The sequence below is a fragment of the Phaeobacter sp. CECT 5382 genome (genome assembly GCF_001457775.1).
Taxonomy (GTDB): Bacteria; Pseudomonadota; Alphaproteobacteria; order Rhodobacterales; family Rhodobacteraceae; genus Pseudophaeobacter.
In genome coordinates this window covers 1-115,343 of sequence record NZ_CYSG01000005.1, presented here as the reverse complement: position 1 = coordinate 115,343, position 115,343 = coordinate 1, and the positions used below count along the sequence as shown (strand labels likewise).

Sequence of the window (115,343 nt, the reverse complement as noted above, 5' to 3'; positions counted from 1 at the left end):
AGCGCCGGACCACCCACATCCGTCACCAGACCAACATTGGCAAAGCCACCCGCATTGAGCGCGCCCATGACCTGCATCACCTCGCGGTAGGAGATCGCCCCGTCAGCGCGCAGATAGACGCGGTCTGATGTGCGTTCCGCCGCAATGGCACGCAGTTTGCCGACCAGTTCGTCGCGCGCGACCGGGCTGGTCTGAATCTGGATCTCACCGCCCGCAATCATGGTCACGGTCAGCGGCTCTTCCTGCTCACCAGGCAAAGCCCCGGCGGCGGTTTTTGGCAGATCCACCGGCACGCCGACCGTCATCAGGGGCGCGGCCACCATAAAGATGATCAAAAGCACCAGCATGACATCGACAAAGGGTGTTACATTGATTTCGGCCATCGGCTTGGCGCGACCGCGACGACGCCCGCGCCGGCGCCCCTCGGCTGAGGATTGCTGAACTGCAGCTCCCATGGCTCAGGAATCCAGCTGGCGGCTGAGGATGGTAGCAAATTCATCGGCAAAGGCCTCATAGCCGCCAAGAATACGGTCACTATCCGCGCTCAACTTATTGTAGAAAATCACCGCAGGGATCGCCGCTAGCAGCCCCAGACCGGTGGCCAGCAAGGCCTCGGCGATACCGGGTGCCACCACGGCAAGATTGGTATTTTGCTGTTCCGCGATCTCGATAAAGGCGGTCATGATGCCCCAGACGGTGCCAAACAGGCCAACGAATGGCGCTGTGGATCCCACGGTCGCCAGCACCGAAAGGCCGCTTTGCAGATCTTCGCTCTCCTTGGCGATCGCCACATCCATGGACCGGTCGATACGTGCCTGCGCACCGGGGATCAGCCCACCATCGCTACGATGGCTGCGCCGCCATTCCGACATGCCAGCCGCAAAGATCCGTTCCGACTGGCCTGCGGGATCCGGCCCCAGCTGATCAAACAGCCCGTCCAACGGCTCGCCCGACCAGAAGGCCTGATCAAACAGCGCCGCCTGTTGGCGCGCTTGCCGGTAGTTGATGAGTTTCTGAACAATAATGCCCCAAGACCAGACCGACGCCGCGATCAGCATCAGCATCACCAGCTTTACGGTGATCGTGGCCCGCGCGAAAAGACCCCACATGGAGAAATCAATCTCCTGCGCCAGCGCCAGAGTTTCTGCTTCCATTTGCCTGCTCTATCTGTGCCGGATCACTCCGGCCTTCCTCAATTCGGATCGGGCCCGGATCGGGAAAATGTGCCACCGCTCCGAACTCAGCTCGTGACCGTCTGATGCGGCCTTATTCGGGCTGACGCTATCCGAGTTCAACGGTAAAAGCCAATGAAACAAAGGCCCATGGCGCGCAATGTTACATCAATGCGCGAATCTCTGCCGGCAGTCGGGTGGGTCGGCCAGTCTCAGCTTGTACGCAGACGGCTGTGACCTTGGCGCGAAACAGCGCGGTGTCGCCGCGTTTGACCAGCTGTCCCATGGTCAGTCGCGCCGGGGAAAGTTTCAAAACTTCGGTTTCGATCAGCAGCTCGTCGTCATATTTGGCCGAGGCCAGATAATCCGCCTCAACCCGCTGCACGACCCAGATGAGCCCGGCATCGCGCATCGCGTTCTGGTCATTGCCCAGATTGCGCACCCAGTCGCTGCGGGCGCGTTCGATATAGCGCAGATAATTGGCGTGATAGACAATGCCACCCATATCGGTGTCTTCGTAGTAAACCCGGACCGGGAAGGTATGGACCATCTGCCTGCTCTCCTGCACTTGGCCATAGTTTAAAGAGCCCCCCACATGGCGACAAGGTGATTGCGGGGCCAGCACTGCAACCTCGGAGGGATTGACCCAAGGTCACAGTCGCGTAGACTAACCGTTGCAATCTTTCACCGGGAATTTCCCCCGGCCCAAGTCTGTCAAAGGCCCGGCTAATGACCCGGCGCTGGCCCAGCTCAGGTTTCAAGGTTGTTCAATTTTGTTTTGTTTACAGGTTTTCAAATGGGTACCAAATTTATCGACTCCAGCGCATGGAGTAAGCTTCTCAAGACACACAAACTACGTGACAACAGTCTGGCCTCCCCCATGTCTTCTTATTGGGATTGCAAGCCGCCGGCTTATGAGGGGCGCCTGATCGCGCTCGACAAGCTCAAGAAAGGTGCCGTCAAGCTCAGCCGGGATGCGAAATTCAAAGCCGTCGCAGAGGTGGCGGAATACCTGGGCTATTTGCTGAAAGATATTGACGCTGCGCTGAAACTCACCAAACGCGACAAGATCAAACATGAGGCCAATGAAAAAAAGCACGGCGCACGCGAAGTCGATATGCAATTTGTCTATGTGGATTTTCTTGGCTCCCCCATGCTGAGCCACCGCGCCTATATTGAGATCAAGGCTCCCGGGCGCGACACCATCACCCTGTCCAAACCGATCAAAGGCGGGGTTGTCAGCTTCAAAGGCATCGAGATCATGCCTGTTGGGTCCCTGCGGATCATGGCCGTGCCCACCGGCAAGGCCGCGCATGTCTCCAGCGGGGTGACAACCTACAAGCTGGGCAGCTCCAAAACCCTGACCGTCCGATCAGAGGAGATGTCCAAGATCCAGCGCATTTCAGCCGGAAGTTCAGCTCAGGTGGCGAAAAAAATCGGCAGCAAGCTCTCTGCCGAGGTCGACTATAAGATCCTGAAAGTCGGCGGTGAGACCTATGTCGAAGGCGAGACCACGACGGCGGGCAACAAATCCATCTCCTGGGAAGTTCTGGTGCCCACAGGTGCCTTCAAGTTGACCGTCAAATAGGACTGTCAAAGAGGACGCGCCGCGCCCCCTCTCGCCCGGCGAACAGAGGCTTCAGCCCTGCAGACGTGCAAACAGACGTAGGGCGTGGCTGCTGTCATTGGCGCTTGGGGGCATCATCCGGTCATAGGCAGCAGCAATGATCCCGGCGATCTCAGGCCGTAGAATGGTGGCCCCGGTCTCCGGCAGCACCGCCAGCGGCGAGGTCTCGGCAAAAGCCCGGTCGCCCCATAGCAGGATGACCTGTGCTGCCTGCCCCAGCGCCAGGGTTTCCGCTGGCAGATCCGCCATCGCTCCGGTCATGCGCAAAAAGACAAAACTGGCCTGTATCGCGCCCTGATCATCAAATCGAAACGCCCGATACTGGCTGGCATCCGCCGCCTCAAGGCGCGCCACCAGGGTATCCAGACCGGGAATGAGACGGCCAAGATCCGGCACATCCAAAAGCTCTGCCCAATCGCGAAAGAAAAAGAACATCAGGTTGGAGCCGAGTTCCGGATCCGTCTCTGCCATCTGCGCGCCCGCAAGGGTTGCCACCGCCTCGATCGCGCCCTTGACCACCTGTAGCGTCTCTTCCTCGACCCCAAAGATAACCGGCGCAATCGGCCGTCCCCAGCGCGCGAACCCGTATGAGCCGTCGCTACGGGTGAACAGAGATTGGATTTCTTCCGGGGTCAGATCCAGGGACATGCGAGAGGCTCCATCAGGGCAGAAACTGGGGCATTACCGCTCTATGCCCGCCGCAGAGCAAAACGACAAGCCCATCAAAGACGCAGACCGTCCCCTGCCCCCCCTGCGGGTCAAGGAGGCCGCAAGGCCCCGCGCAGCGGCTTGTCCTTGACGCGCGACTTTCTTCACAATTGCAACAGGCTCCTGCGGGGCAGATCTGCCCCGCAGGGCCTTCTCAGCAAAATCTTAGCACGGTCACCGCAGCTTAGAGATACGCGCCCCATTTGCGCTGCAAGGCTGCACCGGCATCAATCCCCTGCCAATCGGCAAAGAGCAGAACAAAGCCCAGCAGATCTGCGAGTTCATCCTCCAGATCACGACGCGATCCTTTACCCCGTCCCTGGCCCGCGCATTTCAGATAGGCCGCGCTCACTTCTCCGAGCTCTTCGCTCATCTTGCCCAGATACCAAGCCGGATCACGCTTGATGTCGAAACGTTCCGCATAGATATCAGAGACCGCACGCGCCAGATCCGTGAGCTGCGCAAGACTGGTGGATGGCTCCGCCGCCACGTTACGCGTCGCTTTTGCCATATCGTCCTCCAAGCGCCTCTTGCCTCAATATTTCAGCCAAACAGATCCGTCGCGCGCTGCGGCGGTGCGATACCAAGATGGGTCCAGGCCTTTTGCGCCAGCATGCGGCCGCGCGGGGTGCGTTGGATCAGACCTTGTTGCAACAGATAGGGTTCGATCACATCTTCCAACGAGTCGCGGCTTTCGCTTAGCGCCGCCGAAAGTGTTTCGATCCCGACGGGGCCACCACTGTAGCTTTCGGCAATAAGCTGCAGATAGCGCCGGTCAGCCCCGTCCAGCCCCAGATTGTCCACCCCAAGCCGGGTCAGTGCCCCATCCGCCAGGTCTCGCGTGATGCGCCCGTCGCCCTCGACAACCGCAAAGTCCACCACGCGGCGCAAGAGCCGTCCTGCGATCCTTGGAGTTCCCCTTGCGCGCCGCGCGATCTCGCGCGCCCCTTCGTCATCTGCGGGTGTGCCCAGTTTGCGGGCATTGCGGCGGACGATCTCGAACAGCTCATCCACCGTATAAAACTGCAACCGGGTCGGGATGCCAAAGCGGTCGCGCAGCGGCGTGGTCAAAAGCCCCATCCGGGTTGTCGCCCCCACCAGCGTAAAGGGCTGCAACTCAATCCGCACCGTGCGCGCAGCAGGTCCTTCGCCGATCACCAGATCAAGTTCAAAATCTTCCAGCGCCGGATAGAGGATCTCTTCGACCACCGGGTTCAGCCGGTGAATTTCATCAATGAACAGGACATCACGCGCTTCAAGGTTGGTCAGGATCGCCGCCAGATCCCCCGCCTTGGCCAGCACCGGCCCCGAGGTCATGCGAAAATTCACCCCCAGCTCGCGCGCCACAATCTGCGCCAGGGTGGTTTTGCCCAGACCGGGCGGGCCATGAAACAATGTGTGATCCATCGCCTCGCCACGACGGCGGGCGGATTCAATGAAAATGCGCAGATTGGCACGGGCCTCGGCCTGACCAATAAATTCCGACAGCCCCTGCGGGCGCAGCGCGCGATCCCCCTCACCGGTGCCATCTTCCGGCAGCGGTGTCGGGCGCAGGGTTGGGTCAGCGTCGATCATGTCATCCACCCGGTTTTGAAATTACATCAACAGCGCGTTCATCTCGAACCACTCTGCTCACCCCTTCGGTGCCAACAGGCGCAGGGCAGCGCGGATCAGCGCCGCCTCGTCTGCGTCGGGGGTGTCGCCCGCTGCTTCTGCCACCGCCGAGGCCGCGTCCGAGGGGCTATAACCAAGATTGCCCAATGCCGACAGTGCCCCCGCCGATGCCGCTGCTGCACCGCTTGGCTTGGGCGCAGCTTTGCGCGTGGATTTCTTTGGCGCGGCAGGCTCTGCAGTCTCAACCACGGTGTCCAGCTCCGGGCCTTCCAGCGCTTCTGTGATGCTGCCGCCCATGGCCATCACTCCGGGGGCTTTGTCTTTGAGATCCAGAACGATGCGCTGCGCGGTCTTGGGACCAACCCCTTTGGCGGCCTTGACGCTGCCCCAGTCCCCCAAGGCGATCGCCCGGCTGACACCATCCGGGCCCAATGTGCCAAGAATCGCCAGCGAGACCTTGGCCCCGACCCCCTGCACCGAGGTCAGCAGCCGGTGCCATTCTTTCTCGACCAGCGAGGTAAAGCCATAAAGCTGCATCAGGTCTTCGCGCACCACCATATCGGTATAAAGTGCCAGAGGTTCACCAACGCCCGGCAGTCCCATCATGGTGCGGTCCGAACAATAGACCAGATAGCCAACACCGCGAACGTCGATCAGCACATGATCTGCCGCGCGATAATCCAGTCGGCCCGTCAGCTTTCCAATCATGCACGTACTTCCTTCAACTGTCTTTGCTGGGTCCCACCATAGTAGGCGTGGCAGATGGCAATCGCCAGTGCATCGGCTGCATCAGCGCCTTTGGGCGCACATCCCGGCAGCTGTAGCTTTACCATATGAATGATCTGCTCTTTGCTGGCGTGGCCGACACCAACCACGGTTTTTTTCACCCGGTTTGGCGCGTATTCGCCAGTGGGCAGACCGGCCTTGGCCAGGGTCAGCAGGGCAACGCCGCGCGCCTGTCCCAGTTTGAGCGTCGCAACCCCATCCTTGTTCACGAATGTCTGCTCAATCGCTGCCTGATCCGGCGCATAGGTCGCGATCACTTCGGTGACCTGGTTGTGCAGCGACAACAGGCGCTCCCCCAGATCGTCCCCATCAGAGGTGCAGACCCCGTTTGCGACATGGCTCAACCGACTGCCCTGCGATTCGATCACCCCCCATCCAAGGTTGCGAAGCCCTGGATCAATTCCCAAAATGCGCATGTTTTGCCCGGCCTCTGCCTGAGTGTTCTCATTATTTTTTTAGCGAATAGCACAAAAGGCGAACATCTCCAAACGCTTTCCCATTTGACCACACAGTCAGGCACGTGGCTAAAATCCCCAAATCCTGTTCTGAAACCGACCCTTTTCCAGGGGCATTGCGACATTTCCTGACACGAAGTTAAAAGATGCAATCAGCCCTTATTTTTATAGCTCATAGCTATGCGCGCTGTGCATATGACACATGCATTTTCATCCCTTGCCGGAGTGAAAATTCGCGACTAGATGGCCGCCAATGCACCGGGATGATCTCGGCGTAAAACAGTTCACTCAGATACAAAGGATGAGGATATGGCTGCATTCGACACCACCCGCACCACCTATGGCTCCACCGGCCCATTTGGCCGTATCGGCACCCATTTCGTCTCGGCCGCTGCTGCCGTGATCGCTTGGAACGACACCCGCGTCTCCAAGAACACGCTGGGCTCGCTGTCGGATCGTGAACTGGCGGATATCGGCATGTGCCGCGGCGACATCGAACGCGTGGCAACCGGCAAAACAATCTTCTGAGGTATTCCGGCCAGTCCCTCCCCATCCCTGAGGGACACCGACCAAAACGCCGCGCGCCATTCTGGCCGCGGCGTTTTTTATGGCTGGCTTTCTGGCGGCCAATGCGGGCTTTCGTTCTGCCAGAGAGCTGACAAAAAACCGCCGCAGCATGTGCTACGGCGGTTCTGCAAATCTGTACCTTCAAACCATATTCACCGGTTTTTCCCGAATTACTCAAGGCTGCCCTGTCAGACTGGCATATTGATTTTTTATTGTTTTAAAGAAGATTTCAGCACCGGTTTTAGCGCAGGATCGGCCCCATCTTTTCGGCACCCCAGACAGAAACAGGATCCGCCTGCATCACCAAGGCACCGGCCCGTTCCACTGCGGTCCCATCGGCTAGTTTTGCAATCCGTTCATCGTAGCTGTCAAAGCCCAGCGCTGCCATCAGGAAAGCCTTGAACAACAGGAAAGAGGCAACGGTCAACAAAAGCACCCGTCCGGAAATGCGCGACCGCATCTTGCGCGGCACAACGACAATCAGCCCATCCGGCTGCACCCGGGCGGTATACCCCTGAGCATAGGCGGCATGCTTGTTTTCCAGATTGGCGACACGGCCACGGAATTCTTGATGTTGAATACTCATAAACTTGCTCCGAACTGGCCCCCACCAGCGGATAAGTTTTTGTGGACCCCAATTGTGGCAACTTTGGGGCAGATGTCTAAAATCCGCTTTAAACTTGCCTTAAATCAGGCCTTTCGCTGCAGCAGAAGCGTGGTCCATTCACCAATCCGATCCCGACGCACAAGATTGGTTCCATTCTCGGCATAAACCGCGATCACGTCATCGGCCTGCTCGTTCAGGATTCCAGACAGAATGGCGAATCCACCGGGACGAAGGTTGCCGCAAAGGTCTGGCGACAGGGCCACCAGCGGTCCTTTCAGGATATTGGCAAAAATCAGATCATAGGGCGCGGTGGCCTGAAGCCCCGGATGATCAAAGCCCGCTGCCTCCAGGCAGGTGACAGCCCCTTCCATCCCGTTGGCCTTGAGGTTTGCCTCGGCGACATCCACCGCAACCTCATCAATGTCGCTGGCGACGAAGTCACCTTCCCAGACCCGCGCAGCTGCCATCGCCAGCACAGCGGTGCCACAGCCGATATCAGCGACCTTGTGACCAACAAAACCTTCGTCGATCAGATGATCCAGCGCCTTGAGGCAGCCCAATGTGGTGCCGTGGTGCCCGGTGCCAAAGGCCATTGCCGCCTCGATCAGCAGCGGGATGCGTCCGGCGGGCACAGAGTCGGCATCATGGCTGCCATAGACATAGAACCGCCCCGCCTCGACCGGTGCCAGCTCGCGGCGCACATGGGCAACCCAATCGGTTTCCGGCAGCTCAGAGATGGCGAATTCCTTGGCACCATGCATCGTCGCCAAAAGCGCCAGCCCGGCCTGATCGGGGCTTTCGGTGAAATAGCCACCGACCTCCCACAGGCCCGATCCGTCTTCGACCTCAAAGACGCCGACACCGGTGGGTTCCGGCATCAGACGTTCCATTGCTGCGCCCAGGGCTTCGGCCTGGGGTTTGCCGGTCAGAGTGGTCAGCGCGGTAAAGGTAGGCATGTCGGATCTCCAGCAAGGGTTGCCCCGCGCCTAGGCCCAAGGCGTCACGAGGTCAAGAGCACAGCCCTTTTTCCCGCTGGTGCAGATCCGTTTTAGCGCAAAAACCCCTTGTTCGACTTATTCGGCTGGCGCGCGGGATGCATATTTTGAAAACACTGTCTCGTTGCCTGCCTCCGGGTGGCGTGGGATCAGACAGGACAGCCCCAGCGACACCAGCGCCATCAGCGCCGCCAGCGCAAAAACAGCCCCAGGCGAGATCACCCACAACAGACCCAGCAGCACTGGCAGGAACACCGCCGCGATATGGTTGATGGTAAAGGCCACAGCCGCCGTCGGCGCGATATCGGCCGGATCCGCGATCTTCTGGAAATAGGTCTTCAGTGCCAGCGCCAGGGCAAACAGCACATGGTCCACTACATAAAGACAGGCCGCCAGCACCACGCCCCAGCTAAACCAGTAGATGCCACCATAAAGAGCAAAGACCAACGCCAGACCGCTATATTCAAAGATCAGGGTGCGGCGCTCACCAAAATGGGCCACAAAGCGCCCCAACAGAGGTGCTGCCACCATATTGATCACCAGATTGATCAGAAACAGGCCGGTAACCTCGTGCACTTCAAAGCCGAATTTTTCGACCATCATGAAGCCGGCAAAAACCACAAAGATCTGACGCCGCGCGCCCGCCATGAACTGCAGCGCATAATACAGCCAGTAGCGGCGGCGCAGGATCAGCTTTTTGGTCTGCGGTGTGGGGGAGTCGAATTGCGGATAGGCCAGGAGGCAAAACAGCGCGATCAGGGCAGTGGCGCCGCCTGCGGTCATGAAGACCAGATTATAGGACAGATTATAGGACAGATTAAGCGGCTCCCAGAACAGCACGATCAACCCATAAACCACCAGTGTCGCCGCCGACCCGGCCGCAACCAGCCAACCCAGCATCTGCGGGGCTTTTGCTTTGGGCAGCCATTGCAGCTGCAGCGACTGGTTCACCGTCTCGTAATAGTGGAACCCGATCGAGCTGAGCATGGTAATGGTCAGGATGCCCCCCAACGACGGGAACCAGGCGGTAAAGGCCGTCGCCACCCCCAGCAGCATCAAAGAGACCATGCCCAGCACTTGCTCGCGGACAAACAGGATCACGGCAATCACGCCAATCGCCAGAAAGCCCGGAATTTCACGCACCGTATGCAGCAGGCCAATGTCCGCGCCATCAAACTGTGCTGCCTCGATAACAAAGTTGTTGAGCAGGGCCGACCAGGCATTGAAGGCGATCGGCATGCACAGCGCCATCACAAAAAGCAATGTGGTGGGGCGGCGCCACAGCGGCAGATGACGGGCCGCATCCAGAGGGAGAGGTTTGAACATGCAGCCCGTTTACGCCCATTCCACGCGATGCGCGAGAGCAAAGCGCGCCCCGCACATCCATGGCTGCACTGGCGCACAAAAGCCCCAACGGCCTCTCTTCACTTTGGCTGATCTGTATCAAAGCTGCTTTTTCCGGTTTCATATATATGATTTATTGAATTGAACCCCGGAGGGCGCCAACGTGGATCTGCTAACCCTTATTGAGACCCTGGCCGAACGCCTGGGCGAAGCGCCCGTTGCGGCGTTGTTTGGGCTGCTGACCGGGGTGACCTTCGGCATTGCCGCCCAGCGCTCAAAGTTCTGTCTACGTGCGGCCACGGTGGAATTTGCCCGCGGCCAGTTGGGTGATCGGATGGCGGTCTGGCTGCTCACGTTCTCCACTGCCGTGGTCTGGGTGCAGGGAGCTGAGCTTCTGGGCCTGATGCGCAGTGCCGATGCGCGCATGATGGCCGTTCCCGGCAGCTGGTCCGGGGCCATCATCGGCGGGCTGCTTTTTGGTGCCGGTATGGTGCTGGCACGGGGTTGTTCCGGGCGCCTGCTGGTGCTGGCAGCCACCGGCAATCTGCGCTCTGTTGTGTCTGGTCTGATCTTTGCGGTGGTCGCTCAGATGAGCCTTTCGGGGATGCTGTCGCCGCTGCGTGATCGCCTCGCGGGTCTTTGGATCACCTCTGGCGGGCGCAACATGGATCTTTTGGTGGAATTCGGCCTGCCGGAATGGGGCGGTCTCGCGCTGGGGCTGGCCATTGCCGCCGTGGCACTGGTTTTGTCGCGCCGCAATCGCATTGGCGCTGCCCGTCTGGTTTTTGCGTCTGGCGTCGGTTTTGCCGTGGCCCTGGGTTGGGTGCTGACCTACGGGCTCAGCCAAGTCGCCTTTGACCCCGTGCAGATCGAAAGTGCGACCTTCACCGGCCCGTCGGCCCATACCCTGATGTTCTTTCTGGATCGCAACGCCATTCTGGAATTCGACATTGGCCTGGTGCCGGGCGTCTTTATCGGCGCGATGCTGGCGGCTTGGTCTGCAGGCGAGATGAAACTTCAGGCCTTTGACGATGCCCTCACCATGCGCAAAGCCATGATTGGCGCGGTGCTGATGGGGTTTGGCGGCATGTTGGCCGGCGGTTGCGCCATTGGGGCTGGTGTGACCGGTGGGTCGATTTTCACCGGCACAGCATGGCTTGCATTGTTCTGCATGTGGATCGGCGCCATGGCGACCGACATGCTGGTGGATCAAAAGCTGCGCCCGGCCACCGCTTGATCAGCATGCTCTGAAGCAGGGTCGGCCAGCGATGCTGTTAGGTATTTGAAGCCAGATGAATGCGAGCAGAGCGCAACCTTTCAGGCCAATACTCCGTTGCGATTTCAAAAGAAGTTCTGAGGATCAATGTCAATACTCAGACGCAAATCCCCTTTCATTTTGAACGGGGCGGTCCAGCGCGCCAGCGCCTCTTGCAAGGCGACGCCCTTGGCGGCCTTGACCAACAGCCGCGCCCTGTGCCGCCCCCGCCCCCGGGCAATCGGCGCAGGAGCCGGTCCAAAAAGCTGCGCGCCAACCTGCCGCAACGGCCCGTCATTGCGCGCCAGCGCATTGCCCAGATCAAACACCTGCGCCAGATCAGATCCCGACAGGATAATCCCCGCCATACGGCCATAGGGCGGCACGCCTGCCTCGCGACGCTGTTCAGCCTCGGCGCGCCAGAATTCCTCCTCATCGCCCGTCAGGATGGCACGAATGACCGGATGTTCTGGCTGGAACGTCTGCAATAATGCCTCACCGGGGCGTTCGGCGCGCCCGGCGCGCCCGGCCACCTGCCGCATCAGCTGAAAGGTGCGCTCGCCTGCGCGCAGGTCCGACCCCTGCAGGCCAAGATCGGCATCAATCACCCCAACCAGGGTCAGCAGCGGAAAGTTATGCCCTTTGGCCACCAGCTGCGTGCCAAGAATGATATCCGCCTCCCCTGCCGCGATTTCTTCGATCCGGGCTTTCAACGCGCGCGCCGAGCCAAACAGATCCGAGCTCAACACCGCGATGCGCGCCTCGGGAAACAGCGCTGCGGCCTCTTCGCCCAGCCGTTCGATCCCCGGCCCCACAGGCGCCATCTTGCCCTCCACCTGACAGGAAGGACAAATGGTGGGCACCGGCTTTGTTTCACCGCATTGATGGCACATCAGCCGCTTCATGAACCGGTGTTCAACCATACGGGCATCGCAATTGTCACAGGCCACCTGACTGCCACAGGCCCGGCAGATCGTCACTGGCGCAAAGCCACGCCGGTTGAGAAACAGCAGCGACTGCTCCCCACGCTCAATCCGTTCCTGCATCGCCGCCTTCAGCGTCGGTGAAATCCAGGTCGCTGCCGGCAGATCCTCGGCCCGCATATCCACCGCTTTCATCGTCGGCAGCACTGCTGTGCCAAAGCGCGCGTTCAGATCAACACGCCTGTATTTCCCCGCCTCGGCATTGACCCAGGTTTCCAGGCTGGGCGTCGCCGAAGCCAACACCACCTGCGCCGAACACATCGCGGCGCGCAGCACCGACATGTCGCGCGCATTATAAAGCACCCCCTCTTCCTGTTTATACGAGGTGTCATGTTCCTCATCGACGATGATCAGGCCCAGATCGCGAAAGGGCAGAAACAGCGCCGAGCGGGCACCAATCACCAGCTGCGCATTGCCCTGCCCCACCATGCGCCAGACCCGGCGGCGTTCTGTCATGGTAGCCCCGGAATGCCATTCGGCAGGGGTCGCGCCAAAACGCTGCTCGACCCGTTTCAAAAACTCTGCCGTCAGGGCAATCTCCGGCAGCAAGACCAGCGCCTGACGCCCCTTGCGCAGGCAGGAGGCCACGGCCTCGAGGTAGACTTCGGTCTTGCCCGATCCGGTCACCCCCTTCAGCAAGGTGGTGCCATAGGCGCCACTTTCAACGCCTTCCGCCAGGATCGCAGCAGCGCGGGCCTGATCCTCGGTCAACACCTTGCTCGGACGTTCCGGATCCAGGTTTGGGTAGGGCAGATCGCGCGGGGTCTCTTCTTCGCGAAGTGCGCCCTGCTTCACCAGCCCTTTGACCACCGAAGGCGTCACATCGGCCATGTCGGCCAGCTCCTTGGGGGTAAAGGCCAGCCCGCCGAACTCTTCCATGACTGCCAGCACCTTGGCACGGGCATCGGTCATGCGGTCCGGCTCCTTATCGCCCAGGCGCAGAACCTTGCGCATCGAGGGCGGATCCGACAGCCCCGGCGCGCGCGTCGCCAGCCGCAGCATCGCAGACATCGGCGTCAGGGTATAATCCGCCGCCTTGCCCAGAAACTGCCGCATCTCTTCGCGCATGGGGGCCACATCCAGCACCCGGATGACGCTGCGCAGTTTGGCCGAATCAAATCCACCGCCCCCCGCACCCCAGACCACCCCGAGAACCTTGCGCGGCCCCAGCGGCACTTCGACAAAGGCGCCGCGAAAACAGCCGCCCTCAGGCGCGCGATAATCCAAAAGCCGATCAAGAGGTTGCGCGGTCAAAACCGCCACCCTGTCGCCTTGATGGAAATAGTCCTGTGCGCTCACGCCTGTCGCCTCCGCTCCTCAGGGCTTTTTAATGCCTCTGCCATGCGCTAAAGGCTAGCGCAATCGAGGCCAAACTTTCCCAAAAGGATTCCCGCCGATGAAATTCTTCGTAGATACCGCCGAAATCGACGCCATTGCTGAACTGAACGATCTGGGCATGGTGGATGGTGTGACCACCAACCCTTCACTGATCAAGAAATCCGGTCGTGACATTATTGAGGTCACCAAAGAGATCTGTGATCTGGTCAGCGGCCCCGTCTCTGCAGAAGTCACCGCAACCGACGCCGAGACCATGATCGCCGAGGGCCGCAAACTGGTCGAGATCGCTGAAAACATCGCCGTCAAAGTGCCGCTGACCTGGGATGGCCTCAAGGCCTGCAAAACCCTGTCGGACGACGGCCACATGGTCAATGTGACGCTCTGCTTCTCCGCCAACCAGGCGCTGATCGCGGCAAAGGCCGGTGCGACATTCATCTCGCCCTTCATTGGCCGTCTGGACGACATCAACCTCGACGGCATGGAGCTGATCAACGATATCCGCCAGATCTATGACAACTACGGTTTTGACACCGAAATCCTGGCGGCCTCGATCCGCTCGGCCAATCACATCCTGGACAGTGCCCTCATCGGTGCTGACGTCATCACCGCGCCACCAGCGGTGATCAAATCACTGGTGAACCACCCGCTGACTGACAAAGGTCTCGCGACCTTCCTCGCAGACATCAAGGCGGCAGACATCAAGATCCTGTAAGTCGCGACCTTGATATAGCGATATGAGAAGGCGTCCCTCGGACGCCTTTTTCTTTTCTGTCTTGTCGGCATGCAGTGCCACCATCCAGTGACGTGACACTCCCCCTGTATCTGGCGGGTCAAGGGCCGCGCACGCGGCTGCGCACAGCGCAGTTCACCCTTGAGGCGGCAGATGCAGATTCAAAAATTACCAATGCGCGTTTAAGGCAGACCTGCCCTTAAACCGCTTCTCAGCCCTTTTTCTGTTTCTTTCTTCTTTCCTTCCTGTGGCGACGGGCGCAGCCCGGCGCCGGGCCCAACCGGGGCGGATGGATCTTTGATCCCTCGGCCTTGGGCGGGAGAGCAACCGTCCTTGTCCAGTAATCTGGCCGACTACACTCCGGCCCCGGCCTCTTCCCGCCTTTTCCTCAGATCAACGAAAATTTTGCCACCACCGCGCAAAACCCATGCTATAACCACGTCAAAGCCCAACAGAGGTTCAAGAATGAGCAGTACCGCCAAACTAGAAACATCCCTGCGTGACGCAATCCTGGCCGAGCCGGATGCGCTATTAGAAGATCAGGGCCTGATGAACGCCCTGGTGGCCGCCAATGAGCGCGCCATGGGCTCCAATATCGTCGACATGCGCGGTATCGCCATGGAACGGCTTGAGGCCCGCCTGGACCGGTTGGAGGACACTCATCGCTCGGTCATTGCTGCGGCCTATGAAAACCTGGCCGGTACGAATCAAATTCACCGTGCCATCCTGCGCCTGCTGGATCCGGTGGACTTCGAAAGCTTCCTCAAAACCCTGACCACCGACCTGGCAGAAATCCTGCGGGTCGATGCCATCGCGCTGCTGCTGGAAACCGTTCAGAACGATGGCGATGCCGCCGCCGCGCGGATGGGGGATATTCTCAAGGTCGCAGGCCCCGGCTACATCGACAGCTATGCGGCCAATGGCCGGGGTGGACCTGCCCGGCAAGTCACTCTGCGGCAGGTGCAGGGCGCAAGCCCCACGGTCTACGGAGAGAAAGCCGAATGGATCCGCTCCGAAGCCTGTCTGCGGCTGGATCTTGGCAAGGGTCGTTTGCCGGGACTGTTGGTTCTGGGCTCCGAAGATCCGCACCAGTTCACACCGCAGCACGGCACAGATCTTCTGACCTTCTTTGCCGGCGTGTTTGAACGCAGCATGCGCCGCTGGCTCTCGTGAGCCGCACGGCTCATCCCGCTTCCGAACATGTCTCATCGCCCGGTGAGCAACAGCAGCTAGCCGATCTGACCCAACCTGAGTTGCTTGGCAAGGCGCAAGCGTCGCTGATTTCTGCGGCCTGCCGTGACGCATTGCAACTCTGGCTGCAGGGATTGAGCGCCCTGGAAGGCGTGGCCAGCAATACCATCACGGCCTATCGCGGCGATCTTGGCAGTTTTCTGGCCTTCATGACCATGCATAGTGGCGCGCCACAGGGCCTGGGCGCACTGGCAAAGATCTCCACCTCTGACATGCGAGCCTGGATGGCGAATGAGCGCAATTCGGGCACCGGGGCCCGGTCCCTGGCGCGCAAGCTCTCTGCCGTCAAAAGCTTTTATCGCTGGCTGGCGGAACGCGAAGGGTTTGAGCCCACCGCCGTTCTGGCCGCCCGCGCGCCCAAGTTTCAAAAGAAACTGCCCCGTCCTCTGGCTAAAGATGCGGCGCGTGCCGTGATAGAGACCGTCGAGCTGCAATCAGGCACCGATTGGGTCGCCGCGCGCGACGTCGCCGTAGTCACCCTACTCTATGGCTGTGGTTTGCGCATTTCCGAGGCACTCGGCCTGACCGGGAAAGACGCGCCCCTGCCCGCCAGTCTCAGAATTCTGGGCAAAGGCGGCAAGGAACGTATGGTGCCAGTGATAGATGCCGCCCGTACAGCTGTCTCACGATACCTGAAACTGTGCCCGCATCCGCAAGACGATACAGCCCCCCTGTTTCGCGGTGTGCGCGGCGGCGGCCTCAACCCGCGCCAGATCCAAAGCGTCATGGCCCGGACCCGTGCCCAGCTGGGACTGCCGGCCACGGCCACGCCACATGCGCTGCGCCATAGTTTTGCGACCCATCTGCTGGAGGCCGGAGGCGATTTACGGTCGATTCAAGAGCTGCTTGGCCACGCGTCATTGTCGACCACACAGGCCTATACTGCGGTGGATACGGCGCATCTTATGGCGGTGTATAACCGGGCCCACCCAAAGGCCTGACACAGCCAAAGAAGAGCCTCACGGCAGAGCTGCCTCAAAAAAAACGCCCGACCCCTACCAAAAAAATCCGATACTATGCTGGTACTATGCTGGCCGTTTTCCGAGCCCGCATTTCGGGACAGCCCGGCGTATTTGCGGCCTCATTCAGATCTTTTTGAACAGACACCAGGTGAAGGCCTGCGCGCCGCCGTTTGGGGTTTCGTGGGTCTCCTCCCAGCTGCGCTGCAGCTCAAACTCCGCCCCCAACTCGGCCGCGAGACTTTCTGGTGAATACTTCTGGACCGGCAGACCGCTGCAACTATCCGGCCCTTCCGGCGCGAAACTGGCCAGAATGGCAAAGCCACCTGACCGCACTGCCTGCTTCAAGGCGCGCAGATAGGCGGTGCGATCCGCAGCTTCTGTCAGAAAATGAAACACAGCCCTGTCGTGCCAGATGTCCCATTGCCGTTGTGGGCGCCATGTGGTGATGTCCGTGGCAATCCAGGCGACATGATCTCCCTCGGCCCCCAGACGCGCCCGCGACAGGGTCAAAGCCTTGGCAGAGATATCCAGTACCGTCACATCCCGGCGCCGCTGGTCCAGCAAAGCACCAACCAGTCGCGACGCCCCGCCACCGATGTCAATCACCGACATGCTCCGCCCACCACACTGCGCGATGGCTTCCAGCGAAGCTTTCGGTTCCGCCTGAAACCAACTCACCTCATCCGTCTGTTTGGATTGATAGACGCTATTCCAGTAGTTTGCTTTTTGCGACATCCTGCTCTCCCTCGATGAACAGACCTGCTGAACAAAATTACAGTACACTTATTATTATACTAATTCGGAAAATGGAATGTAGTGACCTGCGTCAAAATGCGCGAAAACCGAACGCTTAAAATGCGAAACATCTTTTCCAGAGGTGCAAAGCCATGGTTAATCTCTGCCCGGTTATCTGAGGGCTCCCGATGCTCCAGAAAGGATGCCCCAAGATGACTTTGCAGACAGCCTCGTTCCATCCGGCCCCTGCCGCGCCAGCCCCTGCGCCTTCGCAAATCCGTTTTCCCAAAAATCCCGAAAAATCGCGCCGCTCTCCGGTAGGTTCTCCGGCGCGCTCTGTCGAAACACTTTATGCGACGTCCCTGCGGGTTTTGAGCCCGGCACCTGCGCTTCAGGGGCAGGAATACCCAACCCGGCTCCACTGAACACTTGCGGGCGCGCGCGATTTTCGCCATCAGAGGCTTATGACACCTCAGATCCGCGCCCTCTCCGTTCACCTTTTCACCGCAACCGGTGCCGTTTTTGCCATGCTGTCGATGCTGGCAGCCGTCGATGCAAAATGGAGCCTGATGTTTGTCTGGCTGGTTGTGGCCTTTGCCGTAGATGGTGTCGACGGACCGCTGGCGCGCCACTATCATGTGAAACGCTACGCGCCACAGTTTGATGGCGTGCTGCTGGATCTGATCATCGACTACTTGACCTATGTCTTCATCCCCGCCTTTGCCCTGTTCAAATCGGGGTTGATGTCGGGCTGGACGGGCTGGGTTGCCATCATCGTTATCACCTTTGCCAGTGCGATGTATTTTGCCGACACCCGGATGAAGACCAAGGACAATTCGTTCTCCGGCTTTCCGGGTTGCTGGAACATGCTGGTTCTGGTGATTTTTGCGCTGGAGCCCAGCCACTGGACCATTCTGGTGTTGGTGACGCTCTTGTCGATCGCGATGTTCCTACCGCTGAAATTCATCCACCCCGTGCGCACCGAACGCTGGCGCAAGATCTCACTGCCGATGGCGCTCGCCTGGACCTTTTTTGCCGGCTGGGCTGCCTGGGTGGATTTCCACCCGCAAAGCTGGGCGCATTGGGGGCTGGTTGTCACCTCGGTCTATCTGCTTTTTGTTGGCATCGCCCAGCAGATCTTTCCGGAACGCCGCTGAAGCTGCCCCCCTGAGGTTGCAGTCTCCGGATAGACGCCGGAGCAAGCTTTGGCATCATATGACAACAGCCTGCACGATCAAATCAGCAGGCCTGCAGCCCCTTCGTGTTTCAGCAAGGTGACTTTGGTCTCAACCCCGCCAGCCCCGGAAAACCCACCAAGACCATTGGCCCCTAACACCCTGTGGCACGGAATGATCACCGGAATCGGATTGGCTCCGCAGGCATTGCCGATGGGTTGCGGCGGCGCCTTCAGGTCCCGGGCGATGTCGCCATAGGTGCGCGTTTCACCAAAGGGGATCGCGAACATGGCATCACAGACAGCCCGCTGAAAATCAGAACCCGCAACCGCAAGGGGCAGATCAAACCGGGTCAGCTCCCCGGCGAAATAGGCCCGCAATTGTTCGATTGCGCGGTCCAGAAGCTCTGTCCTGTCAGCCCCCTCCTGCTGCCAGGACAGGCGAATGATGGCCCCGTCCTGTTCGGTGACACTCAGAGGGCCGACGATCGTGTCTATCATGGCAGATGGCATGGTTTCGGTCTTTCCGGGCAGGAGAGCGGTGCACAAATCGGATACTTTCGTATAGCGACCTATGCCAACAGGCCTTTGACCTACACAGAGGTGCGAAGGCATTTCACTAAAATTGTGCTAAAACTCTTAGCACGAATTGTGAACGGGTGAAGACAATGATGACCACAACCGCCATCGGCTATAGCGCAAACAGCATCAATCTCTCTCTCAAGGCAGGCGTGCCTGCAGCGGATGCAAGTCTGAACGAAGGCAAGACCCAAGGTCGGGACCGCGCCCTTCAGCGGGAACTCTACCTGAAGGGGGCGCAGACCATAGCAGGTCAAAGTCAGCATGTCGGCCCCGCGCAGCAAGCCCTGCGCCAGACGGCGATGGGCACGGGTGTCTATAGCTCGCAGGCTCTGCACTCGCATTTTCTGGATCTAGATTCCGGACATGCGCCAGGCCCGAAGCCTGCAAGTACGCTGATTGCGGAACGCAGCTATCTGGAAATGCGTGGACTGTAGAGACCGCTGCGCGCAACCGAGTTCACGGACCACAAGACCGCAAAAAGGGCCCCCAACTGGGAGCCCTTTTTCAATTTCTTTCCTCAGGCGTCAGGCTCTGCACTTTGCTGAGCCTCACCAGAAAGGCGCATCAGCCAAGTGCTGCGTCACAGCGGCCACAGACACCGGCGTGCTTATGGGTGCCAACATCCGGCAGGATCTTCCAGCAACGCTGACATTTGTCCCCTTCGGCCTTTTCAAACACCACCGAAATCCCGTCAACTTCGGGCATACGGAACGCCTCTGCCGGGGCCGGATCGCCAGTCAGGGAGATTCCGGAGGTGATGCAGATATCGGCAAAATTCACCGACTTCAGGGCTGCAAGAACCTCGGCGTCGCGGATATGCACCACCGGATAGGCCTCCAGTGAGGCGCCGATCACCTTGTCGACCCGCTGGATTTCCAGCGCCGCCGTCACCACCCGGCGGGCCTGACGGATTTGCGTCCATTTCGCCGACAGAGGCTCGTTCAGCCAATCCGCAGGCGTGTCAGGGATATCGGTCAGATGCACCGAGCTGTCCTCGCCGGGGAAGCGCTCGAGCCAGACCTCTTCCATGGTGAAGACCAGGATGGGGGCCAGCCATGTGGTGAGACGGTGAAACAGGATATCCAGCACTGTGCGCGCCGCGCGGGCATTGGCGGTGTCACCGTCGCAATAGAGCGCATCCTTGCGCACATCAAAGTAGAACGCCGACAGATCAACGGTGGCGAAGTTGAAGATCGCCTGCCAGACACCGTTGAAATCAAAAGATTTATAGCCGTTCTGCACCACATGATCGAGTTCGGCCAGACGGTGCAGCACCCATTGCTCCAGCTCGGGCATATCGGCGGTGGCGACGCGCTGGTCTTCGCTGAAATCCCCCAGTGATCCCAGCATATAGCGCATTGTGTTGCGCAGGCGACGATAGCTGTCAGCGGTGCCTTTCAGGATTTCAGGGCCGATGCGCTGATCCGAGGTATAATCGGTTTGCGCCACCCAGAGCCGCAGGATATCGGCGCCGTATTGCTTGATGATTTCTTCGGGCACGATGGTATTGCCGAGCGATTTGGACATCTTGTTGCCCTTACCATCCAGCGTAAAGCCATGCGTCACCACATTGCGGTAGGGCGCGCGGCCCTTGGTGCCACAGGCCTGCAACAGCGAGGAATGGAACCAGCCGCGGTGCTGGTCGGTGCCTTCCATATAGACGTCCGCGATGCCATCCTTGGTGCCATCGGCACGGTCTCGTAGCACAAAGGCATGGGTCGAGCCGGAGTCGAACCAGACGTCGAGCACGTCAAAGACTTGCTCCCATTCGTCGGCATTATAATCCGCACCCAGGAAACGTTCCTTAGCACCGTCCGCGTACCAGGCATCTGCGCCCTCAACCTCAAAGGCGGCCGCGACACGGGCATTCACCGCGTCATCGCGCAGCAGGAAACCCTCGTCGGTGGGCAGCAGGCCCTTTTTGACAAAACAGGTCAGCGGCACCCCCCAGGCGCGCTGGCGTGACAGCACCCAGTCGGGACGCGCTTCGATCATCGAATAGAGCCGGTTGCGACCCGTCTTTGGCGTCCATTTCACCAGCTCGTCAATGGAGCGCAGGGCGCGTTCACGGATGGTGGTGCCCATCTCGTCCTGGCCATCACCCACTGCGCGGTCCACCGCGACAAACCACTGTGGCGTGTTGCGATAGATCACCGGCGCTTTGGAGCGCCAGCTGTGCGGGTAGCTGTGTTTGATCTTGCCACGCGCCAGAAGGCCCCCGACCTCAACCAGCTTGTCAATGACGGTCTTGTTGGCATCGCCCTCACCGCCCTTGCGGTTGAGGATGTATTTGCCGCCAAAGAACGGAAGATCCGCGCGAAAGCCGCCATCATCCATGACGTTATAGGTGATCACCTGCTCCAGCATGCCCAAGTCGCGGTAGAGCTCAAACTCTTCCATACCGTGGCTTGGCGCGCAGTGGACAAAACCGGTGCCTTCTTCATCCGTGACAAAAGGAGCTGCGCGGAAATCGCGGGGTGCGTCCCATTCGCCCTTGCCACCTTCAGCGCCCGCCAGCGGGTGCGACAGCTGCAAGGTCGCCAGCTCATCCGCAGGCACGGCGCGCACGCGGGTATATTGCCCCTCGTCCAGACGGGCGCGCGACATCACGTCTGCGGCCAGCTTGTCGGCCAGCAGGAAGCGGTCGCCCTTGGCGGCCCAGCATTCTTCGGGCGCGTCGGTGACCTCGTAAAGCCCGTAGTCGTAGTTTTCACCATAGACCACCGCCTTGTTCGACGGGATGGTCCAGGGGGTGGTGGTCCAGATCACCACAAATGCGTTGAGCAATTCGTTGGTGCGCGAAGCTTTCTCTTCAACTTCTGCCGCACTATCGCCACTCACGCCATGGCCTGAAACCTTGAATTTCACCCAGATGGTGAAGCTTTCCTTGTCCTTGTATTCCACCTCGGCCTCGGCCAGGGCGGTTTTTTCAACCGGCGACCACATCACGGGCTTGGAGCCCTGATACAGCGTGCCGTTCATCAGGAACTTCTGGAACTCAGCTGCGATCACTGCCTCGGCGTGGAAATCCATGGTGAGGTAAGGATCAGCCCAGTTGCCGGTGATGCCAAGGCGTTTGAATTCCTCGCGCTGAATATCGACCCATTTGTCGGCAAAGGCGCGGCATTCCTGGCGGAATTCAACCACATCAACGGCGTCTTTGTTCTTGCCCTTCTTGCGGTACTGCTCTTCGATCTTCCACTCGATGGGTAGGCCATGACAATCCCAGCCCGGCACGTAGCGCGCATCAAAGCCCATCATCTGGTGGCTGCGCACGATCATATCCTTGATCGTCTTGTTCAGCGCGTGGCCGATGTGCAGATGGCCGTTGGCATAGGGAGGCCCGTCATGCAGCGTAAATGGCGTGCGGCCTTCTTTTTCGCGCAACCGGTCGTAAACGCCAATCTTGGCCCAGCGATCCAGCCACTGAGGCTCGCGCTTTGGCAGGCCCGCGCGCATTGGAAAATCGGTCTTGGGCAGGTTCAGGGTCTGTTTGTAGTCGGGTGTTTCAGCTGTGTCGGCGCACATGGGTGGCGTCCTTTGGATAATCAGGTCGAAAATTAGGTTGCTTCGGTTCGGCGCGATGGCTCAAGCGCCTTTGCCCGGCGGCTCGTGCAATCAGAGCGCCGGGGATATAATTCGAATAATGATGACCGCACGGTGGGACATGGGGGCGTTATAGGCGTTGCAGCGGCGGGGGTAAAGCGCGGTTATGGCGCGACATAATTGTTGCCCGGAGGAAACATACAGTGCCACGCTCTGCCACCATTCATTGCGTCGAAAAACACAGCTGACTAACAAGGAAAATCAACATTCACACGGGGAGCCCATTGTATAAAAACGTAGTCCCTGGCACAGCAGCATTGGCATTTGTCCTGACCGGCTGCAGCGACACAGTATCAAGCCCAAGCAAGCCTCTCAGCCTCTCCAAAGAAGTGGTTTTAAACGTACAGGGTAAGAAAACACCCACCGTTGCTGTCACCCCAGTCAAGTTCAGCTTTCCCGATGACCGATCTTACTCGGCCATCCCACTGCCGTACCAGCCAAAAAGTTGTCGCCTCGTCAGCACTCATTTCAGTGCCGAAATCGCGATCCCATCGCAGGTCAACCTACCAGCCTATGGCAAGAACACGCCACCGATGCAGGTCCTGTGCCAGTCGGATCACTATACCTTCGACGAGACCATCAAACCCGTCAATCTAACGCAACAGGCCGCCAACACGGCCACCGCCGCGCATTTTCTGATTGGCTATGGGTTGGTGGGTGCAATTGCGACCTCCAGCGCGGCCAGCCAGCGCGACAAATCACAGGATCTTTTTGGCTACCCTCTGAAGATCGAATTGAAATAGCACCAGTAGCGTTCGCCCCGTGCACCCGCTTTTCATATTTGTTTACAAAGTCTAAAGCCGTTTCGCGCGCGAAACATTCCCGCCCTGATCTAACCCTGAAACAATAGCCCCACACCGTAGGCCAAGGCGGCAGCCGCCCCACCGATGGCCAGGGTCTCGGCCCCAGATCGCCACCATGGGGTCAGCGCCCAACGGCTTTTGGCAGCACCAATGACAAAGAACGTCGCCAGCGTCAGCCAGACCGACAGCGAAAAAGCTGAATCCAGCCCCAACAGGAAAGGTAAAAGCGGCACCATCCCTGCCAAAAGGAAAGCACCAAACGTCGCCAAAGCAGCCCGCATCGGCTGCGGATCAACCGGGCTGGCGCCATATTCCCCCTCCATCATCAGGTTGATCCAGGCCTCTTTGTCGGCGCAGATCGCATCGGTCGCCGCCTCCAGTACCGGGCCGTTCAGGCCCTTGAGACGCAGGATCTCGCGCACCTCAGCCCGCTCGCCATCAGGGAACAGGTTGATATGGCGGTCTTCGACCTCGCGCAGGCGCTTGATGTCGTCCAGCTCAGCCTTGGTGCCGGAATAGTTGCCGGCCGCCATGGAGAACCCGTCGGCCAGCACATTCGCCAGCCCCAAAGCGACGATGACAAAGGGCGACAGCCCGCCCCCCGCCACACCAGCCACGATGGCAAAGGTGGTGACAGAGCCATCAATGGCGCCATAGACCACATCGCGCAGCACGCCCCGCCCCTGTGGTGCGGCAATGCGGGCGCTGATTTCCTCTGGGCTGTGACCGTGTTCCATCTTTGCTGTCTCTCCTGTTGCGCACCTTCAGGTCTAGCCTCTGGCGTGGTTGCTGCCTTGCGGCAGATCAACGCCAGCTCTACCCATTGGCCGCACAAAGCCCTATCTACTGCCTCAACACCGCGACACAGGACAGGCGCATGACCTTTCAGCCCCAAGCCCCCGATCATCCAATGAAACGCTTTGACGTCACCGGAGATGAGATCGACCGTGTCGTCGCCCTGTTCTATATCCGCATTCGCGCCCATGCCGAATTGGGGCCGATCTTTGCGCTCTACGTCAAAGGCCCCGACTGGCCCGCCCACGAAGCCAAGATCGCCCGTTTCTGGCGCAACGCGATCCTGCGCGAGAAATGCTACAACGGCAACCCGATGCGGGTGCATGTCTCACGTCCCGAGATCGAGGCGAAACATTTTCCCCAGTGGCTGGCGCTGTTTCATCAGGTCCTGCAGGCTGAGCTGCCCGTCGACATAGCGCTGCAGTGGGGCGCCCTAGCAGATCGTATCGGAGAAGGCTTTCGCACAGGTATCGTTGCCATGCGCCAGCCCAAGGACGCGCCACCCAAACTGTTCTGAGCCCGCAGTGACAGCAGGCGCACCTTAGCTCAGCCGGGACATCTGGCCCTTGACCCGTCGGATCGGGATCGAGGATTCAATCGAGGCGACGCCGTCGATTTTGGTCAGATGGCCGGTGAGAAACCGCTCAAACTCATTGAGGTCTGATACGGCCAACCGCAGCAGGTAGTCTCGGGTGCCAGTCATCAGCCAACAGTCGACCACCTCGCGACACAGTGAGATGGCCCGTTCAAAATTTTGCAACCGGTCATCCACCTGATGATCCAATTTCACCGAAACAAAGACTGAAAACCCATAGCCCAGCGCCGCGTCGTCAACTTTGACGCAATAGCCGGTGATCACCCCTCTGGCCTCCAGATTCCTGATCCGCCGCGCACAGGGCGACGGCGACAGACCAACACGTTCGCTCAGCTCCTGGTGGGTCTGGCGCGCATCCCGCTGCAGCTCTGCCAGAATCTTCAGATCCATTGCATCCAGGTCGCTCATCGGCTTTCCATTTCCACCACAGTTTTTCAGATTATTGGCAATTATAGCCAATTCAGGATCAGAAACCACGTGAATTTGGCACCTTTTCGCGCAAACGCCACGATAATCTCCTCTGCAAATGGAGGACCCAATGACCCAATCGACCCGCCCCCAGCTGATGCACCGCGACCCCGACCCAGTCGAAACAGCCGAATGGATCGAAGCGCTCGAAGCACTTGCCGCCGCGCAGGGGCCGGAACGTGCGCAGTTCGTCCTTGGTCAGGTGCAGGACCGGGCCCGCCGTCTTGGCGTGACCACTTCCGGTCTGCCCTATTCCGCCTATCGCAACACCATTCCCCTGGCGCAGCAACCCGCCTACCCCGGTGACGCCGCCCTTGAGGAACGGATCACCGCGATCATCCGCTGGAATGCGCTGGCCATGGTGGTGCGCGCCAACAAAGCCTACGGAGAGCTCGGCGGTCACATCGCCTCCTATGCCTCTGCCGCCGAGATTTTCGAAGTTGGTTTCAACCATTTTTTCCGCGCGCCCAGCGCCGGTTTTGGTGGCGATCTGGTCTATTTCCAGCCGCATTCTGCCCCCGGCGTCTATGCCCGCGCTTTTCTTGAAGGACGTCTCAGCGAGGAGGATCTGGCCAGTTACCGCCAAGAGGTGCCCGGCAAGGGGCTTTGTTCCTATCCGCATCCCTGGCTGATGAAGGATTTCTGGCAGCTGCCCACAGGGTCAATGGGCATTGGTCCCCTGTCTGCGGTCTATCAGGCGCGCTTTATGCGCTATCTTCAGGCGCGTGATCTGGCCAACACTCAGGACCGCCACGTCTGGGGTGTGTTTGGCGATGGCGAAATGGATGAGCCCGAATCCATTGCGGGCCTTACGCTTGCAGCGCGCGAGGGACTCGACAACCTCACCTTTGTCGTGAACTGCAACCTGCAACGGCTGGACGGGCCGGTGCGCGGCAATGGCCAGATCATCCAGGAGTTGGAATCGCTTTTCGTGGGCGCCGGCTGGAACGTGATCAAGGTGCTCTGGGGGTCGGAATGGGACAACCTGTTTGCCCGCGACACCAACAATGTGCTGCTGCGTCGCTTTGCTGAAACCGTGGATGGCGAATATCAGGATCTTGGTTCTAAAGACGGCGACTACAACCGGGCCAAGTTCTTTGACGCCGACCCGGAAACCGCAGCCCTTGTGGCGCATATGTCGGACGCTGAAATCCACGCGTTGAGGCGCGGCGGACATGATCTGAAAAAATTGCATGCCGCCTTTGCCGCTGCCAAGGCCCACAAAGGCAAGCCCACCGTCATTCTGGCCAAAACCAAAAAGGGCTATGGCATGGGCGGTGCTGGGGAGTCCCGCATGACCGCGCATCAGGCCAAGAAACTCGACACCCAAGCCCTGCTGGCCTTTCGCGATCGCTTTGATCTGCCCCTGTCGGACAAATCCGTCGAAGCCCTGGAATTCTATCGCCCGCCCGAAGACAGCCCGGAACACATCTATGTGCAACAGCGCCGCGCCGATCAGGGCGGCTATCTGCCGTCCCGTCGCCAACAGGCCAGCACCAGCATCCCCAAGCGCCCCGCGCTGGACAGCTATGGCAAATTCGCGCTGCAGGCCGAGGGCAAGGAAATGTCCACAACCATGGCCGCCGTGCGCATGCTGGGCGGGCTGCTGCGCGACAAGGAGTTTGGCCCTCGCATCGTGCCCATCGTGGCGGATGAGGCGCGCACCTTTGGCATGGACAACCTGTTTCGTCAGGTCGGCATCTATGCGCCACAGGGCCAGCTCTATGAGCCCGAAGACGCAGGCTCGATGATGTATTACAAGGAAGCCGCCGACGGCCAGCTGCTGGAAGAAGGCATCACCGAGGCCGGTGCGATTTCCAGCTGGACTGCCGCCGCCACCGCCTATTCCGCTCATGATACCGAGCTGTTGCCGATCTATATCTACTATTCGATGTTCGGCTTTCAGCGCGTTGGGGATTTGATCTGGGCCGCTGCCGATCAGCGCGCGCGAGGCTTTCTGTTTGGCGCCACTGCCGGGCGCACCACCCTCTCTGGCGAAGGGCTGCAGCATCAGGATGGCTCCAGCCATCTCTGGGCCTCGGCCATTCCCAACTGCCGCGCCTATGACCCCGCCTATGCCTATGAGCTGGCCGTGATCATGGACCATGGCATGACCCGGATGCTGGACGAAAAACGCGACGAGTTTTTCTACATCACCATGATGAACGAGAACTATGCCCAACCCTCGATGCCCGAGGGCGCAGGCGAAGGCATCCTGCGGGGCATGTATCATCTGGCGGCATATGGCGCGAATGGCGCGAAGGCGATGCCACGCGCCCGGCTGGTGGGATCCGGCACCATCCTGCGCGAGGTCGAAGCCGCCGCCGAGATCCTGGCGCGGGACTATGGCATCGCCTCGGATGTCTATTCAGCCACCTCGTTCACCGAACTGGCCCGCGAAGCCGCCGAGGTAGAGCGGCGCAACCGCTTTGCCAGTGAGGCACCAGAACAAAGCCATCTTGAGAAGCTGCTGGCCGGGGATGCACCGGTGATTGCCGCCTCTGACTATGTGCGCGCCTATGCCCAGCAAATCGCGCCCTTCCTGCGTGCCCCGATGCGGGTGCTGGGAACCGACGGCTTCGGAAGATCCGCCAATCGCAAGGCTCTGCGTCGGTTCTTTGAAGTCGACCGGCAACATATCGCACTCGCGACAATCGAAGCCCTCGTCGGCGCGGGTACGTTGCCCCGAAGCCTGTTGAAACAGGCGCTGGATGATTTTGGCATTGATCTGCAGGGCGATGCGCCCTGGACCCGTTGAAAGGAGAAGCAAGATGAGCACCATCAGAGAGGTTCTGGTGCCGGACATCGGCACTCTTGACGCGGCACCCGTGGTCGAGGTTCTGGTCGCCGCAGGGGACAGCATCACAGTGGGCGAAACCCTGATCATACTTGAATCAGACAAGGCTACACTTGATATTCCAAGTGATGCTTCAGGAATTATTGAAGAAGTGAAAGTCAAAATGGGCGACGCCTTGCGTAAAGGTAGCGTCATTTTGACGGTTTCTGGATCTTCAAACGCTGAACAACCTGTGGAAAACAGCGGCGCCCCTGTGGATAAGGCAGCAGCCCTGCCAGATCCGCAGCCTCTGCCGGACCCCACAGCAATTTCCCCCTCTGCAGAGGGGAACAGCCCTGCTCCGCAGGTCGGAAAACCGGTCTATGCCTCGCCTTCCCTGCGCCGCTACGCCCGCATCCTTGGGGTAGATATCCGCGCCGTCACCGGCAGTGGCCCAAAGGGGCGCATTGTGAAGAGTGACGTTGAAGGCTTTGTAAAAAGTAAACTATCGGTAAATACCCACCCTCAATCCACAGGCTCTTTCACAGGATTATCCACAGGCACAGGATTACCCACAGGGCTTCCGGCATGGCCGCAGGTGGATTTTGCCAGTTTCGGCCCGGTAGAGGCCCAGCCTCTCAGCCGGATCGCCCGCCTGTCTGGTCCCGCTTTGGCGCGCAACGCGCTACTGATCCCGCATGTCTGCAATTTCGACGAGGCCGATGTCACCGCACTGGACGCGTTTCGCAATGAGTTGAACGCTGAAGCCGGCCCTGATACGGCCCGGCTTACCCTGTTGGCCTTTGCCGTCAAAGCCATTGTCGCCACGCTGAAAAAACACCCGAAATTCAACAGCTCACTGGACGGAGATAATCTGATCCTCAAGCGCTACTGGAACATTGGCGTGGCGGCAGACACCCCTAATGGGCTGGTGGTGCCAGTGATAAAAAAGGCGGATCAAAAGGGGCTGTATGACATCGCCACAGAGATGGCCGCGCTCGCCGAGCAGGCCCGCGCCGGACGTCTGAAGGCCGCAGATATGCAGGGGGCCAGTTTCACCATCTCCTCGCTTGGCGGCATTGGCGGCACTAATTTCACCCCCATCATCAATGCGCCCGAAGTGGCGATCCTCGGCATGACCCGCGCCAAGATCCAGCCGGTCTGGGATGGCAGCGCCTTTCAGCCACGGCTGGTCCAGCCGCTGTCGCTCAGCTGGGATCACCGCGCTGTCGACGGCGTTGCAGCCGCGCGTTTCCTTGGCGATCTTGCCGCCATACTGGGCGATTTTCGCCGCATCAGCCTGTGAAGGGATCTGACATGAGCCATGACATTCTGATCCCCGACCTCGGTGGCATCACTGAGGCCCCGGTGGCCGAGGTGCTGGTCAAACCCGGCGATCAAATCGCCGCCGGGGAGCCTCTGCTCATTGTCGAAAGCGACAAGGCGGTGCTGGATATCCCGGCCCCAGCCGATGGCACGATCACGGAGGTCCATATTGCCGTCGGTAATGCGGTCAGCCCGGGCCAGCTGGTGATGCGGTTTGAGAGCGGCATGGCCGCAGCGCCTCTGCCGGATGTCGCCGACGTCGTATCGACAGCACCGCAGACTTTGGCAGAGGAGCACGCGCATCTGGTGGTGATCGGTGGTGGCCCCGGCGGCTACACGGCCGCCTTTCGCGCCGCCGATCTGGGGGCCGAGGTGACGCTGATTGATCCGCGCGCCAGCCTTGGCGGCGTCTGCCTCAATGTCGGCTGCATCCCATCCAAGGCCCTGCTGCATGTGGCCAAGGTCAAGGAAGAAGCCGAGGAGGCCGCGTCTCTCGGGCTCGGCTTTGCGCCTGCGCAGGTTGATCTCGAAAAGGTCCGGGCGTTCAAAACCAGCGTGGTGACGCGGCTGACCACCGGGCTGGCCGGTCTCGCCAAACGGCGCAATATCCGCGTAATCCGGGGCACTGCCCGTTTTGCCAGCCCGCATCAGCTGGTGATCGATCACGCAGATGGAGAGCGACACCTCAGCTTTGACAAGGCCATCGTCGCCGTGGGGTCTGAGCCCATCCGCCCGCCCTTTCTGCCAGAGGATCCGCGTATTCTCGACAGCAGCGGCGCGCTGGAGCTGGCAGAGATCCCCGACCGGCTGCTGGTGATTGGCGGCGGCATTATCGGGTTGGAGATGGCGCAGGTCTATCACGCGCTGGGGGCCAAGGTGGAGATTGTCGAGCTGGGTCATCAGATCCTGCCCGGCGCCGACCCTGATCTGGTGAAACCTTTGAGCCAACGCCTCACGGCCCGCTTTGGCCGGGTCCGGCTCAACACCCGGGTCACTGGAGTTGAGGCTGCCGAAGTGCTGCGGGTGCGGTTTGAAACCGACCAAGGTGATGAGACTGGAAAAGTCGAAACTGGCGAATTTGACCAAATCCTGGTCGCCGTGGGCCGCAGTCCCAATGGCGCAAAGGTCACGCCTGAAGCTGCAGGCCTTGCTCTGCAGGGCCCCGGTTTTCTGAGCGTTGACGCCCAGATGCGCAGTACGCAGCCGCATATCTTTGCCATTGGCGATGTGGTGGGGCAGCCGATGCTGGCGCATAAGGCGGTACACGAAGCCAAGGTCGCCGCCGAAGTCGCGATGGGTGAGATCAGCGCCTTTGAGCCCGCCTGCATTCCCTCGGTCGCCTATACCGATCCCGAAGTTGCCTGGGTTGGCCTGACTGAAACCGAAGCCCACACCAAAGGCATCAAGATCAAGACCGCCAGCTTTCCATGGGCGGCCTCAGGCCGGGCGCTGTCTCTGGCGCGCGATGAGGGCGTAAGCAAGCTGATCTTTGATCCCGCAACCAGAAAACTTCTGGGCGCGGGCATCACCGGCAGTGCTGCAGGCGACCTGATTGCAGAGGCCGCCCTTGCCATCGAAATGGGGGCCGACGCACAGGATCTGTCGCTGACCATCCATCCACATCCGACGCTGTCGGAAACACTGGGCCTTGCAGCAGAAATCTTTGAAGGCACCATCACCGATCTTTAGCGAGGCGGCGTAGGAAACCATCTGATTGATAGGCCGTGGGGCGTCAGTTTTGACGCCCTTCGGGGGCCTCGCTCTTGGTTGTCTCGCGGCGAAACAGCCCTGCCAATGCGCCCTTGATCACTTTGCGGGTCGAGGGTCTGTGCAGTTTGGAGAAAGGCATCGGGCGGCAAACCTCCATCGCAGCAATGCCGACGCGGGCTGACAGTGCGCCATTGACCAGACCTTCGCCAAAGCGGCGCGATAGCTTGGACAGAACGGATCCCCCCAGAACGGATTCGAGCAGATCATCGCCCGCGGCCACCGCACCCGTCGCCGCCAGGTGCGCCAGCACCGCCCGCGTCAGTCGCCAAGAGCTGAACAGCCCCGAACGCCCGCCATAGATCTGCGCCACCCGACGGATCATCCGCACCGAGGCCAGCAGCGCCACGACGACATCCGCCAGCGCCAGCGGCACCAGTGCGGTGACCGTTGCCACCTGCCGCGCGGCTGCCTCGACCTCTTGCAACGCACGCCGGTCAAGTGGCACCAGCAGTTCTTCCTCGCTGATCATCAACAGCGCATCCGCATCCAGCACCTCTGCCTTGCGGTCGGCAAGCCGTGCCAGCTGCCACGCGAGATCGTCACGAGAGGCGTAAAATCCTTCGAGCTTGGCCACGTAGGCCTGTGCCGCTGCCATATCCTGTGCCGCAGGCACCGCCGCCTGACGCAGGCCATCGACACGCTTCAGTCGGGCCAGTGCCGCCAGTTCGCGCAGCAGCATGACAGCGCCCAGAACCAGCGCCAGTGCAAACCCGGCGCTGACCACCCAGCCCAGCAGCGGAATTCGGGCAATCAATGAGGTGGCAAAATCCCAGGCCGCAACAGAGATCACGGCCCCGATCAGGGCCAGAACCAGCCCCCAGAACCAGGCCGCCAGCCGCGATGGCCGCGCTGCCAGCTGATCGGCGGTGTGCCGCAAAGCCTGCGCCTGTATCGCCGCTTGTGGCATCTGATCCGGCATCAGGTCCGGCACCGGTGGGGCGGCGGCCACATCGATTGCCTGCTGGGCGTCTTCATCTGCATCCAGATCAAACAGAACCGGTTTTTTGCTCATGTGTCTTTCCTCATGCCGCCTGTTCGCACGATTGTGCCTGACGCCACCCCATACGGAGAACACTCAGGCCTTCTTCGATATCCGCGCCATTCCTGCGCTGGGTCTCGACAAAGCCTGTACGCTGATAAAACCGATGGGCGGCAGTGTTTGCCTCAAATACCCGCAGCCACAGATTTGGAGAGGCGGCTTTGGCCGCTTCCACTAGCTTGTGCCCCAGCCCCTGCCCACGGGCCTCTGCCGCCAGATAGAGCGAACAGATCTCATCATTGTCACGGGCCAGAAATCCTGCCACCTGCGCCTTATGCGTGGCTTGACCTGTCTGCACCGCGACCGTCACCCAACCCCGGTCGATCATCACACCGCAAAAGGCGATCATCTCCACCTCAGCATAAAGCTTTGGCATCCAAGGCGTATCTTGCTGGAAACGATAAAGAATATTCCCCATGGCACCGGCATCCGTCGGCTGCGCTGGGCGCAGGACCATCGCGGCATCCGGCACATCCTGAGAACTCGCAGTGCTCACAGCCGGTCTCCGATCAGGAACTCTGCGGCGCGATCCAGTCTGATATGCGGCGGGCCATCGCCGGGTTTCAGCTGCAGCTCTGCCGGGGCAAATTGCATCGCCTGATAGTCGCCCTCCAGCCAATGTGTGGCCCCCTGCCGCGCCGGCGCCAATAGCTGTGCGGGATCGTCTGGCAGCGCCCCCGGATAAAAGGCCGCCTGCCGCCCGGTGGAGAGCAGCCGCCCGCGCACGCAGGGCAGATCGCTGCCCTCATGGGGGCGCATTTCCTCGGTGGTGGCCCGCAGTGACGCCAGCGCCAGGGCGGCGGTTTCGGCCCCGGCAAACTGGGCGCGGTCGCGCGCCGCGCGGGTCAGGGCCTCGATGATGGCGGTCATCTGCGGGTGTTGCTGATGGTGCAAATGGTCCGCCTTGGTGGCGGCAAACAGGATCTTTTCCACCCGTTTTCCGCGCAGGAGCGAGGTCAAAAACCCGTTGCGGCCGGGACGAAAGGCCGCGAGCACATCGCCCATGGCATGTCGCAGATCCTCGACCGCTTGTGGGCCGGAATGGATCGCGCTGAGCGCATCCACCAGCACCACCTGCCGGTCGATCTTGGTGAAATGATCGCGAAAGAATGGCTTTACCACCTTGGCTTTATAGGCCTCGAACCGGCGCTCCATCTCGCGCCACAGACTGCCGCGCCCGGCGCTGTCATCGCGCGCAAGCGGCGCAAAGGTCAGCACCGGTGATCCGGCAAGATCACCGGGCAGCAAAAACCGCCCCGGCGTGCAGTCATAAAATCCTGCCTCACGCGCGGCCTGCAGATAGGCGGTAAAGGCGGCGGCCAGCGCCAGCGCTTGTGGTTCATCATGGGCTACGGCCGCATCAACACTGGTCAGCAGTTGCAGATAACCTGCGGCACTCTGGCGGGCGGGCAGTCGGGTCAGCACCTCGGTGCTCCACTGGGTATATGTCTTGTCCAGCAGGGCCAGATCCAGCAGCCATTCGCCGGGATAATCCACGATATCAAGATGCAGTCGACGCGGGCTCTGCAATCCGGCCAGCAGCCCCGTGGGGCGCAGCGTCAGGCTCAGTCGCAGCTCTGACACAGCGCGAGTGCTGTCGGGCCAGTGGGGGTTGGGACCGGTGAGTGCGGCCAGATGGTCTTCATAGGCGAAACGCGGCACGGTATCGTCAGGCTGGGGCTGCAGATAGGCGCTATCAATGCGCCCGCTGCGCGCGGCATCCAATTGCAGCATACGGCCCCGGTTCAGCAGATTGGCCACAAGGGAGGTGATGAAAACGGTCTTGCCAGCCCGCGCCAGCCCGGTGACGCCAAGCCGCAGCGTGGGTTCAAAAAACTGTGCGGAAACACTGTTGCCCAGACTGTCCAGCCCGCGCACTGCTCCCTCGGCCATTGTTGAAAGTACCACCTGCCACACCTGTTTTTTTGCCCTGCCCCATAGATAAGCAGCGCAGGCGCATGATACCAGAGTGGCTTGGGCACTTGCCTCAGGCCTGTTGCCGGGTTACTTGCCCGCCCATGCCACGTTTTGCTCTCAAAGTCGAATATCATGGAAAGCCTTTTGCCGGTTGGCAAAGGCAGAAGGACCTGCCCACAGTACAGAGTGCCGTTGAGACGGCCCTGTCCCGTCTGGAGCCCGGCCCCCATACCATTGCCGCAGCCGGTCGCACCGATGCTGGCGTGCATGGGTTGGGTCAGGTTGCCCATTGTGATCTCAAGAAAGACTGGGATCCCTATCGTCTGTCGGAAGCACTGAACTACCACCTGAAACCCGATCCGGTAGCCATCGTGGCCTGCGCGCAGGTTGCCGACGACTGGCACGCACGGTTCACCGCCATTGAACGCCAGTATCTGTTCCGCATTCTGGTGCGCCGCCCGCCCGCAACGCTAGAGGCGGGTCAGGTCTGGCAGCTGCGCAACGATCTGGATCTGGAGGCCATGCAAGAGGCCGCCCAGCATCTGGTTGGCACCCATGATTTCACCACGTTCCGCTCCACCATCTGTCAGGCTAAAAGCCCGATAAAAGCGCTGGATGAGCTGCGGATCGAACGGGTGGCTGGTTTCTCCGGCCCCGAGATCCATTTCCACGTGCGGGCGCGCAGTTTCCTGCACAATCAGGTCCGCAGCTTTGTCGGCACGCTCGAACGGGTTGGTGCGGGCACCTGGGATCCGATTGATGTCAAAACCGCACTCGAGGCGCGCGATCGTACCGCCTGCGGTCCGGTCTGCCCCGGCCATGGGCTCTATCTGGCACGCGTTGGCTATCCCGATCCGGTTTTTGCCTCAGATACCTAAGATTTAGGCGGGTGTAGAACCAGGGTTTGCAGGGCGGTGGCAATCGGCCCCTCTTCGTCCTGCAACACCGATTGCGACATGCCGATCCCGGTGCCGTGCCAATGTGATATCGAATCGGAAGCCAGCCAGTCGCTGGTGGGTTCACGGTGAATATGGATTGTGAGATCGGTATTCATAAATCCCATCTCCTTGGGCCGGGCGTTCCAGGAAATCCCGTTGCCGCAATCCGCCAGCGCACAGAGCGACTGGATCGGAGACTGTTCTTCACCTTCCAGCAGCTTTGGCGTGCGCATCCAAATGGTTTTTGGCCCCGGATTCAATCCAAAGCCAGGCGGATAGGCCACATCCAGAAACTGGCCAAAATAGGGTTTATCGTGCAGGCCCGCACCGATTGAAAACGGCCCCGGCTCTGCCTCGGCGCGATTGAGCGGCGTCACTGGCGCTGTCGGCACCTCGCCCAGATCCTTGCGCACCAGATGCATAGAGGTGCCCTGCGCGCAAAGCCCGCCCTCAAAATCATGTATGGTGATCTGCGTCGTCGCCAATGTGCGTGTGTGACGCGTGGTCCGGGCCTCAACGCGCACCCCGGCCAGTGGCACAGGGCGCAGCACATCAAGCGTCAGACGGCACAGCATCTTTTCTGCGCCGATCTCGAGTTCAGCAGCCCGCGCTGCCAGGCCAGTAACCGGGCCTGCGTGACAGTGATGGGCAGACCAGGGCCCCCGCGCCGGATCGTTCCCGACAAAAATCCCTTCGGAATTCTGCGAGAAAAACGGCGGCGCTGTGAGGGCCCTGGATGTCATAGGATCAGACCTTTTCCTGGGTGTATTTCTTCAGCTCGCCGCGGGCGACCTGACGGCGGTGCACCGCATCGGGGCCATCGGCCAGACGCAGGGTGCGCACATGGGTCCAGGCGATCGCCAGAGGCGTGTCCTGGCTGACGCCCTGACCGCCAAACATCTGCACTGCCTCGTCGATCACTTTCAGGGCCACGCGGGGCGCGACCACCTTGATCTGGCTGATCCAGGGCGCCGCTGCACGACCGTCGCCCTGATCCATGTACCAGGCGGCCTTGAGGCAGAGCAGGCGCGCCATCTCAATCTCCATGCGGCATTCGGCGATGATGTCGTAGTTGGCCCCCAGATGGGCCAGCTTCTTGCCAAAGGCCTCACGTTGAAGCGAGCGTTTGCACATCTGTTCCAGCGCAGATTCGGCCTGGCCGATAGCGCGCATGCAGTGGTGGATCCGTCCGGGCCCAAGGCGGCCCTGGGCGATTTCAAAGCCACGCCCTTCACCCAGCAGAATACTGTCGGCAGGCACGCGCACATTGGTGAACCGGATATGCATATGACCATGGGGCGCGTCGTCGTGGCCATAGACCTCCATCGGGCGCAGCACCTCGATGCCTGGTGTGTTCGCAGGCACCACGATCATCGACTGTCGCTGGTGCTTGGGCTGATCTTCGCCGCCGGTTTTCACCATGACTATATAGACCTTGCAGCGCGGGTCCCCCGCACCGGAGGCCCACCATTTTTCGCCGTTCAGCACATAGTCGTCGCCATCACGCACGCAGGCCATCGACACGTTGGTGGCATCAGATGAGGCCACATCGGGCTCTGTCATCAGATAGGCAGAGCGGATCTCTCCCTCCAAGAGCGGCGCCAGCCACGCTTTCTTCATCGCCTCGGTGCCGTAGCGCTCAAACACTTCCATATTGCCGGTATCAGGTGCTGCACAGTTGAAAACCTCAGCCCCCAGCGGCGTCTTGCCCATTTCCTCGGCGAAATAGGCGTATTCAACGGTCGACAGGCCAAAGCCCTTGTCGCTGTCGGTCAGCCAGAAGTTCCACAAGCCCTGCTCTTTGGCCTTGGCCTTCAGCCCCTCAAGGATCTCAGACTGACGGGCGGTGTATTGCCAGCGGTCGCCAGTGCCGATCTCGGCCTGGTACTCGGCCTCAAGCGGCATGATCTCGTCGCGCACCATGGTGGCCACCCGATCCAGGAGCTTGCGGTTCTCTGCCCGCATGCCAAAATTCATATCCATCTCAAATTCTCCTCCGCTGCCGCTTTCACTCTTGCAAAAACCATGGCTTAGTCGGCCAAGAACTGTCCAGCGCAGTGACGGGACGTCATGGCCGCATGGGACAAAAAGCGACGAAGGGGAACAGCCATGGCGCTATTGGTCAATATCGGGCACGACGGATGGTATCGCGACACGGAGCTCGCCGATGAGCTGCGCCGGATCATGCCCACTGTCGATATCCGCACTCTCGCCAACCCGGGCGATCTGACCGAGGTGACAGTGCTGGCGGTATCGAAACTGGATCCCGACCTGCCCGCGCGCCTGCCCAACCTGGCTTTGGTGCAGAAACTGGGCGCCGGGGTGGAAACCATCGTCGCCCACCCGGCCATCGCCCCGCATGTGCAGGTGGCCCGGTTGAAACCGCTGGAGCCCGCCCGCGAGATTGCTGAATACTGCCTTGCCTATGTGTTGCAGGGTCAGCGCAACATCGCCGCCCATGCCGCCAGTCAGGCCCGCACCGCCTGGGAGCCGCTGGCCCCGAAACAGAGCCACAAGACCCGTGTCGGCGTGCTGGGTCTCGGCCATATCGGTGGTCTCACGGCTGCACTGATGCGTGACTTGGGCTTTGAGGTTCATGGCTGGAGCCGTTCTCCCAAGCAGATCGAAGGGGTGCGCTGCCATCATGGCGCAGAGGCGTTGGAGCCGATGCTGAACCTATGTGACTATATCTGCGCCATACTGCCGTCGACAACCGAGACCCGCGGGCTGATCAATGCGCAAACACTGGCGGCGATGAAACCCGGTGCTACCTTCATCAACGCCGGGCGCGGTGATCTGGTGGATGAAACCGCGCTGATCGCAGCACTGGATCAGGGCAGACCCGGCCATGCGGTGCTTGATGTGCTGTGCACCGAGCCGCTGCCTGCGCAGGATCCATTGTGGCAGCACCCGAATGTGACGATCACCCCGCATGTCTCGGGCTGGCATCTGGGCAATGCGCTGGAAGATGTGATGGAAAACTACCGGCGCCTGACAGCCGGAGAGCCGCTGCTGCATGCGGTAGACCGTAAGCGCGGCTACTGATTTACCCAAAAACGATTGACTGACATTTCGCAAAGAAGGCCAAACATGGATCTGTTCCAACTCGTAGACACCTCCGCAGTCACCCCGACAACCGAACGTCCCGCGCCCGAAAAACTGGTCTCGGGCGATCCGGTTTTCACCACCTGGGACATCGAAGAGCGCGAAGCCGACGGGCTCTATGCCGGGATCTGGCAATCCACGCCCGGCGCCTGGCGCGTCAGCTATGACGAATGGGAGTATTGCCGCATCCGCGAGGGGCAGTCGGTTCTCAAAGGCAGCGACGGCAGTGAACAGGTGCTCAAGGCTGGCGACAGCTTTCTGATCCGCCCCGGATTTGAAGGCATCTGGGAAGTGATTGAGACCACCGTCAAAGACTATGTGATCAAAGTCTGAGTGATCACATAGTCTGACCCATCCGCAACACGTCACTCGAACTGAAACGGCCCCCGGTTTTCGGGGGCCGCAAATGCCGGCGTCAGAACCAGAGCTTTAAAACAGCATGTTCTTGGCCGCAGTCCAGGCAGGGCCAATGTGCAGCCAGCTGCTGATCCCGGTATGGGCGGGCTGGCCGTCTTTCCAGGTGCCCGCGACCGACAACGCGTCCCAGTCACCGCTGAGCGGGTTGCCATTGAACAGGGTGAAATCGGCCCGTTTGCCCACCTCGATCGATCCGATCAGATCGCCCTGCCCTAATTGGCGCGCCGCATTGAGGGTCATGGCCGCCAGCGCCTCGTGCCGACTGATGGCCTGATCCGGTGCGGTCTGGCTTTGGCCGGACACCGACATCCGGTCAACGGCGGTGCGCAGTGTGCGCAGCGGGTCAATCGGCGAGGCCGGGTGGTCGCCATGCAGCGTGGTGACAACACCCGCCCGCATCGCAGCCCCGACCGGCATGTAGCGTTCAGCGCGCGTGCCGACGATGTCGGGCAGCGCATCGCCGTAATAGTAGATATGGTCGACAAAAAAGCCGAGGCTGATGCCAAGCGTCTTGGCGCGGGTGATCTGCGCCGGGGTGATCAGGGCGTTATGTTCCATCCGGTGCGACAGCCCTGGCGCAGGTCCTGCGGCCTCAAACGCATCCAGCACCTGATCAATGGCGCGCTCCCCCTGCGCATGCACCGCGATCTGGTGCCCGGCGGCCTGCAAATCGGCCACCTTGGCTTCAAAATCCGCAGCCTCATAGGTCACCGGGCCAAGATGCCCATGCGGGATATGCATCCTATCCGAGGTCAGATCACTGTGTTCATAGGCCTCGGCAAAGGCAGCACCACCGGTAAAAGGCGAGCCATCCATCCAGTATTTGGTGCCCAGAATGCGAAAATCATCACTGCCGCCCAGATCTGCCTGCTGATCCGGCAACAGATAAAGATAACTGCGGACCGGCGGCTGGCTTGTCCCGATCTGCGCCAGCAAACCTACCGGGTCGGCATGTTTGCCCACCGCACCGGTGATGCCGATGCTGGTATAGCCCGCCTTGGCGTAGGCGGCATATTCCTTGCGCACCAGAATTTCGACCATGGCGGGATCTGCTGTCGGCATGGCAGCCAGAATACTGTTTACCGCTGCCAATTCACGAAAGGCACCCGTGGCGCGGCCTTCGGCATCCCGGATCACGCCCTCAGCCGGCTCGGTCGAGACAAGCGAAATGCCTGCGGCCCGTATCGCAGCCGTATTGGCAAAAACCTCATGCAGCATCTGGGTGATCACCACCATGGGCCGGTCCGGCGCAATCGCGTCCAGCTCTGCCAGGGTGGGCGGTGACAGATCGGCAATCGCCACCGGATCCCAGCCATAGGCCACCAGCCAGGGCGTCGGGGAGTAGCCATCCGAGGCCGCCGCAAGCGCCCGCATGACAGCAGCCCGCGAGGCATATTTGAAGCCGCTGATATCCACGGCAGCCCCCAGCAAAGCTGTGGCAATCGGGTGGGTGTGCGGTTCGATCAGCCCGGGGGTCAGCACCGCGCCCTTCAGGTCGTGAACCGGGGCACCGCTGGATTTCAGCTCTGCTAGGCTCCCGGTTTGGGTGATAATGCCGTCTTCGATCAACAGCGCTTCGGGCGGCTCTGCCTCCCCCTCGGCCATGGTGATGATGTCTCCCCCTGTCAGCACCAGCCTCATGGGCACGGTCTCAGGACGCATCAGATACCAGCTGGCCGCAACCGCCAGCAGCAGAGCAAAGCCCAGCCCTTTCAGAATTCGCACCACCCATTTCATCTTGCATCTCCCCCCGCGAAAATTGCGCCAGTTTTTAGATCTGGCTTTGCGCGGATGATTGGTCTCGCCCCGATTCCAGACAAGCATGACGTCGCGGGACTGCGCACACTAAAAAGGAGCATTTAGAAATCTATTATCATGCAAAGGATGTGCGCCTATTGAACAATCTCTCGCGCATTTCCACCAAATGGAAAACCGGCCTCGATTGCGAGGCCGGTTGAGTAGGTGCATTCGAAAACCCAAATCGGGTTTTAGTCTAAGTAGTCTTCCAATGGTGGGCAGGTGCAGATCAGATGGCGGTCGCCATAGGCATTGTCGACACGGTTGACCGGCGGCCAGTACTTGTCGACCCGGAAGGCACCCGGTGGAAAACAGCCCTGTTCACGGCTGTAAGGGCGATCCCAATCTTTCACCAGATCCTCCATCGTGTGGGGCGCATGTTTCAGCGGGTTGTTCTCCGCGTCAATCGCGCCCTCCTCGATGGCCTGTACCTCGGCGCGGATCGACAGCATGGCATCGACAAAACGATCCAGCTCTGCCTTGGTTTCTGATTCAGTCGGCTCCACCATCAGGGTGCCAGCCACCGGCCAGGACATGGTGGGGGCGTGAAAACCGCTGTCGATCAAACGCTTGGCAACATCATCCACGGTCACATTGGCACTGTCGGCAAAGGGGCGCGTGTCGAGAATGCATTCATGCGCCACCCGGCCCGTCGGGCCTTTGTAAAGCACGCCGTAAGCCCCCTCGAGCCGCTTGGCGATGTAGTTGGCGTTCAGGATCGCAACCTTGGTCGCCTGCGTCAGCCCCGCCCCGCCCATCATCAGGCAATAGGCCCATGAAATCGTCAGGATCGAAGCCGACCCATATGGCGCCGCAGACACCGGCCCTTCTTCGCCGCCCAGTTCCGGGTGGCCCGGCAAATGCGCCGTGAGATGCGATTTGACACCGATTGGTCCCATGCCGGGGCCGCCACCACCATGCGGAATGGCAAAGGTCTTGTGTAGGTTCAGGTGGCTGACGTCGCCGCCCAGATCACCGGGACGGCTGAGCCCCACCATCGCGTTCATATTGGCGCCATCGATATAGACCTGACCGCCATGATCATGGGTGATCTGGCAGACCTCATGCACGGTTTCCTCGAACACCCCGTGGGTCGACGGGTAGGTGATCATGCAACCCGCCAGGTTTTCACTGTGTTTTTCAGCCTTGGCGCGGAAATCCTCCAGATCGATATCGCCGTTTTCTGCCGATTTGATCACCACCACCTTCCAGCCAACCATCTGCGCCGAGGCCGGATTGGTGCCATGGGCCGACATTGGAATCAGGCAGATATTGCGGTGCCCCTGCCCCTGAGCGCGGTGATAGGCGGCAATGGTCAACAGACCGGCATATTCGCCCTGCGCGCCCGAATTGGGCTGCATCGAGATCGCATCATAGCCGGTGATCTCGCAAAGCTTGGCCGACAGATCCGTCAGCATCTCGCCATAGCCCGCCTGCTGCGTGGCGGGCGCAAAGGGGTGGATATGGGCAAACTCGGGCCAGCTGAGCGGCATCATCTCAGCCGCTGCGTTGAGCTTCATGGTGCAAGACCCCAGCGGGATCATCGCGCGATCCAGCGCCAGATCGCGATCCGCCAGACGGCGCATGTAGCGCATCATCTCGGTCTCGGCCCGGTTCATGTGGAAAATCGGATGGGTCAGGTAGTCGGATTTGCGGTGCATATCCTGCGGCACGCGATACTCTGGCGCCAGTTCATCATCTTCACGCTCGATACCAAAAGCCCGCCAGACGGCCTCGGTGGTTTCGCGCCGAGTGGTCTCGTCCAGAGTGATGCCAACACGGGTTTCGCCAACACGGCGCAGGTTGATGCCTTCGTCCAGCGCCGATTTCAGCACTGCGGCCTGCAACGGGCCCACATCCACGGTGATGGTATCAAAAAAGCTCTTGGGGTCGACCTTGAAGCCGGCCTCTTCGAGCCCGCGTGCCAGACGCACGGTCTTGCGATGGATCCGCTGGGCGATGGCCTGCAGCCCCTTGGGGCCGTGAAACACCGCATACATCGAGGCCATGACGGCCAGCAGCGCCTGCGCGGTGCACACATTCGAGGTGGCTTTTTCGCGACGGATATGCTGCTCGCGGGTTTGCAGCGACAAACGGTAGGCCTTGTTGCCCTGAGCGTCGATCGAGACACCAACAATACGCCCCGGCATCGACCGTTTATAGGCATCACGCGTCGCCATATAGGCCGCATGGGGACCACCCGCCCCCATGGGCACACCAAAGCGCTGGGTCGAGCCCACCGCGATATCAACACCCATGGCGCCCGGTTCTTTCAGCAGGGTCAGCGCCAGTGGGTCTGCCGCTACCACGCCAATGGCCTTTGCCGCATGCAGCGCTTCCATCTGAGGTGTGAAATCACGCACATGGCCATAGGTGCCGGGATATTGGAACAAAGCGCCAAAGACTTGATCGGCCTGTAGCTTATCTGGGTTGCCAACAATCACTTCGATGTCCAAAGGCTGCGCCCGGGTCTGCACCACCGCGATGGTCTGCGGGTGGCAGTCACGATCGACAAAAAACGCCTTTGCCTTGGATTTGGCCAGACGCTGCGCCATGGTCATCGCCTCAGCCGCTGCAGTGCCTTCGTCCAGCAAGGAGGCATTGGCCACCTCCAGCCCGGTCAGATCAGATATCATCGTCTGGAAATTTAGCAGCGCCTCAAGTCGGCCCTGCGAGATTTCTGGCTGATAGGGCGTATAGGCGGTGTACCAAGCGGGGTTTTCCAGAATATTGCGCTGGATGGCTGGCGGCGTCACGGTGCCATGATAGCCCTGCCCGATGAGCGAGGTCAGCAGCTGGTTCTTGTCGGCCACTTCGCGCATGTGAAACAGCAGCTCGCGCTCTGACAGCGGGCGGCCAAAATCCAGCGGCTGCGCCTGCCGGATCGAGGCCGGAACAGTGTCTTCGATCAGCGCATCGAGGCTCGCGGCACCAACCACCTCGAGCATCGCGGTCATCTCTTCGGGAGAGGGGCCAATGTGGCGGCGGTTGGCAAAATCATAAGGAAGGTAGTCGGTCGGGGTGAAAGGCATCACATGCCTCCTGTCGGTTCGATTTGGGTCGGGTCGGGTTGGATTGATATCGCGGTACGGGACAACAGATCAAAGGCCGCAGGGATGCAATCGGGCAAACCCGTTCACACGCTCAGCGCAGTCAAACCGCGGTCAGATCTCAGCGGTAGTCAGATATGAAAAACCCGCCGAACCTTGTGGCACGGCGGGGGAAAGATTTAGCTGATGAAGTTCTTGTAGGCAGGTTCTTCCATATAGTCGTCCATCGGCGACATATCGGCGACCTTGAGCTTGAAGAACCAGGCATCGCCTTGGGCATCTTCGTTCACCTTGCCGGGGGTCTCGGTGAGGGCTTGGTTGACCTCAACCACTTCGCCATCCAGTGGCGACAGAATATCCGAGGCGGCCTTGACGGATTCGATCACCACGATCTCATCATCTTTGGCAAACTCGTCGCCAACCTCGGGCAGCTCGATAAAGACCACATCGCCCAGCTGTTCGGCGGCATGGGCGGTGATGCCCACGGTCACCACATCGCCATCCACGTCCAGCCATTCGTGTTCTTCGGTAAATTTCATAGTATTGGTCCCGTTTAGCCTAGCGTTCGTTTTGTCCCAATTGCAGGTTCAATCGTTGCGACAACGATTCCCCCTTACAACCGGGGCCGGCTTGATCAACTGGATCTGCACAAGACCCTCCGGCATCCTTTGCCCGCACGCGGCATTTGCCCACGAGGAGCAGGCCCTGTGCGGAATGATGCCCCCTCTGTCCCTTCGCCTGAGATCGTTATCCCTTCGGCGGCGCGGGTTTCCCTGCGCTCTCTCCAGAGTCTTTGCCGTGCACAAGGTCCCTTTTGCCTGAGAGTTTCCGGGGCGGTTGCTCCTTCGGCACCGTGCTCAAGCAGCGCGGCGGCTGCGTGGCGTCGGTTCTCCCCTGTGCACGCACGCAGATTACCAATGCCCCCCGGGGCATTCAAGGCGCAATTGCGCCCTGATCTGTCGCTTTTGCATCCAATACGGCACTTCCTGACTTTCGCGTGACTTTGGAGCTACTTTGGAACGACCTGCCTATGGAACCGCCCGCCTTCAGAACAGGTTGAAGTATTCCGCCTGCTCCCACTCGCTGACGGTATTGAGGTAGCGTTCCCATTCGGCCCGCTTGAGCTGTGACAGGTAACTTACAAATTCCACGCCCAGCGCAGATCGCAAAAAAGCGCTGTCTTCAAACGCATCCAGTGCCTGCCCCAGAGAGCGCGGCAACAGGGCAGCCCCCGCCTCATACGGGGAGGTGGTTGGCGCGGGTGCGGATAGACCGGCCGCCATTCCGGCCGATCCCGCAAGGATCTGTGCTGCGATGGCGAAATAGGGATTGGCAGAGCTGTCCGGGGCACGATTTTCAATCCGGCTGGCGCTGTCGCCGGGCTGCATCAGCCCACGCAGCATGGCGCCGCGATTGTCGCGCCCCCACTGGATCCGGTTGGGCGCCAACTGAAACGGCTGGTAACGTTTGTAGCTGTTCACCGTCGGCGCAATCAGCACTGAGGTTTCTGCCGCGTGTTTCAGCAGCCCGGCAATCCAGCCCGAGGCCGCAGAACTGAGGCTGCCATCGGGGTTTGGCTCAAACAGGTTGCGCTTGGTCGTGTGCTCAATCAGTGACTGATGCAGGTGCCAGCCATTGGCCATGGCGTTTTCCAGCCGGGGCTTTGCCATGAAACTGGCGTGAAACCCGGCGCGGGCGCAGACCTCTTTGACCATGGTGCGAAACATCACCATGGCATCGGCCTGCTGCATTGCAGGCAGCGGCGCAAAGGTGAATTCAAACTGGCTCGGCCCCATTTCGATCTCAACCGAGCGCAGCTGCAAACCCAGCCCCTGCGCGTTGCGACGGATGAGATCCAGCACCGCCTCGCAGTCGGAATAGCGGGTCTCGGTCAGATATTGATAGCCCTGGGTCAGATTGCGGGTTTCCACCGGGGCGCCGGGCATGCTGCTTTGACTGTGGGTGCAGGCCGCATCCAGACGCTCAAAAATCTGAAACTCCACCTCAAGGCCAAAGATGGCCTGCAGGCCCTGCGCGTCCAGCTCGGCCTCAGCCTGTCGCAGCACATGGCTGGAAGAAAACCGGATCGGCGCACCATCCGACTGCACCGTATCACAAAGGATCCAGGCCGAATGTGGCGACCAAGGCAGAATACGAAAAGTCTCCGGACGCGGCAGCAGCAGAACATCCCCCGCTCCGCGCATTGGCACAAACCCTGCCCCGGCCGTTTCGGCATCTCCGGTGTCGGCAGGTCCTGCGCCCCCCTCGCCCCAGACCGCAAAGGCGGTCCGATGCGAGGTATCTTTGAGCAATAGCGTCGAGGGCACATTGAGCCCGGAGCGAAACAACCCCTCAAAGGCGTCAAGCACCAGCACCTTGCCCCGCAGGATGCCGTGCTGGTCAGCAAACAGTACCCGGATGGTTTCCAGCCCCGCGTCCTGTGCCTCGGCCAGAATCTCTGCCGCACGGTCCAGTGCTGATGGGGCCAACAACCCCTCGCGCGCCAATCGTCCTGTTGTCAGCTCATATGCCATTGCGTCTTTCAGCCTTTTTGCGAGCGGCGAACGGGCAAAGCTGCCGCGCCTTGGATCATCGGTATACGTCGCACAGGGCTGCTGTCAGGCTTTTGCATCCACACTAGCATCCACACTAGCATTCCAGGGGCAGCCGCCGCGACGTTCAAGATCGGCCTCCACCGCCGCCCGCTGCCAATCGCCGTCCTGCGCAATCGAGTCGTTTGAAACTGGCCCGAAAACGGTCGCAAGGTCCAGCCCGCCGTGCATTGGCAACGCATCGTCACGCCCCTCCTTCACCGCCTGAATGGCAGCCCGCAGTTGGCGTCGATAGCGAATGATGGCAATATCCGTCTTGCCGAGGTGCTCCTGCGTGCGATCCTGAACAGCACCCTGGCTTTCGACCGCCCATTGGTCATGCACATTGATATCAAGCCCCATGCCGGTATAGGTTTCGCGCGCCTGTTCCTGCGGGTCAAACCCATAGTTGTTGTGGCGGCCTTTCAGTGGCGCATAATCTGGCAAGCGATGCTCTTTCAGGCGTTGTTCGCGCATCAGATCCTTGTCCACGGGTTTGTCGAAACTGGTGAACATCGAATACCAATAGCAAGAGGTATCATCGATCGGCACGTGCCACTGGGTGATGGTCATCTCGCGTGACATCGGAATGCAGATCGCCCCCGGAAAGATCTGATTGGTGATGCGCACATGAGTGCTGCCCTCGCCCAGATGCCGCAGCGCGGTGATCTTCAGCCCGTGGTCGGCCTCCTCGGCGAGGATCTCGGGGCGTGGAAAGTCGCGCAACAGCTTGGTCATCGGGATATCGGTATTAGCGGCCCTATCGCGAAACTGTTTGCCGTAGGAATCCGCCGGATCTTCGTCCTGCAAAAACCGATGCAGGAAAGAGGCATGAGCGGGATCAATGCCCACCTCCATCGCTTGCAGCCAGTTGCACTGCCACAGCCCCTTGAAGGCAAAGACATGGCTTTCGGGTGCGCGAAAGCAGTCAAAGGCGGGAAATTCGGGCGGCTCTCCGGGGCCCATATAGGCCCAGATGATGCCATTTCGCTCAATCACCGGATAGGCCGTGCTCTGGATCTGCTCATGCATGCGGCTGCCTTCCGGCTCACCCGGTTGTTCGACGCATTGGCCGGTGCGGTCAAAATGCCAGCCATGGAACGGACAGCGCAACCCGTTGTCCTCCAGACGGCCAAAACACATGTCGGCACCGCGGTGTGGGCAGTGGCGGCCAATCAGGCCCAACTCCCCCTGGCTGTCACGAAACAGCACCAGATCCTCGCCCAGCAAACGCACTGGCACCACCGGGCGCGCACCACTCAGCTCATCCAGCAGCGCCGCTGGCTGCCAATACCGGCGCAGGACTTCGCCTGCGTCGCGGCCTTTTCCAACGCGGGTCAGACTCTCGTTCAATTCCTGGCTGATCATGGCTGGCTCCTGCTTGACGCTTCAAATTACGAAACGTTAATTTTAATAAGCATGCTTGACGCTGTTCGTTCTGCGTACTAGCAATACCGGATACGATCTTTTTTTGTGATGTGTAACGGTCGATGTCAAGGCCAGGCTCTCTATTGAAATTTCACAAGTGACCAATCGAATGACGAAACCAGAACAAGACCGAAACATTTCCTCCAGCTTTGCCAAGGGCCTGGCGGTTCTGGCCGTATTTGACGCAGCTACCCCCTGCATGACACTGGCCGAGATTGCACGGCGCACTGGTCAGGACCGGGCAACCGCGCGGCGTGGTGCGCTGACGCTGGTACAGGCCGGCTACCTGCGCCAGGAAGGCCGCATGCTGTCGCTGACACCGCGGGTGCTGGCGCTGGCCGGCGGCTTTTTGCAGGCCAATCAGTTTGGCCGCCGTGTCCAGCCCGTGCTCAACCATCACGCCCGCAAGCTGGAGACTGAGATCACGCTGGCCATCCTGGATCAGGGCCGGGTTCTGCTACTGGCACAATCCACCACCGAACGCGGCCCCGTCACCTATGGGTTCACCGCCGGGGCGCATATTCCGTTAGCACACACCAGCCTGGGTCGGATGTTGCTGGCCTGCCTGTCGCCGGAAGAGGCCGCCGAACGACTGGCTGCCGCCGAAATCCCGCGCCATACGGAACAGTCCCTGACCCGCCAAGACGACATTCTGGAACAGGTCGCCCTTGCCCGCAGCCAGACCTATGCGGTCACCAACAGCGAATTTGAGCCCGGTATCATCGGCTTTGCGGTTCCCCTGTCGCGCCCGGGCCAGACACCAGTCGTAGTCGGCAGTTCTATCCCACGCGGGCTGGACACCGAACAAAGTGCCGAACGGCTGTTGCAGGGGTTACAGGTCTGCGCCGCCGAGCTGCGCCAGACCGAGGTTGTAGAGGGGCTTTGAGCAGCAGCCAGCCCCCTGTTTGGCGGCCAGCCCGGCTAGCCCATCTGGTCGGCAGTCCGGTTTGCAGCCTCGTTTTCAAAAAAACACGAAGAAAGTTATCCCCCTTCCCGTGCTTGGAGCGGCGCGGGGGGCAGCGCATATTCCCTCGTGACACCCCTGCATGGCATCGACACCTGCAGGCCGTATTTAACGAGGACGCAAGATGAGCCAAGGCAGCTATTTCACCCCCAAAGGCGGCCACCCCGGTCAGGAGCAGCTGCTGACGGGCCGGGCGGTTTTCACCGATGCCTATGCAGTTCTGCCGCATGGCACCATGCGCGATATCACCACCTCCTGCCTGCCCGGCTGGCACGGTATGCGCATGTGGGTCATCGCCCGCCCGCTGAGCGGCTTTGCCGAAACATTTTCGCAATACATTGTCGAGCTGCAGCCCGGCGGAGGCTCTGTCACACCAGAAAGCGATGCCGCAGCACAGGGCGCACTCTTTGTCACCGAAGGCACACTGGAGCTGATCCTGGAAGGTGAAACGCATCAGCTGGCCAGCGGTGGTTTTGCCTATCTACCTGCAGGCAGCGCTTGGACCCTGACCAATCCCGGCGACAGCACCACCAGTTTCCACTGGATCCGCAAGCGCTGGCAGCCCGCGCCGGGTGTGGAAAAACCACAGGCCTTTGTACGCAACGAAAAAGACATTGCCCCAAATGTGATGCCAGACACCGAGGGGCGCTGGTCCACCACCCGTTTCATGGATCCCGATGATATGGCGCATGACATGCATGTCACCATCGTCAACTTCCTGCCCGGCGGCGTCATTCCCTTTGCCGAAACCCATGTGATGGAGCATGGTCTTTATGTGCTTGAAGGCAAAGCAGTCTACCGGCTCAATCAGGACTGGGTCGAGGTCGAGGCCGGTGACTTCATGTGGCTGCGCGCCTTTTGCCCGCAGGCCTGCTATGCCGGGGGGCCAGGCCCCTTCCGCTATCTGCTCTATAAGGATGTGAACAGGCATATGCCTCTTACCCTGTGAGGCCGGCGCGGCCAGCGCTCGGTAAACAATCAGCCATGATTGTCAGAGATCGGCAGGGATCAGCAAGGACCAGCAGGGATCTCTCCCGCTTCTTTGCTGCACAGACCCAGCGGCTGTATCGCGACAAATATCCGTGATGCTGCCGCTTTCTTGCGCGTCTCTGGCGGGGAACCCCATTGCAATGCAGGCATACTGCGCTAGGCTGTTCCTATGTCTTAGACTGTTGGAGTTCCCGGTGATGAAACCTTCCGCAATGATCCTGGCCCTATGCGCCTGCCTGATGACACCGCTTGCCGCCCCACAGGCCGCAGCAAAGGAAGGCGACATCACTCAGGTTACGGTTCTGGGGCGCATCTGGCATGTGTCCCCTGTGGCAGAGACCCCCGGGCTATACCGGGCCAATCGCCAAAACGCAGAACTGCTGCCGTTTCGCCCTCCAGCTGTGCTCAGCGTGCGTCAGGCCATTCGGGCCTTTCGTGGCGCCACCGGCTGCAGTGTCAATCTGGATAGCATGTATCGCACAATCTCCGGTCCTTATTACGCCACTTTGATTTGCCCCTGAGATTACCCAAAGTCATACCACTCCTGAGAAATTCATCCTGAAACCTGCAAAACGCAGATCTCGCAGATCGCCCTGTGCCTTTTGGTGGGGTTCTGCGGCCCGCTGATCCCTTTGAACAGATCCCGGAGCGTGCTCAGATCAGGCCCCAACTGGCCCGAAACTGGCCCGCCCGGAATGCTGGAGAGACCCTGTCATGAAAATTGCCATCAATGGATTTGGCCGCATCGGTCGCGCCATCCTGCGCCAGATCCTCACCACCGCAGATGGTGACACCATCGACGTTGTGCGGATAAACGACATCGCCCCTTTGGAGATGTGCGCCTATCTGTTTCAATACGACAGCACCTTTGGCCCCTTCCCGCATGAGGTCCGCCCCGAGGCGCAGCACCTTCTGGTTTGCGGGCGCAAAATACCTTTCAGCCACGAGGCGGACCTGACCCGCGTGGATCTTTCCGGCGTGGACGTGGTGCTGGATTGTACCGGCATTGCCCGCAGTTCGGATGTGGCGCAGCGCGGCCTGCAGGCCGGTGCGCGCAAAGTGCTGATCTCCGGCCCCTCTCCTGCCGCCGAGTTGACCGTGGTCTATGGTGTCAATGAAGACAGACTGGGACAGTCGCGGATCGTTTCCAACGCCAGCTGTACCACCAATGGTCTCGCGCCACTGGCAAAGCTGGTGGATGAGATCGCCGGGATCGCCAGCGCGCATATGACCACCATCCACTGCTATACGAATTCACAGCCGATGGTCGACGCACCCCGGGGCGATTTTGCCCGCTCGCGCGCAGGGGCGCTGTCGATGGTGCCAACCACCACATCCGCCACCCATCTGATCGACGAGGTTCTGCCGCATCTCAAGGGCCGGGTGAGCGGCGCGGCCGTGCGCGTACCCACGGCCAGCGTCTCCGCTGTGGATCTGGTAGCGCAGCTGCAAACCCCGATGGATGAGGTCAGTTTTACCGCCGCCCTGAAGGCCGGCGCGCTGGCCGCCGAGGTACTGGGGTGGACGGAAATGCCGCTGGTATCATCGGATTTGCGCGCCCGGCCGGAATCCCTGGTTCTGGCCGCCCCCGAGATCCGCATGAGTGGCGACCAGCAGGTACGCGTCTTTGGCTGGTATGACAACGAATGGGGCTTTTCCGCCCGCATGCTGGATGTCGCCCGCCTGATGGCAGCGTCCTGAGCAGACCAGAACCGGGACCTCCCGCCCGTCGCTTGCCGCAGCACAGCTGCGACGCTCCCGTTGGGCCCGGCGCCGCGCTTACGCAACAGCCACTGGGCCACTTTTGCCTCAGCCCGGGTCAAGGGCAGCCATGGCTGCCGCGCCTTGGCGCGGTTCACCCTTGAGGCGGGAAGAGGCGAGATAGAATGATCACATCCCGCAAAGGACAGCCCGCAAAGGGCAGACCTGCCCATTGCGGGCTTCTCAGCAAAGAAAAAGCGCCGCGCGAAGCGCGGCGCCGAGCCCAACTGATCTGGGCCAATCTTTGATTGTCCCGGATTGGGCGGGAGCCCCCCGCCGCACTCCAAGACCCGGACATAGCTATTTTCCGGAAAGGCTGCCATCCCCGTGACCCGCCATGCCGCCGGACACTTCTTCGGTGGCCTCATCCGCCAGTTCCGCAGGCAGGATCAGGTTCAGCACAATGGCAATCAATGCCGCAGGCAGCAGGCCGCTGGTCATCAGCACCTTCAAGGTCGCGGGCAGGTATTGCACTGCACCCGGCTCCAGCTGCAAACCGAGACCGACCGACAAAGATATGGCAAAGATCACCATATTGCGCCGGTTCCAGTTCACATCCGAGAGCATCGAAATCCCAGCTGCAACTACCATGCCAAACATCACGATAACACCGCCGCCCAGCACCTCGATCGGGATGGTGCGAATGATCGCGCCAACCTTTGGCACCAAACCACACAGGATCAGGAACAGCGCGCCAATGGTGACCACATGACGGCTCATGACACCGGTCATGGCAATCAGCCCGACGTTCTGGCTGAACGAGGTATTAGGCAGCCCCCCAAAGATCCCGGCCACGGCAGAGCCGATCCCGTCGGCATAGGTCGCCCCGGAGATTTCCTGATCTGTGGCTTCGCGTTTGGCACCGCCCCGGGTGATACCGCTGACGTCGCCGACGGTTTCCACCGCCGAGACAAAGGCCATCAGGCAGAAGCCAAGGATGGCCGCAAAGGAGAATTCAAAACCGTATTTGAAAGGCACCGGCAGGGCGAAAGAGGCTGCCCGCGACCAGCTGGCACCGATCGCCTCGACCGTGACCATGCCCATCAGCAGCGCGTAGATGTAGCCGATGATCAGACCCAGCAAAACGGCCGAAACCGACAGCATGCCGCGGGCAAAGAATTTGAGCCCAAGGGTGGCAAAGATCACCACAAGAGCTGCCGACCAGTTCAACAGGGAGCCATATTCAGGCGTGCCAATCGCAGGCACTCCACCGGCGGCGTATTGAATGCCGACCTTGACCAGCGCCAGTCCGATCATGGTCACGACCAAACCCGTCACCAGTGGCGGCAAGGCAAAGCGGATCTTGCCAATGAACAGCCCCAGCAAGCCATGGAAGATGCCACCAATCAGCACCCCACCATAAAGGGCGGCCAATCCATCAACGCCCTTTCCCACCACCAGCGGGATCATGATCGGCAAAAAAGCAAAAGACGTCCCCTGAACAATCGGCAGGCCTGCACCCACTGGCCCCAGCGTTACCGTCTGCAACAGCGTCGCAACCCCGGCAAAAAGCATCGACATCTGGATCAGATAGAGCAGCTCCGGAAAGTCAGGCGAGTTGGAACCAAAGCCAAAACCCGCAGCCCCCGCCACGATGATCGCCGGTGTCACGTTGGACACAAACATTGCCAGCACGTGCTGGATGCCCAGCGGCACTGCGCGCGCCAGGGGTGGAGTATAATTCGGGTCCCGCAATTGCGCGGGGCTTCCCAAGGAGCCGTCAGCCATTTTCATTCCCTCTTGTTCTGTTGGTTGGTATCGAAACGACCGCCTTCTGTTGGGCAGCCTGTCTCTGGTTGTTGTGTCTTGTCTTGTTGTGTCTCGTCAGGCGCGCACCACCTCAAAGGCGGTGTCGAACCAGTGTTCCTGCAGGTTGTCACCTGCGCCAATGCGGTCGACCACGGCAAATAGCCCCGGTGCATGTAGCGGGGTCAGAACCCCATGCCAGGTGCCCCGGTGAAAATTGATCGCCTGCCCCGGCGCGGTCTCAAAGGCCAAAGGCCGCCCCGGCATGCCATCGGCATCTGGCGCCACAATGACCAGAAACCCATGTTCGCTCATCGGGATAAAAGCCTGACTGCCCTCGGGGTGGCGCTCCATCATCTCCAAGCGCAGCGGCAGTGTGCGGGGCTCGGCCTGAAACAGGCTGAGCCCGGCCCGCCCGACCCCAAAATCCATCTGTGCCCGGTCATGATATCGCCCACAAAGCCCCTGATTGATGATCTTGTCAGGATCTCCAGCGACATCCAGCAGATCGCCAAAGGGCGCAAAACCTGTCGCCGTCATCGGCTGGATGCGGATCTGCGTCAGCGCCACGCTCATGAGGGCACCAGATCACGCAGGCGGAATTCGGCGATGCGTTCCACCTGCTTGCAGGCCTCTGCAAATTCCTGCTCCCGCCCATTGCCGATGCGCCGTTCAAAGGCCGCCAGGATGGACGCCTTGTCGTGATCGCGCACCGCAATAATGAAGGGAAAACCGTGCTTGGCGACATACTCTGCATTGAGTTGGGTGAAGCGTGCGCGCTCCGCATCTGTCAGTGCATCCAGCCCGGCACTTGCCTGCTCAGAGGTACTTTCCTCCGTCAGCCGCTTGGCCGCGGCCAGTTTTCCGGCCAGATCCGGGTGTGCGACCAGCACGCCCAGGCGCTCTGCCTCGCTGGCGGAGCGGAACATCCGGCACAGGGCATTGTGCACACCGCCTGCTGTGTCATGGGCCGGCCCCAGCTCCAGCCCATGGGCACGCTCGGCAATCCAGGGGGAATGCTCGAAGATGCCGCCAAACACCTCGACAAAACGCGCCTTGTCCATCTGGCTGGCCCGTTCACGACGCTGATGCGGGTGGGTCTTGGCCCAATGCTCGGCAATCTCGATCCGACGCGGGCACCAGACCCCGTCAAAACCCTGAATATAGTCGATGAACCTTTTCAGCCCCGCCGCCTTGCCGGGCCGTCCAATGAGGCGGCAATGCAGGCCGATGTTCATCATCTTTGGCGCACCTGCCGCGCCTTCGGCGTAAAGCAGATCAAAGGCGTCTTTCAGATACTGAAAGAACTGCTCGCCGGTGATATAGCCCGGAGCCGTGGCAAAGCGCATGTCATTGGCTTCCAGCGTATAGGGGATCACCAGCTGGTCGCGCTCCCCAACCTCCAGCCAGTAGGGCAGATCGTCGTCATAGGTGTCTGACACATAGTCGAACCCGCCTTCCTCAGCGACCAGTCGCACCGTGTTGGTGCTGCAACGACCGGTGTACCAGCCGCGCGGGCGTTCTCCGACCACCTCGGTGTGCAGACGCACGGCCTCTGCGATGGCGGCGCGTTCCTCTTCCTCGGGCATGTCTTTGTGTTCGACCCATTTCAAGCCGTGGCTTGCGATCTCCCAGCCTGCGGATTTCATCGCCGCCACCTGATCCGGCGACCGCGCCAGCGCCGTCGCAACCCCATAGATGGTCAGCGGAATATCCGCCTGCGTGAACATCCGGTGCAGACGCCAGAACCCGGCGCGGGCGCCATATTCATAGATCGATTCCATGTTCCAGTGGCGCTGCCCCGCCCAGGGCGCAGCCCCGGCGATATCGGACAGGAAGGCCTCAGAGCCCGCATCCCCGTGCAGGGTGCAGTTTTCGCCGCCCTCTTCATAGTTCAGCACAAATTGCACGGCGACTTTGGCGCCACCGGGCCAGGCCGCATCCGGTGCCCGTACCCCATTGCCGATCATATTGCGCGGATATCTGTTCATGCGCTGCGTCTCTTTCCTATGCCCTGCCCGCACGTCTCAGTGTGAGACGCGCGAAAACCCTGTTCTCTCTTGCTATTGTAAAAGATGTGAGTTCATTTTCAAATTTTCCCGAATACACTGTCAATGCGGGCCTATTTGCAGCAAAATCAGAACTGGTGCAGGAAAAAGCAGCATAGCAATCGAGGAATGCCGCAATGACAGGATATCTGACCACCCATGTTCTGGACACGGCCCGGGGCTGCCCCGCGGCGGGCCTGCCGATCACGCTCTATCGTCTGCAGGGTGAGACCCGCATCAAACTGGCAGAAATGACCACCAATGCAGACGGACGCACCGATAGCGCCATCCTGCCGCAGAGCGATTTCACCCCTGGCATCTATGAGCTGGTGTTTCAGGCCGGAGCCTATCTGCGCGCCAGTGGTCAGGCTGGCAGCGACCCGTTGTTTCTCGACGCAGTGCCAATCCGCTTTGGCATCAGCGACGCCGCTGCACATTATCATGTGCCGCTGCTGCTGTCGCCCTTTGGCTACTCCACCTATCGCGGCAGCTAGGCACTCCCTCGCAACTGTCGCTGGTGCGCCGCGTCAGCGGCGCCGGGCCCAACACTGCCAGAGGTCCGTCAGGGCCTCTTTCAGGGGCGGGAGCCCCCCGTTTCTTTTCTCAACGGCTTTCGAATTATCCTGAGCAGCCTAGTCTGTCGCCGCGCTCAGCAAATCGGCCACCGAGGCCTCAGCCGCATGCACCGAAGCCGCCATCCGCTGGGTCATGAAGTCCATGAACATGCGCGTCTTTGGGTCCTGATGCCGGCGATGGGTATACAGACAGGCCATCTGCACCGGCACAGGGGCGGCCTGCTGCGCCACCGGCACCAGTCTTTTCGCCGCAAGATGCGCTGCGACTTCGAACACCGGTTTCAGCGCAATGCCTTCCCCGGCCAGCGCCCAATCGGTCAGAACATCGCCATCGTCACATTCATACCGCCCCGACACCGCAAAGCGTTTGGGGCCTTCAGGGCTATTCAGCATCCACTGAAATTCGCTGGCGCCCGGATAGCGCAGGTTCAGGCAATTGTGCCCGCCCTTGACCAGATCCGCGCCACTTTGTGGGTTGCCATGGCGCGCGACATATTGCGGTGCTGCGCACAGCACCCGTCGGCAGTCGGCAACTTTGCGCATGCGCAGATTGCTGTCCTCAGGCTGGCCAAGGAAAAACGCCAGATCCAGCCCCTCGGTGGTCAGATCCACAGTCCGATCCGACAGGCGCATGCGCAGATTGATCTCCGGGTATTGCGCCAAAAACTCAGGCACCTCGGGCGCGACCAGCCGCCGCCCGGCCCCCAGCGGGGCTGCGACAAACAAAGTGCCGCGGGGCGTATCCGTCAGATGCATCACCTGCGCTTCGGCCTGATCCACCGCCTCCAGCACCGAAACGGCGCCGGAATAAAACGCGCGGCCCTGTTCGGTGGCGGTCAGATTACGGGTGGTGCGTTGGAACAGGCGCACGCCAAGGTAGTCCTCCAGCTGCGAAATCCGCGCCGAGGTCACCGCCGGAGAGATCCGCAGATCCCGCCCCGCCGCGGACATCGAGCCCAGCTCATAAACCCGCACAAAGGTTCGGATATTGTCGAGATAGGACATGAGACCCCCTGTCGTCTTGGCGCATTCTTCTTGTTTTTTTGATACAGCTTGGAAGTTTACTGGAATACCGAATAAACAAGGGTTTGACTAGGGTCGCCACAGGTCAAATCATTTTCAGGACTGGGCAAATTTTCAGGACTGGCCAAATTTACAGTACTGGGCAGACCCTGCCAAAAAAGACAGTGAGGCGCACGGCATGTATGAGATTCTAATGATGTGGGATTGGCTTGGCTTTGCCATTCGCTGGCTGCATTTGATCACTGCGATGGCTTGGATCGGGTCCTCTTTCTACTTCATCGCGCTGGATCTGGGCCTGCGCAAATCCCCCGACCTACCTGTCGGTGCCCATGGCGAAGAATGGCAGGTGCATGGCGGCGGCTTTTATCACATCCGCAAATATCTGGTTGCCCCCGCCGCGATGCCCGAGCACCTGATCTGGTTCAAATGGGAAAGCTACACCACCTGGCTTTCGGGTTTCGCCCTGCTGATGGTGGTCTATTGGGTCGGCGGCGAGCTCTACCTGATTGATCAAACCAAGGCCGAGCTCGCGCTCTGGCAGGGCATTGCCATCTCTGCCGCCTCGCTGTCGATTGGCTGGCTGATCTATGACCGGTTGTGCAAATCCGGCCTGGCCGACCGCCCGACCCTGCTGATGGTGCTGCTATTCGTGCTGCTGGTGGCCATGGGATATGGGCTGAACCAGGTCTTTACCGGCCGTGCCATGATGCTGCATCTGGGGGCTTTCACCGCCACCATCATGACCGCCAATGTGTTTTTCATCATCATGCCAAACCAGCGTATCGTGGTGGCGGATCTACAGGCAGGCCGTACGCCCGACGCCAAATATGGCAAAATCGCCAAGCTGCGCTCGACCCATAACAACTACCTCACCCTGCCGGTGATTTTCCTCATGCTGTCGAACCACTATCCACTGGCTTTTGCCAGTGAGTACAATTGGCTGATTGCAGCACTGGTGTTTTTGATGGGCGTCACCATCCGGCATTATTTCAACACCAAACATGCCGGCAAAGGCAATCCGACCTGGACTTGGCTGGCGACCACGCTGCTGTTTCTTGGGGTCATCATCCTGTCTACGCTGGGGCTGGAACATGATGGCGAGGCTGACGAAGCAGCCGCGCTCACTGGCACCGCGCAGAAAATGGCACAGGCGCAGGGCTTTAAAGACGTGCATGAAATCGTGCTGGGGCGCTGCAGCATGTGCCACGCCCGTGAACCCTACTGGGATGGCATCCGCACCGCCCCCAAGGGTGTGTTGCTGGAAACCGAAGGCGATCTGGCCCGTCAGGCCGAGGCCGTGTTCATGCATGCCGGTGTGACAGATGCCATGCCCCCGGCCAATGTCACCTTCATGGAGCCCGAAGATCGCGCCGCAATCCGGCGCTGGTTCAAAAATGCACAGATGTGACAGATCTACCTGTGCAGCTTTCACTGCCCATTTTTGACTTCCCGGCTTTAAATGCTCTGTAAATATGCACGCGCGGTTTCCTGCCACTGCTCACCGGCCTGTGATCGCGACGCCTCGTTGACTGCTTTACCTCGCTCCGCTCTGTGATAGGCTCACAAACGCAACGCATCCGGCCCCGCGCGGGGCCAAAAGATGCGCGTTCTACACCTGATTTTGCACGCTGCCCGGAGTGCCCATGTCTTTGAATTCTTCCCTGCGCAACAGTCTGCGCATGGCTGCTCTTGGCCTGATTTTGGCCGGTGGTTTGCCGCCCTCTATGAGCTGGAGCGCCACGGCGTCCCTTTCGGCTCCCGGCGCGTCTGAAGATCTGAACCAGCGCCTGCAGGCAGCATCTTCGGCCCTCGCAGCTGGCAGCGACACCGATGTGCAAGAGCTGCTGGCCGCAGCCCTGTCAGACTATCGCACACTGGTTCAGGTGCTATATGACGCCGGGCATTTTGCGCCCGAAATTTCGATCCGGCTGGACGGCGTCGAGGCCGCCCGCATTCAGCCGCTGAACACTCCAAAGCAGATCAACCAGATCCGCATCAACGTGAAGCCGGGACCAAAGTTCATCTTTTCGCGCGCCGAGATCGCCCCCTGGCCCGGCACCAGCGAGATTGCCCGCCCCGAAGGCTTTGCGGCCGGACAAGCGGCCACAACAGGCCAACTGCGCGATGCGCGTGACGCCGGCCTGCTCGCCTGGCAGCACGCGGGACACCCCAAGGTGGAACTGGACCAACAGCAAATCACAGCAGATCATCGCGCCGCGACGCTGGACGCCCGCCTGCGCCTGGCGCCGGGTCCGCAACTGCGCTTTGGCAAGCTGCAGGTCACGACCCCAAGTGCTGTGGAAGAAAGCGCAATTCAGGCCATCGCCGGATTTCCTACCGGCGAGGTCTACCACCCCGATCTGCTGGCCAAGCCCGCCAGCCGCCTGCGCCGCACCGGGACGTTCTCCGCTATCACCCTGCGAGAGGCAGACGCGCCCAACCCCGATGGCACGCTGGATTTCGTCGCCACGGTGGAAGACATGCCGCCACGGCGTCTGACCTTTGGCGCCGAGCTCAGCTCGACAGACGGGCTGGAGGTGACGACCTCCTGGATGCACCGCAACCTGTTTGGACGGGCGGAAAAATTGCGCTTTGAAACCCGGCTCAGCGGGATTGGCACCGACATTGACGGGCGCATCGCCCTGCGCCTGGACCAGCCCGCAGCACTAGGCGCAGATGACAATCTGTTCTACATGCTGGAGGCCGAGCGCCTTGATGAGGAACACTATACGGCCACTCAGATGCTGGGCGGCATTGGTGTGCGGCGGGTCTATTCGGATTATCTGTTCGCCGAGGCCGGGCTGGGCTTCAATTCGATCCTGGCGACAGATGTCTTTGGGAAGCGCAGGTTCAAATATGTCACCGGGTTCCTGCGCGCCGAATATGATCGCCGCAACAGCAGCGTGGACGCCAGTGATGGCTATTTTCTCAATGCCCGCGTCCGCCCCTTCTTTGGGCTGGATGGCAGCGACAGCGGCGTACAGGTCAAGCTCGACGGGCGGATCTATCACGGGCTAGGCGCAAATGACCGGATTGTATTGGCAGGCCGGGCCCAGCTTGGCTCTTTGATTGGGCCGTCGCTGGGCAATGTCTCGCCGACACTGTTGTTCTTTTCCGGCGGTGCCGGCTCGGTGCGGGGACATGAATACCAATCTTTGGGCGTGCCGGTCGGGACCGCCACCGCTGGTGGGCGGGGGTATCTGGCACTGTCTGGCGAGGTCCGCGGCAAGGTGAGCGAGAAAATCTCGCTGGTCGGGTTTTATGATGTCGGCTTTGTCGACAGTGACAGCTTTGTGTCCGGCAGCTCGCAACGCCATTCCGGCGCCGGGATCGGGCTGCGCTATGATGTGGCCGGAATTGGCCCGCTGCGGGTGGATTTTGCCTATCCGGTGGATGGCGGCACCGAGGATGGCCTGCAGTTCTACATTGGTATCGGGCAGGCGTTTTGATGACCGGGATTTCTCATATGCGCGCCGCCTTGTTGCTATCGACAGCCTTTGGTCTGGCGCTGCCTCTGGCCGCACAGCAAAGCACACAAACCAGCCCGGAACCGGAACCAGAACCAAGCTATCTGGAAAGCTTTCTCGAGGACACCCTGTCCAGCGACAGCCAATATATCAGCGTCACCGGCCTCAGCGGTGCACTGTCGTCACAGGCCAGCATCGCCCGCCTGACTGTCGCCGATGAGGCCGGCATCTGGCTGGACCTCAAAGACGCTCAGCTGGACTGGAACAGGCTGGCGCTGCTACGCGGCAACTTCTCGGTCAACCAGCTGGTTGCAAAAGAGATCACCGTACTGCGTGCGCCGCAGCCCCTGCCCGAAGACCCCAGCCTGCCTGCCCCCGAGGCCACACCATTCGAGCTGCCGGAGCTACCGGTCTCGATCAATATCGGTGAGATTCGCGCGGAACGCATCGAATTGGGCGCGGATCTTCTCGGTGAGCCCGCCAGCCTGAACCTCAAAGGCGGCTTTACACTGGCCGAAGGCAATCTGGCGACGGATCTCAATGTCAATCGCCTCGACAAACCGGGGGATCGTTTGATCCTGAATGCGGACTATGTCGGCGACAGCCGACAGATCGCGCTGAACCTGGCCCTGGACGAGGCCGCAGGTGGGTTGATTTCTACAGCACTCGATCTACCCGGCAGCCCCAGTCTGGGCCTGAGCCTCGCAGGCAACGGCCCGGTCGAAGACTTCACAGCGCAGATCACGCTGGCCTCCAATGGCGCGCCCCGGCTGACGGGCGAGGTGGTGCTGAAAGCTGGCGGTGCGGCCTCGCATGCTCAAGATGCGAGCGAGCCAGAACAGGCCACAACAGCGGCTTCCAGCATTGGCTTCAGCGCCGATCTTGGGGGTGATATTGACGTCCTACTGCACCCTGATTACCGACCCTTTTTTGGTCCCAATCTGCGGTTGTCGCTGCGCGGAGAGACCTCTGTCGAGGCCGGCACCACAGTTGATAGTCTGGCGCTGCGCACCCAGGCTTTGACGGTCAGCGGCGCTGTTGCGCTCAGCCCGGCTGGCAAGCTCGACACTGCGAACCTGCGCGCTGGCATTGCAGCCCCGCAGGGACAAGCCGCCGTCGTGCTGCCAATATCCGGGGCCGACACCACCCTTGCCAGTGCCCAGATCAGTGCCAGCAAAACCCGCGCAGGCGACTGGTCCGTTGACGCCACTCTGACAGAGCTGAGCCATCCGCAAGCACGCGTACCGCGCGCGCATTTGCAGGCCAAGGGCCTGCTGGCCGAAGATCAGGATGCCTTGCGCAATCTTGACGGAACCCTCACCGCCGCGCTGCAAGGCCTGCAGCTGCGCGACCCGGCCCTGGCCCGCGCCGTGGGTGAAGATCTGCGCCTGTCCGGGCAGCTTTCCACGCGCGGGACCAGCGCGCTCACTGTCACTGAAATGCAGTTGCAGGGCAGCGACTATCAGATCAGTGGTGATGTGGCTTTTGATGGGCTGCAGGCCGGGTTGAAAATCACCGCTGATCTGCGTGCTGGGGCTGCAAATTTAGACCGGTTTTCCGATCTTACCGAGCTGCCTTTGACTGGCGCGGTGCAGGCCCAGATAGAGGGGTCGCTGACGCCGCTCTCTGGGTCCTTTGACGCTGATCTGGCAATGCAGGGTCAGGGTCTGACAATCGGCATTGCCGAGCTTGATCGCCTGACCGAGGGCAATATCGCGCTGACCTTTCAGGGCGGGCGCGATGAGGACGGGCTGCGCATCACCTCGCTGCAGCTGGATGGCAACCAGCTCACGGCACAGGCGCAGGGCGATCTGGACAGCGACAGTGGAGCCCTGACCCTGCAGGCCCGCCTCAAAGAGCTCAATCTGTTGCTGCCGCAGATGTCCGGCCCGCTGACCCTGAAGGGTGATATCAGCCGCAGCGGTGATACGCTGACGGGCCTCGCCCAGCTGACTGGGCCGCATTCCTCCTTTGCCAAACTCGACGGATCCGTGCGCCTGGACGGCGACGCCGACTTCACCTTTGACGCCGCCCTGGATGAGCTGCAGCGGTTCCTGCCCGAGCTTCCGGGCAAGGTCGCAGCGGTTGGCCAGGCACAGCGGCGTCAGGGTGTCTGGCAGATCAAAGGCGATGCCACGGCCCCCGCCGGGGCCGAGGCCCGTCTGCAGGGCAGCTTTGATGAGGCAACCGGGCTGGCCGATATGACCGCCACGGGCCAGTTACGGTTGGAGGGGGCTAATCCTTTTATTACCCCCAATCTGGTCAGCGGCGCGGCGCGCTTTGATCTCGCTTTGCAGGGCGCGCCGGGGCTGGAAGCGCTAAGCGGGTCGATCAGCACCTCGGGGGCCTCGCTGGCCCTGCCTGCCGCGGCCCAACGGATAGATGATATCACTGCCAACGTGACCCTGGCGCAGGCGCGCGCGCAGCTGAACCTGACCGCCTGGCCCCGCGATGGTGGAAGTCTGCAGGCCAGTGGCCCGGTCGCCTTGCTCGCGCCGTTTGACAGCGCGCTTCAGATCGGTATTCGCGACGTGGTGGTCACCGACCATCTGAGCTATGACACGATCCTCAATGGCGATCTCAGGCTGGCAGGCCAACTGATTGGCACCAGCCTGTTGAGCGGGCGTATTGATGTGGGCGAGACCAATATCAATCTCAACACCGCCGGTGGGTCGATCTCGGCGGCCCCTATTCCGCCGATCCGCCATATCAATGAAACCCGCCAAAGCCAGCTGACCCGCGCCCGCGCCGGGTTGATCGAAAGCGGGGGCTCGGGCGGATCCGCTTCGAACATCAATCTGGATGTGCTGATCGACGCCCCCAGCCGGGTGCATGCCCGTGGCCGTGGCCTGCGTGCTGAACTGGGCGGGCGCATCCAGCTGCGCGGCAGCACCGCAGCACTGGCACCCGCTGGGCAGATCAGCCTGGTGCGCGGCACCTTTGATATCCTTGGTCGCCGACTGGATCTGGACGAGGGCCGCATAACCTTGCTGGGCGATCTGAAACCCTATCTCGAGTTTCAGTCCTCTGCCAGCACCGCCACCGGCACTGCAACGCTGGAAATTTCGGGGCCCGTGGATGCCCCGGTGATCGAGGTCACATCTGATCCGCCCCGCCCCAGCGAAGAGGCCCTGGCGCTGCTGCTGTTTGGCGATGACATCCAGAATCTGTCGCCACTGGCGCTGGCGCGACTGGCCAGTTCGGCCCTGGAGCTGAGTGGGCGTGGCCTAGGCACCGAAAGCAAGCTGCGCGACGGCACTGGCGCGGATAAGGTTGACCTTGGCTTGGACAATCTCGGATCGGGCCTGTTGGGGATTGGCGGCTATGTCAGCGAGAATGTCTACACCGACTTCAACGTCAATACCCGTGGCGACAGCGAGCTCAGCATCAATCTGGATGTCTCTGACAGCATCACCATGTCGGGCACCGTGGACAGCGAAGGCGAAACCGGCGTTGGACTGTTCTTCAAGCGGGACTACTAAGACCCGCGTAGGATTACACTACTACGGGCAAACTGGTCCAACAAATCTGCCGCAACAGGCTCCAAATCGAACACTGTGTGTTTCGCCCCCTTTTCCAATGCCTGTCTGCGGCTTAGGCTGGCAGGAAACGGGCCATCGCGCTGAGATAGGAAACAACAGGGATCAATGGAGACCGGATGACGGATCGCGCAGCGCAGCCCTCTTTTTGGGCGCGCCTCTCAAAACGCCTGAAACGGCACTGGCAGAAAAACTGGCAACAAATACGCCTGCAGCGCTCGATCCGCCATCTGCATGGCCCAAAGGGCCGTGTCGCCGCCCCTGATGAGGTGGTGCTGATCGCGCTGGTGCGTGATGGCGGCTACTATCTGGATGTGTTTTTTGATCATTATCGCGCCCTGGGCATTCGCCATTTTGTCTTTGTTGACAATGGATCCCGCGATGACACCCTGGCCCGTCTGCAACAGGAGCCCGGCGTGGCCGTGCTGCAGTCAACTCTGCCCTGGGGCCGTTTCGAGAATGATTTTCGCGCTACGGCTGCGCGCCGCTACGGGCAGGACCGCTGGTGTCTAATCGTTGATATGGATGAGATCTTTGATTTTGAGGGCCGGTTCGAGATCGGTCTGGCGGGCTTCATCCGCTATCTTACAGCACAGGGCTATACCGGCGTCATGGCACAGATGCTGGAGATGTTTCCCAAGTCAGCCTTGCGCGATGTGGCAAGCCTGCCCTACCGCGATGTCATGGAGCAGTTTTCCAACTGCGACCTCAGCGCAGTCAAATCGCTGCCCTATGACAGCGATCAAACAGGGCTGGCTTATTTTTTGCACCAGAATTCCCCGGCCATATCTGCCCCGCCGATCCTGTTTGGCGGTGTCCGCGGCAAGGTTTTTGGGGAAAACTGCTGCCTCAGCAAGCACCCGTTGATCTTTAACGGTGCTGACGTGGGCCCAGCCGTTCATCCGCATGCCTCGACCGGGCTGCACCTGGCTCCGATGACTGCGCTGATCAAGCATTACAAATTCGCCAATGACAGCTTTGGGCGCGATCAACAAAGCCTGGCCAGCGCCAGCATTGCCCATGGCGAAGACCGCCTGCGCCTTGCAGCGATAGGCCAGAACAGCGATCTTAGCCTCTGGTCCGAGACGGCACAGACCTTTCCCGGCATTTCCGGTCTGCAACAGCAGGGATTTCTTCTGTCAGATCCGGAGTTTACGGCACATATCGCCCAATCGATTACACAAAATCCGTTAGCCGAAGCTGCCAGAGGCGGCACCACATGACTGAGCGTTTCCCCAGCAAAGCGCCTCCCAACGCTCCCATCATCGATGCGGTTGTCATCGGCCGTAACGAGGGCACGCGCCTGATGGCCTGCCTCAGCTCGCTGAAACCACAGGTGAACCGGCTGATCTATGTCGATAGCGGGTCCAACGACGGCTCGGTTGCGGCGGCTCAGGACCTGGGGGCCGAGGTGGTTGAGCTGGACATGGCACTGCCCTTCACCGCTGCGCGGGCGCGAAACGCTGGACTGTCTTGCCTCAGCCAGAATGGGTCGATTGCGACCCCCGCAAACTCCGCAGCACCTGCCACAGGTTTTGTCCAGCTGGTTGATGGCGACTGCGCCGTAGATCCCGACTGGATCGCAACGGCGCACAGGTTTCTGATCGACCACCCCGACATTGCAGTGGTCTGTGGGCGGCGGCGCGAGCGCTTCCCCGACGCGTCAATCTACAACAGGCTGTGTGACCAGGAATGGAACACCCCCGTCGGAGAGGCCAAGGCCTGCGGTGGCGATGCCCTGATGCGTTTAAGTGCACTTCAGGATGTCCACGGCTACCGCGAAGACCTGATCGCCGGCGAGGAGCCCGAGATGTGCCTGCGTCTGCGCCGCAGCGGCTGGAAGATCTGGCGGCTGGACAGCGAGATGACCCTACATGATGCCCAGATGCTGCGGTTTTCCCAGTGGTGGAAGCGCAGCCGCAGGGCCGGTCACGCCTTTGCCGAAGGCGCCGCGTTGCATGGCGGGCCGCCGGATCACCATTGGGTGCAAGAAACCCGTCGCGCACTGGTCTGGGGGCTGGCGCTGCCCGTGGCATTGCTGCTGTTATCTGCTATCAGCCCATGGGCCCTGATCGGCTTCTGCCTCTATCCTGCACAGCTTTTGCGCCTTAGTCGGCGCATGGGATTTCAGGCCGCCTGCTTTTCGCTTCTGGGCAAATTTGCTGAGGCGATGGGGGTCATGGAATACTGGTGGAACCGCTGGCGCGGCAAAAGCCGAGGCATTCTGGAATACAAATAGCGTGGAGAGAGCCAGGCCAGCTCTTCAAACGATGGATGATTCACCCTTTTGCGGAGCCGTCCTAGCCTCCTAGCCTCTGGCGCGCAGGCGCAGCGCCTTGATGCAGTGCCCCGGAAGAATGGCAAAACACTTTGCATAGCGTGGCAACATGCGCTGCGGGCTGCTCAGGGCCCGCCACAACCACTCCATCGCCAGTCTACGCACCCATAGCGGTGCACGCGTCTGGTGGCCGCCCAGAAAATCCAGCCCCGCCCCTACCGAGGCAAAACCGACCCTGGGGGCAGCCTCACGCCCCCGATGGGCAAACTGTTCCTGCTTTGGCGCGCCAAGCGCAAGAAAACACAGGCGAATGCCTTTTTCGTTCAATGTCTGCAGGATCATGTCGGCCTCTTCTCCGACCGGATCAAACACGCCCGAGGGCGCATGACACCAGGCCAGATCCAAACCCGGAACCTGCCTCTGTAACGCTTCAGCGGCATCGCTCAGGGCAATGTCGGTACTGCCGACCAGGGCCACCGGAACGCCAGCGGTTGCGGCCAAACGACAGAGCGGCAACACCATATCCGATCCGGGCATCAACTCGACCGGACGCTTGGCCAGTTGCGACAGCCAGACGATTGGCCGCCCATCCGCAACAACCAGATCCTGTCCGGCATAGGCCTCCAGAAACACGCGCGACTGCGCCAGTTTGACCAGATGATCCAGATTGACCGTCGCCAGAGCAAAGCCCTCGTCATCGGCGAAGCGCCGAAGCACCTCCGTTTCGAGCGTCGCCCGATCCGGCATGTTCACCGTGATACGTCGATTCTGAAATTCGAAAAACACGCATTCCCCTCTGCAGCTGCTGGCCCCATGCAGCCCGCCCGGCTGTCCGGCTGGCTACGTTGAAAAAGGGTTCACCTTAGTGCAATACCGCTCTCTTGCCTCCTAGACCATAGGGATAGCCTCCTAGCCTTTGGTATCGTGTCGCCGCTGCAATCGGCTAGCGCTTGCGCTGAATTGCAGGCGACAGGAGAGGGGCAGATGATCTAGATTTGGTCTGAAAGGTCCGATCCAGGTCACCAATTCCCCATCGCCCTGCCGCAATTGGAGATTACAACGCTCAAATGCCCAACGCACTTGCCTACCTGATGCTGCTGCTCTGGCCTGTGATCAGCCTGATCTTGTTTCGACGCCTGCCGTTGGAACGGGCCATTCTGTGGAGCTTTCTGGCGGGCTATCTGCTGCTGCCACCTGTGGCTGAGTTCGACCTGCCTCTGGTGCCGGACATGGACAAATTTACCATTCCATCGGTCGTGGCTTTCCTTCTGTGCGTGGGCCTGATGCGCAAAAAAGTGCCTTTGCTGCCGCAGCATCCTTTGGCACGCCTGTTGACACTGGGCTTTGCCTTTAGCGTCGTGCCGACGGTGATGACCAACAGTGATCCGGTGATCTTCGAAGTCCTCGCGGGCTCCGAACCGATCCGCTACATCACCGATATGCTGCCCGGTCTGCGCTGGCGTGATCTGGGATCCGTGATGATCAATCAGATCATCATCCTGATGCCGTTTTTGCTAGCGCGCCGCTATCTCTCCTCGCCTGCTGCGCAAAAAGAGCTGCTTTTGGCATTCTGTATCGCGGGTCTTGCCTATTCCATTCCCTCGCTGATCGAGATCCGGCTCAGCCCCCAGATCAACATTTCAGTCTACGGCTTCTTTCAGCATGATTTTTCCCAGACCATGCGTCAGGGTGGTTTTCGCCCCATTGTCTTTCTGCCGCATTCGCTCTGGCTGGCGCTGTTCATGTTTTCTGCCGTGATCGCGACTACTGCTTTGGCACGCGTTGCCACCGGCAAGGACAAAACCCGGTTTGCTTTTGCCGCAGGGTACCTGTTTGTTGTTTTGATTCTGTGTAAGAGTCTGGCCTCGCTGGCCTACGGGCTCAGCTTTGTACCTCTGGTCGCGCTTGCCCCGGCCCGCTTACAGATCCGTATCGCGCTGGGGCTGGCAGCTGTCGCTATCACCTACCCGATGTTGCGCAATCTTGGCCTGATCCCCATCGACGCCATCCTTGCCCAGGCCGAAGCCATCAGTGCCGACCGGGCGCAATCCCTGGGTTATCGCTTTGAAAACGAGGCGCTGATGCTGGGCCGTGCTGCTGAAAAACCCTGGTTCGGATGGGGCGGATGGGGTCGCAATCTGGTGCGGGATTTGGAGACGGGCGCGATCATCTCGATCCCGGATGGCCATTGGATTCTGGTCTTTGGCACCCTGGGCTGGCTTGGGTACCTCGCCGAAATGGGACTGCTGACCCTGCCCCTCGTCCTGCTCGGGATTGAAATCCGGCGGCGCCAGGTCAGTGAAATCTCGCCCTTTGCAACACCGATCGCCCTGATCCTGGCGGCCACAATGGTTGATATGATGCTGAATGACACTCTGGTGCCGGTCACGTGGCTTTGTGCCGGATCAATCCTCGGCTACGCGGAACGGCTGCGCTATCCGGGCCTGTTCGAGGCACGCCGCCCCTTGTTTGACGGAGCCCAGATACTGGTGCCACACCGCAGCGCCCGCCAGCGCCAAAGGCAGATCTGATGCCTTACTCTTTCCACTTTCTCGTCCAATTTGAACACCAAGCTTTCACAGCTTGGCCCCATATATTGATCAAGTTTACCCTGGGTGAGAAGGATTCGTGTGGGGCACACAAATGGCTTGGGCCAAGTTTCCGGAATGTCTCTCTAGAGTCGGCTTCAGGAGAGAGGGCTTCAGGTTTTTTTGCAGGTTGGCCTTTATCGATCTTAGTCGCCCCGCTCTTGGCCTATGCCCCTCCGTTCGGCCGGGGGACAGCAGACGCCAGGGCGGTATTTTCAAAGGATGCCGAGTTTAGAGGTTCGTGGTTACCGTGACGCAGACTCCAGACAGTTCCGCCCCCGCATATTCCGGGGACATCGCCATTGTCGGCATGTCGGTCAATGTGCCCGGGGCCGAAGGGGTTGATGCCTATTGGCACAACCTGCGCGCAGGGATCGAAAGCATTGTGCCTTTGTCCGAAGAAGACCTTCTGGCCGCCGGTGTTACGCCTGAAACTCTGGCAGATCCGAACTATGTGCGCCATGCAGCCCTGCTGGATGGTTTTGCCGATTTTGATGCGGAGTTCTTTGGCTTCAGCCCCAAAGAGGCCGCTATTCTGGACCCCCAGCACCGCAAGTTCCTTGAAGTGGCCTGGGGAGCGATGGAAAACGCCGCCCACCCCCCCGAAACCCTGCAAGAGCCCATCGGTGTCTATGGCGGCTGCGGCATGGGCAGCTATTTCTATTTCAACATCTGCTCCAATCCCGGTCTGGTCGATGAAGTCGGCATGTTCCTGCTGCGCCATACCGGCAATGACAAGGATTTCCTGACCACCCGCGTCAGCCATGTCTTTGATCTGAAAGGACCTTCGGTCAATATTCAGACCGCTTGCTCCACCTCGCTGGTGGCGGTGCACTATGCCTGCAAAGCGCTGCGAGCAGGCGAATGCGGCATGGCGCTGGCGGGCGGTGTCACCATCGATATGCCGCAGGGGCGCGGCTATCTTTACAAAGAAAACGAGATCCTCAGCCCCGATGGCCATTGCCATGCCTTTGACCACCGCGCTCAGGGCACCGTCTTTGGCTCTGGCGCCGGTGCGGTTGCCCTGCGCAGGCTTGAAGACGCGCAGGCGGATGGTGATCATATCTGGGCCGTGATCAAAGGCTCTGCCATCAACAATGACGGTGCCGACAAGGCCGGATACCTGGCGCCTTCGGTCGGTGGGCAGACTGCCGCGATCCGTCAGGCACTGGCGGCGGCCGACATCTCGGCTGAAACCATCGATTATGTCGAATGCCACGGCACCGGTACCTATCTGGGCGATCCGATCGAGGTTTCCGCCCTGACCGAGGCATATAACGCAGACACCGATGCGACCGGTTATTGCCGCATCGGATCGGTCAAAACCAATATCGGCCACCTTGACACCGCCGCAGGCATCGCCGGGCTGATCAAGACCTCGCTGGCTTTGACGCAGGGCGAAATCCCCCCCTCGCTGAGCTATGAAGCGCCCAATCCGGCGATCGATTTTGACACCTCTCCCTTCCGGGTGAACGCAGAGCTTGCACCCTGGATATCGCACAAGGGCCCACGCCGCGCTGCGATCAACGCGCTTGGCGTCGGCGGCACCAATGCCCATGCCATTCTGGAGGAGGCGCCTCAACGCGCCGCATCCGAGGAAAGCGATTTCCCCTTCCATGTTCTGTGCCTATCAGGCCAATCCAAATCCGCCCTTGCCGCCAATAGCGCGGCACTTGCCGACTACCTGGAGGCCAACCCGGATGTGGATATGGCGGATGTCGCCTATACGCTGAAAGAAGGCCGTCGCGGTTTTGCCAAACGCCGGGTTCTGGTTGCCGAAAGCGCCGCCGAAGCCGCGGCCCTGCTGCGCGAGGGCGATCCGCGTCAGGTCTTCAGCCATGATCGCCTTGGCGACACGCCGGAGGTGGTGTTCTCCTTTCCCGGTGGCGGTGCACAATATGCCGGCATGGCGCGCGACCTTTACGAGACAGAGCCGGTCTTTGCCGACTGGATGGACCGGGGCCTGGACCATCTGCAGCCGCAACTCGACTATGACATTCGCGCGCTTTGGTTGCCCGAGGCGGGCGATGAGGTCGCCGCCGATGCTGAACTGCAGAAACCCTCGGTGCAATTGCCGCTGATCATGATCGTGGAATATGCGCTGGCGCAGCTCTGGATCAGCTGGGGCATCCGTCCGGCCGCCTTGGTCGGCCATTCGATGGGCGAAAACACCGCCGCCTGTCTCGCCGGGGTGATCTCATTTGAAGACTGCATTGATCTCGTGCTGCTACGGGGGCGTTTGTTTGACAGGGTGCCAGCCGGTGGCATGCTGTCGATTGCTCTGCCACTGGCTGAGGTTGCGGCGCTGATCAGCGCGGATCTTGATATTGCCAGCGTCAATGCCCCCAGCCTGACGGCTGTGTCCGGTCCGCAAGACGCACTTGATACACTGGCTCAGCGCCTGACAGCGCAGGAAGTGGATTTTCAGCGTATCCAGATCGATATCGCGGCGCACTCACGCATGCTCGACGGTATTCTGTCCGAATACCGCGATTTTCTCAGCGAGCTCAGCCTTTCGGCCCCTCAAATCCCGGTGATATCCAACCGCTCTGGCCAGCTCTTGACGCCGCAGCAGGCCATGGATCCCGACTACTGGGTGGGACAGCTTCGCAATACTGTGCGCTTTGCCGACTGCATGGAAACTCTCGCCGCCACCCCCGGTCGCGTTTTCCTGGAGGTCGGCCCCGGCAAGGCGCTGAGCGCTTTGGCCCAGTTGTCGCCAAATATCAAGCCAGGCCAGGTTCTCAGCGCCCTGCGCCACCCCGATCAGCAGATCATGGATGACGCCTATTTCTTTGGCGTCATTGGCCGTCTCTGGGCCTGCGGCGTCGAGGCCGACTGGGATCAGATCTGGGGCGAGGCAAAGCGCCGTCGCCTGCCGCTGCCCGGCTATCAGTTCCAAAGAAGCCGCTATTTCATCGCGCCGGGCACGACACAGCAGCAAGAAAGCACACCGCTGCCCCGGCGCCATGATAACATCGCCGACTGGGGCTATCGCCCGGCTTGGCGACCGCGTTTGGCAGACTGCGAGTATGATATCGACACCGACCTGGCAGAGGCATCGCAAAACTGGCTGATTTTTGCAGATGACTGCGGGTTGGCTACGGCAACATCCGCGCGCCTGCGCGCCGCAGGACATCAAGTCAGCCTTGTGCGCGCTGGTGACACCTATGCCAAACTGGCGGATGGCGACTACATTCTGCCGCCGGAACAGGGCCGCTTTGGCTATGCCGCCCTGCTGGCCGATCTGGCAGACTCAGGTGCCATGCCAAATCGCATCGCGCATTTCTGGCTTGTCACTAATGAAGAGATCTTCCGCCCCGGATCTTCCTTCTTTGATCGCAATTTGGAAATGGGCTTTGCCTCTCTCACCGCTCTGGCACAGGAGCTGGGCGGACTGGATCTGGCTGATCCGATCCATCTGAGCGTCTTTACCACCGGTGCCGCACAGGTTGCCCACGAGGCGCTGCCCTACCCGGAAAAGGCGCTGATTGCCGGCCCTGTCGGGGTGATCCCGCGCGAGTTCCCGCAGATCACCTGCAGTGCCATTGATATCGAGCTGCCGCAGCAACCTGGCCTGCTGGCCGCATTGCGCGGAGCAGAGGCGACAGATCTCACGCCGCGCCTGCTCGAAGAGCTGCTGGCCGAGCCACAAAACAGCATCGTCGCCTGGCGCGGCAACAAGCGATTGGAAAAAAGCTGGCGTGCGCTGACGCTGCCGGATGCCACGACAGAACTCACGCCAAAGAGCGCTGCAGAAACGGCTCCGAATAATATGGGGTTCAAAACCGGTGGCATTTATCTGATCACTGGCGGCTATGGCGGGATCGGGTTCAGCGTGGCCGCGCATCTGATGCAACACCACGACGCCAAGATTGCTCTGCTGTCACGCGACGGCCTGCCGCCCCGCAACACCTGGGACCAGTATCTAACAACCCATGGCCCCTCTGACCGTCTGGCCCAGCGCATCCGGGCCATTCAGGATCTTGAACAGATCGGCACTGGCGCAGTACTGCCTTTGGCGGCCGATGTCTGCAACAGCGGCGACATGCGGGCTGCCCTCACCGAGATCGAAAGCCGCTTTGGCGCACCCGACGGTGTGATCCATGCTGCGGGGCATATAGATGACGGCCCCATTCTGGCCAAATCCGAAAGCCAAATCGCCGCAGTCCTGGCCCCCAAGGTCACCGGCCTGCGGGTGCTGGAGGCGCTGTTCCCCGATGGCAGCTTGGATCTGATGGTGCTGTTTTCCTCGTCTTCAACGGTGACATGGCCTGCGGGGCAGATCGACTATGTTGCCGCCAATGAATATCTCAACGCCTGGGCGGCCCATCGTCAGGGCAGCAAAACCCGCGTCGTCACCGTCGACTGGGGCGTCTGGGCCGACACCGGCATGGCCGCCGAAGCCCTCGCGGCGCGACAGGGCGGCAAAGGCCCGACAGAGCCGCGCGACTGTGCCCAGCCGCTGCTGGAGCAGACGCAGTTCGACGGCTTTGGCAATCCGGTTTTCACCAGCAGACTTTCGGCGCAACAGGACTGGCTGCTGGATGAGCACCGGACCAAATCTGGCACTGCCCTCATCCCTGGCACTGGCTATATCGAATGGGCTGCCGAAGCCCTTGCGGCGCTGGATTTGAAAACCCCGTTTGAAATCCGTGATCTCTACTTTTTGCGCCCACTGGTGGTCCAGGAAGCTCATCCTCGCGACATGGTTCTGCGACTTTCGCCGCCTGCGTCCCAAACCCCAGCAGCTGGGGCAGCAACGCAGTATGATCTTGCCATCCACAGCAGTCTCAGTTCCGAAGGCTATGCCCTCAACGCCGAAGCGCGTGTAGCGCTGCTGCCAGACAGCTCATTGCCAGCAAGCTCATTGCAAGACAGCTCATTGCCAGGCAGCCCTGCGCCAAAGACGTTGGATCTGGCCGAAATTGCAGCACGCTGCCCTGATGTGACCAGCGGCACGCCCGCAACCCCACTGCGCTCGCCCCAGCAGGCACATCTGAAGTTTGGTCCGCGCTGGCAAGTTTTGGAACACATGGCGCTCGGAACTGACGAAGGTCTGGCGCAGTTGCGCCTGCCTGCTGCAGCGGCGCAGGATCACTGTCTGCTGCATCCGGGCCTGATGGATCTGGCCACCGGTTGGGCGATTTCGCTGGTGCCGGGTTATGATGGCAGCGCCCTCTGGGTACCGGTCTCGTACCAGATGATCCGGGTCTTTGCGCCACTCACCGATCAGATCCACAGCCATATGCGGCTCAATCCCGGCTCCGACGCCACCAGTGCCAGCTTCGACATCACCCTCAGCGATGCCGACGGCACAGTTCTGGTCGAAATCGAAGGCTTCCAGATGACCCGGCTCGTTGCTGGGTTTGAGGCAACAGCACCGCAGAGTGAAGCAGATACAGACGCGCAGGCGCTGGGGCTTGTCGCCAGCCCTGCGACCCAGCCCCTGTCTGAGGCTGAGCGCCGCCTGCAGATCAATATGCGCAATGGTATTCGCGCCGCCGAAGGGCCTGCAGCCTTGGAGCGTGCGCTGAACTGCGCCTTGACCAGCAATCGCAGTCAGGTGGTGATTTCCTCCTTGGAGCTGCCAGCCCTGATCGCCCAGACGGATCAAAGCACCACCGAAGCCGCAGCGGATGAAAGCCAGACCTTTGAACGCCCGGATCTGGATACGGATTATATCGCCCCCTCCAATCCGGTCGAAGAAAGCCTCGCCGCTCTGTTCCAGAGCCTGCTGGGCGTGGCGCAGGTTGGGGTAGCCGACAGTTTCTTTGACCTTGGTGGCCATTCGTTGATCGCGGTACGGCTGTTTGCGCAGATCAAGCGGCAGTTCGATGTGGATTTTGCGCTGTCGGTCCTGTTTGAAGCCCCCAGTGTCGCCAAGCTGGCGCAACTGGTGATCCAGGCGGGAGGCACCGGCACGCAGACCTCGACAGGTGGTGGGGCGGAACCCGCCGCTGCCGATGCGCCGCGCTATACCCATCTGGTGCAACTGCACCCCGGACCCGCACCCGGAAATGTAGACACGTCACCTCTGTTTTTGGTGGCTGGTATGTTTGGCAATGTGCTGAACCTGCGCCATCTGGCGCAGATCCTAGGGACCGACCGCCCGATCTATGGGTTGCAAGCAAAAGGGCTGATCGGGGCGGAAACCCCACATGACACCATCGAGGCTGCCGCCCGTGACTATCTGGCCGAGATCAAGCAGATCCAGCCCGAAGGCCCCTATCTGTTGGGCGGCTTTTCCGGCGGCGGTATCACCGCCTATGAGATGGCGCAGCAGGTGCAGGCCGCAGGCGATGACGTCGCAGCCCTGATCCTGCTGGATACGCCCCTGCCGGTGCGTCCCGGCCTCAACCAAGCCGACAAAGCCCTGATAAAACTGCAGGAGCTGCGCAAAAAAGGAGCGGGCTACCTGCTGGAATGGGCCAAGAACCGCATCCTGTGGGAGATCAGCAAACGCCGCGCGCGCCCCGCTGAAAGCGGCACAGCACCCAGCTTCAACAATCGCAAGATCGAACTGGCTTTCCGCCAGGCAGTCGAGGTCTATGATCTGAAACCCTGGCAGGGCCCGGTGACCCTGCTGCGTCCGCCGCTGGACCTTCACTGGCAAGTCAGCCGGGGTAACTGGGTCAGCCAGGAACGCGAATATGTTTTTGCGGACAATGACTGGAGCCGCTGGGCCCCCACGCTGGAGGTGGTCGAAGTGCCTGGAGATCACGACAGTATGGTGCTTTTGCCCAATGCCAGCACGCTGGCCGCGGCCATCCAGACCCGGCTTGATCCCGGAGAGCCGGATCCAGGCCGGTCCGCGCCGAAACCTGACGCCGATCAGACCTATGCACAGGCGGCGGAGTAACAGCATGGCAGAGGGCAGCATTCTCACCATCATCCTGAACTACCGCACCCCCGAGATGACTCTCAGATCGGCAGAGGCGGCGCTCGCCGAAATGCGGGATCTGCCCGGCGAGGTTTTGGTGATCGACAATGGATCCGGTGATGGCTCCTGGGAGGCCCTGCAGCAGGGGGCAAAACAACGGGGTTGGCTGGAAAACAGCCAGTTTCGGTTGATCCGCTCAGAGGTCAACGGCGGCTTTGGTGCCGGCATGAACATCGGCTTTGCCGCCGGACTGTCGGATGGCAGCGCGCCGGACTACTATTACCTGCTGAATTCGGACGCCTTTGTGCAAGGCACCACCATAGGCACCCTGCGCGATTTTCTTGCCGACCACCCCGGTGCCGGTCTTGCCGGGTCTTTCGTCAAGGGCACCGATGACGTGCCCCATTGCACCGCCTTCCGTTTTCCGTCAATCGCAGGCGAATTTGAAATGGCGGCCCGCACCGGGCTGTTCAGCCGCCTGCTGGCGCCGTGGGTCGTTGCCATAGGCCTGCCAAAGACCGAATCCCAGGTGGACTGGACCGCAGGCGCCAGCCTGATGATCCGCCGCCCCGTCATTGATGCGATCGGCGGCTTTGACGAGACTTTTTTCCTGTATTTCGAGGAAACCGATCTGTGCCGCCGGGCCGCCCAGGCTGGCTGGCGCACGCATTATGTGCCCGATAGCATTGTCGCACATGAAGGATCGGCCTCGACCGGCATGAAGCAATGGACGCGCACACCAGCCTATTGGTTCCAGTCGCGTAGCCATTATTTTCGTAAAACCCACGGGGCGTTCTATGCCGCAGTTGCCACTCTGGCGCGCGTTGCAGGCTGTTTAGTTTACGGCCTGCGCCGTCTGCTCCAGGGCAAACCGCAAGCCGATCCCGACTATTTTCTGCGTGATTTGATCATTCATGATCTGCGCCCCGCTGCGCGACCAGCCCCATCTACCTCAACCTCATCCGTCTCAGCCTCATCTGTCAGTGAAACGCGCCTTCACACCCCGGTCCCGGAGGATCTCAAATGAGCCATTTTTCCTGTGTCGTCATCGGCAATGAATCCTTGTTGATTGGCTGCGCTGACGCGGTGCTGGCAGACGGCCACCAGATCACGGCGGTGGTTTCGACCGATGCGGATATCTGCGCCTGGGCCCGGCAAAAGGGGCTGGCGCTGCTCCAGAGCCCAAATGAGATTGACCAGCCTTTCGACTGGCTGTTGTCGATCGCCAATCTGCGCATGATCCCTGATGCTGTACTGGCACGGGCGACCAAAGGTGCGGTGAATTTCCACGACGGCCCCCTGCCCCGCTATGCCGGGCTCAACACCCCGAACTGGGCGCTGATCAACGCCGAGGCCCAGCATGGCATCACCTGGCACATGATGGAGGGCGGCGTGGATGAGGGCGATATCCTCGCCCAGCGTCTGTTCGACATTGCCGAGGATGAAACCGCCTTTAGCCTCAACTCGAAATGTTATGCCGCCGCCATGGACAGTTTTGGCGAGGTTCTGGACCAACTAAGCCGCGACGCGCTGCACCGCCAGCCGCAGGATCTGAGCCAGCGCAGTTACTTCAGCAAGGCCCTGCGCCCCGCTGCAGGCGCCATTCTGGATTTTTCGCAACCGGCCCAGACCCTGTGCCATCTGGTGCGTGCATTGGATTTCGGCCCCTACTGGAACCCGCTGGGCTGCGCCAAACTGCACCTGGACGATCAGATCCTGCGCATCGGCAAGGCCAGCCCTGCCGACATTCCCGACACAGATAAAAGGGTCGCCGCGGGTACCGTACTGAGCGTCACCGGGGCCGTGGTGACTGTCGCCACCGGGGATGGGGCCACCGGGGATGGGGCCATCGCGCTTGAAGATATCACCAGCCTTGCAGGCAGCCCGGTTGATCTGCCAGCGCTCCTCACGGTTGGCACTCAATTGCCAGCACTCTCGCCTGAGGCTGCGGATGCGCTGACGGCGGCCATGACCACGTCGCAAGGCGGCGAAGCGCATTGGCGCCGCGCCTTGAAAGACATGCAGCCCGTGACTGTCCCGCTGTCCCAACCGCGCAGCACCCATGGCCGCACAGAGAGTTTCAGCCGCCACGCGCTGACGCAGCCATCCGAGCTGTCCGAAGACCAGACCCTGACCGCCATTCTCGCCTGGGCACTGCTCAGCACGGGCGAAGATCAGGCAGATATTGCCTTTGCCACACCGGTTGCCTCTGCTGCCGCTGGTATGGTTTCTGACTGGGTTCCGCTGCGCGCCACGCGTAATGCCCTTGTGAACACCTTGGAAAGTCAGGTAAAGGCCGAGGTCCAAACCGCCCGCAACCATGGCGGCTTTGCGCTTGATCTGGTGGCCCGCGCCCCAGAGCTTGCCCCGCAAAGCCAGCCGGGCATCGGGATTTCAGTGGATCGGGATGCAGCCCTGCCAGGCTGCGCTATCACCGTTTCGCTGATGGATGGCGCCTTGGCGCTGCATGTGAATGACGCCCAGCTGGATAGCACAGCCGCGGAGCTGCTCGCCGCGCGGCTGGAGCTTTTGCTGGGCGTCATCGCATCCCATCCCGACACAGCCCTGTCCGATCTGCCTATCCTGCCCGAAGCCGAACGCAGAACCCTGTTGCAGGACTGGAACCAGACCGCCACAGCGCTGCCGACAGAGCAGACCATTCAAGACGCATTTGAGGCGCAGGTCGCGCGCAGCCCCGAGGCAACCGCGCTGGTCTTTGAAGGCGAAAGCTACAGCTACGCCGCCCTCAATGCCCGCGCCAATGCGCTAGCACTGCATTTGCAGGATAAGGGCGTAAAACCCGGCATCCCGGTTGGCGTCTATATCAAGCGGTCAGCGGATCTGCTGGTCGCGACCCTTGGTGTGCTCAAGGCCGGGGGCGCCTATGTGCCGCTGGATCCCGCCTATCCCGGTGACCGCATCGCGCATTACATTTCCGACAGTGGCGCGCCAGTCATCGTCACACAGGAGGCCATGCGCGCAGCTCTGCCCTCGAGCGCTGCCGAGGTGATCACTGTCGACAGCCTGCCCGCTGCGCCCCCGGATCTGCCCAATGTTCAAAGTGCGGCCACCGGCGCGGATCTGGCCTATCTGATCTATACCTCCGGCTCTACCGGCACGCCAAAGGGCGTGATGGTGCGTCAGGACAATGTCGCCAATTTCTTTGCCGCCATGGATGCGCGCATCCCTCACAAGGTGGGCGACACCTGGCTGGCCGTCACCAGCCTGTCGTTTGACATTTCGGTGCTCGAACTGTTCTGGACCCTGTCGCGCGGCTTCAAACTGGTGCTGTCGAGCGACGAAAGCCGGCTTGAGCTCTCCAATGGCCCGATTGCGATTTCTGACCGGCGGATGGATTTCAACCTGTTTTACTGGGGCAATGACGATGGTCCCGGTCCGCGCAAATACCATCTGCTGCTAGAGGGTGCCAAATTTGCCGATGCCAATGGCTTTAATGCGGTCTGGACGCCAGAACGCCATTTCCACGCCTTTGGTGGCCCCTATCCGAACCCTTCGGTGACGGGTGCTGCGGTAGCGGCCGTGACCAGCAATCTCAGCGTGCGGGCAGGATCCTGCGTGGCGCCATTGCACCACCCCGCCCGCGTCGCCGAGGAATGGTCGGTGATTGACAACCTCACCAATGGGCGCGCGGGGCTTGGTATTGCAGCGGGCTGGCAGCCGGATGATTTTGTGCTGCGCCCGGAAAACACCCCGCCCGCCAACAAGCCTGCGATGTATGAATGCATTGACACTCTGCGCAGGCTTTGGCGCGGCGAAGAAGTGGATTTCCCGCGCAAGGATGGCAGCACGCATGCCGTCGTGACGCAGCCACGCCCAGTATCAAAGGAACTGCCCGTTTGGGTGACCACGGCGGGCAATCCCGACACCTGGCGCGAGGCCGGCGAGATCGGTGCCAATGTGCTGACGCATCTCTTGGGTCAAAGCATCGAAGAGGTCGGCGGCAAGATCCGCATCTATCACGATGCCCTGCGTGCAGCAGGCCATGATCCGGCAGATTTCAAAGTCACCCTGATGTTGCACAGCTATCTGGCCGACACCCGCGAAGAAGCACGCCGCATCGCACGTGAGCCGATGAAGGACTACCTGCGCTCTGCCGCCGGGCTGATCAAGCAATATGCCTGGGCCTTTCCGGCCTTCAAACGGCCCAAGGGCGTCAACAATGCCTTTGACATGCAGCTCGATGCGCTGAGCGGCGAAGAGCTGGAAGCCATTCTGGACTTCGCCTTTGATCGCTATTTCGAAGAGTCCGGCCTGTTTGGCACTGTTGACGACGCCTTGGTCCGCACCGAGCAACTGAAACGTATCGGCGTCGATGAGATCGCCTGCCTGATCGACTACGGCATCGCGCCGGATGTGGTGCTCGAAGGGCTGAAACCGCTGGCCGAAGTGCTGCGCCGTGCCAATACTGCGCAGGAATTGGCTGCGGATGATTTCTCCCTGTCGGCGCAGATGATGCGCCATCGCGTCAGCCATATGCAGTGCACGCCTTCGATGGCACGCATGCTGGTGCAGGACGACGAAGCCCGCATGGTGCTGGGGCGCCTGCAGCATCTGCTTGTTGGCGGCGAAGCCCTGCCCGGCGATCTGGTTGGTGCCCTGCGCGAGGCAACGCCTGCACAGATCCACAACATGTATGGCCCGACCGAGACGACAATCTGGTCCACCATGCAAGATCTCGCGGGCGTGCCCACCGGTGTCGCCAACATTGGCGCACCGCTGGCCAATACTGCGGTCTATGTCTTGGACGAAGCGCAGCGCCCGGTGCCGATGGGGGCCGCAGGAGAGCTCTATATTGGCGGCAAAGGTGTCACCAGTGGATACTGGCACCGGCCCGAGCTAACCGCAGACCGCTTTGTCGCGGATCCCGTGGCAGTTGGCACCATGTATCGCACCGGCGATCTGGTGCGCTGGCGGTCTGACGGCTCGCTGGATTTCCTCGGGCGCACCGATCATCAGGTCAAGATCCGTGGCCAGCGGATCGAGCTGGGCGAAATCGAAGCCGCCCTGGCCAGCCAGCCCAATGTTACCGGCGCGGTAGTGGTGGAGCGTCAGGTGGGCGAAGCGGCGCAGCTGGTTGGATATGTCACGCAGGAGGCCGACAAACCAGTGGATCTGGGAGCGGCCAAGGCTTATCTGTCCCGCCGTCTTGCGGAGGTCATGGTACCGGCGCATCTGGTCGCACTCGATGCCTTTCCACTGACCCCCAACAAAAAGATCGACCGCAAGGCGCTGCCAGATCCAAAACCAGTGCACACAGCCGGGACGCAGCAGACAGCTCCAGCCGCCATGGTGCCGCTTAGCGCCGGGGTGCAGGCAGAGATCGCCAGCGTCTGGTCGCGGATCTTGGGCGTCGAAGGCATTGGCGCACAGGACAACTTCTTTGCGCTTGGTGGTCACTCGCTGCTGGCAGTTCAGGCACACCGCGATATCCGTGCGGCACTTGATCTGGCCAGGCTTTCAATCACCGATATCTTCCGCTTCCCGACACTGGCCGGGCTTGCGGCCCATATCGAAACCCTTGCGGGCGGCGGCACAAAGCCCGATGATCCGGTTCAAGATGAAGCCGCGCTGGCTGCCAAATCCGACACCATGTCGAAACGGCGGGCCATGCGGGCAAACCGCAAAGCACGGGCAGGATGACGACGGATCTTTTGACACAGGACCAAGAGCGGCACAGCCTGGTGCGGCCGCTCTTTGGAGCGGACATCGCTTTGGCCATCGCCAACCCACTGGCCGATCCACCTGCCCCCTTTGCCGAAGAAGCTGCCTGTCTTTCGCCCAATGCTGTGGCCAAGCGGCATCGCGAATTTGCCGCCGGACGGGCCGCCGCTCATCAGGCCATGGCACAGGCAGGCCACGCGCCGGCGGCCATTCCTGTCGGCAAGAACCGCGCACCGGTCTGGCCGGATGGGCTGGTCGGATCCATCAGCCACACCCATAGCTGCGCCATGGCGGTGGTTGCCAAACCAGACCCGGCCGGGCCTGAACGGGTGCGGGGCCTTGGTATTGATGTCGAAGAAGACAAACCCCTGGCGGATGATCTTTGGCCTGCGATCTGCTCGGCCCAGGAACAGGACTGGCTGCGCGCCCAGACCAACCCCGGCCAGATGGCCAAAGTGATCTTTTCCGCCAAGGAAGCCGCCTACAAATGCCAGTTCATCCTCAGCGCGCGCTACTACGGCTTTGACGGTATGGAGCTGACAATTGATGTGGCGCAGGCCAGCTTTGCCGCCCGGTTCTGCGCCGACCAGCCACCGTTTTCTTGTGGCGAGTTCATCCATGGCCGCTTTGCCATCGGTGCGGGCCTCATCGTCACCACCGCAGAACTGAGAGGATAGCCGGATGAAACAGCGTCGTGCATTGCTGCTTTTGCCCGCCTTGCTGGCGCTCTGGCCGCTGGCGCGCTGGATCAAACCCGCGCCGCTGCCGCCAGTGCCGCCACTTGCAGCCCCCACAGGCACGCTGTCGGTGTTTCATCTCGGCCACTCGCTGGTGGGGCCGGATATGCCGCATATGCTGGCGCAGCTTGCCCCGGCCGGGCATCACTGGAACAGCCAGCTCGGGTCCGGCACGTCGCTCAAGGAACATTGGGAACCGGATCTGGAAATTCGCGATTTTGCCACAACCAATGCAACCTCCGCCTACCGCGACGCCCGCGAGGCAATTGGATCTGGTGATTATGACGCCGTGATCCTGACAGAGATGGTCGAGTTGCGTGATGCCCTCCGCTATTTCGACGGTGCAGATTATTTCCACCGCTGGGCCGATCTGGCCCGCAGCGGTGCGACCGAAACCCGCGTCTACCTCTATGAGACCTGGCATCACCTGAATGACCCCGATGGCTGGGAGACCCGCATTGCGCAGGATCTCGGACCGCTCTGGCTGGGAAAACTGACCGGGGCGGACAGCCGCGCCAATCCTGAACGTCCCGCCTATCTGATCCCGGCAGGGCAGGTCATGGCCGCCGTGGCCCGCGCCGCCGAGGCGGGTGAAATCGACGGCATGACTACGCGCGAGGATCTGTTTGCCCGCAATGATCAGGGCGCGCTGGACACCATCCATATCAATGACCTTGGCGCCTATGTGGTGGCGCTGACCCACTATGCGGTGCTTTATCAGCGCAGCCCGCTGGGCCTGCCGCATCAGCTGCAGCGCAGTGATGGCAGCGCCGCCAATAGCTTCACGCCCATGGCCGCCGCGCAGGTGCAGAAGATCGTCTGGGAGACCGTTTTGACGCAGCCGCGTATCGGGTTTGGCGTCACATCCGGCGGCGAGGGCACCAAATGAACCTCGAAACACTGGTGACCTCGGTTGTGATGGTCGGGCATTCGCTGTTTGGGCCGGATAATCCGCAGATGCTGGAGCAGCTCTTGGCGCGCCAACCCGGGGCTGCATCCGTGCAGGTCGAGGCCCAGATCATCAATGGCGCGCCGCTCAGCTATAATTGGCAACACGCCGACAGCGCCGAGGGCATCAATGCCCGTGACCGGCTGAAAGCTCCGGTCGATGCGGTGATCGTCACCGAGGCCATACCGCTGGCCAATCACCTGAAGTGGAGCCACTCAGACGCCGCTGTCGCCCAGTTTTACCAACTGGCGCACAGCGCCAACCCAGACGTGCAGTTCTATCTGCAGGAGACCTGGCACAGCCTGAACAGCGGCACCGGGGTGGATATTCCCTTTGACGATGGGGCTGCTACTCCCTGGCGTGACCGGCTGGCGCAAGACCTGCCCCGCTGGCAGGCACTGGTGGACGAGGTTAACGCCTCCACCGGCGGCGATATTCAGCTGCTGCCCGCAGGACAGGCCATGGCGCGGATGGATGATGCGATCCGGGCTGGCACCGTTCCGGGTCTGCGGCAGGTTTCAGATCTGTTTGCAGATGACATCCATCCCAACGCGCTTGGCTTTTACTACCTCAGCCTGGTGCAATATGCCGTGCTGACTGGACAGAAGCCCGAAGGCCTGCCCGATCAGCTGAAAGATCGGTGGGGTAGCGGCTACCCCGCCCCGACGTCCGCACAGGCAAAACGGTTTCAGCAGATCGCTTGGGCCGCAGCCCAGGGACGTGAGGGGCGCGAGATACGCACGGCGGCCCTGCCAGCGGACCCTCCTGGCCTGCCGCCAGAGGCAGAGCTGCCACAGCTGGACGGGCCAATCCCGGACGAGCTGCCTCAGGGATTTGAAACCCCAGCAAACCTGGCCCGTCAGCCCATTGCGATGAACCTGATGCCCATCGCGGATTGGAGCCCGCAAGCACCGTTTCTAGACCATTTCAAAACAGCCCGCCCCTGGATCGGCCATCTGGCCGGGCGCTGGGGTGGTGCCAATGAGGCGGATCTGGATGCCGCAGGCTACCTTGATCCCGATGGCTGGCCCACCGCCATCCCGCCAGAATTAGGCTCGATCGGCACCGTGATCCTCACCGATCTGCCCGAAAGCGCGCAATCGCTGGCCGGGCGCTATGTGCTGCGCTACGAGGGCAAAGGCATTATCGAGGTTGCAGGCCGCGCCAAAAACCAGCGCTATGGCAGGGGCGAGGTCTCCTTTGATTTCACCCCCGGTCCCGGCCCGGTTGAAATTCGACTGCAACGCATCGGACGCGATGGCGCCTATCTGCGCAATATCACTGTGGTCAAAGAAACCGATCTGGCGGCTTTTGATGCCGGAGAGATCTTCAATCCGCGCTGGCTGGCACTGCTGGATGGCTTTGCGGCCCTGCGGTTCATGGATTGGATGGGCACCAATGATTCCGAACAGATCGGCTGGGAAGATCGCCCGCAGATCCGCGACTACTCCTGGGCGCGCCAGGGGGTTCCTGCGGAAATCATGGTCGAGCTGGCCAATCAGCTGGGGGCAAACCCCTGGTTCAACATGCCCCATATGGCCGATGACAGCTACATGCGCAATTTCGCCAGCCTGACACGGGATCGTCTGGATTTTGACCTGAAAACCTATGTGGAATACTCCAACGAGGTCTGGAACTGGCAGTTTGAGCAGGCCCGCTGGGCTGATACCCAGGCGCAAGCGCGCTGGGGCGGCAAAGACCTCTGGATGCAGTTTTACGGTGCCCGCGCCGCCGAAATGTCGCGGATCTGGACCAAGGTCTTTGATGACACTGCAGCGGATCGCCTCGTTCGGGTAATATCAACCCAGACCGGCTGGCTTGGCCTCGAAGAGCAGGTGCTGACAGCCCCGCTGTGGCAAGCCGAAGCGCCAGATCATGCCCCCCCAGCTGACTATTTCGACGCCTATGCGGTGACCGGCTATTTTGGCGGCATCCTGGGCATCAAGGAACGCGCGCCCATCGTGCGCGCCTGGATTGCCGACAGCCAGCTGCGCGCCCGCGACATGGCAACAGAACAGGGGCTGCAGGGCGCGCAAGCCGCCAAGTTCATCGAAACCCATCAGTATGACGTCGCCACGGCGCAGGCAGCGACAGAGCTGGGCGACGGGCTGGTAACTGGCGATCCCGCCGACACGCTTGTTGATCTGTTGGGCCGGGTGCTGCCCTATCACAAAAAGGTTGCTGATCGGCACGGGCTGGAGCTGATCATGTATGAAGGCGGCAGTCACGTCGTAGGCATCGGCCCCATGGCCGAGGATGAGATGCTCACCGGGTTTTTCACCCATTTCAACTACACTGCAGAAATGGGCGCGCTTTATGCCACGCTTCTGACCGGGTGGCGCGATCTTGGCGGAACACTCTTCACCGCCTATGCCGATGTGGCTGTGCCTGGAAAATGGGGCAGCTGGGGCGCGTTGCGCAGCCTGAGCGACGGCGATAATCCGCGCTGGCAGATGCTGGAGGCGGTGAAATGAGCCTCACGTCTGACAAGCCACTGATTTCGGTCCTGATCCCTGCCCATAATGAGGCAGACTATATCGCCGATTGCCTGTCGGCCTTGCTGGCCTCTGATCCGCTGCCGGGGCAATCCCTGCCCGCCGCAGGCTGGGGCGAAGTGCTGGTGCTCGCCAACGGCTGCACCGATGCAACGGCGGATATTGCCCGCAGCCAGCCGGTGCCCGACGGTTGGCATGTTAAGGTGCTGGACCTGCCAGAAGGTGGCAAGCTGAATGCACTGACCTTGGGAGATGCCGAAGCGCGCGCCGATGTTCTGGTCTATCTGGATGCAGATGTGACCGTATCTCCGAAATTGCTGCCGCAAATCACGCGCGCACTGACCCGGCAAGAGCCGCGCTATGCCAGCGGCACCCCCCGGACTGCCCCGGCCCAAACTGCTTTCAGCCGCGCCTATGGGCGATTTTGGGTGAACATGCCCTTTGTGCGCGCCGGGGTGCCAGGGTTTGGGCTATTTGCCATGAACCGGGCCGGGCGCGCGCGTTGGCAGGACTGGCCGGATATCATTGCCGATGACACCTTCGCGCGGCTTACTTTTTCATCTGCTGAAAGGATCAAGCTGCCAGCGACCTATAGCTGGCCGCTGGTCGAGGGGTTTCGCAATCTGACCCGGGTGCGGCGGCGGCAGAATGCAGGTGTCGCTGAGCTGGCCCAACGGTTTCCACAGCTTTTGGCCAATGACGACAAACAGCCGATGCCCTTGTCAGAACTGGCCCGTCTGGCGCTGCGCGATCCCTTTGGCTTTGCAGCCTATGCCCTGGTGACCGCTGCGGTGAAGACGCCACTGTTTCGCTCGGCGCAGCGGTGGACGCGCGGGCGCTAAAGCGCCGCCTTGCTGCGCTGCAGGTCGCCAAAAAAAATGAACAAACTGTCACAGCACGCGGGAGGGAGGGCTCCGCTTCTCAACGATCTTTGCGGGACGCGCCTTGAGCTGCGCGAAACAATTCCGCGAGTTTTGCCGCCTCCACATCGCTGTCGTGGCGTTGCAGCACGCGCGCGCGTCCCGCCTGCCCCATCGCCTCAAGAGTTGGACGCGGTGTTTCGGCCAGCTCAACAATGGCTGCAGCCAGCACCCTTGCGTCGCCCGCCGGCACCAGCCAGCCCGTTTTGCTGGGCAGAACCAGCTCTGGTGTGCCGGCGATATAAGTCGCCAGAACCGGACGCGCCGCCGCCATCGCCTCCATCACCACCATGGGAAGGCCTTCGGCAAAGGAGGGCATCACCAGCGCGTGGGCCGCCGCCAGTTCGGCCCGCACGCCCTGCTCGGCCAGCCAACCGGTGAAGGTGATATTGCGCTCCAATCCAGCCGCTGCAATCGCCACTTCCAGATCTGCACGCATTTCCCCATCGCCAATCAGTGACAGATGCACCTCCGGGTGGCTCTGCACCACCTGCGCCATGGCCTTGACCAGCACCATCTGGCCCTTTTGTTCCACGAAACGTCCGATGGCTGCCAATCGCAACGGCCCTTCTGGCAATGGGACGGGATCGGCAAAGCGCGCAGGCTCAATCCCGCAGTGCACCACTTTCAAACGCTCCCAGGCACCGAAATCGGCCCAGCGGCTCAGCTGGCTTTTGCCAAAGCTGCTGATCGCAACAGCAAAGCGTGAGCGATTGACCTTGAGACCCAAGGACAACGCCTGTGGGGCATCAAATTCTTCCGGGCCATGGGTGGTAAAACTGTAGCCCGGCCCACCCAGCACATGCGCCAGCAAGGCCACGGTGGTGGCATTGGTGCCAAAATGCGCATGCATATGGTCGACGCCTTCAACCGCACAGCGCCGGGCCACATAGGCCGCCTCAAGCAGATAGATCAGATGGCGCAGCACACCCGACTGCGACCGCCGCCCCAGGCGCCAGGCCAGCCGCAGTGCCGCCAGCGTCATGCGCGGCGCTCTGACAAGTTGTCGCAAAAAGCAGGAAAACAAGCCGAGCGCGCCGACCTGCAAAACATAGTGGCTGCGTGCGGCTTCGTCCTGATCACCGGGATCGACCAGCGGCGCGGATCCGGGCCGCATCGGCAGGCGCAGCACCTCTAGCCCCTGACGCTCCAGAGCCTGGATTTCACGGCGGATAAAACTATGCGAGGGTTCAGGGTAACTGTTCAGAACATAAGCAATTTTCACGAGATTCCCACTCCATTCCTACTCTGGCCAGCCACCCATTCTTCGCCCCCAAGGGTAGCGGCTGATATCGCCCTTGCCTAGGGGCCATTGCCCCTGTCAACCAAGTGCTGCCAATGGTGGGCCAGTGCCGGGATTGTCGGCAATATCAGCCCCTGAATGGCCCAATTCCCAGCCCGGCCTGCCCGGCGATTGACCCGCCGACTGCCGCCGCCTAGCCTGTGGCAAGCAGAACATTGGGAGACCGGATGAAACAGCTTGCAGCCCGCTTTTCGGGCCATGGATTGATGGCCCGTGTGTTGCGCTCCGCCTCCTGGCTAATGATCGGCTATGGCGGCAGTCAGGCCCTGCGTCTGGCGGCCAATCTGGTGCTGGCGCGCCTGCTGTTTCCCGAAGCCTTCGGACTAATGGCGCTGGTCACTGTGGTGACGGTTGGGCTGTCGCTGTTTTCGGATGTCGGCATAGGTTCTTCGATTGCGCAAAATGCCCGCGGTGATGATCCGGACTTCCTCAACACTGCCTGGAGCATTCAGGTGCTGCGTGGCTTTGGATTATGGGTCATGACACTGGTTCTGGCCTGGCCAATGGCCTGGTTCTATGGCGCGCCAGAACTACTGTACTATCTACCCATTGCGGGAATTGGTCTGGCCATTGCCGGCTTCAACCCGACCCGGATCGAGACCGCGCACCGGCATCTGCTGGTCGGACGTGTCACGCTGCTAGACCTAGCGGCGCAATCGATTGGGGTTGGCACCATGGTGCTGCTGGCCTGGATCAGCGGGTCGGTGATTGCGCTGGTGTTGGGCGGCGTCGTGCAGGCCGCAGCCAAACTGGCGCTGACGTATTATGGCTTGCCGGGCATGCGCAACCAGTTCCGATGGGAGGCAACAGCTGCCAAAGAGCTCATCCGCTTTGGAAAATGGATTTTCCTGTCGACCGCATTTTGGTTTTTGACGTCACAAGGCGATCGCGCAATCCTGGGGAAATTCGTCTCGCTCGAGGTTTTGGGCGTCTACAATATCGGGTTTTTCCTGGCCAGTTTCCCGATGCTGCTGGGACATGCTGTGAATCAGCGCCTGATGATCCCGGTTTACCGCGACAAACCTGTTGCGGCCGATCCGCAGAACCGCCGACGTCAGCGGCAACTGCGTACCGGGCTGACGGCTGCAATCTTGTCGTTGCTACTGCTGATGGCCTGGATTGGCCCCTGGCTGGTCGATCTTCTCTATGATGACCGCTACGCACAGGCCGGACCAATGATAGTACTGATCTCGTTGACTTTGGTACCGGCGGTGATCACCATGACCTATGATCAGGCTGCGCTGGCGGCTGGTGACAGTCGCGGCTTTTTTGCGTTTACCGCCTGTCGCGCTCTGTTGCAAACCGGGTTTTTTCTACTGGCTGTCGCCTGGTTCGGCCTACCCGGCGGCATCCTTGCCATGGGTCTTTCCATGCTCGCGGCCTACCCCGTGCTGATCTGGCTTGCCCGCAAGCATCAGGCCTGGGATCCGCTGCACGATAGCGTCTTTGCAGCCATCGCCACGGCCCTCGGTGGCGCAGCTCTCTTTTGGCACCGCGAAAGCCTTGGCACATTGATCGAGACCCTGCCAAACTGAGCAGGATCACCGGCTATCACCGTTGAAAAGAATGGCTCTAACGTTGCGCCAGTTTTTGCGCGCGTGGCTTGCGCCTGGCCCGCAACCAGGCAGCGATCCTGCCGGGCTGGTGTTTTCTGACGTCCAGCACCGGGATCGAGGCAACCGGGGCCAGTCCGGTCTCCCGTTCCATCTGCACGGCGGAGCGCAGTACCGGCTTGCGGAGTTCCAAACCAAAGGCCCCCGCCAGGCCCACCAGCAGGCTGGCAACGCCCCCCATCAAAGCCTTTTTCTTGCGTGCTGCTGTGGATGGATAGTCCGCAAGGGCCGCAGGTTCCAGCACCGTCAGGCGTTCCGACTGCCGCGAGGTTTCCAGACGAAAGCCCACCTCGGCCTCGTTGCGGCGGGCCGATATGGTTTCTAACTCTCCCTGAAGCGCCTGCATCTGGCGGCTGTAGACCCCCAGTTGCCGCTGGACTTCGGGCGTGGTCTGCAATGCCGCTTCCAATTCGGATTTACGCTGGTTCAACAAGCTGTTCTGGGCATCCAGTGTCGCCAGTTGTTCGGCAAAATCCGCCAGCATGCGTTTTGCTGTTGCCGGACGCTCAGTCGCACTGGCCTGATCGGCAGCGCGCCGGATCAGGATTTTTTCGCGAGCAATATCCAGCAGGCTTTCGTTGATCGTCGCGATTTCGCTGCGCCGAAACTCCACCGTGCCGGGCTGGGCCACGTCATTGGCAGTGTAAAAAGCAGAGATCTCTTCTTCGAGGGTGCTGATCTGGCTGGCGACGGCCGCTTCTTTTTCGGCAAAGAAGCTGAGGGTTTCGCGGGCCTGTTCTATCCGGCTGGCGACGCTTAACTCGATGGTGCGTTGGCCAAATTCGCTGGCGACCTGCTGGGCCTGCAGGGCCGTGGGCATCAGAGCCGTGATCGTCAGGACAGAAATGGTGCCATCATCTGCAAAGCCTTCGCGCGCCGCCGCCACACCAGTAATGGAGACCGCATTGCGCAGCATGACCACCTTTTCAGTCGGCGTCAGGGCTGGCAGGTCCGCGTAGAGTGCAAATTTCTCGATGATGTCGAGCAAGGTGCCACGTGCCATCAGGCGTTGTTCGATCAACTGCATCCGCCGCGCCGAAGAGCCTTCGACGGTGGATTTGGCCAGATCATCGGCAATTGTCGGACGGGTAACCTGGATTACCTCGGTGCTCTGGTACAAGTGCTGCTGACGCAGAGCGACCCAGAGGGAGACCATGCACCCCAGCACCGTCACATAAAGGATCACTGTCCAGCGGCGACGCAGCATTTCCCAAAAATCACGTACTGAAAAAATCGGCCCCATTGGAAGCTCTCTATTGTCGTCACATCATAGCTCACCATGAGGATAGCATAGCCGATCAGCACCTGGTGAAGGTTTCACCACCACATAATCATGGCAAGTCGGCAAAACTATGGCCGCATCTTGCGACGAATTCTCCTGCCTGTTGAAGCCCGCTCAACCCGGCGCATCTTCTGTCAACCGAAGAGCGGTTTGTTTCAGGATACAACTATAACTGGGCTGAGAAATTGTCAGGGCGTTACCTGTGTTCTATCCGTCTGCTGCGCCCGATTGAGCACCACCCCCAAAAGCGGCGCATGGCCCGCCAGCATTTTTTCGCAGGCCGCCAATTGAGCCGCCGTGGTGTGATCCCCGTCCGAGATCAGCAAAACCCCGTCCACCTGTGGCAAAAACGCAGGAACGTCATCGTTTTCAAGCACGGGTGGCAGATCAAACAGCACCGTATCAGCGCGACAGTCCTCAATCATGTCGTCCAGCACTTCGCCCGTGCTGGGCGCATGCAGAATATCCGAGGCATTCTGTTTCGAAACCCGATTGGTTCCCACCGCAAGCGTATCGGACAGACGGCACAACTGTTCGGGCAGCGAAAGCTCACCGGCGAGAAAATCAACCATGCTGCCAGCAGCCGGAATACCCAATGCTGCCGCGACCCCTGGTCGGCGGAAATTCATGTCCATCAGCACAGTTCGGCTGCCGGGAACGCGGGCAAGGCTCAGCGCCAAATTAACCGCGCAAAAAGTCGTCCCCCCACCCGCAGCCGGACTGGTGATCGCCACCCGTTTCCAGCCATGATCCCTGAGACTGTGCAGCAGGCGGGTGCGAAGCAGATCAAAGGCCCGCGCAGTCGGTGAACTGCGAAAGGCGCTAACCAAAGGCAGGCGCGAGGGCTTTTGCCCCAAGAAATCAAAAGGAACCTGTGGCAGTTGCAGCCAGGGATCAAACCGGGTTGGCAGACCAGCAGACCGGTCTCTTTTGGGATGTGTTTTCGGAGCCTCAGAGACAGAATGCTCTGGAACAGTTTCGGCAGTAGTCGAGTCCACCGGCTTGGCAGTCTTGTTCATGCTCACAGTGTTTATGGGGGTGTCTTTCGGGGTACTTTTCCCAAGCGACCCTTTCACAGATGCCTGGGCCACGGAAGGTTGCACGGAAGGTTTGCCGACGGACGGTTTGCCCGCAGAAGCCTTCAACGAGGGCTTCAACAACATTGGCTTGGGTTTTGGCATATCTTCGACCGCCCGCCCCTGCTGCCCAGTAAGTTCTTGGTCGGCAAGTTCCGGGCTCGTAATTTTCTCGGCCGGTTTCTGGATTTGTTTTCGAGCCGTTTTTTGAGACGGATTTTTCACCTGTTTTGTGGCCAGTAGCAGCCTGTCCTGGCCCGCATCATCCTGAACCGCGGTGCCCTGACGCCCCCGATTGCGACGATGAAATCTCTTGAAACCTTCTTGCGTCATGCCGTCATCATCGTCCCATAAGAATGAGCGCCCTTGGTCGGCGCCGGAGCGGGCAGGTACAGAAAAATGCTTCACGTGCTATCTCCTGACAACTTCTAGCATGGTGCCCGGGGGGCCGCATAGGCAGGCCCGCAGTCAAACCCAAACAGATTAATATCCAGTGCCTCTGGCCACGACACCTACGGTCCGCCAGATCAGCTTCAGATCCAATGGCAACCCCATGGCGCGCAGGTAGTCGGCATCGGCCTGCGCCCGCGAGGCAAAACTGCTCTCGTTGCGACTGGACACCTGCCACAGACCGGTCAGTCCCGGCTTGACCGCAAAATAGGCCGAAGCATCTCCATAGAGCTTGAGCTGTTCGGGCATCATCGGACGCGGGCCAACCAGGCTCATCTCTCCGGTGAAAACGTTCCAAAGCTGCGGCAGCTCATCCAGCGATGTCATCCGCAGGATCCGGCCGACGGGGGTGATACGCGGGTCCTGCTTCAGCTTTTGTGTTTCATCCCATTCGCGACGCAGGGCCGGGTCACGGTCAAGATGTTCCTGCAGGCACTGATCCGCATTACGCACCATGGTGCGCAGCTTGAACAAGCGAAAGCGCCTGCCGTACCGACCCAGGCGATCCTGGTAATAAAAGGGCACACCGCTTTCCACCCAAAGAGCCAGAGCGGCGAAAACAATGATCGGCAGAGCAATCGGCAGCGACGCCAATACCAGAAAAAGATCCAGCGCCCGCTTGCCAGCGGCTGCATAAACCCCCTTGCGGCCTCGCCCACCAGAGGCCCTGTACTGCCCTCCCTGTGGCGGCAGACGTTGCAGCATCGCGTTGGTGTTGGCAGCAACCAAGACCCCGGACCGAATGGCACCAGACCGAATGACTGCTGGCGTCAAGGAATAGCCTATCCCGGCGTCCGACAGCCAGCCCTCCTTCGACGCGCCTGGCAACATGCCCCCCGCAGCACCTGATACAAAGTCTTTCATCTTCAACCCCATACGCTCACAGCTCTCTCGGCTGGGGGAGCGATCCCCCAGTGATTGCACTGCACATTAAAATCAAAACCCACACAGCAGCTGATCAGGCTTTGTTGTCACACCCTGAGGTTTGCCCCGAAAACATGCCCCCGCATGTTTCGGCCTCATCCTGGGCTCTGTCAGATCGCCGACGACATCGCCAAGCGCCCCCTGAGCTTACAGGATTTTGTGACAGAATATATCTACGCAAATTGGCTAGAATTGTAACGAAAGGATAGGCATACAGTCTATTTTCCCTTTTACACACCCCAATGAGGAAACAATCCCTCCCATCAGATAGGCACTATCTCTGTTTTTGAAAGTTGAAATGGAATCATTGTCTAACTTGCGCCTCAAAAAAGTCGCGTTTTTTAGGAATCGGCCTGCGCCACCTCTTGAACTCTGCCTGAACATTGCTTCTCTCAGGCCCATCACTAGCCAGTTCCTGATCCTGTGAAAGCCCTCTGACAAACCAGATTTGAAACCTCCTGTCGGCACCGGTATGAACACAGAAAGTCTCTGACCTGTAGCGTCGGAGTTCCCTTAAGAGGTCTGAAAACGATGAGTGCTGCCCAAACCCTCCCGAACTGGATTGCCGTCGCAATCGGCGCCCAGCACATCACCCTATGGACCATGGCCGGAGCCACTGTTTTGCGACAGCATCACCTGCCCTTTTCCGAGGGGGAGTGGCGCCCACCCCTTTTGAGTTTTCTAAACGAAAGCACTTCGACTTCTGATATTCCGGTTCTGGTCAGCGGCTCTGACCTGGCCCAACCCGTAGAGATTCCGGCAAAGCCAGGCGATCTGCGCACAGTTGAACAATCCCCTGACGGCAGGCGGTTGCAGTTCCTACCGGGGCTGAAACAGGCCGCTCCGCTGGCAGTGATGCAAACTGCTGCGGCGCAGATCGCAGGCTTCCTTGCTCTAAATCCCAAATGGGACGGGGTGATCTGCCTGCCCGGTGCCATGACCCATTGGGCTTTGGTCAGCGCCGCAGAAGTGGTCAGTTTTCAGAGCTTCCTTACCCCGCGCCTGTTTCAATCATTGCGGCAAAATCAGACAGCGACCTGGGCCCAGACCGCCCTGCAAGAGGCCGCAGCCGACATCATGTCAAAGCCCGAGCGCCTGGCCGCCCGTCTGGCCGAGCTGTCTGTCGCAGTGCAATTTTCTGAAAAGGACGCGCCAGAGGCAAATGGCGCGCTATGGGGCTATCTGCTTGGCGCCGAACTTGCTTCTGCACGCCCCTATTGGCTGGGGCAGAACCTGGCCCTGATTGGCAGTGATGATCTGGCAGCCCCCTATATGGCGGCCCTGCAGGCACAGGGACTGTCGGCCACCCACGCGGATCCCGAACGCATGGCGCTGGCAGGCCTGCTTCAGGCATGGCGCCTGCTTCAGGGGGAGATCGATACGCCCTGAGCTGGCTCTCGGTTAAGAGAATTAGTGGTGGCCTTCGATGGTCTGGCACCCGGCCAGTGATTTTTTCCATAATGGTCGTGGCCACCAAAACCCCGACTGGGTGGGTCTCTCAACAAATGCCACAGGTCCGCCGCCCCGACAGGGGCGGCGCCGGGCCCAAGGGGGCGCAATCTCCGTCAGGAGATCAAGCCCGCGCGGGAGCCCCCCCTCTCATGGCCCTACACTCTCGACATGATCAAGGTCACGCCTTGTGACGCTGGCCTTTGACCGGGGGTGTCTCGGCGGGGCCTGCGAAACATTGAGCGATCTCCATCCAGCGTGTGGCAGTCGGGCCTGTTGTTCCCAAAGAAGTATCGGCAATGTTGCGCACCTGTGTCACCACCTGGGCGAACTCCACTGCTGATCCACGCAGGCAATTGTCCGCCTGCGCCTCATTCCAGGTCCAAATAGCTCCAGATGGCCCGGTCAATTCCACATAGGGAGCAGGCTCTGGCACTGCTTCTTTGCGGTTGATGAAGGTCCAGCCATAGGTCGACACCCCGAGATGGGCAATATTGCGGATGCGGTCCTGCTCCACGCGCTCAACGCCCAGCAGGTCAAACACCTCCTGACCGTGGGCCCAGGTCTCCATCTGGCGTGCGGTGATCGAGCTCAGCGCGCTCATATCCGGGCCCACCCATTTCACCCGCGCCTTTGGGTCTGCCGTGGCAAAGGCATCAGCACAGCTTTCAGCCCCCGCGCGCCAGGCCTCAAACAGGGCCCGACCGGACAATCTGTCCAGCCAGGGAAACTGGCATTCCAGGATCGACTTGCCCGCCTGCATCTCTTTCACCACCGGACCAATGAAGGCCCCGAATGCGACAGCCCCCTGTAGCGAGGTCTCGGCCGCGACATTGAACAAGTGCAGATGCCCCAGCACATGATCGATGGTCCACCCCTTGAACAACGTCTCCCGGTGCAGATCCGCCTCTGGCAGATCCTCCAGCAAGGTGGCCAGGGCCTGGCTTTCTGCGCGAAAATCTTCTGCCTGTTGCATCTTTCTCTCCCTCTCACGGTCAAGTGCCGCTGCGTCTGACCTGCATTCATGCAATTGAACAGACCAAGCGTTCTGTTTTACGATTCGACAAAAGGATAGGCTGATGTGCACAGGAACCGAAGACCAACCGAACGTCACCTCTGCGATCAAAGACCCCATGCGCGGCAACCCGGCCCGCGTGGCGCGCACTCGTGGCAAGATCTTTGACGCGGTGATCACCAACCTGGATGAGCTGGGCTATTCCGAATGCTCTATCAACCGGGTCCAGACGCTGGCGGGTGTGTCGCGTGGGGCGCTAACGCATCATTTTCCCTCCAAAGAGGAAATGATGGTGAAAACACTGGAGCATCTTCTGGCCCCCGTTCGCGGCACGGCGCCGCCCGATGGAGAGGCCAATCTTTTGCGCCCGTCACGCGACTGCGATTGCTTGCAGGAACAGCTGCACCGGCTGTGGCGACGCGTCATCAATACCCGCGAGGGACGCGCACTGATGGAAATCCTAGTCGCGGCCCGCACCGACAAAGCGCTGAGTGCGCGGATCACCCCGTCGCTCTGGGCCTATAATGACGATTTCAATCGCAACATTGCCCATCTCTATAGCGCCGCTGAGGGTCACGAGGATGAGCTGGCCCTGCTCTGGTCGATCTGCCGCAGCTTCATGCGCGGGCTGCACACTCAGGCACCTTATGAGCGCGACCCGGAAATCATAACAAAGATGGTCGATCTATTTGGCCGCATCATGGCGCCGCATCTGTCCGCGCGCGCCTCTCAGGGAGACACGGATGAAGAACCCATTTGAGACCGAAGAGCGCCGCGCCTTTCGCGACACCATTCGCAGCTTTGTGGAAAAAGAAATTCAGCCCTACTGCGATGACTGGGACGAGGCCGGCGCGGTTCCCTGGGAGCTGCACCAAAAGGTCGGTGAATTTGGTGTCTGGGGCTTTGGCATCGACGAGAAATATGGCGGTCTTGGTTTTGACGATTGTTTCTTGCGCACCGCCTATAGCGAGGAAATGGCCCGCTGCGGAGCAGGCGGCGTCACAGCAGCCCTGGCCGGGCGCACTATATCCGTAGAGCCGATCGCGCGGCTTGCCTGTGACGAGATCCGAGAACGGGTGCTGCCGGAAATTCTGTCCGGCCGCAAAGGCTCTTCCCTTGGCGTGACGGAACCCGGCGGCGGGTCAGATGTGGCCAATCTGAAAACAACCGCACGGCGCGATGGCAATCACTGGGTCATCAGCGGCTCCAAGACCTTTATTACCGGCGGCATGACATCGGATTATTTCGTGATCCCGGCCCGCACTGGCGGCGAGGGGCTGAACGGCATTTCGCTGTTCTTTGTCGAAGCCGATATGGCTGGGTTCTCGCGCAGTGCACTGACCCGCAAAATGGGCTGGTGGTGCTCGGATCAGGCAACGCTGTTCCTGGATGAGGTCCGGGTGCCTGCCAGTAACATGATGGGCGACGAAGGCACCGGGTTTCTGGCGATCATGAATAATTTCAACATGGAGCGCATCAACCTGATCGCCGGGGTGCTAGGGATGATGAAAGCCTGCCTTGAAGACAGCATTGCCTGGGCACAGGAGCGCGAGACCTTTGGTAAAAAGCTGATCAAGCATCAGGTGATCCGTCACAAGATCGCCGAGATGTCCGCCCGCATTGATGCGGTCGAGGCGACCTTGCGGATGATCTGCTGGCAGGTCAACGAAGGCGAGATGCCGGTGGCCGAGCTGAGCAAGGCGAAGTTCTTTGCCACCAAAGCCTGCGAATTCTGCGCCTCGGAGGCGATGCAGATCCTGGGCGGCGCAGGCTATCTGCGCGGCAACCGGGTGGAAAAGATCTACCGCGAGGTCAAAGTCATGGCCATCGGCGGCGGCTCAGAAGAAATCATGCGCGATCTGGCGGTCCGGCAAATGGGGCTTTGAAAGCTCGTTTTCCAAAAGCGCGGGCAGTCAGTTGAAACCAAAAGAAGGGGCGCCTTGCGGCGCCTCTTTTGCAGCTGATAGCACAGTGTCAGGTCTTCAACGTCTACGAATTCCAAGATCAGCGCCCAGCCCGGCGGGACGCGCCAAACCGTCATGATCCGCCTGCATCTGCGCCAGTCTTCGTTGCAGCCAATCCGGAAAAACCGTGCTGCGTTTGGTGCCATGATCGACGTTCATCGCCAGAACTTCCTGCGTGGCACAGATCCGTGTCCCGACCTTCAGCTCAGCCCAGAAATGGATGCGTTTGAGGTCGTGATCAATCAGGTGAAACGCGACATCAAAGCTCTGCCCCGCCAAAAGCTCGGACAAGAAGGTGATATGCGATTGCAACACATAGAGCCCCTGCCCGGCGGCGCGCACATAGGCTTCGCCGTTACCGATGTGCTGATCAAACAGCTGATCAATCGCCCGATCAAAGGCCAAACCGTAGTAGCCAACATTCATATGGCCATTGTAGTCGATCCAGTCAGGCAGGACTTCTTGGGCATCCACTCGGACCGGCGCGGGATATGGCCCGTCGTGGCCACCTATCGGGGCTGTTGTCATCGCGGCACTCTCCTTCGCTAAAGCCGTGTCTGAGGGCACACAGCCCAACGACTTTGGTCAGATGCCTCAGCTGAAATACGAGGTAAAGCAAATCATAACGTCAGTTTTCTGGGCCCAACCGGCGTGACAGATCACGGCAAGGGTTTGGTCTTGAACAGGCGAATTTTCAAACCGCCATGTGCCACCGGCGCGCCCTGAGGCAGAAACGGCAACCCGGTCGCCTTGGCCAACCCGGTCTCGCTGGTGACAATGCCGACCCGCCAGCCGGAAAAGCGTTCCTTCAGGGTCTGTCCCAGCGCGCCATAGAGGGCAAACAAAAGTTTCTTGTTGCCGATCCGCGCACCGTAAGGCGGGTTGACGATAACCAGACCCGGCGCGCCTTCAGGTGGCATCAGATCACTGACAGCCTGCTGGCTGAACTGAGTGACAGCCGCCACCCCCGCACGTTCGGCATTTGCCGTGGCCATCTCAACCGCGCCTGCGTTGCGGTCGGATCCGTAAAACATCAGACCTGCCTCAGCATGCGCTTTGGCTGTCAGCTCTTGTTTCAGAGTTTCAAAAGCTGTGGCATCAAACGAGGCCAGCTGTTCAAAAGCAAAGGCGCGGCTGCGTCCCGGCATCAAGCCCAGGGCAATCTCTGCCGCCTCGATGATAAAGGTGCCGGAGCCACACATGGGGTCCACCACCGCCTCGCGTCCGTCAAATCCGCAGTCGCGCAGGAACAGTGCGGCGAGGTTCTCGCGCATCGGTGCCTTGCCCACAGCGGATTTATGGCCGCGCTTGTGCAGCCCCTCGCCCGAGGTGTCGATACTGAACAGACAGTTGTTGTCATCAATGCGCAGCTTCAGCGTCAGCGCCGCCTCTTTCGAAATCGTGGCACCAAAGGTTTCAACCAGCGCTTTTTCAACCCGCTGGGCGGCGGCACCGGCGTGATAGATCTTGGATTTCTTGTTGGTCGTCACTTCGACCTTCAGTGGCACATCGCGGCGCAGCACATCACCCCAGGGGAATTTCCGCGACCGCTTGTCGAGCTGCGCCAGATGAAAGGCGCGGAATTCGCCAATCCGCGCCAACACGCGGGCCGCACCACGCAGTTGCAGATTGGCGCGCCAAACCTCTCGCCAGTCGCCCTGAATGGTGACCCCACCGGGTACGGATTTGGCATCGGTAAAACCGGCCTCTATCGTCTCAGCCAAAAGCGCGGCTTCCAGTCCCGGTGCCGCCGTCAGGAAAATTTCGAATGTGTTTATTTCGCTCATAGCTGTCTCATAGACTGAATTGGTGTTCTGAGCGATGGCTATTTCACAAGATATATTCACAAAAACTGATATTTAAATGCCGCGACGCGGCAAAGTCTCAGGCGCAAATCAAGCCCAAAAAGAGTCGTATCTCTGCCCGGTCGCGCCCGAATTTTACGCGATTAAAATTATTTAACTTCAACACCTTAAATCAATACTAAATTTTTAGTTTGACAAGTGTGACGCCTCTATGAAAGCTCTATGCCAGTCAGATGCGCTTGTCGCATTCCTGGCCTTACGGACTTTTAGGGAGGAAAAAGATGCGTAGGTATCTTTTGTCCGCAGCAGCGGTTTGCGCCGTTGTCGCGGGACAGGCGGGTCATGCCGATGAAGCAGCCGCCAAGAAATGGATCGATGAGGAATTTCAGCCATCGGTTCTGAACAAAGACGAACAAATGAGCGAGATGCAGTGGTTCATCACTGCGTCCGAGCCCTACAAGGGCATGGAGATCAACGTGCTCTCCGAGGGCATTCCGACGCATTCCTATGAATCGGAAGTTCTGACCAAAGCCTTTGAGGAAATCACCGGTATCAAGGTGAACCACCAGATCCTCGGCGAAGGCGAAGTGGTACAGGCGGTTCAGACCCAAATGCAGACACAGCGCAATCTTTATGATGCCTATGTCAACGATTCCGATCTGATCGGCACCCACTCACGTCTGCAGCTGGCCCATAACCTCAGCGACATGATGGCAGGCGATTTCAAGGCCCAGACCAACCCCGGTCTCGACCTTGATGATTTCATGGGCACTCAGTTCACCACCGGTCCCGATGGCGATCTGTATCAACTGCCTGATCAGCAGTTTGCCAACCTCTACTGGTTCCGCAAGGACTGGTTCGACCGCGCCGATCTTCAGGAAGCCTTCAAGGCCAAATACGGCTATGACCTGGGTGTTCCGGTCAACTGGTCCGCCTATGAGGACATCGCCGAGTTCTTTAGCGAAGACGTCAAAGAAATCGACGGAACAGCGATCTATGGCCACATGGATTATGGCAAACGTGCGCCTGACCTTGGCTGGCGGATGACCGATGCCTGGCTGTCGATGGCCGGTGCCGGCTCCAAAGGTGAACCGAACGGCGTGCCAATCGATGAGTGGGGCATCCGTATGGAAGCGGGCTCCTGTAACCCAGCGGGCGCAAGTGTCTCGCGTGGTGGCGCTGCCAACGGTCCGGCGGCGGTCTATGCAATCCGCAAATGGGACGAATGGCTGCGCAAATATGCACCTCCCGGTGCGGCGTCTTATGACTTCTACCAGTCGCTGCCAGCTCTGGCGCAGGGCAATGTTGCCCAGCAGATCTTCTGGTACACTGCCTTTACCGCCGATATGGTAAAGCCAAAGTCCGAAGGCAACAACACCGTCGATGACGCCGGTGCACCGCTGTGGCGTATGGCGCCCAGCCCGCATGGCCCCTACTGGGAAGACGGTCAGAAGGTTGGCTATCAGGACGTTGGTTCCTGGACCTTCCTCAAATCCACGCCACTGGAGCGGTCGCAGGCGGCCTGGCTCTATGCCCAGTTCGTTGTGTCCAAAACTGTTGACGTGAAGAAATCCCACGTGGGTCTGACCTTCATTCGTGACAGCTCGGTCAACCACGAAAGCTTCTCGGAGCGCGCGGCGAACCTGGGTGGTCTGGTAGAATTCTACCGCTCGCCGGATCGTGTGGCCTGGTCACCAACCGGTGTGAACGTGCCGGATTATCCAAAGCTGGCCCAGATCTGGTGGCAGCAGATTGGTGACGTGAACTCGGGTGCCTTTACCCCGCAGGAAGCGATGAACCGTCTGGCCGAGGAAATGGACATCACTATGGCCCGCATGCAGCGTGCCGATGAGCAGGCTGAGATCTACGGCGGCTGTGGTCCGCGCCTGAACGAAGAAAAAGACGCCGAGTGGTGGTATGCCAATGGCGGCGCCAAGCCACCGCTGGAGAACGAGAAACCTGCAGGTCAGACCGTCAACTATGACGAACTGGTCGCCCGCTGGGCCTCGCAGTAACACCTCCTCCCCGTCGGGCCTCTGATCCCCAGGGTATTAGGCCCGACACTGCCCCGGAGCGTTTCGCGACACTCCGGGGCTCTTTCTCCGCTACGCAAATACAGACACGGCCCTTGTCAGCAAATGCTGTCTGGCCGGTTGCCGGAAAGTCAAAGCAAGATGGCACTAGAATTAAGAAACGTGACCAAGCGCGTCGGCGCGGTCGAACACATCAAGGATACCTCCCTGATGCTGGAGCCCGGTCACTTCAACGTCCTGCTGGGCGCCACCGGATCAGGCAAGACCTCGCTGATCAAGCTGATGGCCGGGCTCGACCCGATGGCCAGTGGTCAGGTGCTGATGGAGGGCGAGGACGTCACCCGGCTCAGCACACAGAAGCGCAATATCAGCCTGGTGCATCAGTTTTTCATCAACTACCCACATATGACGGTCTACGACAATATCGCCTCGCCGCTGAAAGTGGCTGGGATGGCGAAGTCCGAGATCGAAGATCGTGTTGCCGAGGCGGCAGAGATCCTGCAGCTGAAACCGATGCTGCAGCGCCGCCCGCATGAGCTCTCTGGTGGCCAGCAGCAGCGCTGCGCGCTGGCGCGTGCCATCGCCAAGGAAAGCCGGGCGGTGTTTCTGGATGAACCCCTCGCCAACCTGGACTACAAGCTGCGCGAAGAATTGCGCGACCAGCTGCCGGAACTCTTTGCCGGACGCGGCGCCGTGGTGGTCTATGCCACTTCAGAGCCCGAAGAGGCACTGCTCTTGGGTGGCAAAACGGCACTGATGCGCGATGGTCGCGTCACACAGTTTGGCCCCACGGCCGAAATCTACCGCAATCCCGGCAATCTCGATGCAGCGCGGGTCTTTTCCGACCCACCGATCAATACTGCCAGCGTCACCAAGGAAGGCAACACCGCCCGGATGGGAACGCGAGTGTCGTGGCAGCTGTCAGGCGATGCAGCTGGTCTGGCCGATGGCGCCTATGATCTGGCAGTGCGCCCCTATCACGTTCTGCCAACCGCCAGCGACAAAGCAACGGTACGCCTGGCCGGTCAGGTACAGGTAACGGAGCTTTCGGGTTCCGAAAGTTCGGCGCATTTCGACCTTGGCCTGGGCAGCACCCCGGCGGGCGAAACACATGCAAACTGGGTTTCGCTTTCGGCAGGGGTGCATCCCTACGAGATTGGCGAGATGCATGACTTCTACATGGACCCTTCGGCGTGCTACTTCTTTGCACCCGACGGCTCCCGCGCAGCCTGAGGCTCCTATGGCTAAAATAACACTCTCCAAGCTGCGACACAGCTATTTTCCGAACCCGAAATCCCCCTCGGATTATGCCCTGAAGGAAATCGACCTCGACTGGACCGATGGCGGCGCCTATGCGCTGCTGGGGCCGTCGGGCTGTGGAAAATCCACGCTGTTGAATATCATCTCGGGCCTGCTGGTGCCATCTGAGGGCCAGATCCTGTTTGACGGACAAGACGTCACCGACCTGCCCCCCGATCAGCGCAACATCGCGCAGGTCTTTCAGTTTCCGGTGATCTACGACACCATGACGGTCTACGACAATCTGGCCTTTCCGCTGCGCAATCGCGGCCGCGATGAGGACACGGTGCGCGACCGCGTTATGGCCATCGCCGAGATGCTCGAAGTCACCGAAATGCTGGACCAAAAGGCCGCTGGCCTGTCGCCCGACAACAAGCAGAAGATCTCGATGGGGCGCGGATTGGTGCGCGAAGACGTCAATGTTGTGATGTTCGACGAACCCCTGACGGTAATTGACCCGCACCTGAAGTGGAAGCTGCGCTCAAAGCTGAAAGAGCTGCACCAGCGCGTCAAGGCGACGATGATCTATGTGACCCACGACCAGACAGAGGCACTGACCTTTGCCGATCAGGTGGTGGTGATGCAATTGGGCGAAGTGGTGCAGATCGGCACCCCCGTCGAGCTGTTTGAGCGTCCCGCGCATACGTTTGTTGGCCATTTCATCGGCTCCCCAGGGATGAACATCCTACCCTGCGATCTGCGCGCCGGTGTGGCCCTGTTTGGCGCGGATGCCATCGCGCTCGAAGGGCCCATTCGGGGCGAGGCAATTGGCAAAACCGAGATCGGCATTCGCCCCGAATTTGTCAAATTCGCCGAATCCGGCCTGCCCGCCGTAGTCACCAAGGTCTCCGATGTGGGCCGCCACACAGTGGTGGAATGCAGTGCCAATGGCAGCCGGATCAATGCGGTGATCGAAGGCACCGCCCCGACCAAAGGCTCAGAGGTGCATCTTGAATTTCGCCGGGATCAGACCCGGCTTTATGTGGACGGTTGGCTGGCCACCGATCCCGATAAACCCGACACCGCAGCGGAGGCGTCGCTATGAAAACTGAAAACCAAAAGGCCTGGTTCTTTGTGCTGCCGGTTCTGATCCTGGTCGCCTTTAATGCGCTGATCCCGATGATGACTGTGGTGAACTATTCGGTGCAGGAAACCTTTGGTGACAATGTGTTTTTCTGGCAGGGTCTCGACTGGTTCGAACAGATCCTGCGCTCTGATCGATTTCATGCGGCTCTTGGGCGGCAGTTCCTGTTCACCTTCCTGATCCTCATCATCGAGGTGCCGCTGGGCATTGCCATTGCGCTATCGATGCCGCGCCAAGGGTTCTGGGTGCCCGTTTGCCTCGTGCTGATGGCGCTGCCGATGCTGATCCCATGGAATGTGGTCGGCGCGATGTGGAACATCTTTACCCTGCCCGACATTGGTCTGCTGGGTTATTTCCTGAACCATGTGCTGGGGATCACCTATGACATGACTCAGAACCCCTTTGCTGCCTGGGTCACCATCATCACCATGGATGTCTGGCACTGGACCTCGCTGGTGGTGCTGCTGGCCTATGCTGGCCTGGTGTCGATCCCGGATGCCTATTATCAGGCCGCCAAAATCGACGGTGCCTCCAACTGGGCCGTGTTCCGGTTCATCCAGCTGCCCAAGATGAAAACCGTGCTGACCATCGCAATCCTTCTCAGGTTTATGGACAGCTTCAACATCTACACCGAGCCCTTTGTGCTGACGGGTGGTGGTCCGGGGAACTCCACCACGCTGCTTTCGATCGATCTGGTGAAAATCGCCCTGGGTCAGTTTGACCTCGGCCCCGCTGCGGCAATGTCGCTGATCTATTTTGCAATCACTCTTCTGGTCAGCTGGCTGTTTTACACGCTGATGACCAAAGACGACCTGAATTAAGGAGGCGGGCTGATGCAGAAACGTTCCATCGTTCCCGTGATCTATATCCTGTTTCTCATGCTGCCGATCTATTGGCTGGTGGCCATGAGCTTCAAGACCACTAATGAAATCCTCTCCGGGTTCTCGCTGTTCCCGCAGACCTTCACTCTGGAAAACTACACCACGATTTTTACCGATCCGACCTGGTACTGGGGCTATATCAACTCGATCCTCTACGTGACCATCAACACGGTGATCTCGGTCGCCGTGGCGTTACCTGCTGCCTATGCGTTCAGCAGGTACCGCTTTCTGGGCGACAAACAGCTGTTCTTTTGGCTTTTGACCAACCGGATGGCCCCTGCGGCGGTCTTTGCCCTGCCGTTTTTCCAGCTTTATTCTGCGGTCGGGTTGTTTGATACCCACCTGGCGGTGGCACTGGCGCATTGCCTGTTCAACATTCCACTGGCTGTCTGGATCCTGGAAGGCTTCATGGGCGGCATCCCCAAAGAGCTGGACGAGACCGCCTATGTCGACGGCTATTCCTTCCCGCGCTTCTTTGCCACGATCTTTATCCCGTCAATCAAAGCGGGCGTCGGCGTCGCTGCCTTCTTCTGTTTCATGTTTTCCTGGGTGGACCTGCTGTTGCCAAAACCTCTGACAGCTGTGGCCGCAAAACTCATCGCCGCCACCATGACCAAAACCGCCTCCAGCGCGGGGTACGAGCTGGGCCTGCTGGCAGCTGCGGGCACATTGACAATCATTCCGGGCGCCATCGTCATCTGGTTCGTCCGCAACTATATCGCAAAAGGTTTTGCGATGGGGAGGGTGTAATGCTGTCTTGGATGGCCTGGACCTGGCCAACTGCGCTGGTCTTCATCGGGATTTTTTCCGCCATTGGCGTACTCATCGCGCTGGAAATCCGCACCCCCGGCGGCAACACACGCCGCGGCGTGCTGGGCCTCACCACCACCCGCGGGGATCGGCTGTTTATCACCCTTCTGGGCACCAGCTATATCTTTCTGGCCTGGCTTGGCCTGATCGGCATGCCGCTCTGGTGGCCACTGGGGCTTGCCATTGCCTGGGGGGTCTTCACCTTCTGGAAGGTCTGATCCGGAGCTTTGGCTCCCTGCGGGTCAAGGGGGCCAAAGGCCCCGCGTCAGCGGCCTGCCCTTGACGCGCAAAGACGCGCGAACCTTGACATAATTGCACAGGGCCTGAACGGCAGACCTGCCCGTTCAGGCCCTCTCAGCAGATATCTCCACAGCCGCCTCAAATCCCAAGATTTGGGTCGAAATATCACCTTTCAACCTACCAAACAGGCGCGCGGAAGCGCCCAATTCAACTCCCTCCAGCCCTGAAATGCGCCTTCTGCTAAAGAAATAGTTTTCAAATTCCCCCTGCTTCCTCTAGCATCGCTGAAAGACCAAAATGGACCGGACATCTGCCCACATGCGAAAGAAACAGGACAATTCGCTTCTGACCGAGGTTGAACTTGAATTCATGACCGTGGTCTGGGCAACAGGCGGCGGCACCGTGCGCGAAATCCTGGCAGAGCTGAACAAGCTGCAGGAACGCGCCTATACTTCTGTCGCGACGGTCCTCAAGATCATGGAACAAAAGGGCTTTCTGACCAGTGAACGCGCTGACCGCTCGCTGATCTATCGCCCCGCCGTTCCCAAAACAGAGTATCAAAAAACCTCTCTGAAAAACCTTTCGAGCAAGCTTTTCAACGGCGCACCGGCGGCCCTGGTCGCACGCCTTGTTGATGATGAGGAAGTCACCGACGACATGCTCGTTGAGATGCGGGCGCTGCTGAACGAAAGGCTGGGGGACAATGAAAGCTGACGCGCTGCTCAATGGTTATCTGGATCTGAACCTTCTGGTTCTCACGGGCACCCTGCTCTGGCTTGCGGCGCGAAAACTTCTGTCCAATACGCGGCTCGCCAATGCCTTTCTGGCCCAGCTCAAGCTGATGAATGCACTCACGCTATTGCTGGCACTATCCCCTTTTCTGATGCTGGGTTTCACCCAATGGGTGATGGCACATCCGCCCAATATTGCCGACCTTCTGGTGGCACAATACCTGCAGGGCAACGTCAATATGAGTGCCTCCAGCTTTGAAAGCCTTCTGGGCCTGCGCGAAGACACGGTCCGCGTGCTGACCTCGCAGCAACCGCTCTGGACCCGTATTCTGGCGGCCGCCCTTGCGCTTGGCGGGCTGGTCTGCGCCGTGCATGTCGCGCTCTCTGTTTATCGGCTGCGCCGCGCCCTGCGCCGGGCGTTCCTGTGGAAACAGATCTCCAACACCCGTATTCTGCTGTCGGACACCACGCCGGTGGCCTATTCCACCCGCGGGTTGTTCATGCGCTACGTGGTGCTCCCCACCGAATTACTGAACAATCCGCAGGATCTGCGCCTGACCATGGCGCATGAGTTGCAGCATTTCCGCCAGCGCGATATCGAATGCGAATTCCTGCTCGAGATGCTGCGTCCGTTGCTGTTCTGGAACCCTGCTTTCTACCTGTGGCGGCGCGAAGTCCGCATGCTGCGCGAATTTGCCTGCGATCAGGCCCTGATGGCGCGCCCCGGCCTGGATATCCGCAGCTATTGCGAATGCCTCATCCGCGCCTGTGCCCAGGCCGCCAAGGAAGGCGTGTTCTTCACTCGCCGCAGCCCTGCGGTGGCCTTGGTTGACCGGCGCGAGACCCGGCGAAACTCGACCCTGCAGCAGCGTATCATTGCCGTCACCGCACGCGCGCCCCATGGCGATACCGGGTTCGGCTGGGCTTTGATTTCCGGTCTGATGATTGCATCTGTCTTGGCCACCGCGATGCTGATGCAGCGTCCCGGCGACTGGAGCCATGACCGGTTGATGCTATCGACCATTGTCAACCTGGAACGTATGGCCAGTCGCAATGCCAGCACCACCGCCGAAACCGGCCCAACAGGCACTGTATCAACAGGCACAGTGTCAAGCAGGGCCAATGCCATCCTGCAGGGCAGCTTCATGCCAACGGCGTCGCGCTAGGCGCTAGCTGGGGTCGGGAAACACCGCCGTCTTTTTCACTGTTCCGTAGACGAAACTTGTCTCGATCGATCCCACGCCGCCAATGGGGTGGATTCTGTTGCGGATGAAATCCTCATAGGCGTCCAGCCCCGACACCAGCACCTTGAGCTGATAATCCACCTGCCCCGTCATCATGTGGCATTCCAGAACCTCATCCATGGCCTGCACCCGACGCTCAAAATTCTGCACCACATCCTCTTGGTGTTTTTCCAGCTTGATCCGCACAAACACCTCAAAGGCCAAACCATAGAGCTTGGCATCGGCGACAGCCGCAAAGCCAATGATAGCCCCGGATTTTTCCAGATTGCGCAACCGCCTTAAGCAGGGCGACGGTGACAGGTTCACCGCCTCTGCCAGATCCTGATTGGTCATGCGCCCGTCGCGCTGCAGGGCGCGAATGATCTGCCGATCTTTATGGTCCATTTCAGCGACGACTCCCCAACACGACTTGGCAGTTTATGCCAAAATTTGACCACCTATCGGCAGCATTCGCAACCTATAACCCAAAAGACAAGTGCATTCTGTCCTTACCATCAGCAGACAGGAGCCACGAAATGTCCACCCTTCGCAATTCCCAGCCCGGTTTTTCCACCCGCGCCATTCATCACGCCTATGACGCGCAGGCAAACGAGGGGGCGTTAACGCCGCCGCTGCATCTGACCTCCACCTTTGCCTTTGAAACCGCCGAGGCAGGCGGCGAGATGTTCGCAGGCGACCGCCCCGGTCATATCTATTCGCGCATCTCCAACCCGACGCTGGATCTGCTGGAACAGCGCATCGCCACGCTAGAGGGCGCCGAAGCAGGTCTGGCGCTGTCGTCTGGCATGGGCGCGATCACATCTGTCATGTGGACACTTCTGTCGCCGGGGGACGAGGTGCTGGTGGACAAAACGCTCTATGGCTGCACCTTTGCCTTCATGCGCCACGGGTTGCAAAAGTTCGGCATCACCGTCAGCCATGTGGATATGACTGACCTTGCCAACCTCGAGGCGGCGATCAGTGACAAGACCCGGGTGGTCTATTTCGAAACCCCTGCCAATCCCAACATGCGGCTGGTGGATATCGCCGGGGCCAGCCGGATCGCCCGCGCCCACGCGGCCACAGTGGTGGTCGACAATACCTATGCCACGCCCTATCTCACCCGCCCGATCGAGCTGGGCGCGGATCTGGTGCTGCATTCGGCCACCAAATACCTCGGCGGGCATGGCGATGTGGTTGCCGGTCTGGTCGCAGGCCGCGCCGAGCTGGTGCAGGAGATCCGCCTCGTTGGCATGAAAGACATGACCGGCGCGGTCATGGCGCCCTTCAATGCACTACTGGTGATGCGTGGCCTCAAAACCCTGGCGCTGCGGATGGAACGGCACTGCAACACCGCAGCACTAATCGCTGACTGGCTAGAAGGCCACCCGGCGGTGGAAAAAGTGCATTATCCCGGTCTGCAAAGTTTTGAGCAGTATGATCTGGCCTGCCGCCAGATGGCGCAACCCGGTGGCATGATCGCGTTTGAACTGAAGGGCGGCATCAGTGCCGGGCGTCAGATGATGAACCGGTTGCAGATGATTGCACGGGCAGTCTCGCTGGGAGATGCTGAAACACTGATCCAGCATCCGGCCTCGATGACGCACTCCACCTACACACCAGAAGAGCGCGCAGAGCATGGCATCACCGACGGTCTGGTGCGCCTGTCGGCAGGGCTAGAGGAGCCTGAGGATATTCTCGCGGATCTGGAACAGTCCCTGGCCCCGTTTTTGGTGCAAGCGGCCTAGGTATAAAAGCGGCGCGCCGAGAAGGCCTCCAGGGCCAGGCTTGGCGCGCGCGCCTCGACCAATTCCGCGACCAGCTCGGCTGTGGCGGCCGATTGGGTCAGCCCCAGATGGCCATGGCCAAAGGCATAGATTACCGCATCGCTGGCAGTCGCGGGACCGATGACAGGCAGACTGTCGGGCATCGAAGGCCGGAACCCCATCCACTGCTGGCCACCACTGCGATCAAGCCCCGGCATGAAGCTTTCGGCCTTGTTCAGCAGCACCTCGGCACGCCGGTAGTTAGGGGGCAGAGCCAGCCCGCCCAGCTCGACCGCGCCCCCGATGCGCACCCCGCCATTGATCCGGCTGGCGACAAATCCGTGGCGAGAAAAGGTAACATGGGTTTTCAGATCAAAGGCCCCAGCTGGCAGGGTGGTGTTATAGCCGCGTTCGGTCTCCAGCGGCAGGGTATCCCCCAGCCCTCGCGCCAGCTGATGTGACCAGGCGCCTGCGGCCAGGATCACGCGGTCCGGGGAAATCCTGTGGCTGCCCAGATCCAAACAAGGGTGTCCCTCATTGAGACGCAGCCCGGAGATGTCCTGCACCTCGATCCGTCCACCGCGGGCAAGAAACTGCCCGGCCAGATGTTCCACCCAGGCTTTGGGATCCACGGTATTGATCCAGTCCGGTGTAGATCCGGCATGGCTGAACCGGCGATGCAGACCCGGCTGGATCTCGGCGATCTCATCGGCAGAGGTCAGCAAATCATAGCGAATGCCTTGTGCCTTGCGCGCCTCCCATCCGGGCAGGCTGGCGCGGAATTCGGCCTCGCTTTCGAACAGTTGCAGCTGACCGTCGCGCTGGATCAGGGCTTCGCCGTCGGTATCAAGAATCTGTCGTTCCAGGGCCGCACGCGCCAGATCCATCAGACCGGCCTGCGCCGACATGGAAGCCTCATAGCGATCGCGCCAACTGGCGCGCCAGAACTGCAGCAGCCAGGGCAAAAGCCGCAATGCATAGCGCGGGCGGATCGATAGCGGGCCCATCGGATCCAGCAACCATTTTGGAGCCTTGGTGATGATACCCGGCGTGGCCAGCGGAATGATCTCGCTAAAAGCAAAGGCGCCGGCATTGCCTGCTGAGGCTTCTGCCGCCAGCCCTTTGCGGTCATAGATCGTGACCTGATGGCCCAGCGTTTGCAGACGCAGCGCGGCACTCACGCCAATGACGCCACCACCAATCACGGCGACGGTCAATCCTGTGGTCGATCCCGTCGTGTCACCTGCCGAATTGACCATCTGATGCCCCCTGAACGCCTGTCAATTTGCCGAAGGCAAGCGCGTGCCTTCGGCGGTCTTATCCCGCGATATCAGGGCAGTGTATAGGCGGTCTTTACCCGGGTGTAGAATTCCGCCGCATATGCGCCCTGTTCGCGCGCGCCATAGCTCGACCCTTTGGTGCCACCAAAGGGCACGTGATAGTCAACGCCAGCAGTGGGCAGGTTCACCATGACCATGCCTGCTTCGGCATTGGCCTTGAAATGACTGGCATGTTTCAGCGAGGTGGTGCAGATCCCGGCGCTTAGACCAAAGGGCGTGTCATTGGCCAGCATCAGGGCTTCGTCGTAGTCGCGCGCCCGCAGCACCGAGGCCACCGGGCCAAAGACTTCTTCGCGGTTGATGCGCATTTGCGGACTGGTTTCGGTGATCAAAGCCGGGCCCATATAGAACCCCTCCTGCGCCAGTGACAGACGTGCGCCGCCGATGACGTTGCCACCTTCGGCGGCAGCTGCCGCGACATAGGACAGGTTCTGATCCAGCTGCCTGCTATCCACCGCAGGCCCCATCTGGACGCCAGCCTCCAGCGCGTTGCCAACTTTGAGCCCCTGCATCGCCACGCTCAGTGCGGCGACAAACCGATCGTGAATACCCTCGGTCACGATCAGGCGCGACGAGGCTGTGCAGCGCTGTCCGGTGGAATAGAACGCCCCGTTGAGGCAGGCCTCGACCGCCAGATCAAGATCCGCGTCATCCAGAACCACCATGGGGTTCTTGCCGCCCATTTCCAGCTGTACCTTCTTCATCGACTGCGCGCAGGACACGGCAATGCCACGCCCCGTCGGCACCGACCCAGTAAAGGAGATCCCATCGACATCGCTGTGGTCGACCATATGCTGGCCAATCACCGAGCCCCGGCCCAAGACCAGGTTAAAGGTACCCTCGGGCAGACCCGCCCGCGAGATGATTTCGGCCAGCGCCCAGGCGCAGCCCGGTGTCAGCTCTGCCGGTTTCAGCACGACTGCATTGCCATAGGCCAATGCCGGGGCGATCTTCCAGGCCGGAATGGCAATTGGAAAGTTCCACGGGGTGATCAGGCCCACAACGCCAATCGGCGCACGGGTCACATCGACCTCGACGCCGGGACGCACAGAGGCAAGGTGGTCACCGGTTTGGCGCAGACATTCGCCGGCAAAGAATTTGAAGATCTGGCCAGCCCGTGCTGCCTCGCCGATGCCCTCGGGCAGGGTCTTGCCTTCTTCGCGCGCAAGCAGGCGGCCCAGCTCTTCTTTGCGGGCCAGGATTTCGCTGCCGATGAAATCCAGCGCATCAAACCGCGACTGTGGGGTCGTCTGAGCCCAGACCGGGGCTGCCGCGCGCGCGCGGGCGACGGCGCGGTCCATGTCAGCCACCTCGCCAAGTGCCGCCACGCCCAGAATATCGCTGGTATCAGAGGGGTTCACATTGGGCACAGCTTCGCTTGTTGCTTCCCAGCTGCCGCCAATCAGGTTTCTGTAGTCCATGGGTTTTGTCTTTCTCATGCTGTTACGCCCGGATACCGGCGCGATAGGGATCTGTGTCTTCAAACAGGAGGGTCGCCTGCGCGGTCACATGGGCCTCACCTTCGATCCGGGGGACTACCGCCCCCTGCGTATCGCGGTGGTAGCGCAGGATGTAGGTGCTGCCGATAATGCTTTCCTGCACCCAGGGCGTGCCCGGCTCCAGCAGGCCTTCTTCGGCAAGGCAGGCCAGTTTGGCAGAGCAGCCGGTACCACAGGGGGACCGGTCATAGGCCCCCCCCGGGCAGAGCACGAAATTGCGCCCATGCCCCTGCGGCGTCTGCGGTGCGCCCAGAAACTCGATGTGATCGATATCAGCCCCATGCGCTCCGGTGATGCCCGCGTCCTGCAGGGCACGGCGAATGGCCTTCGCCGCCCGGGTGAGAGCGTCGATATTATCAAAGTCCAGCGCCACAGGGCAATCTGCTGTCAGAAAGAACCAATTGCCGCCCCAGGCCACATCGCCGGTGACCAGCCCCTGCCCGGGCACATCCAAAACGACATCCTGCGCAAAGCGGTAGCTGGGAACATTTTCGACCACCGCCCGGTTCGGCGCGACCAGATCTACCTCGACTACGCCAACCGGCGTTTCAATCCGGTGCAGGCCAAGACCGATCCGGCCCAGATGATGCAGGCTGACCACAGTGCCTATGGTGGCATGACCACACATGCCAAGCGGCCCCACCGGATTGAAATAGATCACCGCAGCCGCACAGGCGGGATCCGTTGGTGGCAGCAACAAGGCCCCCACCATCGCATCATGGCCGCGCGGCTCCAGCAGCACGGCGGCGCAGAAATCACCGTGATCTTGCACCAGCCGCTCCGCGCGCTGCGCCAAAGTGCCGACACCGAGCTCCGGCCCGCCGCTGAGGATCAGGCGGGTCGGTTCTCCGGCGGTGTGACTATCGACGATCTGCATGGTCAGGCTGCAGCTGCCACAGCAGCGCCGGGCAGTTTTGCCCATTCACCGTACCAGTCTTTGAACAGAGTATACTGGGCCTCGACGTAGTGGCGCTGACTGTCCGACATCGCATCAGTTTCGTTGAAATGCAGGGTGTATTCCGCATCGCCGTTCAGCACCATCAGGTGCTTGTAGTAAAGCACCAGATCCGGGCCCTCGTCGAAGGAGGACAAGACTCCAAGTGCTTCTTCAAGTTCTTTGGCGCGGATGCGGGCGGTTGCATTGCCCCGGGCGGCCTGCTTGCACAGGGCAACCAGATGCAACACTTCGCGCGGCAAAGCATTGCCGATCCCGGTGATGGCGCCGGTGGCGCCGCAGTTCACATAGCCATGATAGACAGTGGTATCGACGCCGATCATCAGGGTGACCTCGTCATCTTTCGAAGTGATGTTTTCCGCCGCGTAGCGCAGATCCTCGGCGCCGCCGAATTCCTTGAAACCAATCAGGTTCGAATGCTCGGCGCGCAGGTCAAAGAACAGATCGGCACGGGTGGCAAAGCCATAATAGGGGCTGTTGTAGATCACCGCCGGCAGATCCGGAGCCGCAGCCAAGACCGACTTAAAATGCGCCTTTTGGGCAGCGGAGGAAGGGCCGCGTGACAAAACCCGCGGGATCACCATCAATCCCTGCGCGCCAATTTTGGCGGCATGGGCGGCATGAGCCGCGGCGATCTTGCTGTTGACCGCGCCAGTGCCAACAATCGTCGGCACCCCGGCGGCAACCAGACGTGCGACGCCTTCCATGCGTTCGGCATCAGTCAGCAAGGGCCAATCTCCCATAGATCCGCAATAGACCACGGCCGACATGCCGACTGCGACCAACTCCTGCCCCTTGCGCACAAGGGCGTCAAAATCTGGGCGGCGGTCTGGCGTACAGGGGGTCATCAGAGCCGGAATGCATCCCGAAAAAATGTCTTTGTTCATGATCTTGTCCTTGCAAGTCAGCCCGTTTGCAAATGGGCGGTGGCGTGAATTCTGTGACATCAGTCCCGGCACCGGATTTGGCACGATGGCACTACAGCCGGATTGGCCCGGCACTGTCGGCTACTGTCTATTTTATATTGGATCCAATTTGCAATATATTTTCTCACATCTCTTTCCTCAAATCCGAAAGAGCGCTATGACCAGAGCAGGAGGAGCCCCTTTATGAAGTTGAAATCCGTCGATATTTCCAAGACCGCCTCGGCCTCTTCAATTGTTTTCGAGGCCCTGCGCAAGGCCATCATCGAGGGCGATCTCACCGAAGGTGAACCCCTGCGTCAGGATGAAATAGCCCGACTTTTCAACACCAGCCGTATCCCGGTCCGTGAGGCTATTTCGCGCCTCGAAGAACAGGGGTTGGTCAAAACCCAGCGCTACAAGGGCGCTGTTGTATCCGGGCTATCGGCCACCGAGGCCGAAGAGATCTTTGATTTTCGCGCCCTGATCGAACCCGAGGTCATCCGCCGGGCAGTGCCGCAGATGTCGCCAGAAACCCTTGAAAAGGCACGCGCCTCCTGGGCGGCCTTTTCGCAATCCTCAGATCCGATGACCTGGGGCGATCTCAATCGGGATTTCCACTCCACCCTCTATCAGGCGAGCGGATTGCAGTATCATCTCGATGTTATCGACAACGCCATGGACCGGATCGACCGCTACCTGCGGGCGCAGCTGGTGCTGTCGAATGGTATGGAACGTGCCAACGAAGAACACATGGAAATCTGGGAGGCCTGCATGAATGGCAACGCCGACCTCGCCGCCGAGCGAACCCGCCGCCACATTACCGGCGCGCGGGAATCTCTGATCCAGAACATTCACAGCCTGCGCTGATCCTGCGCCCCATCGCGCCAAGCAATCATTCGATGCCTTCGGTCAGCGCCTGCCCGCCCTGCGGTTAGCCAACCCAAGGGCGCGCGCCTACGCAACACGCATCGGGCCGCCTGACCGCCAACAGTCAAAAGCTATATCCAGAACGAAAAACGCGGCCCCCGTTGCCAGGGACCGCGTTTCAAAACTTTTGAACCGAGGAGGCTTATGCCAGCTCGAGGTTCACAGCGGACTCACGACCGTCACGGCCGGGTTCGATGTCGAAGGTCACTTTTTGGTTGTCGGCCAGACCGGTCAGACCGGAACGCTCAACAGCAGAAATGTGAACAAATACATCTTTGCTGCCGCCGTCGGGTGCAATGAAGCCGAAGCCTTTGGTTGAGTTAAACCATTTTACGGTGCCTGAAGCCATATCCGTAGTCTCCTAAAAAATTGCTGCCCGCGTTGGTGCGACAGCCCGGCGTTGTTTAGGTCTGAATCGAGAGACTGAACGCCGCAAACGGGAGACAGTGGGTCGACATAGAGAAACGTTAGCCCCCTACATATGCGATCCTTGAGCTTTTGTTTCAAGGGTCAATTTCTCTGCCGCGGCCAAGGACATAGATTTTCTGCCCCGGTGTCGGACGCCCCGCCCCATTTTGAGTGGTTTTCACGTCTGATCACACTCGTTGTAGCCCAGTCGCCGGTCGGGATGGCAATTTGCGCCACGCCATGACCGGAGATGACCGAATGCAGGGTCCGCAATACTCTCGACAACGACGCGACTTGTTCGAAACTATGGACGTGTTTTCAGCTGAGCTACCCCCCGAAATTCGGACACTGACGTAAGCTGCGATTTGTAGTCAGCTGATCTTCAATACGAAGGAGATTAGATATGTCGA

At 60.4% G+C, this 115,343-nt stretch carries 94 protein-coding genes and 1 riboswitch (1 of these 95 running past the window's edge); of the genes, 49 read left to right on the top strand and 45 right to left on the bottom strand.

Annotated features, from left to right (window positions below; genetic code table 11):
- The 3 genes from tolR to ybgC all read right to left on the bottom strand — a co-directional run.
- Positions 1–455, bottom strand: the 5' portion of a protein-coding gene (gene tolR, locus PH5382_RS07445) for a protein TolR (protein WP_058333733.1). The gene continues 46 nt to the left of window position 1, outside the view; the window shows 455 of its 501 coding nt (coding positions 1–455); the start codon lies at positions 453–455; its stop codon lies beyond the left edge, outside the window.
- Between the two features lie 3 nt (positions 456–458).
- Positions 459–1,154: a protein TolQ gene (gene tolQ, locus PH5382_RS07440; RefSeq protein ID WP_058333732.1), complete on the bottom strand. Its 696-nt coding sequence runs from the start codon at positions 1,152–1,154 to the stop codon at positions 459–461.
- A gap of 181 nt (positions 1,155–1,335) precedes the next feature.
- Complete coding sequence (ybgC, locus tag PH5382_RS07435; RefSeq protein ID WP_058333731.1) at positions 1,336–1,722, bottom strand: tol-pal system-associated acyl-CoA thioesterase; 387 nt, start codon at positions 1,720–1,722, stop codon at positions 1,336–1,338.
- Positions 1,723–2,052: 330 nt separating this feature from the next.
- Between ybgC and PH5382_RS07430 the strand changes: the two genes are divergently transcribed.
- Entirely contained in the window at positions 2,053–2,760 is a 708-nt protein-coding gene (locus PH5382_RS07430; RefSeq protein WP_156414858.1) for a hypothetical protein, read from the top strand.
- Between the two features lie 51 nt (positions 2,761–2,811).
- Here the strand turns inward: PH5382_RS07430 and PH5382_RS07425 are convergent, their stop codons facing one another.
- The 5 genes from PH5382_RS07425 to ruvC form a co-directional block, all read right to left on the bottom strand.
- Positions 2,812–3,447, bottom strand: a complete 636-nt coding sequence (locus PH5382_RS07425) for a hypothetical protein (RefSeq protein ID WP_058333729.1) — start codon at positions 3,445–3,447, stop codon at positions 2,812–2,814.
- Positions 3,448–3,691: 244 nt separating this feature from the next.
- On the bottom strand, positions 3,692–4,018 hold the full coding sequence (locus PH5382_RS07420; protein WP_082645594.1) for a nucleoside triphosphate pyrophosphohydrolase family protein: 327 nt from the start codon (positions 4,016–4,018) through the stop codon (positions 3,692–3,694).
- 32 nt (positions 4,019–4,050) lie between these two features.
- Positions 4,051–5,082 carry a Holliday junction branch migration DNA helicase RuvB gene (gene ruvB / locus PH5382_RS07415; RefSeq protein ID WP_058333831.1) on the bottom strand — a complete coding sequence of 344 codons (1,032 nt, stop codon included), beginning with the start codon at positions 5,080–5,082 and terminating at the stop codon, positions 4,051–4,053.
- 57 nt (positions 5,083–5,139) lie between these two features.
- A complete protein-coding gene (ruvA, locus tag PH5382_RS07410) occupies positions 5,140–5,829 on the bottom strand; it encodes a Holliday junction branch migration protein RuvA (protein WP_058333728.1) in 690 nt (229 codons plus the stop codon).
- The gene (gene ruvC / locus PH5382_RS07405) at positions 5,826–6,323 is read right to left on the bottom strand and encodes a crossover junction endodeoxyribonuclease RuvC (protein WP_058333727.1); all 498 of its coding nucleotides are present in this window, start codon (positions 6,321–6,323) and stop codon (positions 5,826–5,828) included. The genes ruvA and ruvC overlap by 4 nt, the downstream gene beginning before the upstream one ends.
- A 348-nt stretch (positions 6,324–6,671) precedes the next feature.
- Between ruvC and PH5382_RS07400 the strand changes: the two genes are divergently transcribed.
- Positions 6,672–6,890 (top strand): DUF1127 domain-containing protein, encoded by a 219-nt coding sequence (locus PH5382_RS07400; protein WP_058333726.1) that lies wholly within the window; start codon positions 6,672–6,674, stop codon positions 6,888–6,890.
- Positions 6,891–7,170: 280 nt separating this feature from the next.
- Here the strand turns inward: PH5382_RS07400 and PH5382_RS07395 are convergent, their stop codons facing one another.
- The 3 genes from PH5382_RS07395 to PH5382_RS07385 all read right to left on the bottom strand — a co-directional run bounded on the left by PH5382_RS07395 (position 7,171) and on the right by PH5382_RS07385 (position 9,857).
- Positions 7,171–7,515, bottom strand: coding sequence for a hypothetical protein (locus tag PH5382_RS07395; RefSeq protein WP_058333725.1), 345 nt, complete (start codon positions 7,513–7,515; stop codon positions 7,171–7,173).
- A 104-nt stretch (positions 7,516–7,619) separates the two neighbouring features.
- On the bottom strand, positions 7,620–8,492 hold the full coding sequence (locus PH5382_RS07390; RefSeq protein WP_058333724.1) for a 50S ribosomal protein L11 methyltransferase: 873 nt from the start codon (positions 8,490–8,492) through the stop codon (positions 7,620–7,622).
- 117 nt (positions 8,493–8,609) lie between these two features.
- Positions 8,610–9,857, bottom strand: coding sequence for an MFS transporter (locus tag PH5382_RS07385; protein ID WP_058333723.1), 1,248 nt, complete (start codon positions 9,855–9,857; stop codon positions 8,610–8,612).
- A 181-nt stretch (positions 9,858–10,038) separates the two neighbouring features.
- Here PH5382_RS07385 and PH5382_RS07380 point away from each other — a divergent pair, with 181 nt between their 5' ends.
- The gene (locus tag PH5382_RS07380; RefSeq protein WP_058333722.1) at positions 10,039–11,112 is read left to right on the top strand and encodes a YeeE/YedE family protein; all 1,074 of its coding nucleotides are present in this window, start codon (positions 10,039–10,041) and stop codon (positions 11,110–11,112) included.
- A gap of 104 nt (positions 11,113–11,216) precedes the next feature.
- Here PH5382_RS07380 and PH5382_RS07375 read toward each other — a convergent pair whose 3' ends face one another.
- On the bottom strand, positions 11,217–13,412 hold the full coding sequence (locus PH5382_RS07375; RefSeq protein WP_058333721.1) for a primosomal protein N': 2,196 nt from the start codon (positions 13,410–13,412) through the stop codon (positions 11,217–11,219).
- A gap of 97 nt (positions 13,413–13,509) precedes the next feature.
- Here PH5382_RS07375 and fsa point away from each other — a divergent pair, with 97 nt between their 5' ends.
- From fsa to PH5382_RS07360, 3 genes are all read left to right on the top strand, one after another.
- Positions 13,510–14,163: a fructose-6-phosphate aldolase gene (gene fsa, locus PH5382_RS07370; RefSeq protein ID WP_058333720.1), complete on the top strand. Its 654-nt coding sequence runs from the start codon at positions 13,510–13,512 to the stop codon at positions 14,161–14,163.
- Positions 14,164–14,646: 483 nt separating this feature from the next.
- Positions 14,647–15,354 carry a DUF484 family protein gene (locus PH5382_RS07365; RefSeq protein WP_058333719.1) on the top strand — a complete coding sequence of 236 codons (708 nt, stop codon included), beginning with the start codon at positions 14,647–14,649 and terminating at the stop codon, positions 15,352–15,354.
- Between the two features lie 80 nt (positions 15,355–15,434).
- Positions 15,435–16,373, top strand: coding sequence for a tyrosine recombinase XerC (locus tag PH5382_RS07360; RefSeq protein ID WP_058333830.1), 939 nt, complete (start codon positions 15,435–15,437; stop codon positions 16,371–16,373).
- A 144-nt stretch (positions 16,374–16,517) separates the two neighbouring features.
- Here the strand turns inward: PH5382_RS07360 and PH5382_RS07355 are convergent, their stop codons facing one another.
- A complete protein-coding gene (locus PH5382_RS07355) occupies positions 16,518–17,129 on the bottom strand; it encodes a class I SAM-dependent methyltransferase (protein WP_058333718.1) in 612 nt (203 codons plus the stop codon).
- Between the two features lie 212 nt (positions 17,130–17,341).
- Here PH5382_RS07355 and PH5382_RS19725 point away from each other — a divergent pair, with 212 nt between their 5' ends.
- Positions 17,342–17,554: a hypothetical protein gene (locus tag PH5382_RS19725; protein ID WP_156414857.1), complete on the top strand. Its 213-nt coding sequence runs from the start codon at positions 17,342–17,344 to the stop codon at positions 17,552–17,554.
- 39 nt (positions 17,555–17,593) lie between these two features.
- Positions 17,594–18,286 (top strand): CDP-alcohol phosphatidyltransferase family protein, encoded by a 693-nt coding sequence (locus tag PH5382_RS07350; protein ID WP_058333717.1) that lies wholly within the window; start codon positions 17,594–17,596, stop codon positions 18,284–18,286.
- A 77-nt stretch (positions 18,287–18,363) separates the two neighbouring features.
- Here the strand turns inward: PH5382_RS07350 and PH5382_RS07345 are convergent, their stop codons facing one another.
- Positions 18,364–18,816 (bottom strand): methylated-DNA--[protein]-cysteine S-methyltransferase, encoded by a 453-nt coding sequence (locus PH5382_RS07345; RefSeq protein WP_058333716.1) that lies wholly within the window; start codon positions 18,814–18,816, stop codon positions 18,364–18,366.
- A gap of 155 nt (positions 18,817–18,971) precedes the next feature.
- On the opposite strand from PH5382_RS07345, the gene PH5382_RS07340 reads away from it, so the two are divergent.
- Complete coding sequence (locus PH5382_RS07340; RefSeq protein WP_156414856.1) at positions 18,972–19,319, top strand: hypothetical protein; 348 nt, start codon at positions 18,972–18,974, stop codon at positions 19,317–19,319.
- A 130-nt stretch (positions 19,320–19,449) separates the two neighbouring features.
- Here the strand turns inward: PH5382_RS07340 and ileS are convergent, their stop codons facing one another.
- Positions 19,450–22,413: an isoleucine--tRNA ligase gene (gene ileS, locus PH5382_RS07335; RefSeq protein ID WP_058333714.1), complete on the bottom strand. Its 2,964-nt coding sequence runs from the start codon at positions 22,411–22,413 to the stop codon at positions 19,450–19,452.
- A gap of 335 nt (positions 22,414–22,748) precedes the next feature.
- Here ileS and PH5382_RS07330 point away from each other — a divergent pair, with 335 nt between their 5' ends.
- Positions 22,749–23,234 carry a hypothetical protein gene (locus PH5382_RS07330; protein WP_231751819.1) on the top strand — a complete coding sequence of 162 codons (486 nt, stop codon included), beginning with the start codon at positions 22,749–22,751 and terminating at the stop codon, positions 23,232–23,234.
- Between the two features lie 89 nt (positions 23,235–23,323).
- Here PH5382_RS07330 and PH5382_RS07325 read toward each other — a convergent pair whose 3' ends face one another.
- Positions 23,324–24,031, bottom strand: coding sequence for a VIT1/CCC1 transporter family protein (locus PH5382_RS07325; RefSeq protein ID WP_058333712.1), 708 nt, complete (start codon positions 24,029–24,031; stop codon positions 23,324–23,326).
- Positions 24,032–24,171: 140 nt separating this feature from the next.
- Between PH5382_RS07325 and PH5382_RS07320 the strand changes: the two genes are divergently transcribed.
- Positions 24,172–24,606, top strand: coding sequence for a group III truncated hemoglobin (locus PH5382_RS07320; RefSeq protein ID WP_058333711.1), 435 nt, complete (start codon positions 24,172–24,174; stop codon positions 24,604–24,606).
- A 24-nt stretch (positions 24,607–24,630) separates the two neighbouring features.
- On the opposite strand, the gene PH5382_RS07315 is transcribed toward PH5382_RS07320, so the two are convergent.
- Positions 24,631–25,092, bottom strand: a complete 462-nt coding sequence (locus PH5382_RS07315) for an Lrp/AsnC family transcriptional regulator (RefSeq protein ID WP_058333710.1) — start codon at positions 25,090–25,092, stop codon at positions 24,631–24,633.
- A gap of 130 nt (positions 25,093–25,222) precedes the next feature.
- Between PH5382_RS07315 and mdeB the strand changes: the two genes are divergently transcribed.
- Genes mdeB through lpdA form a run of 3 tightly spaced genes read left to right on the top strand, consistent with a single transcriptional unit; the run spans position 25,223 to position 30,943 of the window.
- Positions 25,223–27,910 (top strand): alpha-ketoglutarate dehydrogenase, encoded by a 2,688-nt coding sequence (gene mdeB / locus PH5382_RS07310; protein ID WP_231751818.1) that lies wholly within the window; start codon positions 25,223–25,225, stop codon positions 27,908–27,910.
- Between the two features lie 13 nt (positions 27,911–27,923).
- Positions 27,924–29,234 carry a 2-oxo acid dehydrogenase subunit E2 gene (locus tag PH5382_RS07305; RefSeq protein WP_058333708.1) on the top strand — a complete coding sequence of 437 codons (1,311 nt, stop codon included), beginning with the start codon at positions 27,924–27,926 and terminating at the stop codon, positions 29,232–29,234.
- A gap of 11 nt (positions 29,235–29,245) precedes the next feature.
- Entirely contained in the window at positions 29,246–30,943 is a 1,698-nt protein-coding gene (gene lpdA, locus PH5382_RS07300; RefSeq protein ID WP_058333707.1) for a dihydrolipoyl dehydrogenase, read from the top strand.
- Positions 30,944–30,986: 43 nt separating this feature from the next.
- Here the strand turns inward: lpdA and PH5382_RS07295 are convergent, their stop codons facing one another.
- Genes PH5382_RS07295 through PH5382_RS07285 form a run of 3 tightly spaced genes read right to left on the bottom strand, consistent with a single transcriptional unit; the run spans position 30,987 to position 33,971 of the window.
- A complete protein-coding gene (locus PH5382_RS07295) occupies positions 30,987–32,036 on the bottom strand; it encodes a YcjF family protein (RefSeq protein WP_058333706.1) in 1,050 nt (349 codons plus the stop codon).
- A 10-nt stretch (positions 32,037–32,046) separates the two neighbouring features.
- Positions 32,047–32,559: a GNAT family N-acetyltransferase gene (locus PH5382_RS07290; RefSeq protein WP_231751817.1), complete on the bottom strand. Its 513-nt coding sequence runs from the start codon at positions 32,557–32,559 to the stop codon at positions 32,047–32,049.
- On the bottom strand, positions 32,556–33,971 hold the full coding sequence (locus tag PH5382_RS07285) for a YcjX family GTP-binding protein (RefSeq protein WP_058333828.1): 1,416 nt from the start codon (positions 33,969–33,971) through the stop codon (positions 32,556–32,558). The genes PH5382_RS07290 and PH5382_RS07285 overlap by 4 nt, the downstream gene beginning before the upstream one ends.
- Positions 33,972–34,081: 110 nt before the next feature.
- Between PH5382_RS07285 and truA the strand changes: the two genes are divergently transcribed.
- On the top strand, positions 34,082–34,858 hold the full coding sequence (gene truA / locus PH5382_RS07280; protein WP_058333705.1) for a tRNA pseudouridine(38-40) synthase TruA: 777 nt from the start codon (positions 34,082–34,084) through the stop codon (positions 34,856–34,858).
- On the opposite strand, the gene PH5382_RS07275 is transcribed toward truA, so the two are convergent.
- Together PH5382_RS07275 and PH5382_RS07270 are read right to left on the bottom strand one after the other, a co-directional pair.
- On the bottom strand, positions 34,855–35,661 hold the full coding sequence (locus tag PH5382_RS07275; RefSeq protein ID WP_058333704.1) for a thioesterase family protein: 807 nt from the start codon (positions 35,659–35,661) through the stop codon (positions 34,855–34,857). The genes truA and PH5382_RS07275 overlap by 4 nt on opposite strands.
- Positions 35,662–35,665: 4 nt before the next feature.
- Positions 35,666–36,901, bottom strand: coding sequence for an acyl-CoA dehydrogenase family protein (locus PH5382_RS07270; protein ID WP_058333703.1), 1,236 nt, complete (start codon positions 36,899–36,901; stop codon positions 35,666–35,668).
- A gap of 126 nt (positions 36,902–37,027) precedes the next feature.
- Here PH5382_RS07270 and PH5382_RS07265 point away from each other — a divergent pair, with 126 nt between their 5' ends.
- Together PH5382_RS07265 and PH5382_RS07260 are read left to right on the top strand one after the other, a co-directional pair.
- A complete protein-coding gene (locus tag PH5382_RS07265) occupies positions 37,028–37,963 on the top strand; it encodes a 2-hydroxyacid dehydrogenase (protein ID WP_058333702.1) in 936 nt (311 codons plus the stop codon).
- Between the two features lie 45 nt (positions 37,964–38,008).
- Positions 38,009–38,356, top strand: a complete 348-nt coding sequence (locus PH5382_RS07260) for a cupin domain-containing protein (protein WP_058333701.1) — start codon at positions 38,009–38,011, stop codon at positions 38,354–38,356.
- Positions 38,357–38,452: 96 nt separating this feature from the next.
- Here PH5382_RS07260 and PH5382_RS07255 read toward each other — a convergent pair whose 3' ends face one another.
- The 5 genes from PH5382_RS07255 to PH5382_RS07235 all read right to left on the bottom strand — a co-directional run bounded on the left by PH5382_RS07255 (position 38,453) and on the right by PH5382_RS07235 (position 47,246).
- Complete coding sequence (locus PH5382_RS07255) at positions 38,453–40,177, bottom strand: amidohydrolase (protein ID WP_058333700.1); 1,725 nt, start codon at positions 40,175–40,177, stop codon at positions 38,453–38,455.
- Positions 40,178–40,428: 251 nt separating this feature from the next.
- Entirely contained in the window at positions 40,429–43,269 is a 2,841-nt protein-coding gene (gene gcvP, locus PH5382_RS07250; protein WP_058333699.1) for an aminomethyl-transferring glycine dehydrogenase, read from the bottom strand.
- Between the two features lie 197 nt (positions 43,270–43,466).
- Positions 43,467–43,826, bottom strand: a complete 360-nt coding sequence (gene gcvH, locus PH5382_RS07245) for a glycine cleavage system protein GcvH (RefSeq protein ID WP_058333698.1) — start codon at positions 43,824–43,826, stop codon at positions 43,467–43,469.
- A 256-nt stretch (positions 43,827–44,082) separates the two neighbouring features.
- Positions 44,083–44,192, bottom strand: a riboswitch (glycine riboswitch).
- Positions 44,193–44,333: 141 nt separating this feature from the next.
- Positions 44,334–45,821, bottom strand: a complete 1,488-nt coding sequence (locus tag PH5382_RS07240; protein WP_058333697.1) for a glutamine synthetase family protein — start codon at positions 45,819–45,821, stop codon at positions 44,334–44,336.
- An 84-nt stretch (positions 45,822–45,905) separates the two neighbouring features.
- Entirely contained in the window at positions 45,906–47,246 is a 1,341-nt protein-coding gene (locus PH5382_RS07235) for an aromatic ring-hydroxylating dioxygenase subunit alpha (protein WP_058333696.1), read from the bottom strand.
- Positions 47,247–47,415: 169 nt separating this feature from the next.
- Between PH5382_RS07235 and PH5382_RS07230 the strand changes: the two genes are divergently transcribed.
- The 4 genes from PH5382_RS07230 (at position 47,416) to PH5382_RS07215 (ending at position 50,961) form a co-directional block, all read left to right on the top strand.
- Positions 47,416–48,192: an IclR family transcriptional regulator gene (locus PH5382_RS07230; protein WP_058333695.1), complete on the top strand. Its 777-nt coding sequence runs from the start codon at positions 47,416–47,418 to the stop codon at positions 48,190–48,192.
- 202 nt (positions 48,193–48,394) lie between these two features.
- Complete coding sequence (locus PH5382_RS07225; protein ID WP_058333694.1) at positions 48,395–49,219, top strand: bifunctional allantoicase/(S)-ureidoglycine aminohydrolase; 825 nt, start codon at positions 48,395–48,397, stop codon at positions 49,217–49,219.
- Between the two features lie 238 nt (positions 49,220–49,457).
- Positions 49,458–49,781 carry a hypothetical protein gene (locus tag PH5382_RS07220; protein ID WP_231751816.1) on the top strand — a complete coding sequence of 108 codons (324 nt, stop codon included), beginning with the start codon at positions 49,458–49,460 and terminating at the stop codon, positions 49,779–49,781.
- A 193-nt stretch (positions 49,782–49,974) separates the two neighbouring features.
- Positions 49,975–50,961, top strand: coding sequence for a type I glyceraldehyde-3-phosphate dehydrogenase (locus PH5382_RS07215; protein WP_082645593.1), 987 nt, complete (start codon positions 49,975–49,977; stop codon positions 50,959–50,961).
- 360 nt (positions 50,962–51,321) lie between these two features.
- Here the strand turns inward: PH5382_RS07215 and PH5382_RS07210 are convergent, their stop codons facing one another.
- From PH5382_RS07210 to puuE, 3 genes are all read right to left on the bottom strand, one after another.
- Positions 51,322–52,749 (bottom strand): uracil-xanthine permease family protein, encoded by a 1,428-nt coding sequence (locus PH5382_RS07210; protein ID WP_058333691.1) that lies wholly within the window; start codon positions 52,747–52,749, stop codon positions 51,322–51,324.
- Positions 52,750–52,845: 96 nt separating this feature from the next.
- Positions 52,846–53,343: an ureidoglycolate lyase gene (locus PH5382_RS07205; protein WP_058333690.1), complete on the bottom strand. Its 498-nt coding sequence runs from the start codon at positions 53,341–53,343 to the stop codon at positions 52,846–52,848.
- Positions 53,340–54,758 (bottom strand): allantoinase PuuE, encoded by a 1,419-nt coding sequence (puuE, locus tag PH5382_RS07200; RefSeq protein WP_058333689.1) that lies wholly within the window; start codon positions 54,756–54,758, stop codon positions 53,340–53,342. The genes PH5382_RS07205 and puuE overlap by 4 nt, the downstream gene beginning before the upstream one ends.
- Before the next feature lie 194 nt (positions 54,759–54,952).
- On the opposite strand from puuE, the gene uraH reads away from it, so the two are divergent.
- Positions 54,953–55,309, top strand: coding sequence for a hydroxyisourate hydrolase (gene uraH / locus PH5382_RS07195; protein WP_058333688.1), 357 nt, complete (start codon positions 54,953–54,955; stop codon positions 55,307–55,309).
- A 138-nt stretch (positions 55,310–55,447) separates the two neighbouring features.
- Here the strand turns inward: uraH and PH5382_RS07190 are convergent, their stop codons facing one another.
- Complete coding sequence (locus PH5382_RS07190) at positions 55,448–56,395, bottom strand: LysR family transcriptional regulator (protein ID WP_058333687.1); 948 nt, start codon at positions 56,393–56,395, stop codon at positions 55,448–55,450.
- Between the two features lie 196 nt (positions 56,396–56,591).
- Between PH5382_RS07190 and PH5382_RS07185 the strand changes: the two genes are divergently transcribed.
- From PH5382_RS07185 to PH5382_RS07165, 5 genes are all read left to right on the top strand, one after another.
- Positions 56,592–57,821 (top strand): urate hydroxylase PuuD, encoded by a 1,230-nt coding sequence (locus PH5382_RS07185; RefSeq protein ID WP_058333686.1) that lies wholly within the window; start codon positions 56,592–56,594, stop codon positions 57,819–57,821.
- Positions 57,822–58,092: 271 nt separating this feature from the next.
- Positions 58,093–59,862, top strand: coding sequence for an autotransporter assembly complex protein TamA (locus PH5382_RS07180; protein WP_231751827.1), 1,770 nt, complete (start codon positions 58,093–58,095; stop codon positions 59,860–59,862).
- Positions 59,862–63,362 (top strand): translocation/assembly module TamB domain-containing protein, encoded by a 3,501-nt coding sequence (locus PH5382_RS07175; RefSeq protein WP_231751815.1) that lies wholly within the window; start codon positions 59,862–59,864, stop codon positions 63,360–63,362. The genes PH5382_RS07180 and PH5382_RS07175 overlap by 1 nt, the downstream gene beginning before the upstream one ends.
- A gap of 176 nt (positions 63,363–63,538) precedes the next feature.
- Positions 63,539–64,642, top strand: a complete 1,104-nt coding sequence (locus PH5382_RS07170; RefSeq protein WP_082645592.1) for a glycosyltransferase family 2 protein — start codon at positions 63,539–63,541, stop codon at positions 64,640–64,642.
- Complete coding sequence (locus PH5382_RS07165) at positions 64,639–65,658, top strand: glycosyltransferase family 2 protein (protein WP_058333684.1); 1,020 nt, start codon at positions 64,639–64,641, stop codon at positions 65,656–65,658. Before PH5382_RS07170 ends, PH5382_RS07165 begins: the two co-directional genes overlap by 4 nt.
- A gap of 69 nt (positions 65,659–65,727) precedes the next feature.
- On the opposite strand, the gene PH5382_RS07160 is transcribed toward PH5382_RS07165, so the two are convergent.
- A complete protein-coding gene (locus PH5382_RS07160; protein WP_058333683.1) occupies positions 65,728–66,483 on the bottom strand; it encodes a WecB/TagA/CpsF family glycosyltransferase in 756 nt (251 codons plus the stop codon).
- Between the two features lie 281 nt (positions 66,484–66,764).
- Here PH5382_RS07160 and PH5382_RS07155 point away from each other — a divergent pair, with 281 nt between their 5' ends.
- From PH5382_RS07155 to PH5382_RS07120, 8 genes are all read left to right on the top strand, one after another.
- Positions 66,765–68,228, top strand: a complete 1,464-nt coding sequence (locus PH5382_RS07155; protein ID WP_058333682.1) for a hypothetical protein — start codon at positions 66,765–66,767, stop codon at positions 68,226–68,228.
- 307 nt (positions 68,229–68,535) lie between these two features.
- On the top strand, positions 68,536–75,147 hold the full coding sequence (locus PH5382_RS07150; protein ID WP_255354096.1) for a type I polyketide synthase: 6,612 nt from the start codon (positions 68,536–68,538) through the stop codon (positions 75,145–75,147).
- Positions 75,148–75,151: 4 nt separating this feature from the next.
- On the top strand, positions 75,152–76,195 hold the full coding sequence (locus PH5382_RS07145; protein WP_058333680.1) for a glycosyltransferase family 2 protein: 1,044 nt from the start codon (positions 75,152–75,154) through the stop codon (positions 76,193–76,195).
- On the top strand, positions 76,192–80,829 hold the full coding sequence (locus tag PH5382_RS07140; RefSeq protein WP_058333679.1) for a MupA/Atu3671 family FMN-dependent luciferase-like monooxygenase: 4,638 nt from the start codon (positions 76,192–76,194) through the stop codon (positions 80,827–80,829). The genes PH5382_RS07145 and PH5382_RS07140 overlap by 4 nt, the downstream gene beginning before the upstream one ends.
- Complete coding sequence (locus tag PH5382_RS07135; RefSeq protein ID WP_058333678.1) at positions 80,826–81,527, top strand: 4'-phosphopantetheinyl transferase family protein; 702 nt, start codon at positions 80,826–80,828, stop codon at positions 81,525–81,527. Before PH5382_RS07140 ends, PH5382_RS07135 begins: the two co-directional genes overlap by 4 nt.
- A 4-nt stretch (positions 81,528–81,531) precedes the next feature.
- Complete coding sequence (locus PH5382_RS07130) at positions 81,532–82,476, top strand: hypothetical protein (RefSeq protein ID WP_058333677.1); 945 nt, start codon at positions 81,532–81,534, stop codon at positions 82,474–82,476.
- Positions 82,473–85,010: a hypothetical protein gene (locus PH5382_RS07125; protein WP_058333676.1), complete on the top strand. Its 2,538-nt coding sequence runs from the start codon at positions 82,473–82,475 to the stop codon at positions 85,008–85,010. The genes PH5382_RS07130 and PH5382_RS07125 overlap by 4 nt, the downstream gene beginning before the upstream one ends.
- Positions 85,007–85,873, top strand: a complete 867-nt coding sequence (locus PH5382_RS07120) for a glycosyltransferase family 2 protein (RefSeq protein ID WP_058333675.1) — start codon at positions 85,007–85,009, stop codon at positions 85,871–85,873. The genes PH5382_RS07125 and PH5382_RS07120 overlap by 4 nt, the downstream gene beginning before the upstream one ends.
- Before the next feature lie 79 nt (positions 85,874–85,952).
- Here the strand turns inward: PH5382_RS07120 and PH5382_RS07115 are convergent, their stop codons facing one another.
- Positions 85,953–87,176: a glycosyltransferase gene (locus tag PH5382_RS07115; protein WP_058333674.1), complete on the bottom strand. Its 1,224-nt coding sequence runs from the start codon at positions 87,174–87,176 to the stop codon at positions 85,953–85,955.
- 245 nt (positions 87,177–87,421) lie between these two features.
- On the opposite strand from PH5382_RS07115, the gene PH5382_RS07110 reads away from it, so the two are divergent.
- Complete coding sequence (locus PH5382_RS07110; protein ID WP_058333673.1) at positions 87,422–88,789, top strand: oligosaccharide flippase family protein; 1,368 nt, start codon at positions 87,422–87,424, stop codon at positions 88,787–88,789.
- Positions 88,790–88,826: 37 nt separating this feature from the next.
- On the opposite strand, the gene PH5382_RS07105 is transcribed toward PH5382_RS07110, so the two are convergent.
- The 3 genes from PH5382_RS07105 to PH5382_RS07095 all read right to left on the bottom strand — a co-directional run bounded on the left by PH5382_RS07105 (position 88,827) and on the right by PH5382_RS07095 (position 92,539).
- A complete protein-coding gene (locus tag PH5382_RS07105; RefSeq protein WP_058333672.1) occupies positions 88,827–90,110 on the bottom strand; it encodes a GumC domain-containing protein in 1,284 nt (427 codons plus the stop codon).
- Positions 90,111–90,337: 227 nt separating this feature from the next.
- Complete coding sequence (locus PH5382_RS07100) at positions 90,338–91,168, bottom strand: CpsD/CapB family tyrosine-protein kinase (protein ID WP_306341244.1); 831 nt, start codon at positions 91,166–91,168, stop codon at positions 90,338–90,340.
- A gap of 540 nt (positions 91,169–91,708) precedes the next feature.
- A complete protein-coding gene (locus tag PH5382_RS07095; protein ID WP_231751813.1) occupies positions 91,709–92,539 on the bottom strand; it encodes a sugar transferase in 831 nt (276 codons plus the stop codon).
- 591 nt (positions 92,540–93,130) lie between these two features.
- Between PH5382_RS07095 and PH5382_RS07090 the strand changes: the two genes are divergently transcribed.
- Positions 93,131–93,988, top strand: a complete 858-nt coding sequence (locus tag PH5382_RS07090) for a 2-dehydro-3-deoxygalactonokinase (RefSeq protein ID WP_058333671.1) — start codon at positions 93,131–93,133, stop codon at positions 93,986–93,988.
- Between the two features lie 241 nt (positions 93,989–94,229).
- Here PH5382_RS07090 and PH5382_RS07085 read toward each other — a convergent pair whose 3' ends face one another.
- On the bottom strand, positions 94,230–95,024 hold the full coding sequence (locus PH5382_RS07085) for a TIGR03084 family metal-binding protein (RefSeq protein WP_058333670.1): 795 nt from the start codon (positions 95,022–95,024) through the stop codon (positions 94,230–94,232).
- Between the two features lie 103 nt (positions 95,025–95,127).
- On the opposite strand from PH5382_RS07085, the gene PH5382_RS07080 reads away from it, so the two are divergent.
- Both PH5382_RS07080 and PH5382_RS07075 read left to right on the top strand, forming a co-directional pair.
- Positions 95,128–95,823, top strand: a complete 696-nt coding sequence (locus PH5382_RS07080; protein ID WP_058333669.1) for a TetR/AcrR family transcriptional regulator — start codon at positions 95,128–95,130, stop codon at positions 95,821–95,823.
- A complete protein-coding gene (locus tag PH5382_RS07075; RefSeq protein WP_058333668.1) occupies positions 95,807–96,949 on the top strand; it encodes an acyl-CoA dehydrogenase family protein in 1,143 nt (380 codons plus the stop codon). The genes PH5382_RS07080 and PH5382_RS07075 overlap by 17 nt, the downstream gene beginning before the upstream one ends.
- Positions 96,950–97,045: 96 nt before the next feature.
- Here the strand turns inward: PH5382_RS07075 and PH5382_RS07070 are convergent, their stop codons facing one another.
- Both PH5382_RS07070 and PH5382_RS07065 read right to left on the bottom strand, forming a co-directional pair.
- Complete coding sequence (locus tag PH5382_RS07070) at positions 97,046–97,555, bottom strand: thioesterase family protein (RefSeq protein ID WP_058333667.1); 510 nt, start codon at positions 97,553–97,555, stop codon at positions 97,046–97,048.
- A 131-nt stretch (positions 97,556–97,686) separates the two neighbouring features.
- Positions 97,687–98,814 carry a THUMP domain-containing class I SAM-dependent RNA methyltransferase gene (locus tag PH5382_RS07065; RefSeq protein ID WP_058333666.1) on the bottom strand — a complete coding sequence of 376 codons (1,128 nt, stop codon included), beginning with the start codon at positions 98,812–98,814 and terminating at the stop codon, positions 97,687–97,689.
- A 299-nt stretch (positions 98,815–99,113) separates the two neighbouring features.
- On the opposite strand from PH5382_RS07065, the gene PH5382_RS07060 reads away from it, so the two are divergent.
- The 8 genes from PH5382_RS07060 to PH5382_RS07025 all read left to right on the top strand — a co-directional run bounded on the left by PH5382_RS07060 (position 99,114) and on the right by PH5382_RS07025 (position 107,076).
- Complete coding sequence (locus PH5382_RS07060; RefSeq protein ID WP_058333665.1) at positions 99,114–100,847, top strand: ABC transporter substrate-binding protein; 1,734 nt, start codon at positions 99,114–99,116, stop codon at positions 100,845–100,847.
- Positions 100,848–101,006: 159 nt separating this feature from the next.
- On the top strand, positions 101,007–102,098 hold the full coding sequence (locus PH5382_RS07055) for an ABC transporter ATP-binding protein (RefSeq protein WP_058333825.1): 1,092 nt from the start codon (positions 101,007–101,009) through the stop codon (positions 102,096–102,098).
- A 7-nt stretch (positions 102,099–102,105) separates the two neighbouring features.
- Positions 102,106–103,209: an ABC transporter ATP-binding protein gene (locus PH5382_RS07050; protein WP_058333664.1), complete on the top strand. Its 1,104-nt coding sequence runs from the start codon at positions 102,106–102,108 to the stop codon at positions 103,207–103,209.
- Entirely contained in the window at positions 103,206–104,069 is an 864-nt protein-coding gene (locus PH5382_RS07045; RefSeq protein ID WP_058333663.1) for a carbohydrate ABC transporter permease, read from the top strand. The genes PH5382_RS07050 and PH5382_RS07045 overlap by 4 nt, the downstream gene beginning before the upstream one ends.
- Before the next feature lie 12 nt (positions 104,070–104,081).
- Entirely contained in the window at positions 104,082–104,879 is a 798-nt protein-coding gene (locus PH5382_RS07040; RefSeq protein ID WP_058333662.1) for a carbohydrate ABC transporter permease, read from the top strand.
- Complete coding sequence (locus PH5382_RS07035) at positions 104,879–105,157, top strand: DUF2160 domain-containing protein (protein ID WP_058333661.1); 279 nt, start codon at positions 104,879–104,881, stop codon at positions 105,155–105,157. Before PH5382_RS07040 ends, PH5382_RS07035 begins: the two co-directional genes overlap by 1 nt.
- 340 nt (positions 105,158–105,497) lie before the next feature.
- Positions 105,498–105,893, top strand: a complete 396-nt coding sequence (locus PH5382_RS07030; protein ID WP_058333824.1) for a BlaI/MecI/CopY family transcriptional regulator — start codon at positions 105,498–105,500, stop codon at positions 105,891–105,893.
- Entirely contained in the window at positions 105,883–107,076 is a 1,194-nt protein-coding gene (locus PH5382_RS07025) for a M56 family metallopeptidase (RefSeq protein WP_058333660.1), read from the top strand. Before PH5382_RS07030 ends, PH5382_RS07025 begins: the two co-directional genes overlap by 11 nt.
- Positions 107,077–107,079: 3 nt before the next feature.
- Here PH5382_RS07025 and PH5382_RS07020 read toward each other — a convergent pair whose 3' ends face one another.
- Positions 107,080–107,538: an Lrp/AsnC family transcriptional regulator gene (locus PH5382_RS07020; RefSeq protein WP_058333659.1), complete on the bottom strand. Its 459-nt coding sequence runs from the start codon at positions 107,536–107,538 to the stop codon at positions 107,080–107,082.
- Between the two features lie 131 nt (positions 107,539–107,669).
- Here PH5382_RS07020 and PH5382_RS07015 point away from each other — a divergent pair, with 131 nt between their 5' ends.
- Entirely contained in the window at positions 107,670–108,881 is a 1,212-nt protein-coding gene (locus PH5382_RS07015) for a methionine gamma-lyase (RefSeq protein ID WP_058333658.1), read from the top strand.
- Here the strand turns inward: PH5382_RS07015 and PH5382_RS07010 are convergent.
- The 4 genes from PH5382_RS07010 to PH5382_RS06995 form a co-directional block, all read right to left on the bottom strand.
- On the bottom strand, positions 108,878–110,158 hold the full coding sequence (locus PH5382_RS07010; RefSeq protein WP_058333657.1) for an NAD(P)/FAD-dependent oxidoreductase: 1,281 nt from the start codon (positions 110,156–110,158) through the stop codon (positions 108,878–108,880). The genes PH5382_RS07015 and PH5382_RS07010 overlap by 4 nt on opposite strands.
- A gap of 71 nt (positions 110,159–110,229) precedes the next feature.
- Positions 110,230–111,660, bottom strand: coding sequence for an aldehyde dehydrogenase family protein (locus PH5382_RS07005; protein ID WP_058333656.1), 1,431 nt, complete (start codon positions 111,658–111,660; stop codon positions 110,230–110,232).
- 22 nt (positions 111,661–111,682) lie between these two features.
- A complete protein-coding gene (locus PH5382_RS07000; protein ID WP_058333823.1) occupies positions 111,683–112,615 on the bottom strand; it encodes a 4-hydroxyproline epimerase in 933 nt (310 codons plus the stop codon).
- A 2-nt stretch (positions 112,616–112,617) separates the two neighbouring features.
- Positions 112,618–113,580 (bottom strand): dihydrodipicolinate synthase family protein, encoded by a 963-nt coding sequence (locus tag PH5382_RS06995; RefSeq protein ID WP_058333822.1) that lies wholly within the window; start codon positions 113,578–113,580, stop codon positions 112,618–112,620.
- Positions 113,581–113,802: 222 nt separating this feature from the next.
- Between PH5382_RS06995 and PH5382_RS06990 the strand changes: the two genes are divergently transcribed.
- Positions 113,803–114,465 (top strand): GntR family transcriptional regulator, encoded by a 663-nt coding sequence (locus PH5382_RS06990; protein ID WP_058333655.1) that lies wholly within the window; start codon positions 113,803–113,805, stop codon positions 114,463–114,465.
- 202 nt (positions 114,466–114,667) lie between these two features.
- Here PH5382_RS06990 and PH5382_RS06985 read toward each other — a convergent pair whose 3' ends face one another.
- A complete protein-coding gene (locus PH5382_RS06985; RefSeq protein WP_009809887.1) occupies positions 114,668–114,874 on the bottom strand; it encodes a cold-shock protein in 207 nt (68 codons plus the stop codon).
- Between the last annotated feature and the right edge of the window lie 469 nt (positions 114,875–115,343).

What these genes read in the sequence shown, in the direction of transcription:
- tolQ (WP_058333732.1), bottom strand. Translation starts at nt 1,154, where the DNA reads ATGGAAGCAGAAACTCTGGCGCTGGCGCAGGAGATTGATTTCTCCATG.
- ybgC (WP_058333731.1), bottom strand. Translation starts at nt 1,722, where the DNA reads ATGGTCCATACCTTCCCGGTCCGGGTTTACTACGAAGACACCGATATG.
- PH5382_RS07430 (WP_156414858.1), top strand. Translation starts at nt 2,053, where the DNA reads ATGTCTTCTTATTGGGATTGCAAGCCGCCGGCTTATGAGGGGCGCCTG.
- PH5382_RS07425 (WP_058333729.1), bottom strand. Translation starts at nt 3,447, where the DNA reads ATGTCCCTGGATCTGACCCCGGAAGAAATCCAATCTCTGTTCACCCGT.
- PH5382_RS07420 (WP_082645594.1), bottom strand. Translation starts at nt 4,018, where the DNA reads ATGGCAAAAGCGACGCGTAACGTGGCGGCGGAGCCATCCACCAGTCTT.
- ruvB (WP_058333831.1), bottom strand. Translation starts at nt 5,082, where the DNA reads ATGATCGACGCTGACCCAACCCTGCGCCCGACACCGCTGCCGGAAGAT.
- ruvA (WP_058333728.1), bottom strand. Translation starts at nt 5,829, where the DNA reads ATGATTGGAAAGCTGACGGGCCGACTGGATTATCGCGCGGCAGATCAT.
- ruvC (WP_058333727.1), bottom strand. Translation starts at nt 6,323, where the DNA reads ATGCGCATTTTGGGAATTGATCCAGGGCTTCGCAACCTTGGATGGGGG.
- PH5382_RS07400 (WP_058333726.1), top strand. Translation starts at nt 6,672, where the DNA reads ATGGCTGCATTCGACACCACCCGCACCACCTATGGCTCCACCGGCCCA.
- PH5382_RS07395 (WP_058333725.1), bottom strand. Translation starts at nt 7,515, where the DNA reads ATGAGTATTCAACATCAAGAATTCCGTGGCCGTGTCGCCAATCTGGAA.
- PH5382_RS07390 (WP_058333724.1), bottom strand. Translation starts at nt 8,492, where the DNA reads ATGCCTACCTTTACCGCGCTGACCACTCTGACCGGCAAACCCCAGGCC.
- PH5382_RS07385 (WP_058333723.1), bottom strand. Translation starts at nt 9,857, where the DNA reads ATGTTCAAACCTCTCCCTCTGGATGCGGCCCGTCATCTGCCGCTGTGG.
- fsa (WP_058333720.1), top strand. Translation starts at nt 13,510, where the DNA reads ATGAAATTCTTCGTAGATACCGCCGAAATCGACGCCATTGCTGAACTG.
- PH5382_RS07365 (WP_058333719.1), top strand. Translation starts at nt 14,647, where the DNA reads ATGAGCAGTACCGCCAAACTAGAAACATCCCTGCGTGACGCAATCCTG.
- PH5382_RS07355 (WP_058333718.1), bottom strand. Translation starts at nt 17,129, where the DNA reads ATGTCGCAAAAAGCAAACTACTGGAATAGCGTCTATCAATCCAAACAG.
- PH5382_RS19725 (WP_156414857.1), top strand. Translation starts at nt 17,342, where the DNA reads ATGACTTTGCAGACAGCCTCGTTCCATCCGGCCCCTGCCGCGCCAGCC.
- PH5382_RS07350 (WP_058333717.1), top strand. Translation starts at nt 17,594, where the DNA reads ATGACACCTCAGATCCGCGCCCTCTCCGTTCACCTTTTCACCGCAACC.
- PH5382_RS07345 (WP_058333716.1), bottom strand. Translation starts at nt 18,816, where the DNA reads ATGCCATCTGCCATGATAGACACGATCGTCGGCCCTCTGAGTGTCACC.
- PH5382_RS07340 (WP_156414856.1), top strand. Translation starts at nt 18,972, where the DNA reads ATGATGACCACAACCGCCATCGGCTATAGCGCAAACAGCATCAATCTC.
- ileS (WP_058333714.1), bottom strand. Translation starts at nt 22,413, where the DNA reads ATGTGCGCCGACACAGCTGAAACACCCGACTACAAACAGACCCTGAAC.
- PH5382_RS07325 (WP_058333712.1), bottom strand. Translation starts at nt 24,031, where the DNA reads ATGGAACACGGTCACAGCCCAGAGGAAATCAGCGCCCGCATTGCCGCA.
- PH5382_RS07320 (WP_058333711.1), top strand. Translation starts at nt 24,172, where the DNA reads ATGACCTTTCAGCCCCAAGCCCCCGATCATCCAATGAAACGCTTTGAC.
- PH5382_RS07315 (WP_058333710.1), bottom strand. Translation starts at nt 25,092, where the DNA reads ATGAGCGACCTGGATGCAATGGATCTGAAGATTCTGGCAGAGCTGCAG.
- mdeB (WP_231751818.1), top strand. Translation starts at nt 25,223, where the DNA reads ATGACCCAATCGACCCGCCCCCAGCTGATGCACCGCGACCCCGACCCA.
- PH5382_RS07305 (WP_058333708.1), top strand. Translation starts at nt 27,924, where the DNA reads ATGAGCACCATCAGAGAGGTTCTGGTGCCGGACATCGGCACTCTTGAC.
- lpdA (WP_058333707.1), top strand. Translation starts at nt 29,246, where the DNA reads ATGAGCCATGACATTCTGATCCCCGACCTCGGTGGCATCACTGAGGCC.
- PH5382_RS07295 (WP_058333706.1), bottom strand. Translation starts at nt 32,036, where the DNA reads ATGAGCAAAAAACCGGTTCTGTTTGATCTGGATGCAGATGAAGACGCC.
- truA (WP_058333705.1), top strand. Translation starts at nt 34,082, where the DNA reads ATGCCACGTTTTGCTCTCAAAGTCGAATATCATGGAAAGCCTTTTGCC.
- PH5382_RS07275 (WP_058333704.1), bottom strand. Translation starts at nt 35,661, where the DNA reads ATGACATCCAGGGCCCTCACAGCGCCGCCGTTTTTCTCGCAGAATTCC.
- PH5382_RS07270 (WP_058333703.1), bottom strand. Translation starts at nt 36,901, where the DNA reads ATGGATATGAATTTTGGCATGCGGGCAGAGAACCGCAAGCTCCTGGAT.
- PH5382_RS07265 (WP_058333702.1), top strand. Translation starts at nt 37,028, where the DNA reads ATGGCGCTATTGGTCAATATCGGGCACGACGGATGGTATCGCGACACG.
- PH5382_RS07260 (WP_058333701.1), top strand. Translation starts at nt 38,009, where the DNA reads ATGGATCTGTTCCAACTCGTAGACACCTCCGCAGTCACCCCGACAACC.
- PH5382_RS07255 (WP_058333700.1), bottom strand. Translation starts at nt 40,177, where the DNA reads ATGAAATGGGTGGTGCGAATTCTGAAAGGGCTGGGCTTTGCTCTGCTG.
- gcvP (WP_058333699.1), bottom strand. Translation starts at nt 43,269, where the DNA reads ATGCCTTTCACCCCGACCGACTACCTTCCTTATGATTTTGCCAACCGC.
- gcvH (WP_058333698.1), bottom strand. Translation starts at nt 43,826, where the DNA reads ATGAAATTTACCGAAGAACACGAATGGCTGGACGTGGATGGCGATGTG.
- PH5382_RS07240 (WP_058333697.1), bottom strand. Translation starts at nt 45,821, where the DNA reads ATGGCATATGAGCTGACAACAGGACGATTGGCGCGCGAGGGGTTGTTG.
- PH5382_RS07235 (WP_058333696.1), bottom strand. Translation starts at nt 47,246, where the DNA reads ATGATCAGCCAGGAATTGAACGAGAGTCTGACCCGCGTTGGAAAAGGC.
- PH5382_RS07230 (WP_058333695.1), top strand. Translation starts at nt 47,416, where the DNA reads ATGACGAAACCAGAACAAGACCGAAACATTTCCTCCAGCTTTGCCAAG.
- PH5382_RS07225 (WP_058333694.1), top strand. Translation starts at nt 48,395, where the DNA reads ATGAGCCAAGGCAGCTATTTCACCCCCAAAGGCGGCCACCCCGGTCAG.
- PH5382_RS07220 (WP_231751816.1), top strand. Translation starts at nt 49,458, where the DNA reads ATGAAACCTTCCGCAATGATCCTGGCCCTATGCGCCTGCCTGATGACA.
- PH5382_RS07215 (WP_082645593.1), top strand. Translation starts at nt 49,975, where the DNA reads ATGAAAATTGCCATCAATGGATTTGGCCGCATCGGTCGCGCCATCCTG.
- PH5382_RS07210 (WP_058333691.1), bottom strand. Translation starts at nt 52,749, where the DNA reads ATGGCTGACGGCTCCTTGGGAAGCCCCGCGCAATTGCGGGACCCGAAT.
- PH5382_RS07205 (WP_058333690.1), bottom strand. Translation starts at nt 53,343, where the DNA reads ATGAGCGTGGCGCTGACGCAGATCCGCATCCAGCCGATGACGGCGACA.
- puuE (WP_058333689.1), bottom strand. Translation starts at nt 54,758, where the DNA reads ATGAACAGATATCCGCGCAATATGATCGGCAATGGGGTACGGGCACCG.
- uraH (WP_058333688.1), top strand. Translation starts at nt 54,953, where the DNA reads ATGACAGGATATCTGACCACCCATGTTCTGGACACGGCCCGGGGCTGC.
- PH5382_RS07190 (WP_058333687.1), bottom strand. Translation starts at nt 56,395, where the DNA reads ATGTCCTATCTCGACAATATCCGAACCTTTGTGCGGGTTTATGAGCTG.
- PH5382_RS07185 (WP_058333686.1), top strand. Translation starts at nt 56,592, where the DNA reads ATGTATGAGATTCTAATGATGTGGGATTGGCTTGGCTTTGCCATTCGC.
- PH5382_RS07180 (WP_231751827.1), top strand. Translation starts at nt 58,093, where the DNA reads ATGGCTGCTCTTGGCCTGATTTTGGCCGGTGGTTTGCCGCCCTCTATG.
- PH5382_RS07175 (WP_231751815.1), top strand. Translation starts at nt 59,862, where the DNA reads ATGACCGGGATTTCTCATATGCGCGCCGCCTTGTTGCTATCGACAGCC.
- PH5382_RS07170 (WP_082645592.1), top strand. Translation starts at nt 63,539, where the DNA reads ATGACGGATCGCGCAGCGCAGCCCTCTTTTTGGGCGCGCCTCTCAAAA.
- PH5382_RS07165 (WP_058333684.1), top strand. Translation starts at nt 64,639, where the DNA reads ATGACTGAGCGTTTCCCCAGCAAAGCGCCTCCCAACGCTCCCATCATC.
- PH5382_RS07155 (WP_058333682.1), top strand. Translation starts at nt 66,765, where the DNA reads ATGCCCAACGCACTTGCCTACCTGATGCTGCTGCTCTGGCCTGTGATC.
- PH5382_RS07145 (WP_058333680.1), top strand. Translation starts at nt 75,152, where the DNA reads ATGGCAGAGGGCAGCATTCTCACCATCATCCTGAACTACCGCACCCCC.
- PH5382_RS07140 (WP_058333679.1), top strand. Translation starts at nt 76,192, where the DNA reads ATGAGCCATTTTTCCTGTGTCGTCATCGGCAATGAATCCTTGTTGATT.
- PH5382_RS07135 (WP_058333678.1), top strand. Translation starts at nt 80,826, where the DNA reads ATGACGACGGATCTTTTGACACAGGACCAAGAGCGGCACAGCCTGGTG.
- PH5382_RS07130 (WP_058333677.1), top strand. Translation starts at nt 81,532, where the DNA reads ATGAAACAGCGTCGTGCATTGCTGCTTTTGCCCGCCTTGCTGGCGCTC.
- PH5382_RS07125 (WP_058333676.1), top strand. Translation starts at nt 82,473, where the DNA reads ATGAACCTCGAAACACTGGTGACCTCGGTTGTGATGGTCGGGCATTCG.
- PH5382_RS07120 (WP_058333675.1), top strand. Translation starts at nt 85,007, where the DNA reads ATGAGCCTCACGTCTGACAAGCCACTGATTTCGGTCCTGATCCCTGCC.
- PH5382_RS07110 (WP_058333673.1), top strand. Translation starts at nt 87,422, where the DNA reads ATGAAACAGCTTGCAGCCCGCTTTTCGGGCCATGGATTGATGGCCCGT.
- PH5382_RS07105 (WP_058333672.1), bottom strand. Translation starts at nt 90,110, where the DNA reads ATGGGGCCGATTTTTTCAGTACGTGATTTTTGGGAAATGCTGCGTCGC.
- PH5382_RS07100 (WP_306341244.1), bottom strand. Translation starts at nt 91,168, where the DNA reads ATGAACAAGACTGCCAAGCCGGTGGACTCGACTACTGCCGAAACTGTT.
- PH5382_RS07095 (WP_231751813.1), bottom strand. Translation starts at nt 92,539, where the DNA reads ATGAAAGACTTTGTATCAGGTGCTGCGGGGGGCATGTTGCCAGGCGCG.
- PH5382_RS07090 (WP_058333671.1), top strand. Translation starts at nt 93,131, where the DNA reads ATGAGTGCTGCCCAAACCCTCCCGAACTGGATTGCCGTCGCAATCGGC.
- PH5382_RS07085 (WP_058333670.1), bottom strand. Translation starts at nt 95,024, where the DNA reads ATGCAACAGGCAGAAGATTTTCGCGCAGAAAGCCAGGCCCTGGCCACC.
- PH5382_RS07080 (WP_058333669.1), top strand. Translation starts at nt 95,128, where the DNA reads ATGTGCACAGGAACCGAAGACCAACCGAACGTCACCTCTGCGATCAAA.
- PH5382_RS07075 (WP_058333668.1), top strand. Translation starts at nt 95,807, where the DNA reads ATGAAGAACCCATTTGAGACCGAAGAGCGCCGCGCCTTTCGCGACACC.
- PH5382_RS07070 (WP_058333667.1), bottom strand. Translation starts at nt 97,555, where the DNA reads ATGACAACAGCCCCGATAGGTGGCCACGACGGGCCATATCCCGCGCCG.
- PH5382_RS07065 (WP_058333666.1), bottom strand. Translation starts at nt 98,814, where the DNA reads ATGAGCGAAATAAACACATTCGAAATTTTCCTGACGGCGGCACCGGGA.
- PH5382_RS07060 (WP_058333665.1), top strand. Translation starts at nt 99,114, where the DNA reads ATGCGTAGGTATCTTTTGTCCGCAGCAGCGGTTTGCGCCGTTGTCGCG.
- PH5382_RS07055 (WP_058333825.1), top strand. Translation starts at nt 101,007, where the DNA reads ATGGCACTAGAATTAAGAAACGTGACCAAGCGCGTCGGCGCGGTCGAA.
- PH5382_RS07050 (WP_058333664.1), top strand. Translation starts at nt 102,106, where the DNA reads ATGGCTAAAATAACACTCTCCAAGCTGCGACACAGCTATTTTCCGAAC.
- PH5382_RS07045 (WP_058333663.1), top strand. Translation starts at nt 103,206, where the DNA reads ATGAAAACTGAAAACCAAAAGGCCTGGTTCTTTGTGCTGCCGGTTCTG.
- PH5382_RS07040 (WP_058333662.1), top strand. Translation starts at nt 104,082, where the DNA reads ATGCAGAAACGTTCCATCGTTCCCGTGATCTATATCCTGTTTCTCATG.
- PH5382_RS07035 (WP_058333661.1), top strand. Translation starts at nt 104,879, where the DNA reads ATGCTGTCTTGGATGGCCTGGACCTGGCCAACTGCGCTGGTCTTCATC.
- PH5382_RS07030 (WP_058333824.1), top strand. Translation starts at nt 105,498, where the DNA reads ATGCGAAAGAAACAGGACAATTCGCTTCTGACCGAGGTTGAACTTGAA.
- PH5382_RS07025 (WP_058333660.1), top strand. Translation starts at nt 105,883, where the DNA reads ATGAAAGCTGACGCGCTGCTCAATGGTTATCTGGATCTGAACCTTCTG.
- PH5382_RS07020 (WP_058333659.1), bottom strand. Translation starts at nt 107,538, where the DNA reads ATGGACCATAAAGATCGGCAGATCATTCGCGCCCTGCAGCGCGACGGG.
- PH5382_RS07015 (WP_058333658.1), top strand. Translation starts at nt 107,670, where the DNA reads ATGTCCACCCTTCGCAATTCCCAGCCCGGTTTTTCCACCCGCGCCATT.
- PH5382_RS07010 (WP_058333657.1), bottom strand. Translation starts at nt 110,158, where the DNA reads ATGGTCAATTCGGCAGGTGACACGACGGGATCGACCACAGGATTGACC.
- PH5382_RS07005 (WP_058333656.1), bottom strand. Translation starts at nt 111,660, where the DNA reads ATGGACTACAGAAACCTGATTGGCGGCAGCTGGGAAGCAACAAGCGAA.
- PH5382_RS07000 (WP_058333823.1), bottom strand. Translation starts at nt 112,615, where the DNA reads ATGCAGATCGTCGATAGTCACACCGCCGGAGAACCGACCCGCCTGATC.
- PH5382_RS06995 (WP_058333822.1), bottom strand. Translation starts at nt 113,580, where the DNA reads ATGAACAAAGACATTTTTTCGGGATGCATTCCGGCTCTGATGACCCCC.
- PH5382_RS06990 (WP_058333655.1), top strand. Translation starts at nt 113,803, where the DNA reads ATGAAGTTGAAATCCGTCGATATTTCCAAGACCGCCTCGGCCTCTTCA.
- PH5382_RS06985 (WP_009809887.1), bottom strand. Translation starts at nt 114,874, where the DNA reads ATGGCTTCAGGCACCGTAAAATGGTTTAACTCAACCAAAGGCTTCGGC.